The following is a 114869-nucleotide window of genomic DNA, read 5'->3' as shown; positions in this document are numbered from 1 at the left end:
TCTGCTACGAGGACGGCGGTCAGCTCCCGACGTCCAGTCCGCATGCACGGTTCAAGGCGGCGCTCAAGGGCGCCAAGGTGGTGTCGGGCTACCAACTCGTGTGCCGCCGGAAGGGCTGCGGGTACAGTGAGGCCTCGGCGCGCGGTATCTCTACCCCGTGCCCGCGGTGTGGCTTCGCGTTGTGGCCCAAGGCCATCCCCGCCCGCTTCTCCTTCAAGGATCTGCGGAGCACCGCCATCACCCGCATCATCGACATGACGGGCAACGTACGCGTGGCGCAGCTGCAGGCGGGCCACGAGGACATCCGCACCACGCTGCGGCACTACCACGCGAAGGACTTGGACGTACAGCGGGCCGCGATGGACCGGGCCTTCGCCGCACCGCTGCCGCCCAACCCCGAGGACTCGAAGGCTTCCACCTAGTTTCCACCTACGGAAGCCGAAACCAACCCAAACCACCCAAGCGCATCCGAACGCACCTCAAGGCAAACCCTAGAAAAGACGAGCGTTTCCCATGACAACCGAGCCGACCCGAAAGAAGCGGGCGCGAACAGGTGGCCTCCGGAGCCAAAGGCCACAGGTTCGAATCCTGTATCCCGCGCATCCCCACCGTCCGGTCTGTCCAGGACCTCCTGGGCAGACCGGACGGGTTCGAGGGACGCCCGGCTGGACGGCCCCCCTCACGGCAATGACCCTGCACGGGACGGCCCTTGTGGTGCCGCCCCGAGGTCCGGTATTCCCAGGCCCCCCTGTGCTGCGTATCCGCCGGGGCTGAGCCGGGATTTCCATGCATCCTCGCAGCAAGGTCTGTGTCCTGTCCGTCGCACTGCTGGTGGCGCTGACGGCCTGTGGCGGTTCCTCACCTTCCAAGCCTCCCCCCGACGACGTTCCCCGGGATGCCGGCACGGAGACGCCCCGCCGCCCCGGGACGCCGCGAGAGGTGACGGCCACGCCCGGGGACAAGCAGGTGGTGCTGGCCTGGACGGCGCCCTCGGACACGGGGACCGCGGCCCTGGGCGGCTACGTGGTGACAGTGTCGGCGACGGGGGTCGCGGCGCGGACGGTGCCGGCCGCGGCCAGCCCGCTGACGGTGACGGAGCTGACCAACGGCACCGAGTACACCTTCACCGTGGCGGCCACCAACGCGGTGGGCACGGGAACGGCCTCGGCGGCTGTGACGGCGACGCCCATCGCGGTTCCGGGCGCGCCCTCGGGCGTGGTGGCCGAGGCGGGCAACGGCGAGGCGGTGGTGACGTGGGCGGCGCCGGCGGAGGACGGTGGCAGGCCCATCACCGGCTACGTCGTCACGGCCCAGCCCGGTGACCACTCCGTCACCGTGGAGGCCGACGCGCGGCGGGCCACCCTCACGGGGCTGAGCAACGGCACCCCGTACACCCTCACGGTGGCGGCCACCAACGCGGCGGGCACCGGGCCCGGCGCGGCGGCGGCGCAGAGCGTGGTCCCCAAGTCAGTGCCGGGCGTGCCCACGGAGCTGTATGCGACGGGGGGCAGCATGAAGGCGGTGCTGACGTGGAAGGCGCCGAGCGACTCGGGCAGCCCCATCACCCGCTACGTGGTGAAGGTCTTCGAAATCGACACCGCGCCGAACGAGGTGAAGACGACGGTGACGGCCGAGTCCTCTCCCGCCACCATCACCGGGCTCGTCGACGGGCTGACCTACATGTTCACGGTGATTGCGGAGAACGCGGTGGGGCAGGGGCCGGAGTCGGAGCGCTCCAACGGGGCGACCGCGCTGTCTCCTCCGAGTGCCCCCCGCGACGTGGTGGCCACGCCGGGCAACCGGCAGGTGGTGCTGACCTGGACGAAGCCGGAGGTGGAAGGCGGCGTGCCCGTCACCGGCTACTGGGTGAGGGGCTACTCCGGGGGCAACCGCATCCTGAGCGTGCAGCTGGGGACGTCCCTGCGCTACACGGCGACCGGGCTCACCAACGGCACGTCCTATGAGTTCTCGGTCTCCGCCGTGGGCCCCGGGGGCGAGGGTCCCCCCGCGCCCATGGCGGGCCCCATCGTGCCCATCGCCGTGCCGGACATGCCGCGAAGCGTGGTGGCCACGCCGGGCCACGGCCAGGTCTCGCTGTCGTGGGCCGCGCCGCTGGACGACGGCGGCCATGCCGTCACCGGCTACGTCGTGCGGGTGCTGTCGGGCTCCACGGTGCTGGGCTCGCAGACGACCCCGGGGACCTCCCTCACCCTCGGCTCCCTGACCAATGGCACCGCCTACGGCTTCACGGTGGCCGCGCTGAACAGCGAGGGCCAGGGCCCGGCCTCCGTGGCCGTGCTGGCCACGCCGCGCACGGTGCCGGACGTTCCGCAGGACGTCCGCGTCACCCGGGGGGACGGCCAGGTCCAGGTGGCGTGGAGCGCGCCGCCAGACGACGGCGGCAGCCCCATCACCCTCTACACGGTGCGCGCCTATGCCGGGGCGAGCGTGGCGAGGACGCAGACGTCCACCACGATGAGCACCACCGTGACGGGCCTCACCAATGGCACCGCGTACACCTTCCGCGTCTCCGCCCGCAACGCCGCGGGAGAGGGCCCCACCACCGCGGCGACGGCCTCCGTGCGGCCCGGCCGGGCGCCGTCCGCCCCGCAGGACCTGACGGCCGGCCCGACGAACCAGGGTGTCACGCTGAGCTGGGCCGCTCCCGCGGACAACGGCGGGCTCGCCGTCAGCCGCTACGTGGTGAGGACGTCGTCCGGTGGCTCGCTGCTGCGGACGGACTTCACCAGCAGCCTCTCAACCACCATCGGCACGCTGACCAACGGTCAGGCCTATACGTTCACCGTGGCCGCGGAGAACGAGGTGGGTGAAGGGCTCGCGATTGGCCCGGCGACGGCCTCGCCGCGCACGGCTCCGGACGCGCCGACGGGCGTCGCCGGCACCCCGGGGGACCGGCAGGTCACCGTCACCTGGACGGCGCCGACCGTGGACGGTGGCAGCCCCATCACCGGCTACTCGGTGCAGGTCTACTCCTCCACCGGCACGCTGCTGAGCACGCAGGACTCCGCCACGACGAGCGCCACCGTGACGGGCCTCACCAATGGCACCCCCTATCGCTTCGGTGTCAGGGCGCAGAACGCCGCGGGCGAGGGGGCGGTCTCCTCGCAGTCCGCCGTCGTCACACCGCGCACGGTCCCCGGCGTGCCGAGGAACGTGACGGCGGAGCCGAGCAGCACCGACGTGCTGGTGTCCTGGCAGGCTCCCGCGGACAACGGCGGCGCGGCTGTCACCGGCTACACGGTGACGGTGTCCTCCGGCGGGACGCAGGTGCGGATGCAGACGGTGGGCACCAGCCCGGTGAACATCACCGGGCTCACCAACGGCACCGCGTATTCCTTCACGGTGGCGGCCACCAACGTCGCGGGGACGGGCGCCGCGACCGAGCCCGTCTCGGCCACGCCGCGCACGCTGCCCAGCGCGCCCCAGAACGTGACGGCCACGCCGGGCAACACCCAGGTGCAGGTGGCGTGGACGGCCCCCGTGAGCAATGGCGGCGCGGCCATCAGCGGCTACACGGTGAGGGTGTCCACCGGCGGAACCCTGGTCCAGACGCAGACGGCGGGCGCCAGCCCGGTGACGCTCACGGGGCTCACCAACGGCACGGCCTACAGCGTGACGGTGGCGGCGCAGAACGCGGCGGGGCAGGGCCCGGCGAGCCCGACGGTGAACTTCACCCCGTTCGGCCCTCCCGGCGTTCCCCAGCGCGTGAAGGTCGCGGCCATGGGGCGGCGGGTGGCGGTGAAGTGGGACGCTCCGGCCAGTGATGGCGGCAGCCCGCTGACCCGCTACACCGTGACGTCCAGCCCGGCGGGGGTGCAGGTCACCGTGGCGGGCACGCAGACCTCCACCCTCGTGGACGGGCTGCCGTTGGTCTCCGGCTACACGTTCACCGTGGTGGGTACGAACGCCGCCGGTGCGGGCCCGGCCTCCGCGCCCTCCGCCGCCGTCGACATCTCGTGCGAGTCGGTGGGCTTCCCGGTGGGGCCGCTGCTCGCGGTGCCGCGCGCGCTGTCCCTGGCCCTGCTCGACGTCGACGCGGACAACCGCGCGGAGCTCATCGTCGGCGCCTCGAGCGAGGCCGGTGAGGCGCAGGTCCAGGTCTGGAAGACGGACGCGCTGACGGGCGTGGCGCTGTCGGCCGCGTACCCGGTGGCCCGCGTGCCGGACCGCATCGTGGTGGCGAACGTGGATGGCGACGCCTTCAAGGACCTGGTCGCCCTGCGCACCGGCTTCTCCGAGCTGATGGTGCTGAGGGGCCAGAGTGGAGGCACGTTCGCCTCCGCGGTGACGGCGGACACCGGAGGCTCGGTCTACGGCGTCGCGGTGGGCGACCTGAACAGGGATGGACGGCCCGACGTCATCGCTTCGAATGCCAATGCCCAGGAGGTGCGGGTGATGCTCGGCAACGGCAATGGAACGTTCCAGGCCGCGAGCGCCTTCCCGCTGGGCGCCTCTCCCCGCTACGTGGTGGCGGGTGACTTCAACCGCGACGGCAACCTGGATGTCGTGGCGTCGGCCGTGGGCACCTCGGGCGCCCTGCGGCTCTTGCCGGGGAACGGGCAGGGCTCGCTCGGTGCCGCGGTCTCCGTGCCGGGCCTCGGCAACGGAGGCGAGCTGCTGGCGGTGGACCTCAATGGGGATGGGTGGACCGACCTCGTGCTGTCCGGCACCACCAGTGACATCGTGACGCTGCGCAACGCCGCGGATGGCACCTTCACCTTCCAGCGGACGACGCGCCTCACCGGCAACAGCCCGGCGCTGGTGGCGGCGGGGGACCTCAACCGCGATGGCCTCCCGGACCTGGTGGTGCCCTCGCGGACGGGCGGGCGTGTCTCCGTCATCCGCAGCAAGGCGGACGGTACCTACGAGAACAACGTCACCTACCTCAGCGGCGCCCCGGCCTTCGCCTCGATGGGAGACCTGGACGCGGATGGGCTCCTGGACGTGGTGACGCTCGATGCGCGACCGAGTGCGTCGGCGCTGGTGGACCTGATGCGCGGCCGGGGTGATGGCTCCCTGGACGGGCTGCCCCTGGCCGTCGTGGGCGGCATGCGGCGGCTGCGGCTCGGCGACCTCAACAACGATGGGCGGCTCGATGCCGTCTACAACGACCATCTCGACACCACGCAGGTGCGGCTCGGCAATGGGAATGGGACGTTCGGGGCGGCGGCGAGCTACCCGTCCGGCAACCCGTCCTACGCCACGGAGGTCGTCGACCTGAACGCGGACAGCCGTGCGGATGTCATCACGTTCGGCTGGTCGGCCTCGCGCGTGGCCGTCCTCCTGGCGAACGCGGGTGGCTCGCTGCAGGCGCCCGCCTACTACCCCATCGGCGGTGTCGGAAACAGCGGCTCCGAGCTGGCCGTGGGCGACATCAACGCGGACGGGCGGCAGGACCTCGCCGTGGCGCTCACGTCGCCGGACCGGGTGAGCGTGCTGATGGGCACCGCGGGCGGAGGTTTCGCGGCACCCGTCCTCCTCGACTCGACATTCGCGCCCGTCGACCTCGTCCTGGCCGACCTCAACAAGGATGGACGGGCGGACCTCATCGCCGCCAATCCCATGCGGACGGGCGTGACGGTCCGCCTGGCCCAGGCCAATGGCACGCTGGGCGCTCCCCAGGCGTACCTGGAAAACCCGGGAGACATCACCTCGTCCTTCGACTTCAGCGTGGGAGACGCCAACGAGGACGGCTGGCCGGACATCGTCGCGACGGGCTTCACGCTGCGCACCCTGGTGAACGACAAGGCCGGCGGCTTCCTGGCGGCGCCCGTGACGAACGCGATTGTCTCGAGCTGGGTGATGAACCGGATGCGGGACATCAACGCCGACGGACACCTGGACCTGGTGCTCCACGACGCTGGCAGCAATGGCTCGGCGGAGTTCCTGCTCGGCTTCGGGGATGGGACGTTCAGCCGGGCCCTCGCGACCTATGCCATCGGCGGTTCGACGCTGGGGCTGTCGGCCATCAACCTGGGCGACGTCAACGGTGACGGCCGGCTGGACCTGGTGGCGGGGCAGGCGCTGAACGACATGGTCGTCCTGCCGCAGGTCTGCCGCTGAGCCGCTTCACCCGGATTCACTGACGACGTGACAGAGAGGGCCGGAGTCCCACGCGGGGCTCCGGCCCTCTCTCATTTCCAGGCCCTGTGCGAGGCTCACGCCTCCGCTTGCGGCGGCTGCGGCAGGTGGAAGCGCACGGTGCGCACGCGCCGGGGCGAGGACTCCAGCACCTCCACCACCAGCCCGCCCTCGGCCCGCAGCCGCGTCCCCGGCTCCGGGATGGCGCCGCCCGCGAGTGAGATGCACAGCCCCGCCACCGTCGAGTAGTCCTGGTCCTCGTCCAGCTCCAGCCCCAGCTCGCGGTTGACGTCGCGCAGCGCCGACGAGGCCTGCACCAGCGCCGTCGTCGGGCTCTCGCGCTTCACCAGCTCCTCGGGCATCTCCGACTCGCTGAGGATGTCCCCGACGAGCTCCTCCACGAGGTCCTCCACCGTCACCAGGCCCGCCACGCCGCCGCGCTCGTCCACCACCACCGCCAGCTGCATGCGCCGCTTCTGCAGCTCCTTCAGCGCGTCCATGGCGCGCATGGACTCCACGAGGAAGAAGGGCGGCCGCATCACGTCCTCCAGGACGATGAGGTTGCCCTCCCACGCTACGCCGAGCAGGTCCTTGGCGATGACGTAGCCGACGATGTTGTCCATCGCGCCCTCGTACACCGGCATGCGCGAGTGGCCGTGCTCCAGCAGCACCTGGCGGATCTCCTCCGCGCTCGAGTGCCGCCGCAGCGCGACGATGTGCTCGCGCGGCACCATCAGCTCGCCCAGCGTCAGGTCGCCCATCTCGAAGGCCCGCGACGCAATCTCCCCCGCGTGCGGGTCCAGCGTGCCCTGCTTCGCGGCCTCCTCCACCAGCTGCTGCAGCTCCTCCGCCGACAGCCGGCCTTCCGTGAAGTTCGTCCTGTCTCCAAACAGCCGGAGCACCACGTTGGAGCTGGCCGTGAGGAACCACACCACCGGCCGCATCAGCCAGGACAGGCCATGCAGCGGCCGGCCGATGAGCAGCGCGTAGCGCTCGCCCGCGCGCAGGGCGAGCGACTTGGGAACGAGCTCGCCCAGCACCAGGGAGAGGTACGAGACGAAGGCCACCACCACCGCCAGGGCTACGTCGTCTGCCTGCTGCTCCGGCAGTCCCATCCGCGCCAGCACGCCGCCCAGCCGGGTGGCCATGCTCGCGCCGCCGAAGGCCGCCGCGGTGGCACCGATGACGGTGATGCCGATCTGCACCGTGGCGAGGAAGCGCTCGGGGTCTCCCCGGAGCTTCTCCACGGCCTTCGCCGAGCCGCTGCCCTCATCCATCAGCTCCCGCAGCCGCGTACGCCGCATGGAGAGCACCGCCAGCTCGGCTCCGGCGAAGATGCCGTTGCCCAGGACCAGCAGAAGGATGATGACGAGCTCGGTGACGATGACGGCCCTCCTCTTTAGGGGCCCTCTACCCTAACCGTCGCAGGCTGGCCGCTCACTCCCCAAGTGACTGCAAGAGGAGCGACAGTTGATCCCGGCTCGCGCCCTTGGGCAGGTAGTAGTGCGGACCGGACAGCAGCGCGCTGCCCACGTCCTGTGCCGCCGCCGAGGTGAGGAACACGATGCGTGGATGGGGGCCGCGCGGCAGCCGCTCCACGACTTCCAGCCCGCTCAGCCCGGGCATGTTCAGGTCCAGGAGCATGACGCCATAGCGGTCCCCCCGCTTCAGCGTGTCCAGCGCCTCCTGTCCATCCGCGGCCTCGAAGGTCTCATAGCCGAGGTCTTCCAGGCTGAGCCGGAGAAACTCCCTCCAGTCCGCGTCGTCATCGACGACCAGGACCTTTCGTGCGCCGTCATCCGTTGCGAGTCGCGCCAATCATCCTCCCCCGACAGGAGATGAACTCCGCTGAAGGCGTCCATCATTCACACCAGGCGCTGAAATGGCGCCTGCCAGGGGAGCGGGCGGGCGGGCCCTAGAACAGGGCGATGCCGAGCTGTCCGACGAGGTACTGCAGCGCGGGGCGCACGTTGTGGCTCGCGGTGCGGGGGCGCTCCGACAGCATGGCGCGGCACCACGCCGGCTCGCCGAGCAGCCGGCCAGCCTGGTGTTGGAACACCCGGAAGCGGCCCAGGTCCGTGGAGCTGCCCGCGTTGTAGATGCGCAGCGGCCGGGCCGCTTCCGGCTCCAGCACGCGCTCGCCGGGGACGTGCCGGTGGCCGTGCAGCACCAGGTCACACCGCCCCTGGAGCCGCGACACCCACTCCGCGCCCAGGGGCAATTCCGCCGCGTGGGGCCAGCCCAGCATCGTGGCCAGCCGCTCCGGGAAGCTCTCCTCGGGCAGCGGCAGCACGTGGTGGTGCACCAGCACCGCCGTCAGCCTGCCGCGCGGCGCCGCGGCCAGGGCGGTGTCCACCGCGTCCAGCTCGGCGCGGGACAGCACCCCGTGGCTCGCGAAGTAGTTGCGGTTGTGCGGGCCGGTGGAGTCCACGCAGACGAGGTACAGCCCCGGCTGCTCCACCACGCGCACCTTCTGTCCCTCCATCCACTGACTTCCCGCGTCGTCGCCGGGGCGGTCATGGTTGCCGGGGATGAAGGTGAGCCGCCCCTCATCCAGCAGCGGGGCGAAGAGCTCGCGGAAGCGCTGGTACTCCACGCTCATGCCCTGGTGCGTCAGGTCTCCCGTCACCACCACGTGGTCCACGGCGCTGGCCTGGAGCGCTCCCATCAGCGCGCGGCCCGCCGCGTCGCTCTCGGGGGTCAGGTCCAGGTGGAGATCCGACAGATGTGCCAGCGTTCGGACAGGCATGCCCTTGTAGATAGGCATTCCTCGCGGCGGCATCAGGGCCTTCTGGTGAATGGGTAGCAAGTGCTTTGCGACAGTCGTGCATCAGCTCGCGACTTCGCCCACCAGCAACTCCTCACGCGCGTGAAGCGTGTGCTCGGGAACAGACGTGGGCGCGCGCGCCGGCACCAGCCGGGTGCCCGGGGCCACGCGCAGCTTCGTGCCGCGCCAGTCCACCGTGCGAAAGAAGACGCCGTGCCACCAGGTCGCGAAGAGCAGCGCGTCCTTGACGAGCACCCCCGGCACCGCGTCCCAGGGAAGCGCTTCGGCGCGCAGCGCGCGGCACGTGGCCAGGTCCACCGCCACCTTGCCCAGCACCACCGTCATGGCCACCATCCCCGTCGTGGGGGAGGGGGAGAGCAGGGTGCCCAACACGGCCAGCGGCGCCGGGTTGAGCAGCGCCTGGGCCAGGTACGTGGACGGAGACACCGCGGTGCGGTGGATGACGCTCCAGCGCAGGTAGCGCTGGAAGAAGGCCTTCACGCTCTTGCGCAGCGACACGTTGAACACCGGCGTGCGCGCCACCACCACGCGCCTGCCCAGCTTGCGCGTCACCCACTGGCCGATGACGTAGTCCTCCGCCAGCACGTCCTTCACGGAGAAGAAGCCGCCCAGCGCGTCCACGTCCTCGCGCCGCAGCGCCATGGACTTGCCCACGACGATGTCCTGGCCCGCCAGGCGCTTGGCGGCAATCATCCCCGCCGCCGCGCTGGAGGCCAGGTAGAGGTTGTCCAGCAGCGAGCCGAAGCTCTTCTCCCCCAGCCCCGCCACCGGGTGCGTCACGCAGCCCACCTCCGGGTCCGCGAAGGCCGCGGCCAGCTCCTCCAGGTAGCCCGGCGCCACGCGCGTGTTGCTGTCGCTGATGACCAGCACGTCGTGGCGCGCCCGGTCCGCCAGGGTGATGAGCTGGTTCACCTTCGGATTCAGTCCCGGCTCGCCCTCCTGCAGCTCCAGGCGCATGCGCCCCGGCCACCGCGCCACGGCGGCCCGCGCCACCGCGAAGGCCGCGTCCCGGGTGTCCTTCACGCCCAGCACCACCTCGTAGTCCCCCGCGTAGTCGAGCCGGGCGAACTGCTCCAGGTTCGCTTCCAGGTCGTCGTCCACGCCGCACAGCGGCTTGAGGATGGAGATGCCGGGCCGGGGCGCGCCCGCGGGGAGGACGCGGGGCGCGTCGCGCCGGTGCCGGAGCACGAGGAGGTACTGGATGAAGAGGGCGGTGAGGCCGAAGAGGGCGGCGAGCAGCAGGAGGCCGGAGGCGAGCAGCATTCGCGGGCAGTCCCCGAAGTCGGCGCGCAGGCATTGCGCGACCTGGGTGGCACGCTAGTGGCGCGTCCGCGAAGTAATCCAACATAGTCGAGGCAAGCCACTTTGCGAGCCCGAGTGCTGGGGCCGCGAACCCTCTTCGACTATGTCGAAGAATCTCGCGGACGCTCCACTAGAGGGGGCTCGCGTCAGGCCCGCGAAGCGCTCGCGGCGCCCGGGGCAATTCGGTGTGACGCCCTGATGAAGCCGTCCGGCTAGTCGGTGAGGTTGCGGCTGCGCGGGTGGCGGATGTCCTTGCCGCGCACCATGTAGACCACCATCTCCGCCACGTTCATCGCGTGGTCGCCGATGCGCTCCAGGTGCTTGGCGATGAACATCAGCGCGGTGGCCCGGCGGATGTTCTTCGAGTCCTCCATCATGTACGCGAGGAGCTCGTTGAAGATCTTGAGGAAGAGGGCGTCGAGCAGGTCATCCCCCTGGAGCACCTCCTCGGCCTTCGTCACGTCGCCGGAGACGAAGGCGTCCAGGGCCCGCTTCACCTGCTGCTGGGCCAGCTCCGCCAGCCGCGGCGTGTCCACGTAGGGCGCGAGCGGGGGGACCTGGTTCAGGTCGATGGAGCGCTCGGCGATGTTGACGGCCAGGTCGCCGATGCGCTCCAGGTCCGTCACGATCTTCAGCGCGGTGGTGATGAGGCGCAAGTCACTGGCGGCCGGCTGGCGCAGGGCGAGGATGCGACGGCACAGCTCGTCTATCTCCACCTCCAGGCGGTTGACGTCCTTGTCCGCCGCGACGACCTTCTCCGCGAGCACGCTGTCGCGCTCGGTGAGGGCCTTCATGCTCTGGGCGATGAGGTTCTCCACCTTGGCCCCCATCGCGAGGAGCTTCTCCCGCAAGTCCCGCAGGTCCTGCTCGAAGGCCTTGTCCGTGTGGGTCGCCGCCATCTCCCGTGTCCCTTCTTCCGCTCTACCGCTCACCCGAACTTGCCGGTGACGTAGTCCTCGGTGCGCTTCTCGCGAGGGTTGGTGAAGATCTGCTCCGTGGCCCCGCATTCCACCAGCTCGCCCATGTAGAAGAAAGCAGTCCGGTCCGACACGCGCGCGGCCTGCTGCATGTTGTGGGTGACGATGGCGATGGTGTACTGCGCCTTCAGCTCGTGGATGAGCTCCTCGATTTTCGCGGTGGCGATGGGGTCCAGGGCGCTGGCGGGCTCGTCCATCAGCAGCACCTCGGGCTCCACGGCCATGGCGCGGGCGATGCACAAGCGCTGCTGCTGGCCGCCGGACAGGCCGAGGGCGCTCTCGTTGAGGCGGTCCTTCACCTCGTCCCAGAGGGCCGCGCCGCGCAGGGACTTCTCCACCCGGGCCGCCAGCTCCGCCTTGTCCTTCGTCCCCCCCACGCGCAGGCCGTAGGCCACGTTCTCGAAGATGCTCTTGGGGAAGGGGTTGGACTTCTGGAACACCATGCCCACGCGGCGGCGCAGGTCCACCACGTCCACGCTGCGGTCGTGGATGTCCGTGTCGTCCAGGAGGATGTGGCCCGTGTGGTTGGTGCCCGGAATCAGGTCATTCATCCGGTTGAGCGAGCGCAGGAAGGTGGACTTGCCGCAGCCGGAGGGGCCGATGAGCGCCGTCACCCGGTGCTCGAGGATGGCCAGGGAGACCTTGTTGATGGCCGTCTTGGTGCCGTAGCGGAGCGTCAGCTCCCGCGACTCCATCTTCGGGCGGGGGGCATGGGGCTGGAGGGACATGGAAGGCGTACCGTCTCTCAGTGGGCGCCGGCGGCCTTGCGGCGCGTGCGCGTCCGGATGATGACCGCGACGAGGTTGAGGGCGAAGGTGAGCAGCAGCAGCACCAGCACCGTCGCATACAGCAGCGGGCGGGTGGCCTCCACGTCCGGTGACTGCGTGGCCAGCACGTACGTGTGGTAGCCCAGGTGCATGAACTGCGAGTTGAGGTGGCTGGGCAAATCCGGGAGGAAGTAGGCCGCGCCCGTGAAGAGGATGGGAGCCACCTCGCCCGCGCCGCGGGAGATGGCCAGCACCGCGCCGGTGAGGATGCCCGGCAGCGCGCCGGGCAGCACCACCCGCATCAGCGTCTGGGACTGGGTGGCCCCCAGCGCGAGGCTCGCGGTGCGGTGGTCCATGGGCACCGCGCGCAGGGCCTCCTCCGTGGAGACGATGACCACCGGCAGCGTCAGCACCGCCAGGGTGAGCGACGCCCAGAGGATGCCCGGCTGCGCCCAGTGCATCTCCTCGTAGCCCAGCGCGCGGTCCATGCCCCGGCCGACGAAGAGGATGAAGAAGCCCAGGCCGAAGAGGCCGAAGACGATGGAGGGCACGCCGGCCAGGTTGACGACGGCCACGCGCACCCAGGCCGCGAGGCGCGAGCCCGGCGCGGCGTACTCGTGGAGGTAGACGGCGGTGAGCACGCCCACCGGCATCACCGCCAGCGTCATCAGCAACGTGAGCGCGGCGGTGCCGATGATGGCGGGGAAGATGCCGCCGCCCATCATGCCGTCGCTCGGCGGCTGGGTGAGGAACGTCCAGGTGACGTTGCTGGCGCCGTTGGCGATGACGTCCAGGAGGATGAGCGCCAGCATGCCCACCATGAGGAAGGCGGCCAGTCCGGTGAGCGTCGTGAGGAACAGCCCCACCGCTCGGCGCGTGGTGTACGTCACGAGGCACTCCCCGTCAGGCGCTTGATGACCTTCTTCGTCCAGGCGGACGCAATCATGTTGAGGACGAAGGTGAAGAGGAACAGCTGCACGCCGATGAAGAAGAGGAGCGAGTAGTGGGGGCTGCCCACCACGACTTCACCCATCTCCGCGGCGATGGTGGCCGACAGCGAGCGCACCGAGTCGCCCAGGCTGGCGGAGACGATGGCCGCGTTACCCGAGGCCATGAGGATGATCATCGTCTCGCCGATGGCGCGCCCGAAGCCCAGCACGCACGCGGCGAGGATGCCGGGGGCCGCGGCGGGGAGCACCACCTTCCACGCCGTCTCCCACGGGGTGGCGCCCAGCGCCAGGGACGCCTCGCGGTAGCTGCGCGGCACCGCGGTGAGCGAGTCCTCGGCCACGGTGAAGATGACGGGGACGATGGCCAGCGCCAGGCCGAAGCCCGCCACCAGCGCGTTGAGGCGGGTGTGCAGGCCGAAGGCGTCCTGCAGCACGGTGGCCATCACCATCAGCGCGAAGAAGCCCAGCACCACCGAGGGGATGCCCGCCAGCAGTTCGATGACGGGCTTGAGCAGCTCGCGCAGGCGGCGCGGGGCGAACTCGGCGGCGTACAGCGCGCCGAAGACGCCCACGGGCACGGCCACCAGCATGGAGACGGCGGTGGTCTTCAGCGTCCCGATGAACAGCGGAATCATGCTGACCTTGGGGACATTGGAGACCGGCTGCCAGACGAAGGCGGGCGGCTTTCCCTGCCGCACCACCTGCGGCAGGAACATCTTGGAGAGGCTGGCCTCGTGGCGGGCCTCGGGCTCCAGGAAGAGCGCGAGCGCCTCCTTGGCCACGAAGACGATGATGAGCACGAGGGCGGCGATGCCGGTGAAGGCCACCAGCGTGACGAAGCCCGCGATGACCTTCTCCCGGAGCTGGCGTCGCCGCGCCGCCGGAGAAAGCCGCGGCACTGCCATGGTTTCCGTGAGGCCCTGCTGCATGACCACCTGTCTATCCATGTGCGTCAAGGCCTCGCGTGACAATCGTGTGACGGCGGCACTACTTCACGGGGAAGTAGCCGACCTTGGTGACGATGGCCTGCCCCTCGGGCGAGAGGGCGAAGTCGATGAAGGCCTTCACCTCACCGGCGGGCTTGTTGCGCAGGTAGAAGTACAGGTCGCGCGACAGCGGGTACTTGCCCGACTTGATGTTCTCCGCGGAGGGGTCAATCTCCTCGTTGCCCTTCTTGACCTTCAGCTCCTTGATGCCCTTGGCGTACGCGGCGCCGCCGTAGCCGATGCCGTTCTTCTCCTTGGCGACGGCGTTCACCACCGCGGCGGTGCCGGGCAGCGTCTGGGCGGCGGAGGTGAAGTCCTCGCCGCTGAGGACGTTGTCCTTCACGAACACGTAGGTGCCGGAGGAGTTCTCACGGGAGTAGACGACGATGGGCGCGTCCGGGCCGCCCACTTCCTTCCAGTTGGTGACGTCCCCCAGGTAGATGTCGCGCAGCTGCTCCATCGTGAGCGACGTCACCGGGTTGGCGGCGTTGACGTAGAAGGTGACGCCGTCCTTGGCCACGGAGATTTCCACGCCGGTGGTGTTGTAGCGGGCGCGCAGCTTCTTGCCCTCGGCGTCCTTCATCTCGCGGCTGGACATGGCGATGTCCGTGGTGCCGTTCTGCAGGGCCGCCAGGCCGGTGCCGGAGCCGCCGCCCGTCACCTGCACCTTGGCGTCGGGGGTCTTCTTCATGAACTCCTCGGCCCAGCGCTGGCCGAGGATGACCATGGTGTCCGAGCCCTTGACGGTGACGTTGCCCGCCTGGGCGGCCAGGGGCAGTGCCAGCAGGAGCACCGCGACGATTGACTTGAGGAAGGTCTTCATTGTGGGTCTCTTTCGAAGATGAGGTGGGTGGGCGGCGGGCCTAGTAGCGGGCCTGGAGCTGGAAGGTGAGCAGGTTGTCGTGGGGGTCCTCCGCGGCGTCGGGCGCGGCCGTCATCGGCAGCTCGTACGCAAGGGTGGCCTTGAGGTTCTCCGAGAAGTAGTGGAGCAGGGCGACGGCGAGCGTGCCCACCGAGTTGTTGCCGCCGGGCTTGCCCTCCGGGGTGGCGACGTCGGGACGGCCGTTCTCGGGGTCGAAGTAGTCGTAGCGGACGGCGACGGCGTCCGTCAGGCCCACGTTCTGCACCAGCAGCCCGTACCAGCCGCTGGCCGGCACGCCGAACTGCTCCACCTTCGTGTTGCCCGAGCTCTTCCAGTACGACGTGCCGGTGATGTACTCGCCCTTGATGGCGGTGCCGCCGAAGGGCAGCACGTCCAGGTACATCTGCGCGTCCAGCGCGACGCGGGTGCGGTCATACGCCACGCGGTAGGTGTCCGTGGGCTTGCGGCCCAGGGTGTGGCCGTACCAGCCGGAGATGCCACCGGAGAGCCACTTCAGGTCGAAGCCGGCGCGGCCGATGATGTCCTTCTCCTTGTCGTTGTCCGCGCCGACGAAGCCCTGGTTGAAGATGCCGTCGCCGTCGAACACGCCGACGTCGAGGTTGACCATGCCCTTGAGGAACGCGCTGGTGTACTTCGCTCCGCGGTCCCGCTCGTCGGGGAGGAAGGCGCGCACCACGCGGCTGCGCTCGGGAATCTCCCGGTCGCTGGAGGACTGCACCGCCTCGTAGCCGAAGGGCCACTTCATCTGGCCCAGGGTGAGGCTCATGGCCTGCTTCGTCCCGGGGATGAAGAAGGTGGCCTCGGCGTCACGGACCGTCACGCCGGTGTCGGGCACCGCGTCGATCTGCAGCATCATCTGCGCCCAGTCCGTGGTGTAGGTCGTCTTGAGCCGGCCGCGGCGCACGGCGAAGCGGCTGAAGCCGCCCGTGCCGGAGTCGTCCAGGCTCTGCTGGTACTGGTAGCGGCCCTGGACGTAGCCGGAGAGCTTCAGCTTCTTGAGCGCGGACAGGTCGGTCTTCGTCTCGGCGTTCTGCTCCTCCAGGGAGGTGACCTTGCCCTCCGTGGTGGTCATCCGCTCGTCGATGCTCGGGGCCTCGGGCGTCTCGGAGGCCTCGGGAGCCTCGGCCGTCTCGGCGGCCGGGGACGTCTCGGTGGAGGGGGTCGTCGCGTCACCCGCGCCGGGCCGAGGCTCTGTCGTCTGGGCCAGGGCCACGCTGGAGGTCAGGGTGAACAGTGCAACGAAGAGGTTACGCATAGGATGTGGGGGCTCCGGTGTGTTACGCCGCGTGGCGATCTATGGAAGCCGTGTGTCCTTTTCGCGTCCCGCCTGTCACAAATGGGTGAACGTGCATCACGAACGTGTGACAGCCGTCAGGCGGCGGACGGGTCGATGATGCGGTAGCCGACACCTCGCACCGTCTCCAGCAGCGCGCGCGCCGGGCCGAGCTTGTCGCGCAGGCGCATGACGTGCGTGTCGATGGTGCGCGTTTCGAGGGAGGAGGACAGGCCCCAGACCTCCTCGAGGAGCTGATCTCGCGTCTGGACGCGGCCCGGTCGCGTCATCAGGTACTCCAGGAGGCGGAACTCGAGCGCGGTGAGCTGCACCTCCTTGCCCTCCACGTAGAAGCGGTGGGCGCCCACGTCCAGCTTGAGGGCGCCGATGAGCCGGGGCGCGACGCCGTCCGTGGGCGGGCCACCCCGGCGGAGGATGGCCTTGAGGCGCAGCACCAGCTCGCGCACGCTGAACGGCTTGACGACGTAGTCATCCGCGCCGGCCTCGAAGCCGCGGATGCGGTCCGCCTCCTCGCCCTTGGCGGTGAGCATGACGATGAGGACGTCGCGCGTCAGGGTGGAGGCGCGGAGCTGCCGGCAGACGTCCATGCCGGACATGTCCGGCAGCATCAGGTCCAGGAGCACCAGGTCCGGCTTCTGCTCGCGGGCGGCGGCCTGGGCCACCTCTCCGGTGTGGGCCACGCGCGTGGTGAAGCCGGCTCCGCGAAGGTTGAAGTCGATCAGCTCCGCGAGGTCTTGCTCGTCGTCGACGATGAGGACATGGGACATGGCGCACGCAATGTGCGCGTCCCGGCTTTCTCCCGCGTGACGCGTCTGCAACAACTGCGTGAGGTTCCGGGGAAGACAGTTGGGATGGAGTGCCCCGCTCCGGTGTAGATCTCCCAACGCACCCATGGAACCCCAGCTCCCACCCTCGTCCCCCGTCCCCTCGCTGACCCCCACGCCGGGGGAGCTGGCGCACGCGCAGCGCCGGGGCGGCCGCTCCGCGCTGCTCGGCCTGGGCCTCGTCGGACTGCTCGCGCTGGCGAGCCCCGTCATCGGCTACGTCGAGGACGTGCGCCGCGCGCGCGAGGAGCTGCTCACCCGGCTGTCGAACATGGCCCGCGTGCAGGCGGACGCGCTGAGCGTCCACCTGGGCGTGCTGGAGGCGGAGCTGGCCCGTGTCTCGGGGCACCCCGCGCTCTTCCCGGAGGACGGCACCTCGCCGGCGGAGGAGGCGCTGCTCGACAGTGCCTTCTACCACTCGTCCCTCTTCTCGGAGGGGGTGGCGCTGCTCGGCCCCGACGGCAAGCGGCTGTGGAGCGACCCGCCCGGCATGTCGCTGGGGGACTCGCCGGTGACGCAGCGCCCCTGGTTCCGGCGGATGGTGGAGCGGCACGCGTCGGAGATAGACCTGCTCGAGCGCGAGGGCGGTCCGCTCGTCGTCGCCGTCCCCATGATGGGCAACGGCGTGCTGCGCGGGGTGCTCATGGGGGAGGTGCGGGCGGGGGCCCTGCCCACGCGGACCACCGCCGGAACGACGCAGTTGCTGATGGACGAGCGCGGCCGGTTCCTGCTGCCGTCCCCCCGGGGCGCGAGCCCGCCGGAGGCGTCGGAGCGGCTGCGGGCGCTCGCGGATGTCCCCGGGCCGCTGACCCTCTCCGGCAACCCGCTGGTGGGCGCGGCGGCGTGGGTGGGGCGCAGCGGGCTGCTATTGGTGGTCCTGGAGGAGGAGACCGCCACGGCGGACCTGCGCTCCCGGCTGCTCAGGCAGCTGGCCTTCCACATCGCGCTGCTCGTCACCACGCTGGTGCTGCTCATCCTCCTCTTCCGTCGCTCCTACCGCTCCCTGCTCGCGGCCGAGGACCGGCTGCGGCGGCAGGAGACGATGGCGGCGCTGGGCACGGCGGCGGCGCTCATCGCGCACGAGGTGAAGAACGCCCTCAACGGCATCCAGGCCGCGCTGTCCGTGCTGCGGCACACCGCCGCGGGCAGCGAGCTGCCCGTCCGGGCGCTGCGCTCGCAGGTGGAGCGCCTGGGGCACCTGGCGCGCTCGCTGCTGTCCTTCGGCTCGCCCCGCGCGGCGCTGCGGCGCAGCTGCGAGCTGCGGCTGCTGGCGCAGGACGCGCTGCAGGCGGTGAGCATGCTGCCCGAGTCCGAGGTCGTGGAGCTGCGGACGGAGCTGGCGGAGGGACTGATGGTGCAGGGGGACGCGGCCCTGCTGGTGTCCGCCATCGACAACCTGGTGCGCAACGCGGTGGAGGCGGGCGCGGTGGCCCGGGACACGGGGCTGCGGCCCGAGCCGTGGGTGTCGGTGAGCCTGACGCGGGAAGGCGAGGAGGCCGTGCTGGTGGTGGAGGACAACGCGGGGGGCGTGGACCCCGGGCTCGAGCCGCGGCTGTGGGATCCGTTCGCCACAAACCGGGCGAAGGGAATCGGCCTGGGGTTGCCCATGGCACGCTCCTCCGTCGAAGCTCACGGGGGAAGCCTGAACTATCGCCGCAGTCCGCAGGGCAGTCGCTTCACGCTTCGGCTGCCCCTGGAGCGCACGCCATGAGCACCCATCTGCTGCTGGTGGACGACGACCGGACCTTCGCCGCGCTGGCCGCGTCGGTGCTGCGCCAGGAGGGCTTCCGGGTGACGACGACGCACTCGCTCCACGACGCGCGCGCGGCCCTGTCGCGCGAGGCGCCGGAGGTGGTGGTGCTCGACAGGCGCCTGCCCGACGGGGACGGCATCGACTTCCTCCCCGAGCTGCGCACCCAGTTCCCGGACACCTCCGTGCTGCTGGTGACGGCGCACGGGGACATTGCCAACGCGGTGGAGGCCATCAAGGCGGGCGCGCGCGACTACCTGTCCAAGCCGGTGGAGCTGGACGACCTGGTGTTGCGCGCGCGCCGGGCCGCCGCGGACGTGCAGCTGCACGAGCGGCTGCGCCAGGCGGAGAGCGAGCTGGGCGGCCGGCACCGGCTCTTGCGTCCCCGCTCCCCGGCGATGTCGGCCGCGCTGCAGATGCTGGAGCGCATCGCGACGGCGCCGCGCAGCGCGGTGCTGCTGCTGGGCGAGACGGGCGTGGGCAAGGAGGTGATTGCCCGTCACCTGCACGCCCTGCGCGGAGGGCAGGGGCCCTTCGTCCACGTCAACTGCGCGGCGCTGCCCGCGACGATGGTGGAGAGCGAGCTGTTCGGCCACGAGCGCGGCGCCTTCACCGACGCGCGCGCGGCCCGGCGCGGCCTGGTGGAGGTGGCCAACGGCGGCGTGCTCTTCCTCGACGAGGTCGGCGAGCTGCCGCTCGGCCTCCAGGCGAAGCTGCTCACCTTCCTGGACCAGGGGGCCTTCCGCCGGCTGGGCGGCACGGTGGAGCTGCAGAGCACCGCGCGCGTGGTGGCCGCCACCAACCGGGACCTCACGCGCGAGGTGGCCGAGGGCCGCTTCCGCGAGGACCTCTACTTCCGCCTGAGCGTCTTCCGGGTGGAGCTGCCGCCCCTGCGCGAGCGGCGCGAGGACGTGATGCCGCTGGCGGAGTCGCTGGTGGCGGAGCTGTGCGCCGAGCTGGGGCGCAGGCCCGTGGGCTTCTCTCCCGCGGCCGTCAAGCGGCTGGAGCGCTACCCCTTCCCGGGCAACGTGCGCGAGCTGCGCAACGTGCTGGAGCGCGCGCTGGTGCTGGAGTCGGGGCCCGCCCTGGAGCTGCAGGCGCTGGAGCCGCGCGGCGACGCCACGCCTTCCCCCTTGGACCCGGACGCCTTCGTGGTGGCGGGCCCGCCCCGCCCGCTGGAAGAGGTGGAGCGCCTCTACGTCCGCCACGTCCTCGACCGGCTCGACGGCCGGAGGATGGAGGCCGCCCGGGCCGTCGGGCTGTCGTATCCCACCTTCCTCCGCCGGCTCGGCGAGGAGTGACGCCAGGCGGGCATTCAAGATTCTTTCAGCCCCCGGGCACCCACTTCAAAAGGCTTTCATCCCCTCCCCCCCCCCCGCCGGAAGCGTTCCCTCTGACGCGAGGGGCCAACGCGTCGGCACGCATGTTGCGAAGGCCCCCGGGCACTGTGTGCGCCAGGTCATGGCGCCTGCTCGTGGAGGTGTGATGGTGGAGTTGAAAAGTCCTGGGACCGGGGCATCCGCGTGGAAGTCGCTCGGCGCGGACCTGCCTGCCTCCCTGGTGGTCTTCCTAGTAGCCCTGCCCCTGTGCATGGGCATCGCGCTCGCGTCGGGCGCGCCCATCATCTCCGGCCTGATTGCCGGCGTGGTGGGAGGGCTGGTGGTCGGGTTGTTCGGTGGCGCGCCGCTCCAGGTGAGCGGGCCCGCGGCCGGGCTGGCGGTGATGGTCTTCGGTTTCATCCAGACGCTGGGGCTGACGACGACGTTTGCCGTCGTCGCGGCGGCCGGGGTGCTGCAGATGATCCTGGGCGGGCTGAAGGTGGCGCGCACGGCGCTGGCCATCTCCCCGGCCGTCATCCACGGCATGCTGGCGGGTATCGGCATCCTCATCGTCCTGGGACAGGTGCACATCGTCCTGGGCGGCGCGCCGCAGTCCAACGCGTGGCAGAACCTGAAGGAGCTGCCGGGGCAGCTGGCGGACGTGCACGGCCCCGCGGCGATGCTGGGCCTGCTCACCATCGGTCTGCTGGTGGCGTGGCAGGTGATGCCGGTGAAGCGGCTGAAGGCGGTGCCCGGCCCGCTGGTGGCCGTGGTGGGCGCCACGGTGGTGGCGGCGCTGTGGGGCGCGGACGTGACGCGCGTGCAGCTGCCGGAGAACCTGCTGAGCAACTTCCAGCTCCCGTCGCTGCCCGAGGGCAACTGGGGTGCGTTCGTGGCGGCCGTCCTGTCGCTGGCGCTGGTGGCCAGCGCCGAGTCGCTGCTGTGCGCGGTGGCCACGGACAAGATGCACTCGGGGCCGCGCGCCAACCTGGACAAGGAGCTGTTCGCGCAGGGGATGGCGAACACGGTGTCCGGCCTCGTCGGCGGGCTGCCCATCTCCGGCGTCATCGTGCGCAGCGCGGCGAACATCGGCGCCGGCGCGAAGACGCGGATGTCGGGCTTCATGCACGGCGTGTGGCTGCTGCTCTTCGTCACGATGCTGGGCGCCGTCGCGGGCCTGGTGCCCCTGACGGTGCTGGCCGGCCTGCTCGTGGTGGTCGGCGTGAAGCTGGTGAACGTGGACCACATCCGCGAGCTGCACCACCGCGGAGAGCTGCCCGTCTACCTCGTCACCGTGGCGGGCGTCGTCGGCATCAACCTGCTGGCGGGCATCGGCCTGGGGCTGCTCGTGGCGATTCTGCGGCTGTTGTGGCACCTGGGCAGCGTCCGCGTGAATGTGCGCAAGCACGGCGAGACGTACCAGGTCAGCGTGTCGGGCGCGCTCACCTTCGTGGGCGTGCCGAAGCTGTCCACGGCGCTGGCGCAGGTGCCCACCGGCGCGCGGGTGGAGTTGGACCTGGCGCTGGAGACGCTGGACCATTCGGGGCACGAGGCCCTGGCGAGCTGGTGTGCCACGCACCGCAAGACGGGCGGCAGCGTGAGTGGTGAGTCGTTGGAAGACATCTGGACCCACAAGGGCACCCGCAAGTCAGCCACCGCGGCCCTGGCCGAGCGGGTCTCTTCGAACAATCTCGTTTCTGGAGGTGCACAGTGAAGAAGCTCATCCGTGGTCTGCTGGACTTCCAGCACAACGCCCGTCCGGGTTACCGCGACGTCTTCGCGAAGCTGGCCCTGGGCCAGTACCCTGACTGTCTCTTCATCTCCTGCGCGGACAGCCGCGTGGTGCCGAACCTGTTCGTGTCCACGGACCCGGGAGACCTGTTCGTGGTCCGCAACGTGGGCAACCTGGTGCCGCCCTCGGACGCCGAAGGCCACTCCACGGGAGACCAGTCCGAGCCCGCGGCGCTGGAGTTCTCGCTGAAGCACCTGCCGGTGGAGGACGTGGTCGTCTGCGGCCACTCGAGCTGCGGCGCGATGAAGGCCATCCTGGCGGGGGGCGTGGGGCCGGAGACGCCCAACCTGGCCCACTGGCTCAAGCACGGCGAGGCCTCGCTGCGCGCGCTGCGCGCCGGGAGCCCGGTGGGCGAGGGGCTGCCGGAGCATGACCGGCTCTCGCAGCTCAACGTCCTGCAGCAGCTGGAGCACATCAGGACGTACCCGGTGGTGAAGGAGCGGCTCGCGGCGGGCACGCTCCGGCTGCATGCCTGGTGGTTCGACATCGCCCATGCCCAGGTCCACGCCTGGCGCCCCACGCAGGGCCGCTTCGTCGCCATGGACGAGCTGGTGGGTGAGGCGCTGCTGCGGGAGCTGGGCGGCAGCCTGTCCACGACGGACGACGAGGCCTCCGCGAATGACGCCACGGGGCTGAGTGTCGGGGCGTCCCAGTTGCTCGCCGTCGCCAACGGGCGCTGACGCAAGCGAGCAGGCAGGCTCGAGGGGGCGGCGCGAAAGGCGCCGTCCTCTTGTTGGAAAAAGGGCGCGAGCGAGGAAGGATGCGCTCGCGCTCCGATGACTCCCTTCCTCTTCACGCTCGTCGTCCTCTGCTTCTCCGTGGGCGCGGGACTGCTGGGCTCGCTGCTGGGCATTGGCGGCGGGCTCATCCTGATTCCCGTCCTCACGCTGTGGCTGAAGGTGGACATCCGCTACGCGGTGGGAGCGTCCATCGTCTCCGTCATCGCCACCTCCAGCGGCGCGGCGGCGGCGTACGTGCGCGACCGGATGGCCAACATGCGGGTGGCCATGTTCCTGGAGCTGGCCACCACGGCGGGCGCGCTCACCGGCGCGTACATGGCCGGCCTCGTCGCGGGGCGCGTGGTGTACCTCATCTTCGGCGCCGTCATGGCGTACTCGGCGCTGGCCATGCTCCGGCGGATGCGGGCGCATGAGGAGACGCCGGTGCCCGCGGATGCGCTGGCGGACCGGCTGGCGCTGCACGGCAGCTACTGGGACGAGGCCTCCGGGCGCGAGGTGCCCTACCGCGTCACCCGGCCGCTGCTGGGGCTGGGGCTGATGTACGTGGCGGGCACGGTGAGCGGGCTTTTGGGCATCGGCTCGGGGGCGCTGAAGGTGCCGGCCATGGACCTGGCCATGCGGCTGCCGCTGAAGGTGTCCACCGCCACCAGCAACTTCATGATTGGCGTGACGGCGGCGGCCAGCGCGGGCGTCTACTTCGCGCGAGGCTACATCGACCCGTTCATCGCCGGGCCGGTGTGCGTGGGCGTCACGCTGGGCGCGTGGCTGGGCTCGCGCCACCTGATGTCGCGGGTGAACAGCACCTGGCTGCGCGGGCTCTTCGTCGTGCTGCTGCTGTGGGTGGCGTACGAGATGCTGCACAAGGGGTGGGTGTCATGAGCGAGGGGCCGGAAGCTCCGAGGCGGGGGGAGCCGCAGGTCGTCACCACCGCGCTGGAGGTGGAGACCGAGCAGGTGCCGCTCGTCCCGGAGCTGCTCATCAGTGACTTGCTGCGCTACGGCGTGCTGGCCAGCCTGACGCTGGTGACGCTGGGCACGCTGGTGACCTTCCTGCGCCACCCGGACTACCTCGTCTCGTCGGAGGCCCTGCAGCGGCTCACCGCGCCGCACCCGGTACCGCACGGCCTGTCGGACGTGGTGGCCGGGGCCATGGCGGCGCGCGGGCAGTCCTTCGTCATGTCCGGGCTGCTGGTGATGATGGCGGTGCCGGTGATGCGCGTGGCGCTGTCGCTGCTCATCTTCCGGCAGCAGCGGGACACGCGCTACGTGGCCATCACCACCGCGGTGCTGGCCCTGCTCGTGCTGTCCTTCATCCTGGGCGCGGCGGAGGGCTGAGGGCGCTTCAGCGCCTGTCGCCGGGGCGCCGCACCGGCCGGCCCGGCGTGGCCCACCACGCGAGGGTGAAGCCCTTGTCTGAGAGGGGCCGCAGGGCCAGGGCGGCGCCCTTGCGCAGCTTGTCCGGCAAGGGCTCTCCGTCGAGCGCGAGGGTGGCCGCGCGCTCCAGCGAGGGGTTGTGGCCCACCAGCGCCCAGCCCGGCCCCAGGTGGCGCGCCAGCTTGAGGATGCGCTTGTGCGCGCCATGCCCGGGCACCAGCGCGGGGTGCACCTCCACGCTGGACAGGCCGAAGGCCTCGCAGAGCAGCTCCGCCGTCTGCACCGCGCGCACCAGCGGGCTGGTGACGATGCCCGTCAGCGGCGTGAGGCGCGCCAGCTTGCGCGCATGGTGGCGGAAGGCCGCGCGGCCCTCGGAGGTGAGGGCGCGGGCCTCGTCGCCCAGCTCGTGCGAGTCCTCCGCCACGGCGTGACGGACCAGCAGCAGCGGCAGCTCTCGGGGTGACATGGCGGCGGTGAATCACACCGCCCGGGCCCGCGCGCAAGCAACGGCACTGCGACATTCGCGCCCGCGCGTCCCCGAGCGTGGCTGTCTGAACACCCGGGCTGCCTCCGCGGGAGGGGCGGGGGCTCAGCCCTCCATGTCGTTGAGGATGTCCAGCGGCAGCGGGGTGGCGTCCGTCACGGTGCCGTCCATGTCCGCGGGCAGGGTGCCGGGGTCCACGTCCGGCGGGGCCCGGCCGTCGAGCGGCGTGGCCAGGTTGCGCGCGACGGCGCCGGGCGGCGGGCGGAGCACGGGGCCCGGCGGGGGCAGGCCGGAGTGGCGGCGCGCGGCCTCCAGCAGGGCGTTGTGGTGGCGGTAGCGCGCTTCCACGAGCTTGTGGATGAGCAGCGGGCCGCCGGGCACGCGGCGCGCGGTGAGGGCCTGGGTGGCCTTGCGCACCGGGTAGCGCACGCGGCGGATCTGCACCCGCCAGCCCTTGGGCGTGAAGGTGAAGACGCCGTAGGCGGGACGGAGGTCTCCGTCACGCGGAATGCCCGCGCTGGCCACGTCGGCGATGAGCATCCGCCCCACGCGGCGGCGGTAGGGGAAGTGCAGGTGCCCGAAGGCGCACGCGGCCGCGTCCAGGTGGTTGAAGAAGCGGCGCACCGCCACGTCGTCCAGCGTGGGGTCCAGCGACTCCTCGAGGTTGCGCGGGTTGGCGTGACAGACGAAGAGGTCCTGTCCCTTGCGCGGCGTGTAGCGCACGGAGAAGGGGAGGGCGCCCAGCTTCTGCAGCAGCTCTCCGCCGAGCTGGTCTCTCGTCCAGCGCAACAGCTCCGTCTTCCAGTGGTCCCGCTCGCGGTAGGCCCCACCCAGGTAGTTGCCCGCCAGGTAGCAGTCGGTGTTGCCCATCAGCACCGAGTCGCAGCGGTCGAAGAGCAGGTCCACCGTCTCGCGCGGGTGCGCGCCGCGCAGCGCGAGGTCTCCGGCCGCGACGATGTAGTCGGGCGCTACCGAGCGCGTGATGTCCTCGAGGACAGCCTCGCAGGCAGGAAGATTGCCGTGGATGTCCGCGAGGATGGCGACCCGCATGGTCGCCCCATCCTAGCCGGTCGCAGCCTTGGAGGGAGCGGCCCGGGGAAGAAAAATGGTGAAGGTGCTGCCCTCGTTGGGCTGGCTCTCCACCCGGACCTCCCCACCCATGGCCTGCAGCAGGTGCTTGACGATGGAGAGGCCCAGGCCGGTGCCGCCCATGTCGCGGCTGCGCCCCTTGTCCACCCGGTAGAAGCGCTCGAAGATGCGGGACAGGTGCCGGGGCTCGATTCCCAGCCCGGTGTCCTTCACTCGCACCACGCAGCGGTCTTCCTCACACGCACCGTATACGTCCACCCGTCCCCCGGACGGCGTGTACTTCACCGCGTTGTCCAGGAGGTTGAGGAGCACCTGCTCCACCGCGCGCGGGTCTCCCAGGGCTCGCAGCTCCGCCGGGACGTGGAGTGAAACCCGCTGCGACTTGCCCTCGGCCTTGGGACGCACCGTGTCGGCGGCGCGGGCGGCGGCCTCGGCCAGCGTCACCTCGGTGAGCGTCAGGCGCACCTCGCGCGACTCCAGGCGGGACAGCTCCAGCAAGTCTTCCACCAGCTCGGAGAGGCGCTCGGACTGGCGGTGGATGATTTCCACCATCTTCGGCGCCATGACGGCGTCGTGCAGCGCGCCGCCCTGGAGCGTCTCCGCGTAGCCGCGGATGGCGGTAATCGGCGTGCGCAGCTCGTGGGAGACGTTGGCCACGAAGTCCTTGCGCACCTTCTCCAGGTGCCGCAGCTCGGTGATGTCGTGGAAGACGGCGGCGCTGCCCGGCAAGTCACGGCCCAGCGGCGTCACCCGGACGGACAGCGTGCGGGGGAACAGGGCCTCGAGCTCCAGCTCGAGCCGCGTGGAGGCGCCCTCGCGGCAGGCGCGCATCACCGCGTCATGGAGCACGTCGTTGCGCAGCAGCGCCAGCGGGCGCTGGCCGATGAGCTCTCCGGAGGTGCTGGGCTGGAGGATGTCGCGGAGCGCGTCGTTGTGGCGCACCACGGTGCCATCCGCGTCCGTCACCCAGATGCCCTCGGCCATGCCGTCCAGCACGGCGGTGAGGGTGCGGGCCTCCTGGGTGAGCCGCGTGTTCTGCGCGGACAGCCGGGTGTGGAGCGAGTCGATGGCGCCCTCCAGGTTGGCCACCTCCTCCAGCTGGTCCGGGTCCGACACGGGGGCGGGGAGCGCGCCCTCGGCGCGGCCTCGGGTGTGGAGGGCCAGCGTGTCCAGCTGTCGCTGCAGGGCCCCCCGGCTGACGCCCAGGGCCATGAGGGAGCCGGCCAGCGTGACGAGCGCCGCGGCCAGCGCGCCGCCGGGCGTGTCCAGCACGGCGACGAGCACCGCCACCACGAGGGCCGGCAAGAGCAGCGGGAGGAGGATGGCGCGCACGGGCATGGGCGTCCTGGCCCTACGGCGGGCTGAGCTTGTAGCCCACGCCGCGCACCGTCTCGATGATGTCGCCCGCGGGGCCCAGCTTCTCGCGCAGCCGCTTGATGTGCGTGTCCACGGTGCGGGTGTGGATTTCGGCCTGGATGCCCCAGACGTCGGACAGGAGCACCTCGCGCGTCTGCACGCGGTCGCTGCGCTCCAGCAGGGTGCGCAGCAGGCGGAACTCCAGGGCGGTGAGCACCACCTCCGCGTCCTTCACGCGCACCTGGTGGCGCGAGGTGTCCAGGGCGATGTCGCCGGAGGTCAGCACCGCCGCCGGGCCTTCCTCCGCGTCCCCGCGGCGCAGCACCGCCTTGACGCGCAGGAGCAGCTCGCGGACGGAGAAGGGCTTCACCACGTAGTCGTCCGCGCCCAGCTCCAGGCCCTGCACGCGGTCCGACTCCTGGCCCTTCGCGCTGACGATGATGACGGACGTCTTGCGCAGCTCCGAGTCCCCCTTGAGCATGCGCAGCACCTCGCTGCCCGCGATGTCCGGCAGCATCAGGTCCAGCAGCACCAGGTCCGGAGGCTGCGCGCGCGCCCTGGACAGGCCACCCGCGCCGGTGTTCGCTGTCTCCGTCTCGAAGCCGGCGGCGCGGAGGTTGTATTCGACGAGTCCGGCGAGGTCCTGCTCGTCCTCGATGATCAGGATGCGCGACATGAGGTCCTCTCGAAGCTTCTGGCGGGCCGCGAGCAGGCGGCCTGGCGGCCGAGGGGACGGCTGTCCCCCGGAAGGGTTTCTCCGGCCCGCCTCGCGAAAGGGACAACCCCCGCGCGACACCCGCCCTGCCCGTGCATCAAACCGGCTCCATCAAAGCGTTATCTGAAGAATCCACGAAGGGCTCGCCACAGGGGGTGACGGTGGCGTGACATTCTCGTGGCGGAGTTGGACAAGGTCGTGTTGACCGGGGAGGGGCCGCCCTCTATGTTGCCCGCCCTCTTTTGCCTGAAAGTCGTAAATGCTCGTAAAGATTGAACAAATCAAGGAGACGGGGCTTCAGCTCAACGAGCCCATCGGTCTCGGCCTGCTCGGCGAGGCGCTGGGCGGCGGCGAGTCCGGCGAGGACACCGGCTTCCGTGCCGCGGGCCCGTCCACCCTCAAGGCGTCGCTGCGCAAGGTGAGCGGCGGCGTGCTGCTGGAGGGACAATTCACGGCGAACGTCACCAGCCAGTGCAAGCGCTGCCTGGGCGACGTGGAGCTGAAGGTGCCGGTGGCCTTCACCCTCAACCTGGTGCCCAAGGCGCTCGTCCACGGGGACGACTACCTGAAGGACGACGAGTCCCTCATGGAGAAGAAGGAGCGCAGCCAGGGGGAGACGGGGGGCTCTTTCGAGCTGGACGACGCGGACCAGGAGGTCTTCGACGGGAAGGTCATCGACCTGGACCCCATCGTCCGGGAGCAGCTGCTGCTGGCCCTGCCGCTGACCATCGTCTGCCGCGAGGACTGCAAGGGCCTGTGTCCCCAGTGCGGCATCAACCGCAACGACGCGACGTGCTCGTGCGAGACGAAGCCGGTGGACCCGCGCCTGGCACCGCTGAAGAACATCAAGCTGGGCAACTGACGCGACGCCGGCCGCGCGAAGGCGCGCGGCCGGGCGGCGAAACGACGAGGGCCGCGACCTCCAGAAGGAGGCGCGGCCCTTGTTGCTACCGGCGCTCGTAGGAAGGGCGCCGTCCGGGCGGGAGTCTCAGCTCCCAGCGGAGGGCTGCACTTCACGGCCCTTGTACTGGCCGCAGGCGCTGCAGGCGCGGTGAGGCATCACCGGCTCCTTGCAGTTGGGGCACTTGGACACCTGCACGGCGACGCGCAGGTTGCTGTTGGCCGCGCGGCGGCGGTCGCGACGCATCTTGGAAGTACGCTTCTTGGGGACACCCACGGCTCACCTCTATATCGACGCCGACCCGGGGTTGATGCCGGCCGGACCGGTTCAGTCAAAATGTCTCAAGCGCTGTGCCGGGGTCCCCGGCGTCCTGCGCAACACTCATCTGGACAACACCGGGCTGAAGCGGTTGCTCGAAGGCTCCCGTACTCCATGTCCGGCTTCGGAAGGCGGCGGACCCTAGCGGCTCACAGGCCCCGAGTCAATGCGACTGCGCGACCCGGAAAGACTTCTCCCACCCTCCACCTCCCACCCGCTCTACCTCCAACCCGCGCCGGGAGACAACGCCCGGTCGGCCGGGCCCATTTCTCCGGCTTCTGACAGGGATGGCCGGCCCTGCGGGGAGCCTGGCGGGCAGGGCAGCCAGTCGTTGCCCGCCTGGGGGCTTCCTGGTGTGCTGCGCCGTCGCCCTGGCCCCCCACTCCCAGGGCTCGTCATGAAAGCCTCGGAACCCCTCTTATGGAGCACAGGCACACACGCGGATGGCGGGCATGAGGCTGGTGCTGGATGCCATGGGCGGCGATCACGCCCCCGCCGCCCCGGTGGAGGGGGCGCTCCTCTTCGCCAGGGCCCACCCCGACCACCAGGTGCTGCTGGTGGGAGACCAGGCGCGGGTGGCCCCGCTGCTCGCGCGCGGCCGGCCGCCGTCCAACCTCCAGGTGCACCATGCCTCGGAGGTGGTGGAGATGGACGACCACGCCTCCGCGGCCTTCCGCAAGAAGCGGGACTCGTCCCTGCGCGTGGGCTTCGACCTGGTGCGTGAGGGCAGGGCGGACGCGCTGGTGTCCGCGGGCAACTCCGGCGCCGTCATGGCGGGCGGGCTCCTGACGCTGGGGCGGCTGCCCGGGGTGGAGCGGCCGGCCATCGCCGCGCTCTTCCCGGCCCTCAAGGGGGGCGGCCGCTGCCTGCTCCTGGACGCCGGCGCCAACGTGGACTGCCGCCCGTCCCACCTGGCCCAGTTCGCCGTCATGGGCGAGGCGTACGTGCGCGCCCGCCTGGGCGTCTTGCGGCCCCGGGTGGGCGTGCTCTCCAATGGAGAGGAGGCCTCCAAGGGCACGCCGCTCACCCGCGAGGCCAGTGACTTGCTGCGCCGCTCGGACCTGGACTTCGTGGGCTACGTGGAGGGCAAGGACCTGTTCTCCGGCGACGTGCAGGTGGTGGTGACGGACGGCTTCACCGGCAACATCGTCCTCAAGACGTCCGAGGGCGTGGGCATGGGCGTCATCGGCCTCTTGCGCCAGGCGATTGAGAAGCGGGGCGGGCTGCCGGAGAAGCTGGGGGCGCTGCTGCTCCAGCCCGCGCTGGCCGGGCTGCGCCGGGTGGTGGACTACGCCGAGTATGGCGGCGCCCCCCTGCTGGGCATCCAGGGGGTCGGCATCGTCGCGCACGGCCGCTCCACGCCTCGTGCGCTCTACAACGCACTGGGCGCGGCGCTGGCCATGGCCGAGGGCGGACTCCAGGAGGAGCTGACGCGTTGCATTGAGCGGGCCAGTGTCTGGCTTCCTACCCACCAGAAGGGAAAAAAAGCGACAGACGAGGTCGTTTCCGATTAGAGAGCGTGCCCCGGGCGTTGGGTTCCGACGGACGAAATCTCCCTCTGGAGAACCCTCGTGGCATGTACGCAGATCATCGGAACCGGCTCCTACGCCCCCTCCCGGGTCATCACCAACCAGGAGCTGGAGCAGCGCGTCGACACCTCGGACACCTGGATTCGCGAGCGCACCGGCATCCAGGAGCGGCGGCAGGCGGCGCCCGAGGAGGCCACCAGTGACATGGCCGTCCAGGCGGCGCGGCGCGCGCTGGACATGGCGGGGGTGGCCCCGGAGGAGCTGGACCTCATCATCGTGGGAACGATTACGGCGGACATGCCCATGCCTTCGTGCGCGGCCTTCGTGCAGGCGAAGCTGGGCGCGCGGCGGGCCTTCGCCTTCGACGTGGGCGCGGCGTGCGCCGGCTCGCTGTACGCCATGAGCGTGGCGGACCAGTTCGTGCGCTCCGGGCAGGTGCGGCGGGCGCTCGTCATCGGCGCGGAGATGCTCAGCCGGGTGGTGGACTGGGAGGACCGCGACACGTGCGTCCTCTTCGGAGACGGGGCCGGCGCCATGGTGCTGTCGCCGTCCCCCACGCCGGAGGACGGGCGCGGCATCCTCTCCACGCACCTGCACACGGACGGGGCGCTGGCGGAAATCCTCACCATCCCCGGAGGCGGCTCGCGCACGCCCATGACGGAGGAGGCTGTGCGCGCGAAGCTGAACACGCTGCACATGAACGGGCGCGAGGTCTTCAAGTTCGCGGTGCGCGCCCTGGTGGACTCCACGCAGGAGGCGCTGGCCTCGCACGGGCTGGCGCCGGGGCAGGTGGACCACGTCATCGCGCACCAGGCCAATGCTCGCATCCTGGACGCCGCGCTGGAGCGGCTGGAAATTCCGCGAGACAAGTGCTGGCTGAACCTGCACAAGTACGGCAACACGTCGTCGGCCTCGCTGCCCATGACGCTGGACGAGGCGCACCGCGCCGGCAGGCTCCAGCGGGGAGATGTCATCGCGATGATGGCCATCGGCGCGGGCATGACGTGGGGCAGCGCCGTCGTTCGCTGGTAGCGGCGCGGGTAGGGCAACGCAGGAGACAGGAAGCAGGAGGCGGAGACCGCACATGGCGAAGGTCGCGTTCGTGTTCCCCGGGCAGGGCAGCCAGGCCGTGGGGATGGGCAGGGACCTCTACGAGAAGTTCCCCGAGGCCCGGGCCGTCTTCGAGGCCGTGGACGAGGCGCTGGGGGAGAAGCTGTCCACCCTGTGCTTCGAGGGGCCCGATGACGCCTTGAAGCTGACGGCCAACACCCAGCCGGCCATCCTCACCGTGTCGGTGGCGGCGCACGCCGTCTTCTCCAGGCGCGGGCCGGCGGCGGCCTTCATGGCGGGGCACTCGCTGGGCGAGTACTCCGCGCTGGTGGCCGCGGGCGCCATGGCCCTGGGGGACGCGGCGAAGGCGGTGCGCGCGCGCGGCACGTTCATGCAGGAGGCGGTCCCCACCGGCGTGGGCGCCATGGCCGCGGTGCTGGGCCTGGAGCCGCAGAAGGTGAAGGCGGCCTGCGACGCGGCGGCCGAGGGCCAGGTGGTGGCCCCCGCCAACTACAACTCGCCCGAGCAGACGGTCATCGCCGGCAACGCCCAGGCGGTGGAGCGCGCCGGGGTGAAGTGCAAGGAGGCCGGGGCCAAGCGCGTCATGCCGCTGCCGGTGTCCGCCCCCTTCCACTGCGCGCTGATGGACCCGGTGAAGCCGCGGCTGGCCGAAGTGTTGGGCCGTGTGCAGGTCCATGCGCCCGCGGTGCCGGTGGTGACGAACGTGGAGGCCCGCCCCAACGCGGACGCCTCGCGCGTGGTGCCGCTGCTCCTGGAGCAGGTCAGCTCGCCGGTGCGGTGGATTGAGTGCGTGGAGGCGCTGAAGGCCGAGGGCGTCACCCGCGTGGTGGAGCTGGGGCCGGGCAAGGTGCTGTGCGGCCTCATCAAGCGCATCACCAAGGACATCGAGACGTTCAACGTGGAGGACGCCGCGGGCCTGGAGAAGGTCCTCGCGGCGCTGGGGTGAACACCATGAGCGGCTTCAAGGACAAGGTGGTGCTGGTGACGGGTGGCTCGCGCGGCATCGGGCGGGCCGTGGCCGTGGCGTTCGCGAAGGCGGGCGCCTCCACCGTGGTCATCAGCTATGCGGGCAACGAGGCGGCGGCCCAGGAGACGGTGGGCCTCCTCCAGGCGGCCGGCGCGAAGGCGGAGGCCGTGAAGTTCGACGTGGCCGACACCGCCGCGGGCGCGAGCGCCATCGACGGCGTCATCAAGACGCACGGCCGGCTGGACGTGCTCGTCAACAACGCGGGCGTGGCCGTGGACGGCCTCGTCATGCGCGTGAAGGACGAGGACTGGGACAGGCAGCTGGACACCAACCTCAAGGGCGCCTTCGCGCTGATCCGCGCCGCCAGCCGGCCCATGATGAAGCAGCGGGCCGGGGCCATCATCAACATCACCTCCGTGGTGGGGGAGATGGGGAACGGCGGCCAGGCGGCCTACTCGGCCTCCAAAGCAGGGCTCATCGGCCTGACCAAGGCGGTGGCCCGGGAGCTGTCGAGCCGGAACATCCGCGTCAACGCCGTGTCCCCCGGCTTCATCGGGACGGACATGACCTCCCACCTCGGTGACGAGCTGCGGCAGAAGATGCTGGAGGGCATCCCCCTCGGGCGGCTGGGCAACCCGGAGGAGGTCGCCGGGGCCGTGGTGTTCCTGGCTTCGGACGCCGCGTCCTACATCACGGGCGAGGTCCTGAAGGTCAACGGCGGCATGTACATGTAACCCAAGGTTGGATTGCAACCGGGCGTGGGATATACCGCGCCGGCTTTCGATAAGGGCCCGGGAAGCCACCGGGCCGACATCTGGTTCCTGGAGGGTTCTACACTTATGTCGACGTCAGCCATTGAGACCAAGGTCAAGAACATCATCGCCGACCAGCTCGGGGTGGGAGAGGACGAGATCAAGCCCGAGTCGTCCTTCATCGAGGACCTTGGCGCGGACAGCCTCGACATCGTGGAGCTCGTGATGGCGATGGAAGAGGAGTTCGAGGTCGAAATCCCCGACGAGGAAGCCGAGAACATCAAGACCGTCGGCGACGCCATCAACTACATCAACACCCACAAGAAGTAGGCCGCACACCAGGGCGTGCCGGGGTGCGGGGAGACGCCGCGTTGAACGTGGCGTCCCCGGTGTCCCTTGAGCGCCACCGGAGAGGATCGTGTCAGATCGTCGAGTCGTCGTCACCGGTACCGGGCTCATCTCGGCACTGGGCACTGGAACCGAGAAGAACTGGCAGGCGATGCTCGCCGGCAAGTCGGGTATTGCCCTGGTCTCGCGCTTCGACCCGTTGAAAATCGACGCGCGCATCGCCGGCGAGGTGAAGGACTTCGAGCCGGAGCAGTTCATCGACAGGCGCGAGGTGCGCCGGATGGACCTGTATGCCCAGTACGCCCTGGCCGCCGCGGAGATGGCCGTCAAGGAGTCGGGCATCCCCATCGGTCCGGATCAGCCGCACGGCTACGCGCCGGAGAAGGTGGGCGTCATCGTCGGCTCGGGCATCGGTGGCATCTCCTCGCTCGAGGAGCAGCACCGCAAGGGCCTGGAGAAGGGGTTCGACCGGCTGTCGCCCTTCTTCATCATCCAGATGATCGTCAACATGGCGCCCGGCCTCATCTCCATGCGCTACAACTGCAAGGGCCCCAACTGGGCCCCGGTGTCCGCGTGCGCCACCAGCGCCCACGCCATCGGCGAGGCCTGGAAGTCCATCAAGCTGGGCGAGACGGACGCGGCCATCGCCGGCGGCGCCGAGGCGGCCATCACCCCGCTGGGGCTGGGTGGCTTCTCGGTGATGAAGGCGCTGTCCACGCGCAACGATGACCCGTCGGGTGCCAGCCGTCCCTTCGACAAGGACCGTGACGGCTTCGTCATGGGCGAGGGCGCGGGCATGCTGGTGCTCGAGGAGCTGGAGCACGCGAAGAAGCGCGGCGCGAAGATTCTCGCGGAGCTGGTGGGCTACGGGGCCAACTCGGACGCCTACCACGTCACGCAGCCGGCTCCGGAGGGCGAGGGCGCGGCGCGCTGCATGCGGCTGGCGCTCAACTCCGCGAAGATGAACCCGGACGAGGTGGGCTACATCAACGCCCACGGCACCTCCACCCCGTTCAACGACGCGAACGAGACGAAGGCCATCAAGGCGGTGTTCGGCGACCACGCGCGCAAGCTCGCGGTGTCGTCCACCAAGTCCATGACGGGCCACATGCTCGGCGCGGCCGGTGGAGCGGAGGGCGTGGTCAGCGCGCTGGTGCTGTCGCGCAACGTGCTGCCGCCCACCATCAACCAGACGACGCCGGACCCGGACTGCGACCTGGACTACGTGCCGAACACGGCGCGCGAGGCCAAGGTGGACGCGGTGATGAGCAACTCGTTCGGCTTTGGCGGCACCAACGCGGTGCTGCTGTTCAAGCGGTTCCAGGCCTGACGGCCTGGGGCGGCTCCAGGGGAGACACCCGCGTGAGAATCATCCTCGCTTCCGACCACGCGGGACTGGAGCTGCGCCAGGAACTGGTGGCCTTGCTGAACGAGCGGGGCGTGGCCCATGACGACGTGGGCCCCGTCACGCGCGACTCGGTGGACTACCCGGACTTCGCCTCGCGGGTGTCGCGCGCGGTGGCGGGCGGGGAGTACGCGCTGGGCGTGCTGGTGTGTGGCACCGGCATCGGCATGAGCATTGTCGCCAACAAGCACCGGGGCGTGCGCGCGGCCCTGTGCACCACCGAGTTCGAGGCCCGCATGGCGCGGGCCCACAATGACGCCAACGTGCTGTGCCTGGGCCAGCGCGTGGTGGGGGCCGGCGTGGGCCGCGCCATCCTCGAGGCGTTCCTCAGCACCCCCTTCGAGGGCGGCCGCCACGAGCGGCGCGTCCAGAAGATCCGCGAGGCCGAGTCCCAGGGCTAGCGGCCCGCCGTACCCGTTGTCCGAAGGGAATCCGCCATGGAGAACACCCGCACGCTGGCCGACGTGGACCCGGAGATTGCCCGCGTCCTGCGCGAGGAGACGCAGCGTCAGGAGGAGGGGCTGGAGCTCATCGCCTCGGAGAACTTCGTCTCTCCGGCGGTGCTGGAGGCGGTGGGCTCGGTGCTCACCAACAAGTACGCGGAGGGCTACCCCGGCAAGCGCTACTACGGCGGCTGCGAGGTGGTGGACGTCGCGGAGAACCTGGCGCTGTCGCGCGTGAAGGAGCTGTTCGGCGCGGACGCGGCCAACGTGCAGGCGCACTCGGGCAGCCAGGCCAACATGGGCGCCTTCATGGCGCTGATGAAGCCGGGCGACACCATGCTGTCGCTGGACCTCAACTCCGGCGGCCACCTCACGCACGGCGCGGCCTTCAACTTCTCCGGCAAGCTCTACAAGGTCGTCCACTACGGCCTGACGCGCGACACGGAGACCATCGACTTCGCGCAGGTGGAGTCGCTGGCGAAGGAGCACAAGCCCAAGGTCATCGTCGTGGGCGCGAGCGCCTACCCGCGCACGCTCGACTTCGCGAAGTTCCGCGAGATTGCCGACGCGGTGGGCGCGGCGATGCTGGTGGACATGGCGCACATCGCCGGCCTCGTCGCCGCGGGCGTGCACCCGTCGCCGGTGCCCTTCGCGGAAATCGTCACCAGCACCACGCACAAGACGCTGCGCGGCCCGCGCGGCGGCCTGGTGCTCAGCCGCGAGCAGTACGCCAAGAGCATCAACAGCCAGATCTTCCCCGGCATCCAGGGCGGCCCGCTGATGCACGTCATCGCCGGCAAGGCGGTGGCCTTCAAGGAGGCGCTGTCGCCGGAGTTCAAGGCGTACCAGAAGCAGATTGTCGCCAACGCGAAGGCGCTGGCGGAGGCGCTGAAGGGCGCGGGCCTGCGGCTGTGCTCGGGCGGCACGGACAACCACCTGATGCTGGTGGACCTGCGGCCCAAGAAGCTCACCGGCAAGGTGGCCGAGGAGGTGCTCGGCAAGGCCGGCATCACCGTGAACAAGAACATGATTCCGTTCGACCCGGAGAAGCCGATGGTGACGTCCGGCGTCCGGGTGGGCACGCCGGCCATTACGACGCGCGGCATGCGCGAGGCGGAGATGGCGGTGGTGGGGCGGCTCATCGGCGAGGCGCTGGACGCGGCGCAGGACGACGCGGCGCTCTCGCGCATCCGCGGCAAGGTGAAGGAGCTGTCGCAGGGCTTCCCGCTGTACGCCTCGCGGCTGAAGTAGGGGGAGCGCAAGGTACCGCCACCCCATGCGCTGCCCCTTCTGCCAGGACGCCGAGAACAAGGTCATCGACTCTCGCGAGTCGCATGAGGGCTCGGTCATCCGCCGCCGCCGCGAGTGCCTGGCCTGCAAGCGCCGCTTCACCACGTACGAGCGGGTGGAGGAACTCCACCCGCTCATCGTGAAGAAGGACGGGCGGCGCGAGGTCTTCGACCGCGAGAAGATTGTCAGCGGCCTGAAGAAGGCGTGTGAGAAGCGGCCCGTCTCCGCCGACCAGCTGGAGGAGACGGTGGTGGCGATTGAGCGGCAGCTGCAGGGCATGGGCGAGAAGGAAGTCCCCTCGTCCGTCATCGGCGAGGAGGTCATGCGCCGGCTGCGGCAGCTGGATGAGGTGGCGTACGTCCGCTTCGCGTCCGTGTACCGGAGCTTCCGCGACATCGCGGAGTTCATGGACGAGCTGAAGCAACTGCGCGAATCCGAGGAGCACGAGCGCAAGGCGAAGGCGCCGCCGGGGACGGACGGTTAAAGAGGACACATGCGGCTGCTGACGCGGTCACGGATGGATGCAACGAGGGCGCCCCGGGCGAAGCGGGCGGCGGACTTCGACCGCGCGGTGGCCGAGTTCTTCATGCGCATCGCGCTGGAGGAGGCGGCCAAGGGCCTGGGCCGCACGAGCCCGAACCCCGTGGTGGGCGCGGTGCTGGTGAAGGGTGGGCGCATCATCGCCCGCGGCTACCACAAGAAGGCGGGCACGGCGCACGCGGAGGTGGTGGCGCTGGAGGCGGCGGGCGCGAAGGCGAAGGGCGCGGACCTCTACACCACGCTGGAGCCGTGCGACCACTACGGGCGCACGCCGCCGTGCAGCCTGGCGATTCTGGAGGCCGGGGTGCGCCGGGTCATCTGCGCGTCCGCGGACCCGAACCCGAAGGTGAGCGGCAAGGGCGTGGCCCGGCTGCGGCGCGGTGGGGTGAAGGTGCTCACCGGCGTGCTGCAGGAAGAGGCGGACACGCTGAACCGGCCCTTCTTCAAGGCGATTCGCTCCGGCCTGCCGTGGGTGACGCTGAAGGCGGCGGTGACGCTGGACGGGAAGCTGGCCACGGCGACGGGCGACTCGCGCTGGGTGACGGGCGAGCCGGCGCGTGCGTGGGTGCACCGGCTGCGGGACTCGGTGGACGTCATCCTCGTGGGCGCGAACACGGTCCGGAAGGACGACCCGAAGCTGACGACGCGGCTGCCGGGTGGCGGAGGAAAGGACCCGCTGCGCGTGGTGGTGGACAGCCACCTGCGCCTGTCGCCGGGCTACACCGTCTTCACGCAGCGCAGCCCCGCGCGCACGGTGATTGCGACGCTGGAGGACCCGGAGGGCCGCAAGGCACGGCGCTTCCTCGCCCAGGGCGTGGAGGTGTGGCAGGTGCGCCAGAAGGCGGGCCGGGTGGACCTGAAGGCGCTCTTGAAGCGCATTGCCAAGAGCGGCCTCAACCACGTGCTGGTGGAGGGTGGGGCGGAGATGTACGGCTCCTTCCTGCGTGAGCACCTGGCGGACTCGCTGGCGCTGTTCCTCGCGCCGAAGCTGATTGGCTCCCCCGGGCTGTCGTGGGCGGGCGATCTGGGCGTGAAGGAGATGGCCCAGGCCGTGTCCGTGAGCGACCTCACCTTCGAGCGCCACGGGGACGACGTGTTGCTCCAGGCGCTGCTGTAGGACGCGGGCAACCCGTCCCGGCGCCGGTTATAAGGCGCCCATGTTCACCGGACTCATCCAGGACCTGGGCAGGGTGGAGCGCGTCATCCCCGGCGGAATGACGGACCTCTGGATTCGCACCGCTCTTGGCGCCGAGAAGTTCGACCTGGGCGAGTCCATCGCCGTCGACGGCGCGTGCCTCACCGTGGTGGAGCGCAGCGGAGACACCTTCAAGGTGCAGGCCGCGCCGGAGACGCTCCGCCGCACCACCCTGGGCGCCGTGCGGCCGGGCGACCGGGTGAACCTGGAGCGGGCCCTCGCGCTGGGCGACCGACTGGGCGGCCACCTGGTCTCCGGCCACGTGGACGCCGTCAGCGAAGTCCTGGAGACCTTCCCCGAGGGTGGCTCCTGGGTGATGCGCTTCCGGCTGCCGGAGGAGCTGGCCCCGTACTTCATCGAGAAGGGCTCGGTGGCCATCGACGGCATCAGCCTCACCGTGAACACCGTGGACGCGGACCGCTTCAGCGTGCAGCTCATCCCCGAGACGCAGGAGCGCACCACCCTGCGGGCCAAGGCGGTGGGCGCCCGGGTGAACCTGGAGGCGGACCAGATTGGCAAGTACGTGGCCCGGCTCTTCGCCCTCCAGCGGGGGCAGGGGGCACCCGGGGGCGGCGGCGGGCTGACGGCGGCGGCCGTCCGGGCGGCGGGCTTCGGGACGCCGTAGCCCGCGACGCCGGGGCGCGGGTGGTGTAGGAAGCGCCGCATGCCTCGCTATTTCGACGGTGACTTCCTTCCCCCCAAGGGGCGCTTCGCCATCTGCGTGGCCCGCTTCAACGGCTTCATCACCGAGGAGCTGGCCAAGGGCGCCGTGGACACCCTGGTGCGCCATGGCGTCGCGGACGCGGACATCGACGTGTACCGCTGCCCCGGCACCTATGAGCTGCCCGGCCTCGTGCGCCGCGTGACGGAGACCCGCCAGTACGCGGGCGTGATTACGCTGGGCGCCGTCATCCGCGGCGGCACCCCCCACTTCGACTACGTGGCCGGCGAGTGCGCCAAGGGCATCGGTCAGGTGGCCTTCAGTGCGGCGGCGGGCACTCCGGCCACGGCCGTCACCTTCGGCGTGCTGACGTGCGATACCGTGGAGCAGGCCATCGACCGGGCGGGCGTGAAGGCGGGCAACAAGGGCGCCGAGGCCACGCTGGCCTGCATCGAGATGGTCAACCTGTACGCGAAGCTGGCGGCGACGGAAGGAAGGAAGGGCTAATCCATGGGCGCGCGGAGAACCGGACGCGAGCGGGCGCTGCAGGCGCTCTACCAGCTGGAGATGGCCCCCGCGACGGTGGCCGAGGCCCTGGAGTCCGCGTGGACGGCCTCCGAGGAGGCCAAGCGCGACCCCGACGCGGTGAAGTTCGCCCGCGAGCTGGTGGAGGGCGTGCAGGGCCACCGCGAGGAAATCGACCAGCTGATTGAGCGGCACAGCCACAACTGGCGGCTGGACCGCATGTCCCGCATCGACCGGAACGTGCTGCGCCTGGGCATCTTCGAGCTGAAGTACCGCCCGGACATCCCCCGCAAGGTGACCATCAACGAGGCGGTGGAGCTGGGGAAGAACTTCGGCACCGAGGAGTCCAGCGCCTTCGTCAACGGCCTGCTGGACCGCGTGGCCGTGGCGCTCAACAAGCCCTGACCCGCGAACCCCCGAGGCCCGCCCCGTGAGCCAGACGACGACGCACGACATCGGTTTGGACGGCCTGGACGCGCTCGGCGGGGTGGACGCCCTCTGCCTTTTCGTGGCCGAGGATGACCGGCCCCTGCCGACCTCCGCCGGCTACGTGGACTGGCGCCTGTGCGGCGCCCTGTCGCGGGTGCTGAAGAATGGCTTCTTCACCGGGGCCAAGGACGACTGGCTCCTCCTGCCGTCCGACGGGAAGCTGCCCGTGCCGCGCATCTTCGTGGTGGGGCTGGGCTCCCGGGAGAAGCTGGACGCGGGCGCGCTGACCGAGGCTTTGGCCGGCGCGGGCCGGGTGCTGAGCCGGGCGAAGGTGGAGGCGGTGGCCCTGGAGGTGCCCTTCGGGGGCAGGGCCGAGGACGCCGCGAGGGCGGAGGCCTACCAGAAGGGCTTCCTCCCGGCGTTCAAGGGTGGACGGGTGGCGCTCCTCGTGGACAAGGGGCTCGTCCGGCTCCTACCAGCCCGCAAGGGGTGACGCTCAGCGGCCGGGCAGGCGTTCTGTTAGCATGTACCGCCCGGGGCGAGCGCACATGCGTGTCAAGGTGTTGATTGTCGAGGACTCCAAGGCGTCGCGCGAGTACATCGCCGCGATGGTGGAGGCCGTGGAGGGCATCGAGGCCATCGTCACCTCGAGCGGCTTCGAAGCGCTGAAGCTGCTGCCCCGCCACCGGTTCGAGCTCATCATCACCGACATCAACATGCCCGACATCAACGGGCTGGAGCTCATCAACTTCGTCAAGAAGAACCCCAACTACCGGGACGTGCCCCTGTTCATCATCACCACCGAGGGGCGCGAGCAGGACCGAGACCGCGGCATGGCGCTGGGCGCGACGGAGTACCTCGTCAAACCCTTCCTGCCCGGGAGCCTGGAAGAGCTCCTGCGGCGCTACCTGAAGCTGCCGTGAATCCCGGCTCCAAGGCCCTGGCCGAGTTCGTGGCCGAGGCGACCGAAATCCTCGACGCGCTGGGCAAGGATTTGCTCGTGCTCGACGAGCGGCGCGGGCAGGAGGCGGATCCGGAGCTGGTCAACGGCATCTTCCGCGCGGCGCACTCGCTCAAGGGGCTGTCCGGGCTGTTCGGCCAGGAGCGCATCTCCCGCCTGGCGCACGGGACGGAGGACCTGCTCGACAGGCTCCGCCTGGGCCGGCTGCACTTGGACGACACGGCGCTGGATGCGTTGATTGAAGCGCTGGACGCCTTCCAGGCCCTGCTGGCCGAGGCGGCGCGGGGCGCGGAGTCCGAGCCGCTCACCCGGCGCGTGGAGGACATGACGGCGCGGCTGGCCGGGCTGGGCTCGCCGCCGGTGTCCGTGGACGAGGACCCGCTGGACCGGCTGGAGCTGGACCCGCAGGTGCGCTCCGTCTTCACCGAGTACGAGGAGCACCGCCTCCGCGAGAATGTGCGGCGCGGCGTGTCGCTGTGGCGCGTGCGCGCCGCGTTCGACCTGTCCGACTTCGACAAGGGGCTGGCGGACCTCAACGCGCGCCTCAAGCCGCTGGGCGAGGTCATCAGCACGCTGCCGTCCGCGCGGCCCGGTGGGACGCACGGCATCGCCTTCGACCTCATCTTCGGCGCGCAGGCGTCCGGTGAGGACCTGGAGGCCGGGCTGAAGGGCACGCCCGCGGAGCTGTCCCCGCTGGTGGTGCGCCCCGCGGCCACCCACGCCGCCGCCCAGGCCCTGGCCCGCGCCGTGGAGCCGCCCGCGTCCACGCGCGCCACGCTGTCCCGGGTGGATGCGCCCGCGAAGAAGGGTGGGAAGAAGAAGGGCGCCCGGGCGGGCACCCCGTCCAAGGGCGCCCGGCAACCCCAGCTGCCTTCGGCGCCGAACGCGGATGGCGCCGATTCCCCGGACCCGGATGACGCGCTGACGCCGCCCGGGCCCCAGCCGGGCCCGGGTGACGCGCTGGTGCCGGTGTCCCGCTCCGGGCTTCAGTCTCCGGCGGGCGCGCCCGGCGCGTCGGTGGCGTACCTGCAAGGGGCCGGCACGGCGCAGCGCGTCCGGGCCGTGGTGACGGAGTCGTCCGGCGCGGGCACGGCTTCACCCGCGCGTCCCGAGGGGGACACCTCGCTGCGCTCGCTGACGCAGACGGTGCGCGTGGACATCGGCCGGCTGGACGGGCTCATCAACATGGTGGGCGAGCTGCTGCTCATCAAGGCCAACCTCCAGCGGCTGGCGGAGTCCGCGCGGCAGGACGGGGCGGTGGCGCTGTCCAAGCTGTTCGGACAGGAGCTGGCGCGCGAGACGCGCGGCCTGGAGCGCAAGCTGGAGGCGCTCCAGGAGGGCCTGCTGGAAGCGCGCATGGTCCCCGTGGGCCAGGTCTTCGACAAGCTGGCCCGGCTGGTGCGCCGCATCACCCGCGAGGCGGGGAAGGAAATCGAGTTCGTCATCGGCGGCGGCGAGGTGGAGCTGGACAAGCTCATCGTCGAGGAGCTGAGCGACCCGCTGATGCACCTCATCCGCAACGCCATCGACCACGGGGTGGAGTCTCCCGAGGCGCGGCTGGCCGCTGGCAAGTCCCGGCGCGCGGTGGTGGCGCTGCGCGCCGAGCAGAAGGGCAACCACGTCGTCATCGAGGTGAGCGACGACGGGGCCGGCATCGACGAGCTGCGCGTGCGCGAGGTGGCGCTCACCCGGGGCCTCATCACCTTCTCCCAGGCGGCGGAGATGGGCCGGCGCGAGCTGCTCAACCTCATCTTCCTGCCCGGCTTCTCCACCGCGCGCAGCGTGTCCGAGCTGTCCGGCCGTGGCGTGGGCCTGGACGTGGTGAAGAACAACCTGGGCAACCTGTCCGGCATCATCGACGTGTGGAGCGAGCGCGGGAAGGGCACCGCCTTCCACCTCACGCTGCCCGTCACCCTGGCCATCATCCGCGCGCTGGTGGTGGGGGTGAGTGGCCGCACCTACGCGGTGCCGCTCAACAGCGTGCTGGAAATCCTCTCCGTGCAGCCCAGGGACATCCGCACCGTGGAGCGGCGCGAGGTGCTGGATTTGCGCGGGCAGACGCTGCCCTTCGTGCGGCTGGCGCGGATGTTCGCCCTGCCGGAGCGGCCGGTGAATCGCTACTTCGTGGTGGTGGTGGGGCTGGCGCAGGAGCGGCTGGGCATCGCCGTGGACGAGCTGCACGGCCAGCAGGACATCGTCACCAAGCCCCTGGGGGGCCGGCTGCAGTCCGTCCGGGGCATCTCCGGCGCCACGGACCTGGGCAACCGGCGCACGGTGCTGGTGCTGGACGTGGCGGCGCTGCTGGAGGAGGGCCTGGCCGTGGAGCGCCGTCGGGCCTGACTCGCGCTGCGGACGGGGCGGCCGGCTGCTATCCTTGGCGGCCGTGTCCCGGTTCGCTGAGCTACTCGACGACTTCTTCTACCGTCCGGACGAGGACGTCGCCGGACTGCACGACTTCGCCGCCGGCAGCGACGGCACGCAATCCTCCATCCCGGAGGAGGTGCCGGAGGAGTACCTCGCGTTCCGCCTGGAGGGCGAGTGCTACGCGGTGCCCATCCGCGTCGTGCGGGAAATCTCCAAGGTGCCTCCGCTGACGGAGATTCCCCGCGCGGAGCCGCAGTTGCTCGGTGTGATGAACCTGCGGGGTGAATTGCTCCCCGCCTACGACATCAAGGTGCGGCTGCGGCTGGCGGAGCGCGCGCCCGTCGTCGCGGGCCCCGAGGCGCCCCCGCCGCCCCGCGACGCGCGCATCCTGGTGCTGCGCACCGAGTCCGGCCCGGCCGGGGTGTGGGTGGACGGAGTCTCCGGCGTGGTGCGGCTCAAGCCCTCCATGCTGGAGGCGGCGCCGCCGGGGCTGCGCTCGGGGGACAGGGACTGCGTGGTGGGGATTGGCCGGCGGGGGGCCACGCTCTACATCCTCCTCGACCCGGAACAGGCGCTCGCCTCATGAAGGACCCGGTCAACCTCCTGGCGCGCCGGCCGCGCGCGGTGCTGGACGCTCCCGCCCAGGAGGCGGACGCGCTGGTGCAGCTGTGCGCCTTCTTCGTGGGCAACGAGGAGTACGTGCTGGACATCATGCGCGTGGAGGAAATCCTCCCGCCCCAGCGCGTCACGCCCATCCCCCATGCGCCGTCCTTCGTGGAGGGCGTGCTGCACCTGCGGGGCATCATCCTGCCGGTGGTGGACCTGCGGCGGCGCCTGCTGGGACAGCCGACGCCGGAGACGCCGAAGGCGCGGCTGCTGGTGTGCCGGCTGGGGACGCGGCGCGTGGCGGTGCGGGTGGACCGGGTGGCGGAGGTGCTGCGCGTGCGCAGGGGTGACATCAAGCCCGCGCCCGCGCTGGTGGTGGCGGGGCGCTCGCCCTTCGTGGTGGGCGTGTGCGGGCCGCCGGAGCGGCTCCGGCTGCTGCTCGACTTGAAGGCATTGCTGCGCGCCGAGCTGGAGCGCGAGTCCTCACGGAGGCCCGAATGAGCCTGCACGACGGAGCACGCATGGAGCTGCAGTCGCTCGAAGGGCACCGCCGCATCCTCGGCATCGCCTTCATCGCGATGAACGCGCTCACGCTCCTGGTGGCGCTGGGGTTTGGTGCCTTCGGCCTGGCCCTGGGCCAGCTGGGGATGCCGGACGCACGGGCGGAGGAGCGGGTCCTGGTGACGGCCATCCTCGTGGGCGTCACCGGCTGCTTCCTGCTGCTGGCGCTCCCGGGCCTCCTCACCGGCATCGGCCTGCTGAAGCGCCGGCCCTGGTCTCGGACGCTGGCGCTGGTGCTGGGCGCCCTCGCCCTCCCCAACGTCCCGCTGGGGACGGCCCTGGGCATCTACACCATCTGGTTCTACACGCAGCCGGGGTCCGACCGGGTCTTCGAATGAACCCCCTGCCCGAGTTCCCCGCGGAGGAGGCCCGCTACCGCGCGCTCCAGGAGCTGGACCCGCGGACGGCGGGGGCCCTGGAGGTGCTCGTCATCGGTCTGCACGACGAGAGCTGGCGCGTGCGCCACGTGGCGGCCGAGGCCCTCAAGCGGCTGCCCTCGTCGCGCGAGGTGGCCGAGCGCCTCATCCGCGTGCTGGGCGAGCGCGGGGAGACGGGCGCGCGCAACGCGGCGGCGGAGGCGCTGGCGGGCCTGGGCGGCGCGGCGCTGGGGCCGTTGGTGGTGCTGCTGGCGCACCCGGACCCCGACCAGCGCAAGTTCGCGGCGGACATCCTCGGGCAGCTCGGCCAGCGCACCGCGGAGCTGCCGCTGGTGCAGGCGATGGAGGACCCGGACCTCAACGTGCGGGTGGCCGTGTCGGAGGCGCTGGGGCGGGTGGGCGGTGAGCACTCGGCGCGCGCGCTGGAGGGGCTGCTGACGGACGCGGAGCCGCTGTTGCGGCTGTCCGCGCTGGAGGGGCTCGCGCTCCTGCGCCGCCCGCCGCCCTTGCCGGTGGTGCTGTCGCTGCTGGAGGACCCGAGGCTGCAGCGCAGCGCCTTCCGCGTGCTGGGGCTGGTGCCGCAGGTGGTGGCCACCGAGCGCATCTGCCAGGGGCTGGCGTCGGCGGTGCGCTCGGTGCGCGAGGCGGCGCTGGGCGCGCTGGGCACGCAGGTGGCGCTGGCGGAGCCGGTGCGGCGCGGCGAAATCGAGGCGGTGGTGCGCGTGGCGCTGCGGCGCCTGCCGGACGCGGCGGAGCGGCTGGCCCAGGCGCTGGAGGCCGAGGACGTGACGGTGCGCTCGGGCGCGCTGGTGTCCGCGGCGGCGCTGGGCGAGGCGTCCCTGGCGCTGCCGGTGGCGGAGGCCGCGCGGGAGGACCGGCTGCTGCGCGAGGTGCTCAACACGCTGGGCCGGCTGGGGCCGGAGGGCGGGCGCGCGCTCTTGGCCCACATGGCGGACCTGTCCTCGCCGGCCCGGGCGGCCGCCGCCGAGGCGCTGGTGGACCTGGTGGATGCCGGCTCGGTGACGGCGCTGTGCGCGCTGCTGGAGTGGGCGGAGGACGACCTGCGCGCGGTGGTGGTGCGGGCGCTGGGGCGCACGCGCTCGCCGGAAGCCGTGCCTCCGCTGGTGGACCTGCTGGTGGACCCGTCCCTCGCGGGCGCGGCGACGCGGGCGCTGGGCGTGCTGGCGGGCAGCAACCGGGCGGCGGTGCTGGCGGCGCTGGAAGAGGCGGTGACGCGGCGGGCGACGTCGGCGGCGGTGGCGGCGCTGGCCCGGGTGGGAGGCGCGCCCGCGCTGCCCGCGCTGCGGCAGCTGGCCCGGGACGCGGAGCCCACCTGGCGCGCGGCGGCGGTGGAGGCCGCGGGCGAGGTGGATGGCGCGGTGGGACGGGAGCTGGCGCGCGCCGCGCTGGCGGACGAGGCGGTGCAGGTGCGCGCCGCCGGCGTGCGGGCCATGGGCCGGCTGGGAGGCCCGGAGGCGGGAGCGCTGCTCAAGCCCGCGCTGCATGACGAGGACGCCGCCGTGCGCTTGACGGCGGTGGAGGCGGTGGGCGAGAGCGGGGCGGTGGAGCGGGCCGGAGACCTGGAAGCGCTGGTGCGACACGCGGATGGCGCGCTGGCGGTGGCGGCGGTGCGCGCGCTGGCGCGGCTGGGCGTGGCGGGGCCGGCGGTGCTGCGCGAGGCGGCGGGCCACCCGGACGCGGAGGTGGTGAAGGCGGCGCTGTCCGCGGGAGCGGTGAGCAAGGAAGGGGTGGCACTGGCGTTGTCGCTCCTGGGGCACCCGCGCTGGGACGTGCGCGCGGCGGCGGCCCGGGTGCTGGGAGATTCGGGCGGGCCGGAGTGTCTGGCCGCCGCCCGTGGAGCGCTGGAGGCGGAAGCGGACGCCCTGGCGCGGCAGACCCTCTCCGACGCGGTGGAGCGCCTGTCCCGGCGCTGAGGGGGAAACCGCGTGGCTCGCTTCGACGACGGACGCCCGGAGATGACGGCGGAGGAGTTCCGGCTCCTCAGGGACCACGTGTACTCGCACTGCGGCATCCTGGTGCACGAGGACATGAAGTTCGTGATGGAGCGCCGGCTGTGGCCCCGGCTGGAGGCGCTGGGGCTGCCCGACTTCGGCGCCTACCACCGCTACCTGCGCTACGACGCCCAGCGGCACGCGGAGCTGGAGGCGGCCGTCGAGTCGCTCACCACGCACGAGACGTACTTCTTCCGTGAGCCCTCGCAGCTCAAGGCCTTCTGCGAGGAATTGCTGCCGCTCCTGGAGAAGCGCAATGGCCGCACGCGGCGGCTGCGGCTGTGGTCGGCGGGGTGCTCGTCCGGAGAGGAGGCCTACACGCTGGCCATGCTCCTCAAGGACAGCCGCCGCTTCGACGACTGGGACGTGGAGGTGTATGGCACGGACATCTCCCGCCGCGTCCTGACGATGGCGCGGCGCGCGGAGTACGGGCCGTCCGCGCTGCGCGCCACGTCCGCGGACCTGCTGGAGCGCCACTTCCAGCCCGCGGGCAACAACCGCGTGCGCGTGCGCGACGAGGTGCGCTCCTGGGTGTCCTTCGGCCACCACAACCTGCTGGACGAGACGGGCAGCCAGCTGGTGCCGCGCATGGACGTCGTCTTCTGCCGCAACGTGATGATCTACTTCGACCAGGCCGCGCGCCGCCGGGTGCTGCGCATCGTCCGGGACAGGCTGGTGCCCGGGGGCTACCTGCTGCTGGGCCACTCGGAGAACCTCTTGAACCTGGGCGCCGACTTCGAGCTGGTGCACCTGCGCGGAGACCTGGTGTACCGCCGGCCGGAGCTGCCGGGCCTGACGGGAGGCGAGGGCCGATGAGCGCACAGGACTCCATCTCCGTGCTCGTCATCGACGACTCGGCGCACAACCGCCACACCCTCACCACGCTGCTGGAGTCCGCCTCCGACGTGCGCGTGCTGGACCGCGCGGCGGACGGCGAGGAGGGGCTGAAGAAGGTATTGGAGCTGAAGCCGGACGTGGTGACGTTGGATTTGGAGATGCCGAAGCTGGGGGGCTACACCTTCCTCCGGCTGCTGATGCGCACGGTGCCCACGCCCGTCATCGTCATCTCCAGCTACTCGCACAAGTCGGACGTGTTCAAGGCGCTGGAGCTGGGGGCCTTCGACTTCATCGCCAAGCCGCCGCGAAGCACGCGCGAGGCGCTGGACGGGCTGCGCAACGAGCTGCTCGACAAGGTGCGGGCGGCGCGGCACGTGCGGCCCGGACAGCGCCACGCGGCGCCGGGCGCGCGGGCCATGGCGGTGGCGGGCGAGCTGCCGCTGGTGGTGGCCGTGGGCGCGTCCACGGGCGGGCCTCCGGCGGTGCAGCGGCTGCTGGAGGGGCTGGCCTCGGAGCCGACGCCGTGCGTGCTGGTGAGCCAGCACATGCCCTCGCAATTCACCCGGGCCTTCGCCGAGCGGTTGGACCGCATCGGTCCCTTCACGGTGACGGAGGCGTGTGACGGCGACGTGGTGCAGCCGGGGCACGTGTACATCGCCCCGGGCGGGCGGCACATGGTGGTGGCCGAGCGTGGCACGAAGCTGGAGCTGCACACGCCGCCGCCCACGCCGCTGGACAAGTACGCGCCGAGCGTGGACCGCCTCTTCACCAGCGTGGCGCAGGTGCTGGGCTCGCGCGCGCTGGCGGTGGTGCTGACGGGCATGGGCGCGGACGGCGCGGAGGGCGCGCGCGAGGTGGCCCGCGTGGGCGGCGAGGTCTGGGCCGAGTCCGAGGAGACGGCGGTGGTGTTCGGCATGCCGGGCGAGGCCATCGCCACCGGGGCGGTGAAGCGGGTGCTGCGGCTGGGGGAGATGGGCCCCGCGCTGGCGGCCCTGGCCAAGCGCAAGCGGTAGCGGCCCGCCGCTTTTTCAACGGAGTGGCGAAAGTCCCGGGACTCGGAGTGTCTCCCGGAAGTCTGGAATCGGAGCGGGGAGTGTCGGCCGGAAGGCCGGACCTGGCCGCGGAGCCAGGACTGGTGGACAGGGCTCCCCGCGGGGCTGGTGCTTCCGCACCGTGGCCGAATGGCCCGGGTGCTAGTCTATCCAGGTCATGACGCAGCAGATCCGAGCGCTGGTGGTGGACGACTCGCAGGCGATGCGGCGCAGCATCATGTACGCCCTGCAGCGCATCAGCGGCATGGTCTGCACGGAGGCGCATGACGGCGCGGACGGGCTGAAGAAGCTGACGCAGGGCCAGTTCGACGTGGTGCTGACGGACATCAACATGCCGCTGATGGACGGGCTCAAGCTCATCAGCCACATCCGCCAGGCGACGGACCACCGGCACGTGCCCATCGTCGTCATCACCACGGAGAGCGCGGCGGCGGACCGCGACCGGGCGATGAAGCTGGGCGCCAGCGCGTACCTGGTGAAACCCGTGCAGGCGAAGGTGGTGATGGATACCGTTCGGGACGTGCTGAAGCTGGACTGAGGGCCGCCCCGCGCATGGATGCAGTTCTGGAAGTGGACGGGCTGGAGAAGGTCTACGGCGACGTGAAGGCCGTGAGAGGGCTCTCCTTCGCGGTGGCTCCCGGCGAGGTGCTCGGCCTGGTGGGCCCCAACGGCGCGGGGAAGACGTCCACGCTGCGGTGCCTGGCGGGAATCCTTCCTCCCAGCTCGGGCCGTGTCCTGGTGGCGGGGCACGAGCTGCGACAGCAGCCGGTGGAGGCGAAGCGCGCCCTGGCCTTCCTCCCGGACGAGCCGCGCTTCTTCGAGTACCTCACGGTGTGGGAACACCTGAACTTCACCGCGCGGCTCTACGGGGTGGAGGACTGGGAGGCGCGGGGCCGCGCGCTGCTGGAGGAGATGGAGCTGTCCGGCAAGGAGAAGTCGCTGCCGGGCGAGCTGTCGCGAGGCATGAAGCAGAAGCTGTCCATCGCCTGCGGCTTCCTGCACTCGCCGAAGCTCATCCTGCTGGACGAGCCGCTCACGGGCCTGGACCCCATCGGCATCCGGCGGATGAAGGCCTCGCTGCGGCGCCGCGCGGAGGAGGGCGCGGCGCTGGTGCTGTCCTCGCACCTGCTGCCGCTGGTGGAGGAGCTGTGCCACCGCCTGCTGGTGATTGCCGGCGGCCGGGTGGTGGCGCTGGGCACGCTGCCGGAGATTCGCGCGCGGCTCAGCGGCCCGGAGGCGGAGGGCGCGTCACTGGAGGAGCTCTTCATCCGCATCACCAGCGCGGCGGCGGAGCCCGGGACGCCCTCGCCGTGAGCTTCCCGCGCGCGGTGCTGTTCCTCTGGAGCGCGTCGCTGCGCAACCGCGTGTGGCGGCAGCTCGCGCGGCTGCGGCGGCCGCGCTACCTGCTCGGCGCGGTGGTGGGGCTGGTGTACCTGTACTCCGTGCTCACCCGGGGCCTGGGCGTCCGGGGGCTGGGGGGCATGCCCGGGAGCGCGCGGGTGTTCGCGGAGCTGTCGCTGGTGGGCTCGGCGCTGGGGACGGTGTTCGCCGCGTGGGTGCTGGGGAGGGATCAGCCGTCGCTGACCTTCTCGGAGACGGAGGTGGTGCAGCTGTTCCCCGCGCCCGTCTCGCGGCGCGCGCTGCTGCACTACAAGCTGGTGCGCGGCCTGCTGGGGGCGACGGTGGGCGCGCTGTTCGCCACGGTGTTCATCGGCCGCGTGGTGAGCGGCACGCCGGTGCTCTTCTTCCTGGGCGCCAGCCTGGCGCTGGGGACGCTGTACCTGCACACGACGGCGGCGTCCTTCACGCGCACGCGGCTGGCGGCCCGGGGCGGCTGGGGCCTGGCGGTGCGCTGGGGCGGGGTGACGCTGGCGCTGGTGGTCGTGGCGGTGGCGGTGCTCGGGGCCCTGCGCGAGCACCCCTTCCCGCAAGAGGTCTCCTCGTCGCGGGAGCTGCGCACGTGGCTGCAGGTGCTGGTGGCGTCGCCGGGCCTGGACGCGGTGCTGTGGCCGGGGCGACTGCTGGTGGGGCCCTCGCTGGCGGGGGACGTGGACGGCTTCCTCCGCGCGCTGCCTCCGGTGCTGGCGCTGGCCGTGGCGCACTATGGCTGGGTGATGCTGGTGGAGGTGCCCTTCGAGGAGACGGCGGTGGTGCGGGCGGAGTCCCGCGCCCGGGAGCGGGCGCTGCGCGCGTCGGGGCAGCGGGCGCGGACGGGCACCTTCACCCTGCGCAAGCCGCCCTTCCGGCTGGCGGCGCGTGGCCGGCCGGAGGTGGCGCTCGTCTGGAAGAACCTCGTGGCCCGCAAGCGCATGGCGGGTGGGGTGGTGAGCTTCGTGCTCTTCATCGTGCTCGGCGGCGCCATTGCCGCGATGATGGGGGATGCGCGCCTCTTCACGGACACGCGCGAGGTGGTGGGGCCCCTGGCGATGACGCTGGCGGTGATGCTGACGGTGGTGGGCCCGAGCGCCTTCCGCATGGACCTGCGGATGGACCTGCCGAAGCTGGACTTGCTGCGGACGCTGCCGCTGACGGGACGGCAGGTGGTGGGCGCGGAGCTGCTGGCGTCCGCGCTGTCGCTGGGCGGCCTCCAGCTCGCGCTGCTGGCGGTGGCGCTGCTGATGGGGCCGGGGAGGGAGGCCTCGCTGCTGAGCGACTGGTGGTGGCCGGTGTCGCTGTCGCTGGTGGTGATACTGCCTTCCCTGGCGCTGGCGGGCCTCTTCGTGCAGAACGCGGCGGTGGTGCTGTTCCCCGCGTGGGTGCCGGCGGATGCGGGCACGCGGGTGCGCGGCCTGGAGGCCATGGGCCAGCGGCTCTTGACGCTGCTGGGCACGCTGGTGGTGACGCTGGCGGGGCTGGTGCCGGCGACGCTGGCGGCGCTGCTGGTGGGGCTGCCGCTGTACTCCGCGCTGGGGCCGTGGGCCGTCCCCCCGGCGGCCCTGGCCGCGGCGGGCGTGCTGGTGGGAGAGGTGTGGCTGGGCGTGGTGGCCCTGGGCCGTGCCTTCGAGCGCCTGGACGTGTCCGAGGATAGACCGGAGTAGGGCGCCCGCCGTCGGCTCCTGGACGCTCGCGTGTTTTCCGTCGGCGTCCCCCGCGCGCGCGGATTATCCGAGCGCGACCGGGGAGGACGCACGCATGAAGGTTGGATTCATCGGACTGGGCAACATGGGCCTGCCCATGGCGAAGAACCTGCTCGCGGCCGGGCACGAGCTGTCGGTGTGGAACCGCACGCCGGACAAGGCCGCGCCACTGCGCGAGAAGGGCGCGCGCGTGGCCGGCACTCCCGCCGAGGCCGCGCGCGGCGCGGACGTGGTCTTCAGCATGCTCGCGGACGACCGCGCCGTGCAGGACGCCGTCCTGGGGAAGGACGGCGTGCACGCGGGGCTGGGGAAGGGCGCCGTCCACGTCTCCTCGAGCACCATCTCCGTGGCCCTCTCCGAGCGGCTGACGGAGGCCCACGCGAGCGCGGGGCAGGGCTACGTGGCCGCGCCGGTGTTCGGCCGCCCCGAGGCCGCGGACGCGAAGCAGCTCTGGGTCGTCACCGCCGGGCCGCGGGCGGACGTGGAGCGCTGCCGGCCGCTGCTGGAGGCCGTGGGGCGCGGCCTCACCGTGCTGGGCGAGAAGGCCGCCTCCGCCAACGTGGTGAAGCTGTCGGGCAACTTCCTCATCGCGTCCATGATGGAGGCGCTCGGCGAGGCCTTCGCCCTCACGCGCAAGTCCGGCCTCGAGCCGAAGGTGTTCCTGGAGGTCTTCCAGTCCGTCTTCGCGCGCTCGCCCATCTTCGAGCGCTACGCGCAGCTCATCGCCGAGGAGAAGTACTCCCCCGCGGGCTTCCCGATGAAGCTGGGCCTCAAGGACGTGGGGCTGGTGCTGGACGCCGGCCGCGCCGCCGAGGTGCCCATGCCCCTGGCGAGCCTCCTGCGAGACCAATACCTCGGCGGCGTCGCCCAGGGGCACGGCGACCTGGACTGGTCCGCGCTGGGCGCGCTCGTGGCGGAGCGCTCGGGCTTGAAGAAGCGCTGAGCCAGGCGACCTCTGTAGGCCCGAGGACGTCCCCGCGAGCGAGACAGGCGCGGATGTATTGCGCGCCCGAGCGCCCGTTGTGTTCTCCTGTGTCAGGGGAGGGGACCGATGCTGACGGAGAACCGGCTCAGGAAGTCCATCCACGGCGGGACGCTGGCGCTGGGTCTGGTGAGCGTGCTGCCACTGCCGTCGCTGGTGGAGATGGTGGGGTACGCGGGCTACGACTTCGTCATCCTCGACCAGGAGCGCGCCCCCGTGGGCCCGGAGCTGCTGGAGCACCTGCTCCGGGCCGCGGAGTGTGGCGGCGTCACCCCGCTGGTCCGCGTGCCCGCGCCCGCGCCGGACGTCATCCACCGTGCGCTGGACGCGGGGGCGCTGGGGGTGGTGGCGCGCGTGCGCAGCCGGGAGGAGGCGGAGGCCGTCGTGAGGGCCACGCGCTTCCACCCCAAGGGGGACCGGAGCCTCGGTGACGGGAGGCCCACGGGCTTCGGGCGGCTGCGGCTGCCGGAGTACGTGACGCGCGCCAACCGCCAGTTGCTGGTGGTGGCGAGCATCGACGACCGCGCGGCGGTGGAGGCGCTCGACTCCATCGTCACCGTCGAGGGCCTCGACCTGGTGATGGAGGGCGCCGTGGCCCTGTCGCAGTCGTACGGGGTGCCGGGGAAGGTGGAGCACCCGGACGTGCAGGCGGCCATCCAGCGCGTGGCCGAGGTCTGCCGTCGCAACGGGGTGTCCTACTGCGCCACGCCCCGCCTCCCGGGAGAGGCGGAGCGGTGGCAGCGCGACGGGGTCGCCGCGCTGCTTTTGGGCGACGACCGGAGCCTGGCGTTCCGCTCGCTCCAGGCGCACTTGGAGAACATGCGCCTGGAGCTCACCAAGCAGTAGCTCCGGGGACTGCTAGCGGGCGTCCGTCTCCGCGGCGGGGATGGGGAAGCGCTCGTGCGGCGCGAAGCTGGGGTCCAGCTCGCGGGGGAGCGTGTCCAGCTTGTTGTAGCGACGCAGGTCGATCCACCGGTGGCCACCCTCGAACAGGAGCGAGTACCGCTTCTGCTTCAGGAGCTCGTCCAGGGCGTTGGCCGTGGTGAGGTCCGTGCGGGGGGGGAGCCGGCCGGAGCGGGTGCGGATGTAGTTGATGTCATCCGCCGCCGGGCCGATGTTGCCCAGGCCGAGGTTGGCCTCCGCGCGCAGGAGGATGAGCTCCTCGTTGCGGATGATGGGCACCGGCGAGTCCGCGTTGGGGTACAGCGTGAAGGCCAGGTCCGTGGACAGCTTGCCGTCCGCCGCGGTGACGGCCTTGTCCAGCTTCTTCGTCTTGCGCGACACGCGGTCATCCACCGTGGTGCCGTTCGCCTGGTTCTCCGCGTCCGTCACGATGGACGGGTGCGCGAAGATGGTCGTGCTGAGCAGGTTGTTGTCCAGGTCACCCGAGTTCGTGCTGAACACGTGGTAGACGCCACGGTTCAGCGAGGTGAGGGCGGCGCCCTTCGCGCCGTCGTCCGCGGGGATGCTGGAGTCGATGAACGACTGGCTCAGCGCCGTCAGCGCCTCGTCGTAGCGGCCCCGGTACACGGAGACGCGTGCCTTCAGCGCGCGGTTGAACTTCAGGAACGCGTCCGCGGTGGTGAAGTCGTCCGTCGCGGTGGTCGGGTCACCCTCGAACCCGGTGCTCAGGCGGAACGGGAAGGCCACGTCGCCCGCGGCCGTCAGGTGCGTCGCGGCCTGGTCGAGCAGCCCGGAGATGTGCTCGAACACCTCCTCCTTGCTCTTGAGGTCGGCCAGCTCCGTCAGGGGCTTGTCCACGTCGATGGCGGCGCCATTCGTGTCACGCGTGTTGATGACGACCAGGAAGTCCATGGCCTGGAACGTCTTCGCGTAGCCGCGGATGGCCTCCTTCTCGGCGTCCGACACGCTCGTCGACGGCAGCTTCTCGATTGCCGCCAGCAGCGTGTTGGCGTTGCGGATGTTGGCGTACGGGTTCGTCCAGAAGTTGCCGCCGAACGCCGGGCCACCCGGGTCCAGCGCGGGGCCGAGCAGCTCCTCCACCGGGCGGGGCTCCGCCGGGTCGAAGATGAACGCCTCGCGGCCGATGACGCCCAGCTCGGCCACGTAGCCGTTCTGGGCCGCCAGGCCGACGCGGTTCCCGATGATGAGACCGGTCGCCGCAGTCAGGACGCGCGACTTCGTCGGGTTGTCCCGGAAGTCATCCAGGCTGACGTTGTCCAGGTCTTCGACGTCCAGGCTGCCGCAACCGCCCAGGCCCAGCGCGGCGCACAGCATCACCACTGCACTCTTCGTCCGATACATGTTCATGGCCTTAGAACCCGACGTCGAGCGACGTCCAGAAGCTGCGGCTGGGGGGGAACGGGGCGACGTCGATATTGCGAGCGATGGCCTGGTTGCCGAAGTTGCTCACCTCGGGGTCCAGACCCGAGTAGCTCGTGAAGGTCAGGAGGTTGCGGCCGCTCAGGCTGAGCCGCGCGTTCTGCACCTTCGGAATCGCGGACACCCACTTCTTGGGCAGGCTGTAGGTGAGCGTCACCTCGCGCAGCTTCACGAAGGTGGCGTCCTCCACGTACGTGCCCGCGTTGTTGCGGCGGTCCGTCAGGCGCTGGCGGCCGCCCGTCTCGAAGTCCTCGGACGTGCCCGCGGCGTCATAGAGGAACCGGGTCAGGTTGATGATGTCGCTGCCCTGCTGCCAGTGGAACAGGAAGGACAGGGTGAAGTCCTGGTACTTGAGGCTGTTGGAGAAGCCCATGATGAAGTCCGGCTCGGTGTCGCCGATCTTCTGCACCTTCAGGTTGCCGTCCGCGTCCCGGACGTTGCCGACAATCTGCGTCGCCGACGCGCCCTGCTCGATGCGGAAGGCACCCAGGCCCGTGCCGAAGCCGCCCGTGAGGAACGCGGGCACCGGCAGGTCCGTCACCATGCTGCGGTTGAGCGCGAACGTCGCCGAGCTCGTCCACTCGAGGGCGCCGCGCAGCGGCGTCACCTGCACCATGGCCTCCACGCCGCGGTTGCGCAGCGAGCCGCCGTTGAAGATCTGCGTGGTGAAGCCGGTGGAGGGAGGCAGGGTGCGCTGCAGGATGAGGTCGCTGATGGTCCGCTGGTAGAACGTCAGCTCCGTCACCAGGTCGCCGCCGAAGAAGAGCGCGTCGATACCCGCCTCGATTTCGCGCTGCCGCTCGGGCTTGATGGTCGGGTCGCCGGCGATGCCGGAGCCCAGGAGGCCCGGGTTGCCCTGGATGTTGTTGATGGTCGGCAGGCTGTTGAACTTCATGCCGTACCGGGGCTGGTTGCCCGTCTCGCCGTAGGCCAGGCGCACCTTGAACTCGTTCACGCTGGGGTGGAACGAGGGGATGCGGTAGGCGGTCGCCAGCTTCGGGTAGAAGTACAGCGCGTTCTCGTTGCCGTTGGCGCTGCTCTGCTCGCCGCGGATGGCGCCCACGAGGGTGAGCCGCTCATCCAACAGGAGCATCTCCTCCTGCACGTAGTAGCCGCGGTCGCGGATGAGCTGGCGGTCCTGCCGCACGCCCACCACGGTGCCGGAATCCACGTTCGGCTGGCCGGCGTTCAGGTTCTCGCTGATGACGTACACCGAGTTGACGCTGCGCTCCTCGAGCTGCACACCACCGGAGGTGGTGGAGACGAGGAACTTCGACGCGGGCCGGTACGTGTGCACCAGGTTGAGGCCGCCGTTCAGGTTGCGCACCTGGCTGGTGCCGAACAGCGACGTGCCCGGGAAGGTGTCATCCACCGGCTCGAAGTTGAGCTCGGGCGGGAAGACGACCTGGTTCTCCTGCTGGAAGCGGTCCACGCCGGCGTTGGCGAGGATGCGCAGGTGGTTCTCCTCCGACTTCAGCAGGTGGATGGTGGCATCACCCGCGCCGATGAAGCGCCACACGTCCTCGTCGTTCTTCACGAGCGCGGCCGTCTGCAGCGGGTTGGCCCCGTTCCCCAGGAAGGGGTTGGTCGGGAACACGCCGGCCGAGTCCGCCTGGAGGTTCAGGAACTCCGGCGCGTACGGCATCGTCATGTAGTACGTGATGGTCTGGTTGTCGTTGTTCGTCAGGCCGCGCTGCCCCAGCGTGTGGAGCAGGTTGGTGGAGACGTTCAACTCGACGGCCTCGCCGAGCGTCTGACCCAGGTTGAGCCGGAACGACTGCTTCTCGTAGCCGGTGTTGGCGATGATGCCCTCGTCGTTCTTCACCATCGCCGAGGCGAAGTACTTCAAGGTGCCCGCCGCGCCGCTGATGCTGGCCAGCGTCTCCGAGGACAGGTCCCGGCGGCCCGCGAGCGCCGACTCCTGGTCATACGTGCGGCCGGGCACGTAGTACTGGGCCGCGTCCTCACCGAAGGTCTCGATGACCTCGTCCACCGTCTCGAAGCGGCGGGTGCCCAGCTTGTTGGACAGCGAGTAGAAGCCGAGGCGCTGGGTGATGTCGACCTTCGGCGCACCCTCGCGGCCGCGCTTGGTGTTGATGATGACCACGCCGTTGGCGGCCTTGGAGCCGTAGATGGCGGCGGCGGACGCGCCCTTGAGGACCTCGATGCTCTCGATGTCGTTGGGGTTGATGTCCGCGATGCGGTTGACCTGGTTGTCCTGCGTGGGCGACGGGTTGGAGCCCGTCACCGAGTCCGTCACGGTGTAGATACCGGACGCAATCGCCACGTCGCTGACGAGCACGCCGTCGATGACGTACAGCGGCTGCGTGGAGCCGTTGATGGTGGACACGCCGCGCAGGCGCATCTGGATGCCGCCGCCGGGGGCGCCGGAGTTGCTCTGGATGTTGGCGCCGGCCACCTTGCCCTGGAGGGCCTGGTCCACCGTCTGCGCGGGAGCGCGGTTGAGGTCCTCGGCGTTCACCGAGGCCACGGAGTTGGCCAGGTTCTTACGCGCCACCTCGGAGGCGCGGCCGACGACGACCATCTCCTCGGAGAAGACGTTGTCGAGCTGCACCGTGAGCTCGCGCTGGTTGGCGCCGACCCTCACCTCGCGCTCGCCGTAGTCCTGGGAGGAGAAGAGCAGCGTCACCGGACCCTGCGGCACGTTGGGCAGGGTGAAGGTGCCGTCCAGCTCCGTCTCCACGCCCTGGGTGGTGCCCTTGATGATGACGCGCACCAGGGGCAGCCCTTCGTCCGTCAGGCGGTCCGCCACGCGGCCCTTGATGGTGCGGCCCGCCACCACCTCCACCGCTGCCGGCTGCGACACGGGAGCGGGTGACGCCGGACTGGCAGCCGCCGGCGCTGGAGTCGCGGGCGCCTGCGCCGCGGGCGCCTGGGGTTCGGGAGCCGGCGCCGCACTGTTCGCGTCCTGCGCCAGGGTTTCCAACGAAAAGAGTGCAATTACGCACCCCGGAATCAACGCCCTTCTCAGCGTCATTCGGTCCTCACGTCTCTGCGTTTGAACGGCCCCCCCTGAAGGATGCCGTGGACTTGAATCGTCCCCGGCTGAACGCTTCCGAGTCAACGACATATCGGGATTTCAGGCACTTGCTTGGAGATGCAGAGAGGCAGGAATTCTCCGTCCCGGTGATACACGCGCCGTTTTGAAACACAGGGCAGTGAGGAAACACCCATCCGGTAGGGCATTCGTTGGGGGCCCCATCAAGTCCAGGCGCGGTGTCCTCGGGCGGTCCTTCCCCAGCGCCTGGCTGGCAACACGCACGGGGAGTCCGGCGAGAATCCCGGCTTTCGGAGGAGGAGCGTTGCGCATGCAAGCCTGTCTCGCCCGTCCGTCGTGTCTCTGGGTCCTCGCGCTGGTGCTGGGCGCATGTGGTGCCGAAGTCGCGGAGCCGGCCGCGAAGCCGGCCTCGGAGACGGGGCGCGCTCCGCCTCCCGTGGCGTCCGTGGTGCAGCCCGCGCTCACCGGCCCGTGCGCGGGCAACACGTCCTTCCAGGTGGGCGCGGGCATCTACGACATCACCGGCCCCGCGGCGGAGCTGGGGATGATGGGCTACGCGATGCTGGAGCAGAAGACGGCCGGCATCCACCAGCGCCTGCGCTCGCGCGCGTTCGTCATCGCCTCGCCGTGCAACGGCAAGCGCGTGGCCTTCGTGAGCGCGGACGCGGGCTTCATCGGCCAGGGCGTCAAGCAGCAGGTGGTGGAGCGGCTCAAGGCCACGTACGGAAGCACGTACTCGGACGACAACGTGGTGCTGAGCGCCACGCACACGCACAGCGGGCCGGGCGGCTTCTCGCACTACGCGCTCTACAACCTGACCATCCTCGGCTACGACAAGCAGAACTTCGACGCCATCGTCGACGGCATCTACCAGTCCATCGTCCGCGCGCACGGCAACCTCACGGCGGGCTCGGTGCGCGTGGCTTCTGGCGATCTGCTCGACACCAGCATCAACCGCTCGCCGGAGGCGTACCTGCGCAACCCCGCCACGGAGCGCGGGCAGTTCGGCTACGACACCGACAAGCGGATGACGCTGCTGCGCCTGCAGTCCAGCACGGGGCAGGAGGTGGGGCTCATCAACTGGTTCGCCGTCCACGCCACGTCCATGGGCAACGACAACCTGCTCATCAGCGGCGACAACAAGGGCTACGCGTCCTACCTCTTCGAGAAGCTCAAGGGCACGAACTACACGGCCGCGAAGACGTTCGTGGCCGCCTTCGCGCAGAGCAACGAGGGCGACGTGACGCCCAACATCTACGGCGGGACGAACGGGGGCGGTGCCAACGACTTCGAGAGCACCGAGCTGTCCGGGCGCAAGCAGTACGACCTGGCCCGCGCGCTGTATGACGGCGCGGCGCAGTCACTGACGGGCGCGGTGGACTACCGCCATGCCTACGTGAAGATGGACGAGGTCCAGGTGGCCCCCGCGTACACGGATGGCGTGGCGCGCACCACGTGCGAGGCCGCCATCGGCATCTCCATGCTGGCCGGCGCCGAGGACGGCCCGGGCTACGGCAGCGAGGGCGCCACGTGCGAGGACCTCCATGACCTCTGGAACGCCATCACCTGCGCGGCCACCACCACGCCGTGCCAGGCAGAGAAGCCCGTCGTGCTGGAGATGGGCACGATGCAGCCCTACCCGTGGACGCCGGAGGTGCTGCCGCTCCAGGTGGTGACGGTGGGCAACCTGGCGCTGGTGGCGGTGCCCTTCGAGATGACCACCATGGCGGGCCGGCGGCTGCGCAAGACGGTGCAGGCGCAGCTCGCGCCGCTGGGCGTGGACACCGTGGTGATTGCCGGCCTGTCCAACGCGTATGCGGGCTACCTCGTCACGCGCGAGGAGTACGCGAAGCAGGACTACGAGGGGGCCTCCACGCACTTCGGCCCGTGGCAGCTCGCGGCGGTGCAGCAGGAAGCGGACAGGCTGGCGGCCGCGCTGCGCAACGGCGTGTCCGTCCCCGCGGGCCCCACGCCACGGGACTTGCGCAATGAGCAGACGACGCTGCAGACCGGCGTGGTGTTCGACGACAAGCTGCTGTCGGTGAGCTTCGGCGGCGTCGTCACCAACGCGCTCGCTTCCTACACGCGGGGCGCGACGGTGAGCGTGAAGTTCTGGGGCGGCCATCCCAAGAACAACCTGCGGCGGCAGGGCAGCTTCCTCCAGGTGCAGCGCAAGTCCGGCACGTCCTGGGTGACGGTGGCCAACGACTGGGACTGGGAGACGAAGTACCGGTGGGAGCGCAACAACTGCGTGCCCACCTTCGCGTGCTCGCACGTGACGGTGGAGTGGAGGATTCCCGCGGACGCCACGCCGGGCACCTACCGCATCCGCCATGACGGTGACTGGAAGTCCGGCTGGGACGGGCTCATCCGCGCCTACACGGGCTATTCGCGCGAGTTCACCGTCAACTGACGGCGCGAGGAGGGCGGGCCTCGCCACCCGTGGCCCGCCGTCCGCTGGGTGACGGAGCAGGCGCATCCAGGGCCGGAGCCGACACAAGGACCGGTCGTCAGGGGTTCCCCCCAGTCAGCCGGTGTTTTCCGGCCCCGTCCGCCCCTCGAAGGGGCCTGCGCACCGTCCGGCAAGCACCTCGGGCGGGCGTGACGCGGAAAGACGTGTTGCCCCCGGGCCCGGCCCTCCCATAAGAGACCCATCGGACATGGCGATGAACGAGCGTTACGAGCCGCAGGCGATTGAAGGCAAGTGGCAGACCCGCTGGGACGAGGCGGGCATCTTCCGGGCGGGCAAGCGCCCGGGCGCACCCAAGAAGTACATCCTCGAGATGCTGCCGTACCCCAGTGGCAAGATGCACATGGGGCACGTGCGCAACTACCTCATCGGGGACGTGTACTCGCGCTACTACCTGATGCGCGGGTTCGACGTGCTGCACCCCATGGGCTGGGACGCCTTCGGCCTGCCCGCGGAGAACGCCGCCATCAAGGACGGCGTGCACCCGGCGGTGCGCACCGAGGAGAACATCGCCTCCTTCAAGAAGGAGATCAAAAGCCTCGGGTACGCGTACGACTGGGACCGCGAGGTCAACACCAGCCGGCCCGAGTACTACCGCTGGAACCAGTGGTTCTTCATCCAGATGCTGGAGCGCGGGCTCGTCTATCGACGCTTCAGCAAGGTGAACTGGTGCACCGGCTGCCACACCGTCATCGCCAACGAGCAGGTGAAGGACGGCGTCTGCGAGCGCTGCGACTCGCCCGTGGTGGACAAGGAGATGCCCGAGTGGGCGTTCCGCATCACCCGCTACTCGCAGGACCTGCTGGAGTCGCTCGACACGCTGAAGGAGTGGCCGGACCGCATCACCTCCATGCAGCGCAACTGGATTGGCCGCTCCGACGGGGCCGAGGCCGACTTCCGCGTGCAGGGACATGACGCCACGCTGCGCGTCTTCACCACCCGCATCGACACCATCTTCGGCTGCACCTACGTGGTGCTCGCGCCGGACCACAAGCTCGTGGCCCAGGTGACCACCCCCGAGCGCCGCGCGGAGGTGGACGCCTTCGCGAAGCGCATGGCCGCCCAGTCCAAGACGGAGCGCCTGGGCGAGGACGCGGAGAAGGAGGGCGTCTTCACCGGCGCCCACGCCGTGAATCCCTTCACCGGCCAGCCGGTGCCCATCTGGATCGCCAACTTCGTGGTGAGCGACTACGGCACCGGCGCGGTGATGAGCGTGCCCGCCCACGACGCGCGCGACTTCGCCTTCGCTCGCAAGTACAGCCTGCCCATCCAGGTCGTCATCCAGCCGGCCACCGGCGACAAGCTCCCCGAGGGCAGCAAGCTCGAGGCGGCCTACACGGAGTACGGCGTGCTGGTGGACTCGGGCGAGTACACGGGCCAGACGTCCGAGGCCGCGCGCCAGGCCATGGCCGCGAAGCTGGAGAAGGACGGCACGGGCAAGACCACGGTGACGTACCGCCAGAAGGACTGGGGCTTCAGCCGCCAGCGCTACTGGGGCACGCCCATCCCCATCGTCTACTGCGAGAAGTGCGACCCCCAGCGCCACGGCATCCCCGTGCCGGTGGACCAGCTCCCCGTGCGCCTGCCGGACATCGACACCCAGGCGGTGCTGACGGGCAAGGGCGAGCCGCCGCTGGCCAAGGTGGCCTCGTGGGTGAACACCACCTGCCCGAAGTGCGGCGGGCCGGCGAGGCGCGAGGCGGAGACGATGGACACCTTCGTCGACTCCTGCTGGTACTTCGCGCGCTACCTGTCGCCGCACTACGACGCCGCGCCGTTCGACCCGAAGGAGGCCCAGCGCTTCCTCCCCGTGGACGTCTACGTGGGCGGCCCCGAGCACGCGGTGATGCACCTGCTCTACTTCCGGTTCTGGACCCGCGTGATGAAGCTGCTGGGCCTGAGCCCCGTGGACGAGCCCGTGAAGCGGCTGATTACGCAGGGCATCGTCAACGGCCCGGACGGCCGGAAGATGTCCAAGCGCTGGGGCAACGTGGTGGCGCCTGCCTCCATCGTCCAGAAGTACGGCGCGGACACCGCGCGCGCGTACGTGCTCTTCGCCGGCCCGCCGGAGCGCGACTTCGACTGGTCCGATGACCAGGTGGAGGGCGTCTTCCGCTTCCTCAAGCGCGTCTGGACGCTGGCGGCCACGCACCACGCCGCGGTGGCCGGCGCCACGCACGACGGCGCGTACGAGGGCAAGGCGCTGGAGACGCGCCGCGCCGCGCACAAGTGCCTCAAGCGGGTGGGCGAGGCGCTGGAGCGCCTGTCCTTCAACACCGCCATCGCCGGCATCATGGAGTGCGTCAATGCGCTCTACGCGCAGGGCACGCCGGAGACGCCCGCGGAGAAGGCCGCCATGGCCGAGGCCATCCGGCTGCTCGCGGTGGTGCTGACGCCCTTCGCCCCGCACATCGCGGACGAGCTGGCGGAGGCGTACGGGGCAAAGGAGCTCACCGTGTCCCGGCCGTGGCCGGACTTCGACCCGGCGCTGGTGGTGGACGACGTCATCCCCTACGCCGTGCAGGTGAACGGCAAGCTGCGCGCGGAGATTCGCGTCGCGGCGGACGCGGGCGAGGCGGACGTGCGCGCGGCGGCGGAGGCGGACGAGAAGGTGCAGGCGGCGATGGCCGGCAAGACGCTGCGCAAGTTCGTCTTCGTCCCCAAGCGGCTGGTGAACTTCGTCGTCGGCTAGGGCGGGGACCTCCGGTGCCCGTCGAAGTCCTCGTCATGTGCGGTGCGTGCGGGCGGCCCCAACCGGCGGGCAGCCCGCGCTGCATTGCCTGCGGGGCCCCGCTGCCGGATGCGCCCGTGCCTTCGGGACCGGGAGGCCGGGCGCCCTTCCTCGACGCGGACCTGGGCGGTGGGCGCTCCCTGTCCGGTGAGGGGGAGCGGCTCTCCTACCGGGCCGCGTCCACGCAGTCTCCGCAGGAAGTGGAGCTGGGCAGCCTGCGCGGCGTGGAACTGCAGACGCATTTCTTCCGCGAGGCGCTCGTCCTCGTGGCCTTCGCCGTGCTGGGCTTCGTGGCCCGCGCGCCCGCGCTGAAGGCGCTGTCCTTCGGCGTGGCGGCGCTGGGCGTGCTGCTGGCCGTGGTGTGCCGCTCCCACGTGCTCGTCCTGGAGACGTCCGCGTCCGGCAGGGTGCGCTGGCCGCTGGGGCTGGCGCGCCGCGGCTCCGAGCGGGACGCGCGCCTGCTGGCCGCCTGGAACACGCTGGCGGACGTGGTACGCGCGCGGGGCGTGCCTGTGCGGGTGGCGGGCTCTCCGCCGGCGGAGCCGCCTCCGCCCCGGCCTCCGGGGCCGAACGACGGCCCTCGCGCTTGACGGGCAGGTGCGGCCGGGTAGGGTGCCGCGCATGTCGCGTCCCTCCGCGCCCGTGTCGCAGCGCTTCCGTCTGGCCGTGGGCGTGTGGGGGGCCTGCGTGGCCGCCAGCGCTGGGTGTGGCTACCGCTTCGTCGGGAAGGGCGAGGGCCTGCCGGAAGGCGTGACGGCCCTCTGCGCGCCCGTCTTCACCAACGACACGCCGGAGCCCGCGCTGGAGACGACCTTCACGCGCTACCTGCGCCAGGAATTGACGCGGGTGGGGCGGCTGTCGAGCGGGACGGCATGCGACGCGCGCCTGGAGGGCACGGTGCTCTCGGTGTGGAACTCGCCCACCATCGCCGGCAACTACTTCCGCATCTCCGCCAATGCCCGCTTGAGGCTGGTGAAGGACGGACAGGTCCTCAAGGAGACGCAGGTGGGCGGCACCGAGGACTACCTGCTGGGGACGGGAGACATCCTGGAGGCCGAGGCCAACCGTCAGGCCGCGCTGGACCGCTTGGCGGAGGTGCTCATGCGCGATGGGTACGATCGGCTGGCCAGCGCCTGGTGAGGAGACCGAAGCCTCCTCCCGGCAGCCTGCTCAGGAAGCCAAGGGGCCGCGCGAGGCGGCCCCGGGGACAGCTCAGGCCTTGGCCTTCGCGGCGGCCTTGGCGAGGCGGGAGATGCGGCGAGAAGCGGTGCGCTTGTGCAGCACGCCCTTCGAGGCGGCCTTGTTCAGCGCCTTGGAGGCCGCCTTCAGCGCGTCCGTCGGGTTCCCACCCTTGGTGGCGAGCGCCTCACGGGCGGACTTCACGGCGGTCTTCACCTCGCCACGGACGGTGACGTTGCGCGCGCGACGCTTGAGGGACTGACGGTGACGCTTCTCTGCGGACTTGGTGTTGGCCAAGGAAATCTCCAGCGGAATGGCAGGCTAAAAGAGGCGCCGTCCTTACTGCGACGCTTCACGGGCGTCAAGGCAGGTGTGCGCGTCAGACCGGCTTTTCCGGACTGAGGGTGCGCACCCCGGGCTCCTGCCGGTGAGAATCAACCAGCGGAGGTCGCGTATTCCCACACCAGCCCGGCGGCGTCGCGGAAGGTGAGGCGTCCCTCCTGGAATTCGCCCCCGGTGCCGGGGCGGACCTCCTCCAGCGCGGCCCTCAGCCGCTCCACGGCGCCGAGCGACGGGGCCTCCAGCGTCAGGATCAGCGCCCCACCCCCGGCGGGGGCCGTCCCCGCCCGCGCGCCCGAGAAGACGACCCGCAGCGCGCCATCGCCGTAGGCGGCCTCGTCCGGGCCGGCGCGCACGCGGCTCCACCCCAGCCGGGGCGCCACCGCGTCCCAGAAGGCGCGCTGGGCGGGCAGGTCCGCCACCTGGAAGCGCAGGGTGGACAGGGCGGCGCGAGGCAACCAGGCGGGCGGAGGCAGGGCCTTCTCCTTCACCTTCGCGGCCTGCCAGTGTCGCTCCATGTGCTCCAGGGTGGCCCCGCCGAAGGGGACGCCCTCGGCGCGCAGCTCGGACTCGATGTGCTGGAAGCGCGTGGTGAAGCGGCGGATGGCCATCCGCAGCGCGTCCTCGGCGGGCGTCTTGATGAAGCGCGCCAGGTTGGCCAGGGAGAAGAGGACGTCGCCCAGCTCGTGCTCCATGGCGTCCCGGCTGCCGGAGGCAATGGCCTCGTCCAGCTCGTCCAGTTCCTCCGCCAGCTTGCCGCGCACGCCCGCGAGGTCCGGCCAGTCGAAGCCGATGCGGCTGGCCTTCTCGGTGAGGCGCTCGGCCCGCATCAGCGCGGGCGCGGCGACGGGCACCCCGTCCAGCACGGAGCCCTCGCTGCCCGTCTTCCGCTTCTTCTCCTCGGCCTTGAGCTTCGCCCAGTTGGCCAGCACCTGCTCGGAGCCCTCCACGCGCTCCTCGCCGAAGACGTGCGGGTGCCGCCGGGTGAGCTTGTCGCTGATGCCCTTCGCCACGTCGGCCATCGTGAACTCGCCCAGCTCCGCGCCCAGTTGCGCGTGGAAGACCACCTGGAAGAGCAAATCACCCAGCTCCTCGCACAGCGTGCGCCAGGAGCCGCCGTACCCGACGCGGTCCATCTCCTCCAGAACCTCGAAGGCCTCCTCGAGGAGGTAGGGGCGCAGCGAGCGCAGGTCCTGCTCCCTGTCCCACGGGCAGCCGTTCTCGGCCCGCAGCCGCCGCATGATGTCCACCAGTCGCTCCAGCTCGGCCCCGGGGTTTCGCGTCGTGTCCACCATGCTCGGTCCTGTAGCACGCGACGTAACCCCCAGAACGGACAAAGGCGGGCAGGAGGGCAGGGGAGTTGGCGTTCGTTTTCGTGGTTTGACCTGGGTCGCCTATCATCCGCCCCCTGGATGATCCGCCACCCGCTCCTCGCCTTCGCCCTCTGCGGCCTCGCGCTTCTGGCTCCAGGGGTGGCGACCGCGCAGATTGAAGCGCCGTCCCGCCTCCAGGAGGTGGATCCGGGCGCCGTCGAACCCGACCTGCGCGACGACTCCTCCTATGACCCGGGGGATCAGCCCGTGGAGGACATCCCCGACGAGCCCGAGCCCCCGCCCGCGCAGGACGATGATGTCCCGCCCGCGAAGGCCACCCGGGGGGCGAAGGGCGGCAAGGGCGCGAAGGACGTGGACGCCGTCCCCGCCAGCGCGAAGACGCTGTCCCCGGCCGTCCCCGTCGCGGAGCCCGCGGTGCCCGCCCCGCCGCCCCGCTCGGCGGTGTCGCCGGTGCTGGCGCCGAGGATGACGGACGCGGAGGTGCTCGCGGTGTGGGACCGCTGGCGCCAGGCCCGCGCGACGAATGACACGGCCTCCGCGGACAAGGCGCTGAAGGCGCTGGTGACGCTGCGCGCGGAGCTGGTGGCGTCGGACCTGGAGCCGCTCAGCGTGGGCTTGCTGCGCGAGTCCGCCGTGCGGCGCCGGGCGGGCGACATGGCCGGCGCGGTGCGGCTGGCGGAGCTGGCGGTGGAGCTGTCCCCGGGGCTGCCCTACGCCCGCTTCGGGCTCGCGGAGGCGTACGCGCTGGCGGAGCCGGGCAACGTGTCGCGCTACCTGGGCGAGGCGCGCGCCGCCTTCACGGAGCTGCTGCGGGACGCGCGCTACCGCCGGCCGGTGCTGGCGGACCTGGGCGCGCTGGCGCTGATGGCCTGGGCGGCCACGGCCGCGGCCCTGGTGGGGCTCTTGTTCCTGCGCCGCGTGCGCTACGCGCTGCACGACTTCCACCACCTGCTGCCGCGCGCGATGGCGCGGTGGCAGTCCGCGCTGCTGGGCGTGGCGCTGCTGGCGCTGCCGGTGGCGCTCGGGCTGGGCGGGGTGACGGTGCTGCTGGTGATGCTGGGCGCGGTGGCCCTGTACCTCTCCCGCGCGGAGCGGACGGTGGCGGCGGTGCTGGTGGCGGGCGTCGGGCTGCTGCCGCTGGCGGCCGGGCAGCTCGCGCGGGTGACGGCCTTCGCCGGCACGCCCGCCGAGGACGTCTACCTCCTGGAGCGCGGCGGCCTGTCCGCGGAGGCGGCCATGGCGCGGGTGCTCGCGCGGCAGGAGTCCCGCGTGGCCACCTTCGCCGAGCTGGACGCGCTGGCGCACTACGAGTCGCGCCGGGGGCTGCTGGAGGATGCGAAGGCGCACTACAAGGCGGCCTCCGCGCTGCGCAGCGGCGACGCGCGGCTCTTGACCCGCTTCGGCAACACGCTGGTGGGGCTGGGGGACGCGGAAGGCGGGGCACAGCTCTACGTCCAGGCCGCCCAGGCGGACCCGCTGCTGGCCGCGCCGCACTACAACCTGGCCCAGGTGCACCGCCGCCGGGCGAAGACGCTGCCGGACTCGGAGGTGGGCCAGGAGCTGGACCGCGCCGCCACCGCCATCGCCGCCGCGCAGGCGCTGGACGGCTCGCTGCTGGGACGGGATCCGCCCCCCGAGGACCGGCTGCTGCTCAACCTGCTGATGCTGGCCCCGCCGCGGCCGGAGGCGGAGTGGCTGTCGCTCGCGGACGGCACGGAGGCGGGGCGCCGCGTCCAGGCGCAGCTGGGGCGCTGGCTGCTGCCGGGCGTGGCGCCGGGGCCGGTGGCCTGGGCGGTGCCCGCGGCGCTGGCGGTGCTGCTGGCCCTGTGGGGGCTGGCGGGTGAGAAGCTCAAGGCCGCGAAGGTGTGCGAGCGCTGCGGCCGCGCCGTCTGCGTGAGGTGCGACCCGGAGCTGGGCGTGGGCAGCAAGCAGTGTGGCCAGTGCGTGAATGTCTTCTCGCGCAAGGGCCTGGTGCCGCAGCAGCTGCGCAACCGCAAGCAGGGGCAGGTGGAGCGCCACCAGGCCTGGGCGGGCCGGCTGTCGTACGCGCTGGGCGCCGTGCTGTCCGGCGCGGGCCACGTCGCCTCCGGAGTGCCGGTGCGCGGCGCGCTCTACGCCTTCTTCTTCCTCTTCGCGCTGGCCGCGACGCTGCTCCACCACGGGGTGGTGCGCGCGCCGTACGGTGACGCGCCGCTGTACCTCAAGCTGGTGCCGGCGGTGCTGCTGCTCGTCGGTGTCCACCTGCTGTCGCTGCGCGGCCTGCGCCGGCTGCGGCGGGGGGAGTGAGAGAACATGTCCCTCCAGGGAACACTGAAGGACTTCGGCATCGGCGACATCCTGCAGCTCATCGGGCAGCAGCAGAAGACGGGCACGCTGCACTTCCGGAACAAGGACCAGGAGGTCCGCGTCGGCTTCAAGGACGGCCACATCATCAAGGCCGAGAGCCTCACCCGCAAGCGCAAGGACCTCATCGGCAACATGCTGGTGCGCTCCGAACTCATCACCGAGATGCAGCTGGAGGCCGCGCTGGAGACGCAGAAGCGCACCCTCAAGCGGCTGGGGGACGTGCTCGTCTCCAGCCAGGCCCTCACCGCCGAGCGCTTCCAGTCGATGATGCAGCTGCAGGCGACCGAGACGCTCTACCGCCTCTTCACGTGGAAGGCGGGCACCTATGAGTTCATCCAGGAGCCCGTGGAGCCCGACGCCGAGGCCATCCACCCCCTGCGCGCCGAGACGGTGCTCATGGAGGGCTTCCGGATGGTGGACGAGTGGCCCGTCATCCGGAAGAAGATCCACCGCGACGACCTGACCTTCGAACGCCTCAAGGCGCTCCCCCAGCCCCGGCCGGGTGAGGAGGGCGGGGAGCTGGGCTCCATCGGCCCCACCGAGCGGCGCGTCTACGAGGAGATCTCCCCCGGACGCGACTTGCGCAAGCTCGTGGACGTCTGCTGCCTGGGCGAGTTCGAGACCTGCAAGGCCCTCTTCAACCTGGTGAAGGGGGAGTACGTGCGCGCCGTCCACCCGGAAGGTGTGCGTGCGCCCGCGCCAGGGGACGAGCGCCTGCTCGCCCGGGTGGGCGGCACGGTGGGCCGCGTGGTGGCCACCATGGTGGTCCTGGCCGCGCTGGCGCTCGTCGTCTCCCGGAGCGCGTACGCGAGCCCCGAGGGCCTCGCCGCCACGTCCTTCACGGATCCGGCGGCCCAGCGTCATGTTTCCGAGGCCCAGCGCGTCCGCATCGCCGCGGCGCTCGAAGTGTTCCGTCTGGAACGTGGAGAGCTCCCGGAACGCCTGGATTCTTTGGTACAGGCAGGATTGTTGGAGTCGGAAGAGCTCAGCTACCCCTGGCGGGAGCAGTACTATTACCGACGGATTGCCGCCCGGCAGTTCGTCCTCCTGCCACCCTTGCGCTAGTCCTGGACGAAAGTCGTCTTTCGCACCCCGGGGCCCGGCGTTACGTTGTGGTCAGCCGTTGTGACGTCCTGACCGAGGAACGACCCGCATTGCGAAATCCCGCCACGTTGGAATCGCCCGAAGTCCTCACCACCTCCGCCTCAGCCAAGGTGGACGTTCGTGACAACGCGACCGCCCTGGCCCTCTGCGGCAACCAGAACGAAAACCTCAAGTTGATGGAGCGGCGGCTCGGTGTTCGCGTCGGACAGCGGGGGACCGAGTTCCACCTGTCCGGGCCTTCGGACGCCGTGGCCTTCGCCGTGCGCCTCCTGGAGAACCTGGAGGAGATGATCCGCGCGGGCCGTCCCGTCTACCGCGAGGACGTGGAGCAGGGCATCAAGGTGCTCGGGCGCGGCGGGGCGGAGTCCCTCCAGGAGGTCATGCTCGGGCCCGTGCTGAAGAGCTCCGGCAACCGCCAGATTTCGCCCAAGAGCATCAACCAGAAGCGGTACGTGGACGCCATCCGCGCCCACGACATCGTCTTCGGCATCGGCCCCGCCGGTACGGGCAAGACGTACCTGGCCATGGCCATGGCGGTGGCCTTCCTGCAGGAGCGCAAGGTCAAGCGCATCATCCTCGCGCGCCCCGCGGTGGAGGCCGGAGAGAAGCTGGGCTTCCTCCCGGGAGACCTGCAGGAGAAGGTGAACCCCTACCTGCGCCCGCTGTACGACGCGCTCCACGACATGATGGCGGCCGAGCGCGCCGCCCAGCTGCTGGAGCAGGGCGTGGTCGAAGTGGCCCCGCTGGCCTTCATGCGCGGCCGCACGCTGAACGACGCCTTCGTCATCCTCGACGAGGCGCAGAACACCACCGTGGAACAGATGAAGATGTTCCTGACGCGGCTTGGCTACAACAGCAAGGCGGTCATCACCGGTGACGTGACGCAGGTGGACCTGCCCACCGGGAAGATGTCCGGCCTCAACCACGCGCGCTCGGTGCTGAAGAACGTCGAGGGCATCCACTTCGCGGAGTTCTCCGAGGTGGACGTGGTCCGCCACCCGCTCGTCCAGGAAGTCATCCGCGCGTATGACCGCGCGGAGCTGGCCAAGCTCGAGGCCCAGGTCGCCCGCGAGGCGGCCGCAGGTACCTCGCAGCACGCCGCAGCCGCGCCCGTCGGTAGCGAGTGACGGCGCGCTCGCCCACGTACGCCCACCCGCGCATACCCTGCCGGGCGGGCGTACGGAATCCCACCCTCGTGAATTTTCCCTGGCGTTGCGTCCTTGATGGAGCCGCAACGCCTTATCTAGGGTGAGGACCCCCATGGCCGAACCGGAAACGCAGCCCCCCGGGCCCAGTCCGCTGGACGCGCTCGCCGACCGCCTCGGACTGGGCAACGGCGTCTGGGGCCGGCGTGCCATCCAGGTCATCCTGCTGGTCGCGGTGGCGGTGGGGGCCGGCTTCGTCATCTCCCCGGGGCTCTACAGCCAGCAGATTCCGGCACTGACCGAGGAGCACCTCGGCAAGCCGTTCCGTGCCAGCTCCCCGGCGGGCTTCAAGGCCGCGCGCGACTACGAAATCGTCCACCGCGCCATGACGCAGCAGCGGCGCCAGGATGCCCGCGGCGCCGTCCGCCCCGTGTACGACCTGAACCCCGCCGTGGTGGGCAGCCTGCGCACCACGGTGAGCGCCGCCTTCCGCACCATGCGCGAGCGCCTGGACGAGCTCGCCGAGGCGCAGGCCGAGCAGGAGCCCGAGGAGGGGCGCCGCCGCAAGCCGCAGGCGCCCTCCGCGGAGGAGGTGGAGCGCGAGCGCCGCGCCCGCGAGGCGATGCTGGCGGAGTTCCAGGAGCTGCTCTTCGGCCAGCGGGACTCGGGGCTGGAGGCGGAGGACTTCCAGGCGCTGTACGCCACGCGCTTCTCGCCGGAGGCGGAGACGGCCACGCTGCTGGTACTGGAGCGGGCCTACCGCTCCGAGCGGGGCCCGGTGTACGTGGCGGGCTCGCGCGACGAGCTGGCGCGCGAGGCGCCGCAGGGGCTCACCGTCCGCGACGTGGTGAACAAGGGCGAGGACACGCTGCCCGGCGCCGCGCCGCAGGTGATGGACGTGCGCGAGGCGCAGCAGGAGATGGACCGCTTCGCCTCCATCCCCGGCAACCTGCTGCCGGACGCGCCCGGCGTGCAGCGCCGCTCCGTGCTGCGGCTGGCCAAGCGGCTGGTGCGGCCCAACCTCACCATCAACATCGCGGAGACGGACGCGCGGCGCACCCAGGCGGCGCAGGCGGTGAAGGACGCCGTCATCTCCATCAAGAAGGGCCAGCGCGTCATCGGCGACGGCGAGCTCGTCAACGAGACGCACCTGGTGGTGCTGCGCGGCATGCGCGCGGAGACGGACCAGCTGGACCTCTTCTGGCTCCAGCTGGGTGGCACGGGGCTGGTGGGGCTGCTGGTGGTGTCCGCGTACGCCTTCTGCCGCGCGGCCTTCCGGCGCTTCCGCCCCACGCGCAAGGACGGGCTCCTGCTGGGCCTGTTGCTGGTGGGCCTCCTGGGCCTGCTCCAGGTCTGGGTGTCCATCGCGGACGCGGTGCAGGACCGGTACACCGCGCTGCCGATTGAGGCCTTCTATTACGCCTTCCCGGTGGCGGCCGGCGCCATGCTGGTGCGCTTCATCCTCACGCAGGAGCTGGCGCTCTTCTTCGCGCTGGTCATCTCCTGCCTCGCCGGCGTCATGCTGAGCAACTCGCTGGCCTTCGGCATCTACACGCTGGTGGGCTCGCTCGTGGCGGCCGACCGCATCGTCAAGGCCAAGGACCGCGTGGGCATCTTCCGCGCGGGCCTCCTGACGGGCGCGACGAACATGGTCGCCGTGGTGTTCCTGTTCCTCGTGGAGGGCAAGGGGCTGGCGGGCGACACGCTCATCACCGCGCTGTGCGCCTTCGTGGGCTCCACGCTGGCCGTGCCGGTGATGGTGATGGCGCTGACGCCGCTCATCGAGTCCACCTTCGGCTACGCCTCGGACATCAAGCTGCTGGAGCTGGCCAACCTGAACCACCCGGCGCTCAAGGAGCTCATCGTCCAGGCGCCCGGCACCTACCACCACTCCATCATCATCGGCTCGCTGGTGGAGAACGCGGCGGAGACCATCGGCGCCAACCCGCTCCTGGCGCGCTCGTGCGCGTACTACCACGACATCGGGAAGGGGAAGAATCCGCTCTACTTCGGGGAGAACCAGAAGGGCGAGAACCGCCACGACACGCTCGCCCCCGCGATGAGCGCCGTCATCATCAAGCGCCACGTGACGGAGGGGCTGGAGATGGCCCGGCAGTACCGGCTGCCCAAGCTGGTGGCGGACGCCATTCCGCAGCACCACGGTACGCGCACGGTGGGCTACTTCTACCACAAGGCGTTGAAGGAGCAGGAGGGCAAGGAAGGCGCGCCCCCCATCGACGAGAGCATCTACCGCTACCCAGGCCCCAAGCCGCAGTTCCGCGAGGCGGCGCTGGTGATGATTGCGGACGCGGTGGAGGCCTCCACGCGCTCCATGCCGGACCCCACCACGCCCAAGCTGCAGGCGCAGGTGCAGAAGATCATCAACCTCATCTTCTCCGAGGGGCAGCTGGACGAGTGTGATTTGACGCTGAAGGACCTGAACCTCATCGCGCAGTCCTTCCTGCACACGCTGGAGGGCATCTACCACACGCGTCCGGCGTACCCGGCGGGCGCGGTGGGCGGTGGCAAGGCGCCGCCGCTGGTGGTGGCGGGCGGGGTGAAGGTGTCGGACGGCAAGGACAAGGCACGCACCGCGGGGATGTCATGAGCACGGCGCGAGGAGCAACGGTGTGAGACTCCGCAAGGGGAAGCTGATTCCCCGCGACGACGGCAAGCGCATCGAGGAGTTCGTGGGAGCGGCCACCACCGGCACGGAGGCGGCCTCCGTTGCGCGGATGCTCGCCCCACCGGGCTGGTCCGAGCCGGCGCAGCGCCCCGAGTTCGACGAGGTGGTCATCGTCCTCACCGGCGAGCTGACGGTGGTGGTGGAAGGCCGCCGCGAGCGCGTGGCCGCGGGCGAGGTGGGCCTGGTGCCGCGCGGCAAGCGCGTGGTGTACCGCAACGACGGGCAGGGCGCGTGCGACTACTGGTCCGTTTGCGCACCGGCCTTCCGCCCGGAGCTGGCGCACATGGAGGCGCCCGCGCCGCGCGAGGCCGAGTACCACGTCACGGTGCAGGTGGCGCACGGCCAGGGGCGCGAGTACTCACGGCTGTTGTCGGGCTGGGCGCGCGACTACCTCAAGCAGCTGGGCCTGTCCGGCTGCGAGCTGTCGCTGTCGCTGGTGGACGACAGGGCCATCCGCCGCCTCAACCGCACCTGGCGCAACAAGGACAAGGCGACGGACGTGCTCAGCTTCCCCGCGGGGGAACTGCCCAAGGGCACGCCGGGGCCGCGCCCGCTGGGCGACGTGGTCATCTCGCTGGACACCGCGAAGAAGCAGGCCAAGGAGTACGGCCGCACCCTGGAAGCGGAGATGGCGCGCTACCTGGCGCACGGCCTCCTGCACCTCCTGGGGCACGACCACGAGAAGCCGCGCGACGCGAAGCGGATGGCGGCGCTGGAGGAGCAGCTGCTGGGCGAGCACGGCATGGTCGCGGACTCGCTCCAGGTGGATGCGAAGGCGCGCCGGGCCCGCAGCCTGATGTAGGCCCTTCCTCGGCCCCCCGCCGGACAATCCGGCATCCTCCGGTTGAGTCGGGCGGCACGCATGATAGGTAGGCCGCCTCCCGTGTGTTGGACGGACTCCATGCCCCGCCTGTCACTCATCGCCACCTGCCTGCTCGGCCTGCTTCTGTGGACGGCCCCGGCCCACGCGCGCGAGATTTCCATTCCGCCCTGGGGCTCCGGGCAGAGCCAGGGTGAGGACCTGTCCATCTGGCTGGTGACGTTCAGCCCCGGGGACGACGTGCCCTCGTGGTGGGGGCACGGCTCGCTGGTGGTGGAGGACAAGCGGCTTGGGCAGCAGCGCCTCTACAACTACGGGATGTTCACCTTCAACGACACCATGCTGGCCCGCTTCGCCATGGGCCGGCTGGAGTTCTGGGTGGGCCACTCGTCCGTCGGCTCCACCTTCCGCTACTACCAGGCGGAGGACCGCGACGTCCGCATCCAGGAGCTGAACCTCACCCCCGAGCAGCGCGTCGTCGTCGCGAAGCGGCTGGCGGACAACGTGCTGCCGGAGAACCGCGAGTACCTGTACCACCATTACAACGACAACTGCGTCACCCGGCTGCGCGACATGATTGACGTCGCCACGGGCGGGCAGCTGAAGGAGATGGACCGGGCCCCGGGGCGCATGACGCTGCGCGAGCACACGCGGCGCTACACCGCCGTGAATGCGCCCATGAGCGTGCTGCTCGACTTCATGATGAATGATGAAATCGATCATCCCATCACGAAGTGGGAGGAGGCCTTCCTCCCGGACGAGCTGGAGACGCAGGTGGCGGCGCTGCAGGTGAAGGGCGCGGACGGGACGCCGCAGTCGCTGGCGGCGAAGACCTGGAACTACTACGAGTCCCCCACGCGCAAGCGCCCGCCCGCGGAGCCTCCGGCGTGGGGCCCCTGGATTCTGGCGCTCGGCGTGGCGCTCGGCGGCGCGGCGCTGGGCCTGGCGGCGTGGGAGCGGAAGGGCAGCCGGGTGGCGCGGCTGCTGCTCGCGCTGGAGAACGCGGTGCTGGGGCTCGCGCTCGGCATCCCCGGCACGGCGCTGTTCATCATGTGGCTGGTGACGGACCACACGGTGACGTACCGGAACGAGAACCTCTTCCTCGCCAACCCGCTGACGCTGCTGGCGCTGCCCTTCGGCGTGGCGCTGATGTGGAACAGCACGAAGGCGCGCGCCCGCCTGTTCAAGGTGTGGCTGGTGCTGGCGGCCTCGGGCCTGCTGGGCGTGGTGCTCAAGATTCTGCCGCCGTTCGACCAGGACAACTGGCGCCTCATCGCGCTCATCCTGCCCATCTCCGTGGGCATGGCCGGCGCCTTCGGGCTGGACCGGGTGCTGGCGCGCCTTCGCGGCGCGGACCGCGCGTCAGCCGGGCGGGGGGATGCCGTCCCTTCGCTCAAGACTCCCTGACCCTTTTTTCCTCTCAACCCCTTCCCGAGCGCGGCGGGCGAATGCCACCGCGGACACGAGGACGACACCATGGCGAACGATTCGATGGAGAAGATCAACGGCCTGAGGGAGCGCGTGTTGGCGCTCCGGGGGCATCTTTGACCTCGACCGCAAGCGCTCGCGCATCGCGCTGATCGAGAGGGAGTCCACGCTCCCCACCTTCTGGGACGACCACGCCAAGGCCCAGGGGATGTTGAAGGAGAAGTCCACGATGGAGGCCAGCGTGGGCGCCTACGACAAGGTGATGCGCGGCCTGGACGACGCGCAGGCCCTGCTGGAGCTGGCGGCCGAGGCCAACGACGCGGACACCGCGAAGGAGGCGGAGGGCTCGCTGGAAGGCCTGGAGGGCGACGTCGCGAAGCTCGAGCTGGCGCGCATGTTGTCCGGCGAGCAGGACCGCAGCAGCTGCTTCATGGACATCAACGCCGGCGCCGGTGGCACGGACTCCATGGACTGGGCCGCCATGCTGTTGCGGATGTACTCGCGCTACTGCGAGACCAAGGGCTGGAAGGTGGAAATCAACGACGAGGTGCCGGGCGAGGAGGCGGGCTTCAAGAACGTCTCCCTGCGCATCGAAGGCGACTTCGCCTACGGCTACCTCAAGGCGGAGGTCGGCGTGCACCGGCTGGTGCGCATCAGCCCGTTCGACGCCAACGCGCGGCGCCAGACGGCCTTCGCGTCCGTGGACGTCTATCCGGAGGTGGACGACACCATCCAGATCGACATCCCGGAGAAGGACATCGACCTGAAGTTCATCCGCGGCGGCGGCGCGGGCGGTCAGAAGGTGAACAAGACGTCGTCCACCGCGCAGCTGCGCCACCTGCCCACCGGCATCATCATCACCTGCCAGACGGAGCGCTCGCAGTCGGCCAACAAGGACATGGCCTTCAAGATTCTGCGCGGCCGCCTGTTCGAACTGGAGATGAAGAAGCGCGAGGCCGCGCGCGACGCGGCGGAGGCGCAGAAGAAGGACATCTCCTTCGGCTCGCAGATTCGCAGCTACGTGCTCGCCCCGTACCGCATGGTGAAGGACCTGCGCACCGGCGTGGAGACGGGCAACGTGGACGCGGTGCTGGACGGCGACCTGGATGAGTTCGTCACCGCACAGCTGCTCGGGGTGAAGAACCCCAACCGCAGCGCGGGCGCGGACTAGGTCCTCAGCGCGTCCTCCCCGGCCCCCGTCACACCCCGGGCCGGGTCCTGACGCCCCGGGCCCGCCGCTTCGCCACGCACTCCGGGAACCTTTTTCCCGGCCCCGCTGTCCGAGGGCGCACGGGGCAGGGGACGGGGTAGGCTGAAGGGACGGTGGCACCTCCATGGACGGAGGGGCTGTCGCGGGAGGACACCGGTGACGTCGGGCGGCGTGCTCGAAATCGGACAGGAAGGGCCGGCCGTCGCCGAGGCGTCCGAGGCCCGGCGACAGGACGTGGCGCTGCTCAACCGGCTGCGCCGTGGGGACCCGGACGCCTTCGAGCTGCTGGTGCGCACGCACCAGGACCGGCTCTACGACTTCTGCGTGCGCATGGTGGGAGACCGCGAGGAGGCGCACGACCTGGTGCAGGAAATCTTCGTCAGCGTCCACCAGAACGTCCGCCGCTTCCGCGAGGACTCGAAGCTGTCCACCTGGCTGTTCCGGATTACGAAGAACCACTGCATCAACCGGCTGAAGTACCTCAAGCGCCGGGGCCGGGGCCGCTCGGAGGAGTACGACGAGGCCAGTGCCCTCTGGGTGGACGGGCCCGGGGCCCCGCCCGCGCCGGACGCGGCGCTCGAGTCCGCCCGCGAGCGCGCCCGTGTCCAGTGGGCCATCTCCCAGCTGGAGCCGGACGCACGCATGCTGGTGGCCCTGCGCGACATCGAGGGCCTGAGCTACGACGAAATCATCGAGATTACCGAGCTGCCCGAGGGCACGGTGAAGAGCAGGCTGCACCGGGCGCGGGAAAAGCTGGCGGACCTCCTGGGGCGGCTTGAGCCATGACCCTCATCCATCGCAAACTCCCGGACGTGGACCCGCGGATGAACCACCGCGAGGCGAGGGCCCTGTTCCTCGCACTCGCCGACGACGAACTGCCCGCCCCCAAGGCGCAGGCGGTGCGTACCCACCTGGACGGCTGCGAGGACTGCCGCAAGGGCTGGGAGGGCTACGCGTTCACCCTGCAGCGGCTCAAGGGCGTGGAGCGGGAGAAGGCCCCGCCCGCGCTCGCCACGCAGGTGATGAACCGGGTGCGCCGCCAGCGCCGCTTCGGCCTGCGCGGCCTGCACACGAAGCACGTGCACTACCGCGTCCCGGTGGAAATCATCATCCCCCTGCTCCTGGGGGCCGCGGTGGCCGCGTTCCTCTTCATGGCTGCTCCCTGACCGTCCGTCGCTGTGTTGCGTTGCTTCCGGGGGGAGCCTTGGCTACGGTGCCGCGCCTTTGCAGGGGCGCGCCATGGCTGAAGAACAGAACAACGACACCGGGTCCAAGGAGCAGGAGATCTACGACCAGCGGCTGGAGAAGGCCGCCAGGTGGAGCAAGGCCGGCTTCAACCCGTATGGCAACGGCTACCGGCCCCAGCACCTGGCCGCGGACATCCACGCCCGGCACGCCACCCAGTCCACTGAAGAACTGGACGCCTCGCCCACCGTCTACGACGTCGCCGGTCGCGTCGTCGCCATGCGCTCGTTCGGCAAGGCCGCCTTCATCAAGCTGAGGGACAGGTCCGGCGAAATCCAGGTCCACATGAAGAAGGACGCCCTGGGTGACGACTACGAGGTCTTCAAGCTCGCCGACCTGGGTGACTTCCTCGCCGCCACCGGCCCCGTCTTCCGCTCCAAGACGGGCGAGCTGACGCTGTCCGCGACGAAGTTCGTTCCGCTCACCAAGTCCCTCCGGCCCCTGCCGGAGAAGTGGCACGGCCTCACGGACGTCGAAATCCGCTACCGCCAGCGCTACCTGGACATGGTCTCCAACCCGGACGTGAAGGCCACGTTCCTCAAGCGCACGAAGCTCGTCCGCTTCATCCGGGACTTCCTCGACACCCGGGACTTCGTCGAGGTGGAGACGCCGATGATGCACTCGCTCGTCTCGGGCGCGGCGGCGCGGCCCTTCTCCACGCACCACAACGCGCTCGACATCGACCTGTTCATGCGCATCGCCCCGGAGCTGCATCTCAAGCGCCTGGTGGTGGGCGGCATGGAGCGCGTCTACGAAATCAACCGCAACTTCCGCAACGAAGGCATCAGCACCCGGCACAACCCCGAGTTCACGATGCTGGAGTTCTATCAGGCGTACGCCACGTACGAGGACCTGATGGACCTCACCGAGGAGATGCTCTCCGCCGCGGCGAAGGCCGTCACCGGCGACACGAAGGTGAAGTACGGCGAGCACGTGCTGGACTTCGGCAAGGGCTGGAAGCGCATCTCCATGACGGAGGCCATCCGCGAGGCGGTGGGCGGCGCGCTGTCCGACAAGGACATGATGGACGCGGACCGGCTCCGCGCCGAGCTGCTCAAGACGTCCCACGCGGAGTCCGAGCGGCGGGCCATCGACGCCATGAACCACGGCGAGCTGGTGGGCGCGCTCTTCGAGCACCACGTCGAGGGCAGCCTCGTCCATCCCACCTTCATCACCCATTTCCCCACCGCCATCTCCCCGCTCGCCCGCCGCAACGACGCGAATCCGGAAGTCACGGACCGGTTCGAGCTGTATGTGGCGGGGCGGGAAATCGCGAACGCCTTCTCCGAGCTGAACGACCCGCTGGACCAGAAGGGCCGCTTCATGGCCCAGCTGGAGGCGAAGCAGCGGGGCCAGCAGGAGACGATGGACTACGACGAAGACTACATCCGCGCCCTCGAGCACGGCATGCCGCCCACGGCCGGTGAGGGCATCGGGATTGATCGGCTCGCCATGCTGTTCACGGATTCCCAGAGCATTCGCGACGTCATTCTTTTCCCCCTCCTCAAGCCACTGGCGAAGTAGCCAGGAGGCCTCGTGCACTCGGCCGAACGGCGTACCGTCCATCGCTGGAGTTTCATCTGGACCGGGGCCCTCGTGGCCCTGGTGGGCTTCATCCTGCTCGGGGTGGCCATCTCCTCATCCCAGGCCTGGGCGGAGGTGAGCGCCGCCCTGGGGCTGTCCCTCCTCGGGTGGGGCGGGGTGCTCCAGGTGTTCGACGCCGCCGTGCTGCTCCCCGTCCAGTCCGCCACGGGCGGGGCCGGCGCGCAGGGCAGCACCGGCATGCTGCTGTCCGGCACGCTCGCCTGGCTGGCGGGCTGGGGGCTCATCGCCGCCGGCATCCGACGCACCACCGGTCCTGGCGAGGGCCCCAGCCCGGCCGCGGGGGCCCCGCTGTATCCGCGCCTGGCGCGCTACCGCGACTTCTACTGGAGCACGCTGGGCGCCTACGGCGGCGGCGTCCTCCTGGCGGAGGTGGCCCTCATCCTCCTGCAGACGGTGCTCTCCAGCGGCGTGCCGTCCACGGAAGTGGGCAGCGCGGCGCAGAATGCCGGCGGGGGCCTGGCCCTGCCGCCCACCGGGGCCTTCGCCATCTCCCTGGTGGTGGCGTGCGCGGTGGCCTTCGTCTGCGGCTTCATCGGCGCCTCGCGCGCGCAGCGGCTGTCGCTGCCCGAGGCCACCATCGGCGTGCTCTACCTCGGCCTGCCCATCCCCATCGTCCTCACGCTGATGGAGCGGGTGCCCGCGCTGCAGCTGGCGCTCGGCTACCGGCTGCGCGAGGTGACGTACGTGGCGGGCCTGCTCGGCCGCCCGGAGCTGGCGTACTGGCTGGTCTTCACCGCGCTGGTGCTGGCGCTGGTGCTGGGCATCAACACCGGCTTCATCGCCGCCGGCAGCGGCCGGGTGGACCTGAAGCTGGGCTTCGAGCTGTTCGTCGCGCGCCGCCACGTGGCGGTGTTCCGCCCGTCGCTGCTGCTGGGCACGCTGGCGGTGCTGCTGTTCGGCATCATCCCGCCGCTGCTCATCTACTTCATCATCCGCTCGGCGGAAGCCGCCGTGGAGCGCACCCGCATCCGCGCGCTCGGCATGGCGGACCCGCTGGCCGCGGCCTCGGACCTCAACCGGCTGAAGCTGCGTGAGCAGTCGCCCACCATGATGATGACCGCGCTGTCCGTGGGCGGCGTCGGCGTGGGCGTCATGGCGCTCATCATCGTCCTGTCGGTGATGAGCGGCTTCGAGGCCGACCTCCAGCAGAAGATTCTCGGCACCAACGCGCACGCGGTGGTGTCCAAGTACGCGGGCGAGCTGCCCGAGTACCCGAAGGTCATGGAGTCCATCGGCCGGGTGCCCGGCGTGGTGGGCCAGACGCCCTTCATCATCAACCAGGTGATGATTGCCTCCGAGGGCAACGTCGACGGCGTCATCATCAAGGGCATCGACCCGGAGACGGTGGGCTCGGTGACGGACCTGCCGAACTACCTCCTCGGCGGCGGCAAGCTCGAGATCCTCTACACGCCGGAGAAGATCCTCAACCGCGGCCTCCCCGAGGAGGACGACGGCGCCTCGCCCGCGGGCGGCAGCGGCACGGAGGCCGGCGCCGAGGACGACATCATCCGCCGCACCGGCAAGCCGGCGAAGCCCGCGGTGCTGCCGGGCATCATCGTCGGTCGCGAGCTGGCGGCCTCGCTGCGCGTGGTGGTGGGGGACCGGGTGAACGTGGTGTCCCCGCTCGGTACCGAGCTGGGCCCGTCCGGGCCCATTCCGAAGAGCCGCGCCTTCCGCGTCGCGGGCATCTTCTACTCGGGCATGTACGAGTACGACTCCAAGTTCGTCTACATCCTGCTCAAGGAGGCGCAGAACTTCTTCGAGGTCCAGGGCGCCTCCGGCATCGAGCTGAAGGTCGCGGACATCGACGACGCGCGCCGCATCGCCGGGCAGGTGGTGAAGGTGCTGGGCGGCTATCCCTACCGGGCACGGGACTGGGGGGAGATGAACAAGAACCTCTTCTCCGCGCTGCGCCTGGAGAAGCTGGTGATGGGCATCATCCTGTCCATCATCATCGTCGTGGCCGCCGGCCTCATCGTCGCCACCGTCATCATGCTGGTGCTGGAGAAGCGCAAGGAGATCTCCGTCCTCAAGGCGCTGGGCGTCTCCGACGGCGGCATCGTGAAGATCTTCCTCGCCGAAGGCCTCCAGATTGGCGTGGCGGGGGGCCTGCTGGGCCTGTTCTCCGGGCTCGCCTGGTGCGTCTTCATCGAGAAGGTGGGCATCAAGCTGGACCCGGAGGTCTATTACATTCCCGCGCTGCCGGTGCGCATCGAGCCCGTGCAGACCGCGCTGGCCGTCGTCATCGCGGTGCTCGTCACCTACCTCGCCTCCATCTACCCGGCCCTCAAGGCCAGCAGCGTGGAGCCGGTGGAAGGCCTCAAGGCGGAGTAGCCATGGCGCTGTTGTCCATCCGCAATGTCTTCAAGAGCTACTTCCTGCATGGCAAGCGCATCGACGTGCTGCGCGGCGTGTCGCTGGACATCGAGAAGGGCTCGCTCGTCTCGCTGATTGGCGCGTCCGGTGCCGGCAAGAGCACCTTCCTCCATGTCCTGGGCACCCTGGACGCACCGGCCGCCGGCGAGGTGATGTTCGACGGCCGCTCCGTCTTCTCCATGAACGACGCGGAGATCGCCGAGTTCCGCAACCGCACCATCGGCTTCGTCTTCCAGAGCCACTTCCTGCTGCCGGAGTTCACCGCCCTGGAGAACGTGGCCATGCCGGCCCTCATCCAGCGCCAGGAGCGCACCGGCGCCTATGCCTACGCCCGCGAGCTGCTGGAGCGGGTGGGGCTGGGCCAGCGCGTGGACCACCGCCCCGGCGAGCTGTCCGGCGGCGAGGCCCAGCGCGTGGCCCTGGCCCGGGCCCTGGTGCTCAAGCCCGCCGTCCTGCTCGCCGACGAGCCGACCGGCAACCTGGACCCGGCCACCGGCGAGGGCATCCACCAGCTCCTGCGCGAGGTAAACCGGGATTTGGGCATCACCGCCGTGGTGGTCACCCACAACGAGACGCTTGCCCGCTCCATGCCCCGCCGTCTGAGGCTGGCCGGGGGCGAGGTGTCGGAGGCGTGATGACCCGTTGCTTTTGGATTGAGGGACTCGCGCCCCTTCCCGTACATTGCCCCGCCTTTTCCTGGCCGGTCTCCCCTTGAGGCTCCCCGTTCTGTTGCGCAAGTCACTGCTCCCGCTGCTGGCGGTCGCCCTGTTCTCCCTCGTGCCCGGAAGTGTCCGGGCCCAGGTGGACGGAGGTGTGCCCGCTCCCGCGCCCGTTCCGGCGGTGACCTCTCCCTCTGCTCTCTCCCTGGAGCCCGGTGACGCGGGCACCCCGGAGCCGGCTCCGGCCCCCGAAGTCGCCCCCCCCGGGGACGCCCCCGCCTCCGCGGATGACGAGAACCGGGTGGTGGAGATTCGCGTCGAGGGCAACAAGCGCGTGGAGGCCGAGGCCATCCGCCGCGCCCTGCGCACCAAGGTGGGCCAGGCCCTGCTGCCCGCCAACACCGCGCAGGACCTGCGCGCCGTCTGGGCCCTGGGCTACTTCCAGAACGTGGAGCTGCTCGTCCAGCGGCTGCCCAGGGGCGTGGCCTACGTCGTCCGCGTCGAGGAGCGGCCCGTCATCCGGCTCGTGCAGCTGCAGGGCAACGAGGAGCTGAGCCAGGAGGACCTGAAGGAGGACATCGACGTCAAGCCCAACACCATCCTGGACATGGAGACGGTGCGCTCCAGCGTGGGGAAGATCCAGGCGAAGTACGTGGAGAAGGGCTACTTCCTCGCCGAGGTCACCCACCAGCTCAAGCCCGTGCCGGACAGCCCCGGCAGCGTGGACGTCGTCTTCGTGACGAACGAGCGCGCCAAGGTGATGGTCAAGCAGATCACCTTCCTCGGCGCGGAGAAGGTCCCCGCGGACGTGCTGAAGGAGACGATGATCACCCGCGAGGGTGGCTTCTTCTCCTTCTTCACCGGCGAGGGCACCTACCGCCAGGAGGCCTTCGAGCGCGACCTCCAGGTCATCCAGTTCGCCTACTTCGACCGCGGCTTCATCAACGTCCGGGTGGACAAGCCCTCCGTCCAGCTCTCCGCGGACAAGCGCTTCATCTACATCACCATCCGCGTCACCGAGGGCGAGGCCTACGACATCGGGAAGATCGACTTCTCCGGTGACGTGCTCCCCGACGTGTCCAAGGAGACGATGGCGTCGCTGATGCGCTCGCGCACCGGGGCGCGCTTCAACCGCACCCAGCTGTCGCAGGACATCGTCTCCGTCTCGGACGTCTACTACGACCGCGGCTACGCCTACGCGAACATCAACCCCGTCACCAGCGTCAACGCGGACAACAAGACGGTGGACCTGACCTTCGACGTGCAGAAGGGCCCCCAGGTCACCGTCGAGCGCATCGAAGTCGTGGGCAACAGCAAGACCCGCGACAAGGTCATCCGCCGCGAGCTGCGCATCTACGAGGGTGAGCTCTACAGCGGCACCGGCGTGCGCCGCAGCCGCGAGCGCGTCACCGCCCTGGGCTTCTTCGAGACGGTGGAAATCACCCAGCGCCCCGGCAGCCAGGACGACACCATCGTCCTGCAGGTGGAGGTGAAGGAGAAGGCCACCGGCACCTTCCAGGTGGGCCTCGGCTTCTCCAACGTGGAGAACTTCATCTTCACGGCGCAGATCTCCCAGAACAACTTCCTGGGCTGGGGCCAGAGCGTCTCCGCGTCCGCCCAGATTTCAGGCCTGCGCTCGCTGGTGCAGCTGTCCTTCTATGACCCGTACTTCCTGGACACGAACTACCTGCTGTCGACGGAGTTCTTCCGCGTCCAGGCGGACTACGAGGGCTTCATCCGCAACTCCACCGGTGGCAGCGTCTCCATCGGCTACCAGTTCGTGGACGACCTGCTGGGCACCGTCGGCTACTCGCGTGAGTGGGTGGACGTGGAGGCGGGGCAGAACCTGGGCGCGGTGCTCCTGGCCAACCAGTTCCTGTCCGGCGTCACCAGCGCGCTGCGCCTGTCGCTGTCGTTCGACCGGCGCGACAACCGCCTGTTCCCCTCGCGCGGCTTCATCCACTACGGCTCGGTGGAGACGGCCCCGTCCTTCCTGGGCGGCACGTTCCTCTTCAACCGGTACACCGCGTACTCGCGCCTGTACTTCCCCATGCCGCTGGGCTTCGTCTTCAAGACCAACGCCACCATCGGCTACATCCAGCAGCTGGACCAGGACAAGCCGCTGCCCATCTCCGAGCTCTACTACGTCGGTGGCATCAACAGCGTCCGCGGCTACTACCTGCGTAGCATCAGCCCCTCGGTGAAGGTGCCCCGCTCCGGCAACCCGGACGCCACCACCACGGACTTCCTGGTGGGCGGCAACAAGCAGCTCGTCTTCAACTTCGAGCTGGAATTCCCCATCTTCGAGAAGGCCGGCCTGCGCGGCGTGCTCTTCTATGACGCGGGCAACTCCTTCGGGACGACCGAGCGCTTCTTCCAGGACAAGCAGGACAAGCTGCCGCTCGGCCTCTTCCACTCGGCCGGCTTCGGCTTCCGGTGGTTCTCGCCCATTGGCCCCCTGCGCTTCGAGTGGGGTATCCCGCTCACCAGGCGGCCGGAAGACGACCGCATCCTGTTCGAGTTCACTATCGGCAACTTCTTCTGATAAGCCCTTGCTCCGCTTCTTCCCGGCTCCATGCCCCTCCAGGGGGGAATTGAACAAGCCCGGGGGCCTGCCGTCGGAGCCTGTAACCTTCCCTAGGAGCTGTTGAACATGTCGCTTCGCACCACCCTCGCGGCCGCGGCCGCTGTCGTTTCGCTCGCCCTGCCGGTGGCTGCCTCCGCCGAGCAGAAGATCGCCTTCGTGGATCTGCAGCGCGTCCTGCTCGAGGTGGATGACGGCAAGGCCGCCAAGGCCCGCCTCCAGAAGTGGCTGGATGAGCGCCAGAAGGAAATCGACCGGGAGCAGGACGCCCTCCGCAAGGAGAAGGAGATGCTGGACAAGCAGGCCAGCGCCATGAGCCCGGACGCCAAGGCGCAGAAGGAGGCGGAGCTCCAGCGCAAGGTGATGGTGCTCGCGCAGAAGTGGGAGAAGAGCCGCGCCGAGGCCGCCAACAAGGAGCGGCAGGAGATGGAGCCCATCGTCGGGAAGATCGACCAGGTCATCGCCGGCCTCGCCGAGCGTGACGACCTGGCCTTCGTCCTGGAGAAGCGCGACTCGGGCCTCGTCTTCGCCCGCTCGCAGCACGACATCTCCAACGAGGTCATCCGCGCGTACAACTCGGCGAAGAAGCCCGCCTCGGCGCCGAAGGACGCGCCGACCAAGGACGCTCCGAAGAAGTAGTCGGCTCCCCCGTGCAGACCCCCTCGACCCCCCGACGGCTCGGGGAGCTTGCCGCCCACGTGGGCGGTGAGCTCCTCGGAGACTCCCAGCAGCTCATCCACGGACTCAACGGGCTCGAGGAAGCGGGCCCGGGGGACGTGTCCTTCTACGGCAACGTCCGCTACCGGCGGCAGTTCGAGGCCACCCGCGCCTCCGCCGTCCTGGTGGGCACCGACACGCCGCCCCGTGACGGGGTGGCGCTCGTGCGCGTGCCCAACCCGCACCTGGCCTACGCGAAGCTGCTGGCCCTGTTCCACCCGCCCTCGCTCCCGTCCCCGGGCGTGCGTCCCGGCGCGTGGGTGCACCCGGACGCCACCGTCCACCCGGAGGCCGCGGTGCTGCCCGGCGCCTCCGTGGACAAGGGCGCCTCCGTGGGCGCGCGCACGGTGCTGTACCCCGGCGCCTACGTGGGCGAGCACGCCCGCGTGGGTGACGACTGCATCCTGTACCCCAATGTCACGGTGCGCGAGCGCTGCATCCTCGGCGCGCGCGTCATCCTCCACGCCTCCAGCGTGGTGGGCGCGGACGGCTTTGGCTTTGCCTTCGACCCGGAAGGGGCGCAGGGGCCGGAGCACTTCAAGATTCCCCAGGTGGGCATCGTCCGCATCGAGGACGACGTCGAAGTCGGGGCCTGCACCTGCATCGACCGCGCGACGGTGGGTGAGACGGTGGTGGGCCGCGGCACGAAGCTCGACAACCTGGTGCAGATTGCCCACAACGTGAAGGTGGGCCCGCTGTCGCTCATCTGCGCGCAGGCCGGCGTGTCCGGCTCCGCGGAGATTGGCACCGGCGTGGTGCTGGCCGGGCAGGTGGGCGTGGTGGGCCACATCCGCGTGGGCGACCTGGCCAAGGTCGGCGCCCAGTCTGGCGTGGCGCACGACGTGGAGGACGGACAGGTGGTGAGCGGCAGTCCGGCCGTGCCCCACCGCGACTGGCTGAGGGCCAGCGCCGCGGCGGGACAGGTGGCGGACCTGCTCAAGGAAGTGCGCGCCCTGCGCCGCAGGGTGGAGACGCTCGAGAAGGAGAAGGGGGAGTGATGGACATCCAAGAGATCCAGAACCTGCTGCCGCACCGGTACCCGTTCCTCCTCATCGACCGGGTGGTGGAGATCATCCCCGGTCAGAAGCTGACGGCGTACAAGAACGTCACCATCAACGAGCCCTTCTTCAACGGCCACTTTCCCGGCCAGCCGGTCATGCCGGGGGTGCTCATCCTGGAGGCGCTGGCCCAGGCCATGGCCATCCTCGCCTACAAGAGCGAGGGCATGGACCCGAACCGCAAGCTCACCTACCTGATGGGCGTGGACGGCGCGCGCTTCCGCAAGCCGGTGCTGCCCGGCGACAGGCTGCAGCTCGCGATTGAAGTGGTCCGTCACAAGGGCTCGGTGTGGAAGACGAAGGGCACGGCGACGGTGGACGGCGTGAGGGTCGCCGAGGGCGAGTTCCTGGCCACCGTCGTGGACAAGAACGCCAAGGCGGAAGAGAGCACGGCGTCCTGACCGCCGCGCGAGCAATAGGAGAGGTCATGGCTCAGGTTCATCCCACCGCGGTGGTCCATCCCGGCGCCCGGCTTCATGCGTCGGTCGAGGTCGGGCCCTACTCGGTCATCGGTCCGCAGGTGACGCTCGGCGAGGGCACGCGCGTGGCCTCGCATGTCGTCATCGAGGGCCGCACGACGCTGGGCGCGCGCAACCGCATCTTCCAGTTCACCTCCATTGGCGCGGACCCGCAGGACTTGAAGTACGCGGGCGAGGACACCGAGCTCGTGCTCGGGGACGACAACCAGGTCCGCGAGTTCGTCACCCTGCACAAGGGCACGGCGGGCGGCGGCGGCGCCACGCGCATCGGCAGCGGCAACCTCTTCATGGCCAACAGCCACGTGGCGCACGACTGCGTCGTGGGCAACGGCTGCCGCATCGGCAACGGCTCCGCGCTGGCGGGGCACGTGACGATGGAGGACCACGTCATCATCAGTGGCCTCGCGGCGGTGCACCAGTTCACCCGGCTGGGCAAGCACGCCTTCATCTCCGGCGGCGCCATGGTGACCATGGACATCCCGCCCTACGCCACGGCGCAGGGAGACAGGGCGGAGTTGGTGGGGCTGAACACGGTGGGCCTGGAGCGCAGCGGCCACTCCAAGGAGCAGATCGAGCGCATCAAGGAGGCCCACCGCATCCTGTTCCGCTCGAAGCTGGGCCTGCAGGACGCGCTGGCCCGGCTGCGCACGGAGCTGGGCGGCCACCCCGAGGTGGACCACCTCATCGACTTCGTCCTGCAGAGCAAGCGCGGCCTGACGCGCTAGGGCCCGTGGCCATGGAAGGAGCGTCGGCGGTGGAGCGCATCGGCCTCATCGCGGGCAACGGCCGGCTGCCCTTCCTCTTCGCGCGCGCGGCGCGTGCGCGGGGCCTGGAGGTGGTGGCCGTGGCGCACCGGGGGGAGACGGACCCGGCGCTGGCCTCGGAAGTGGCCCTCCTCACCTGGGTGCGGGTGGGGCAGGTGGACCGCATCCAGAAGGCCTTCCGCGAGGCCGGCGTGAAGCAGGCCGCCATGGCGGGCGGCATCGGCCGGGTGCGGGCGCTGGCGGAGGCCCGGCCGGACCTGGGCGCGGTGCGCATCATCTCCAAGCTGCGCAGCTTCCGGGACGACTCGCTCCTGCGCGCGGTGGCCGCGGACTTCGAGGCGCGCGGCGTCACCATCATCGCCCCCACGGACTTCCTCGGCGAGGTGCTGTGCCCCGAGGGGCACCTGGCCGGGCCGAAGCTCCACCCGGCGCAGGAGAAGGACGTGGCGCTGGGGCGCGAGGTGGCGGTGCTGCTGGGGCAGGCGGATGTGGGCCAGACGGTGGTGGTGCACAACGGCCACGTGCTCGCGCTGGAGGCGGTGGAGGGCACGGATGAGACCATCCGCCGGGGCGGCAAGCTGGGCGGTGGCGGCGGCGCGGTGGTGGTGAAGCGCTGCAAGCCGCAGCAGGACTTGCGCTTCGACTTGCCGGCGGTGGGCCCCCGCACGCTGGACGTGATGAAGGAAGTGAGCGCGAAGGTGCTGGCGCTGGAGGTGGGGCGCACGGTGCTGCTGGACGCACCCGCCCTCTTCGCCGGGGCCGAGTCGGCGGGCATCACCATCGTCGGCGTGCCCTGAGCGGTGCGCGGCCGGCCCGGGGGTTGACGGGCCAGGAGCGGCTCGCCTGCCTGGCTGTTTCACCGGTGGCCCTGGCGTGGGTGAATACCGTCGCACCTCCAACGTCCCGTGTCGGGAGCGTTTCCCCCAGAGGAGCCTCGTCCTAGCCTGCCCAAGGAGGAGGAATCCACCCCACCGGGCCGCTGTTGGCCCGCTGCTCGTGACGCCGGAGGTCGACGCCGCGTGATGAACCCCCGCCTGCTGCTGCTCTGTGTGGCCCTGTGCTCGCCGCTGCCCGCGCTGGCGGACGCCATCCGCGTCTCGCTGGAAGGCCGCGCCGCGCTGGGGGAGAAGCTGCCCACGCTGCTCGTCCACATCGAGGAGCCCATCGCCGGCTTCGAGGTGAAGCTCAAGCGCAGCGATGGCAAGGAGCTGAACCTCAAGGGCGGCGGCAAGCCGGGCATCACCCGGCGCATCGAGCTGGAGCAGCCGGAGGGCCGCTTCCACTACGAGGGCGAACTGGTGGTGCGCTTCCCGGATGCGGAGGCCGGCAGCCTGCCGCTGTCCTTCGACACGGAGCTGTACGGCGCGCTGAAGCTGGAGGTCCGCAAGGAGGACGTGGACGTCGCGGGGCGCAAGCTGCGCTTCACGCTGAGCCGGCCGGCCGCACGGGTGGAGCTGACGGTGCTGATGGACACGGGGAAGAAGGCCTACATGGGCGACGTGTCCTTCAAGGGCGAGCCCGCGGGCACGCCGCTGGAGCTGACCTGGCCCGCGGAGGAGGGCCGGGTGATGAAGATTTCGCTCCGGGCCTTCGACACGTCGGAGTTCTACACGGGGCTGGATTTGTTCCCGTGGCAGGTGGACATCCCGCACGAGGAGGTGAACTTCGCCTCGGGCCGCGCGGACGTGCCGGCGGGAGAACGAAGCAAGCTGGACAAGAGCCACGCGCTCATCACCGAGGCGCTGTCGAAGTACGGCCGCTTCGCGGCGCTGCGGCTGTACGTGCTGGGCCACACGGACACGGTGGGCGCGACGGCGGCCAACCGGGAGCTGTCGCTCGAGCGGGCGCGCAGCCTGGCCGCGTACTTCCGGAAACGGGGCCTGAAGGTCCCGGTGTTCTACGAGGGGTTTGGCGAGCAGTCGCTCGCGGTGCAGACGCCGGACGAGACGGCGGAGGTGGGCAACCGCCGCGCCGAGTACATCATCGCCGTGGAGGATCCGACGCTCCAGCAGGCGCCGTACCCCCCACGTTGGCGGAAGTTGTGACGGTGAGCGACTTGAGGAGACGACGGATGAGCCGATTCCACCGGATGGCCTGGGCCGCACTCGGGCTGGGGCTGCTGGGCAGCACGGGCTGCGCGCACCACCCGGCACGCGTCGCGGTGTCGCACGAGGCGGAGGCGCAGAAGTGCCAGCTCCTGCAGTCGGTGCTGAAGGAGCCGACGCCGGCGCAGCTGGTGCGCGAGCTGGCCTCGGAGGGACGCGAGGAGCCCACGCCGGTGGTGGTCTTCGTGCGCCGCCCCGAGGAGTCGATGCTGGAGCGCTTCTTCGCGGGTGACGAGCCCCTGTGCGGGGACGGCACCTTCAAGGTGGTGCAGGAGAACGTGCTCGACGCCGTCGTCGTGTACCTGCAGGAGGTGCAGGACGGCTACGCGTACGACGCGCGCCGCGCAGGCCCCGAGGAGCTCTCCCTGGAGGGCAAACCCCAGGGGCTGGTGAAGCGCGAGGGCTCCGCCTGGGTGACGGCGAGCGGGTTGTAGCCCCGCTCACGCCGCCAGCAGCGCGTCCAGGCGCTGCTGCACGCTGGCCCGGTCCTCGGCGGCCGGGGCCATGCCCAGGTAGGTGTGCAGGTCGCGAGCCGCCTCTTCGCGCCGCTTCAGCTCGGCGAGGACGAGCGCCCGGTTCGTGTAGAAGTCCGCCATGGTCGGGGCCAGGGCAATGGCCGCATCCAGGTCCGCCAGCGCCTCGGGCAGCCGCTGCCGCGCGTAATGGAGGCTCGCGCGGTTGGCGAGCACCAGGGGCTGCGCGGGCTGGAGCGCGAGCGCGGCCGAATAGTCGGCCAGGGCCTCCTCCGTGCGCCCCAGCTCCTCGTGGGCCTGGGCGCGCCCCAGCAAGGCGAGCAGCCGGGACGGCTCCAGGTCCAGCGCGGTGGAGAAGTCGGCGACCGCCTCCTCCATGCGACCCATGGCCCTCAGGCACTGTCCCCGGTTGATGTGGACCTCGGCATACGGAGGGCTCAGCTCGATGGCCTGGTGGAAGTCCGCGAGCGCCTCCTCGCCCCTCCCGTTGCGCATCAGCAGGCAGCCCCGCTCGTTGAAATACTCGGAGTAGCCCGGGTCCATCTGGATGGCGGCGCTGTAGTGCGCGATGGCCTGCTCATCCGAGCCGAGCCCCGCGAGCACCTGGGCGATGTTGTAGAGCAGCACGGAGCGGTGGAGGTGGTGCTGGTCTGGCTTGAGACGCGCCTCGAGCTGCTCCAGGCCCGTCCTGCACAGCTCGATGGCTTCCTCCGACCGGCCCTGCCGGTTGCGGATGAACGCCAGCCCGTTGCGGTTGAAGACCCGCGTGAAGGCGCGGTTCTCATCCGACAGGCTGGCCTTCTCGATTTCCTCCAGCCCCAGGTCCAGGTAGTGCTCCGCGCGCGCCAGGTCCGGCTTGGCCTGGAACCGCCCGTAGAGCATGGCCAGCGTGTAGTAGAGCTTGGCCCGCAGATGCGGAGCCGTCGCCTCCACTTCCACCCGGGAGGCCAGGTCCAGGATTCGGTCGGTGGCCCTCAGCGCCGAGTAGCTGTTGAACAGGTTCCCCAGGACGGTCCAATAGGTGTCGGGATCACTCCGCGCCAGCCGCTGCACCTGGTCACGCAGTGGCTCGCCATAGCGGAGCGCGTCCTCGTAGAGGCCGTAGTGGTTGGCCAGCCGGAACGCCGTCACGCGGGTCTTGAACAGCCGGTCCTCCTGGCCTGCGGCCTGCCAGGCGCGCAGCAGCTCCGGCAGACGCATCTCCTGCTCCACCGCATCATCCTTGACCTGGGCCTCGAGCGCCTCGGCGTGCCGCAGGGCCTCTTCCGGTGGAAGCGGGGAGGGGGGCGGCCCTGACGGGAGCTCCAGCCGCGACGTGTGCACCGCCACGGGGCTGCGCGAGAGCCGCTTGAGGAGCGGCTCGGCCTGCCCCGGAGCCACCGTCAGCACCAGCCGCAAATCCAGGGGCTGGGCCCGGCGCCGCAAAAGCTCCAGGTAGAAGTGCTGGACCAGCATCCCCCCGCGGTCGAACGCGTCACACAAGATGACCCACGGCCCGCGCGGCGCCCGCTGCCGCCAGGCCGCCATCAGGTTGATGAGCCCCTGGGAGATGCGAAACACCCGGTCCGCCGGATAGTTGCGGACCCTTTCGTGGCTGAGCGCGCCCTCGGTCAGCGTCGTGTAGCGCGCCTTCATCTCCCGGCGCAGGGTGGGAAGCACGGCGAGCAGCTCGTAGTCGTGCCGCGTGAGCAGCTCTGGCGCCTCCTCGCGGAGCGTCGGCACGCTGGTGGCGAACAGCTCCCGCAGCCCGGCCCAGGGGCCGTGCAAATCCATGTCGCAGCTCACATCCCAGGCGCGTGCGCCCTGCCGCTGGGCCTCTTCACGCCACTGCTTGAGCAGGGCCTGCCGCTGCGCCCCGGGCTCCGCTTCCAGGACCAGCACCGAGGGGGACGCAAGCAGCGTTGAGAGGATTTCGCTCGAGGGTGTCATCGTCACTCCAATGCCACGGATGGGGATAGACCCGACGCCGCGCTCTTCCGGGCAGAGCGGCCACGCATCAGGCTGCGCAACCAGAGGAACATTCCCGTCCCCAGCGTGAACATGGCCAGCGTGCTCAGCATCAACGCGTCCACGAGCATGTGGAAGTGGTCTCCTGGCGAGCTCAAGACGCCGACCACGGAGCGGACGTAGGCGAACACGACGGGGAGCTGAATGCCAAACAGCACGGTGAATGCCACGGCCCTGCCCACCACCCAGAAGCCCGCATACGCGCGGATGACCGGGCGCTCCCTGGCGGGCACGGCGTCCAGTGGGTTGCCTGCCGGACGGGGGCGTCGCAACCACCCGCGCACGCTGTGCTTCAGGAAGGCCTCCGTGTCCCCCATCAGGTTCTTGCACCCGAAGAGGGTGACGAAGACACAGTAGAAGTCCGTGCGCAGGAAGAAGTGGAACTGCCACAGCATGCGGAACGCCAGCATGATGAGTGAAGCGCGCAGCAACCACTGCCCGGTAGGGGGAAGCTGCACCCAGCCCCGCGCGCTCGCGAAGAGCGACAGCAGCAGCAGGGCCGCGAGTACGAGGTCCAGGATGGGGCCCGCCAGGAAGGGCAGATATCGCTGGCGCCGCGGAATGGCCCACACGCCCGTCATGTCCGTCTCCGCCACGAGGATCCACAGCCGGTGGCCAATCCCCAAGCGGCAGGACACGCCCACGGCGCGAGCGGCAATCAGGTGCGCCATCTCATGGAGGAAGAGCATCACATAGCTCAACACCATCAACACGAGCACCGTGGCCGTCATGTTCCGCGACACGACGAGTGATGACCACCGTGGAAGGATGGTGGGCTCGACACAGATTGCCGCTATCGCCAGCGCGACGAGCAATCCATAGCCAGCGAGCGCCCAGGTGCTGAAGATGCGCTGCGCCAGGCGTTGGGGGAAGCCGGCGAAGTGATAACGCACCGGGGCGGCCTTCCGCGGCTCGCCGGCCTCGGGCGCCTTCGCAACCGGGGCCCGTGCCGCGTCGCGTAGGAAACCCCGCTGCTCCAGGGCCTGGATCAGTCCTTCTGAATCCGGCACCTCGCCGTACTTCGCGATGTAGAAAGCCTCGGCCTCGCCGAGTGTCTTTCCATTGCGGAGCTGGTCGATGAGCTCGACCGCGTCGGGAGGGAGGGCCAGGAAGATGCCCTGCTCGGGCAGGCCGATGATGACCTCGTCGCCGTCCGGTTGCTGCGTGTAGGGAGCGGTGACAAACGTCGACGTGGCTTGGTAAAGGCTCACGTGTGGGTCTCGTTGGCCTGTTTGGATAGACAGCAGCGCCCGGGATGGGGGAGGCGCAACAGCTCCACCCCCATCCAGGGTCTGGAGCACGAGCTGGAGCCTGGGTTCACGAGATGGCGGTCCGGGTTTTCCATTGCCCCTGCTCCCAAATCGCAGCAGGAGCTAGTTGGTGGCGGCCGTGATGATGCACCACTCGTGGTACACAGCGGCGGTGGTCTTCACGGTCTCCATCTCGCGGATGGTGAACTTCTTCATCGCCGGCTGGGTCGCGTTGCTGTTCATACAACCTCCTGGAATCGGCTGACGGCGCCCTCATGGCGCCGCGCCATTTTCAAGACTACTGATTCTTTACTTCTAGTCAAATGAGTACAGGACTGTGCGTGTGTATGGATATTTTCCAGGTTTACTGCATTAATGGGGTATTCCTGACCCCGTGAGTGATTTGTGAATGGCGCTGGCCGGGCGTGGCCACCTGCCAGTCCTTGCACAAGCAGGCTGTTGCGGTTGCGCATGCATTGCCATTGGACCTGGTCTGGCTGGGAGGTGGCTCGCCCCGGTGCTGGCCGCTACCGCAGCGCGGAGGCGGGGGGCACGCGCGAGGCGCGGAGGGCGGGCAGGTAGCTGGCCAGCGCGGCCATGAGGACCAGCATGGCCGCGCTTCCGGCGAGCACCACCGGGTCGGCCGCGCTCACCCCGAACAGCACCCGCTGGAGGACGCGGCCGAGGGCAAGCGCGCCCACCAGTCCCAGGCCCACTCCCAGCAGCGCCAACGACGCGCCCTGCCGCACCACCATGGACAGCACGTCCTGGCTCCGGGCGCCCAATGCCATGCGGACGGCCAGCTCCCGCGAGCGCTGGCTGAGCGAATAGGCCATGACGCCGTAGACGCCCACCATGGCCAATAGCAACGCCACCGCGGCGAACACACCCACCACCAGTGTCGGGTAGCGGCGCAGGAACATCCACGGCGCGGTGGCCACCAGCTCCTCCATGGTGCGCGCCCCGGACAACACCAGGTCCGCGTCCTCGGCCCGCATCTCGGCGCGCAGCGCGGACGCCACGCTCGTGGCCCCGGGCCTCATGCGCAGCACCAGGACGGAGCGGGTGGACGCGTTCTGCGTGTCGGGTGTGTAGATGGTGGGGGGCGGCTCCGTGTCCAGCCCGGCCATGCGCTCGTCGCCCACCACGCCCACGATTTCGTGGGGTTTCTGCTCGCCATTCATGGAGAGGCGCAGGTGCTGGCCCACCGGGTCCTGCCCGGGGAAGAGCCTCTTGGCGAGCGTCTCGTTGATGCTGACCACCCGGGGCCCGTTCGTTTCGTCCGTGGCGGCAAAGGCGCGCCCGCGCACCAGGGGAACGCTCAGGATGCGAAAGTAATTGGGGGTGATGGAGCGGAGGTGGGCTTCACTCTCCTCGCCCGGCTGGGCGGAGGGCTGTCCCTCCACGACGTAGCGGATGGTGTTGCCCCGGCCGCTCAGCGGCATCCTGCTGGTGAAGGCCGCGCCCATCACCCCGGGCAGCGCCTCCGCGCGCGTGACGAGCTGCGCATGCAGCTGTGAGAGCGAATGGTCCTCCTGGTACTTGCCCGGAGGGGGCATCACATCCATCACCACGAGGTTCTCCCGGTCGAAGCCCGGGTCCTCGGCCATCATCCGCGTCAGGCTCTTGAGCAGCAGTCCGGCGCCCACCAGCAGCACCAATGCCAGTGCCACCTCGCCCACCACCAGCGCCTGGCGCAGGCGGCCCCGCACACCGCCAGCCACGCCCTGGGCCTGCCCCTTCAAGGTGCTCTGCAGGTCTGGCTGGGTGGACACCACCGCCGGGGCCAGGCCGAAGAGCACGCCTGTGAATACGGACATGGCGAGGGTGAATGCGAGGACCTGCCAGTTCAGCTGCAAATCCCTCAGGTACGGCATGGTGCTGAACTGCGCGGCGGGAATGGCCGCCAGCAGCAACTCCAGACCCCACTTCGCGCACAGCAGCCCGGCGGCGCCGCCCAGGAGCGCCAGCAGCAGGCTCTCCGTGAGCAGTTGTTGGACCAGTCGGCCCCGGCTCGCGCCGAGCGCCAGTCGCACGGCCAGCTCCCCATGGCGCGCGGTGGCCCGGGCCAGCAGGAGGTTGGCCACGTTGCCGCACGCGATGAGGAGCACCAGCCCCACCGCGCCCAGCATGACCAGCAGCAGCGGCCGCAGCGGGCCCACGACCTGGTCCTGCAGGGGGACGAGCCGGGTGCTCACGCCGCCGTTGCTGTCGGGGTGTTCGGTCGCGAGTGTCTCGGAGATGCCCGCCAGCTCCGCCTGGGCGGCTTCGCGCGCCACGCCCGGCGCCAGCCGCCCCACCGCGCGCACCCACCGCAGATTGCGGGGGACGAGCATGCCCGGGGGCATGTTGGGGCGGTGCGTGGTCCAGATGTCCGCCGCCTCCGCCAGGGCGAACTGGAAGCCTGACGGCAGCACGCCGATGATGGTGCGCGGCGCTCCCTCCAGGTCGATGGTGCGGCCGACCACGGAGGTGTCCCCGCCGAAGTAGCGCTGCCATCCGCCATGGCTGAGGACCACCACCTTCTCCGCGCCCGGGAGGTCGTCATCCGGTCCGTACAGCCGCCCCATCGCGGGCTTCACCTTGAGCATGTCGAAGAAGCTGCCCGAGGTGAGCGTCACCTGGACCATCTGCGAGCCTTCGCTGCGAACCAGCCGCAAGGGGATGGACGTGTAGCCGGCAATCGACTCGAAGGACTTCGCGCGCGCCTGGTAGTCGAGGAGGTTGGGGTAGGAGGTATTCATCTCCTGCGCCCCCTCGTCCTTCACCCGCGTTTCCCACACATGCATCAGCCGCTCGGGCGCGGGGTAGGGCAGCGGCCTGAGCAGGGTGGCGTCCACCACGGTGAAGATGGCGGCGTTGACGCCGATGCCGAGCGCCAGCGTCACCACTGCGACCGTGGTGAAGACGGGATTCTGAAGCAGGGTACGCAGCGCGTACCGAACATCCTGGGCGAGGTTGGAGAGCATGACGTCCTTGGAAGGCTTCCTGGGAGTCCGGCTCTCTATTTACTACAGCTATACTTGATGATGAGGGCTTGCACGAATTGCCCGGACAGTGCAGGGGCCGCCTCCCGGGTCGGGGCGGCTCCGGGCATGGCCTACCGCAGCAATTCCTTGCCCCCGTCCGCGATGAACTGCACTGCAATCGCGGCGAGGATGAGCCCCATGACGCGCTCGACAATCGCGACGCCGGACTGGCGCAGCACGCGCTGAATCATCCCGGACGCGCGGAGGATGTAGTAGCTGGCCACGAACGTCAGCACGATGGCGGCCAGCACCGGCACCGCCGAGGCCAGTGAGTCCCCCTTGGCCATCAACACCATGGCGGTGGCGATGGCGCCCGGGCCGGACAGGAGCGGAATGGCCAGCGGGACGATGGCCACGTCTTCCTTCACCACGCCCTCCTGCTCCTCGGTGGGGGTGGTGCGCGTCTCGGACGGGCGGGCGCGGAGCATGTCCAGCGCGGTGATGAGCAGCAGGATTCCGCCGGCCACGCGGAAGGCGCCCAGCGACACGCCGAACACCTTGAAGATGACGCCGCCGAAGAGGGCGAAGAACAGCATCATCCCGCACGCCACCAGGCAGGCCCGCATCGCCGTGCGGCGCACCTTCTCCTGCGAGTCCCCGGCCGTCATCGCCAGGAACAGCGGCACCACGCCCACGGGGTCCACCACGAAGAAGACCGCCGACAGCGACACCAGGAACAGCGACAGGTAGCCCGTCATGGAACGCCTTTCGGGGCTACACCTTGAGCCGCAGCTTCCACACCATGGTGAGGGCCTCGGCGAAGATCTTCTTGCTCATCTTCGAGTGCCCCACGCGGCGGTCCTCGAAGACGATGGGAATCTCTCGCACGGTGAAGCCCTTCTTCAGGGTGCGGTAGGTCAATTCAATCTGGAACGCGTACCCGGTGCTCTTCACCGCATCCAGGTCGATGGCCTCCAGCACCCGGCGGTGGAAGCACTTGAAGCCGCCGGTGAGGTCTCGGATGCCCACGCCCAGAATCGTGCGGGCGTAGAGGCTGCCGCCGCGGCTGATGACCTGCCGGCCCACGCCCCAGTTCACCGTGCCGCCGCCCGTCACGTAGCGGGAGCCCAGCACCAGGTCCGCGCCGGCCTGGGCCGCGTCGAGGAAGCCGGGGAGGTAGCGCGGGTCATGGCTGAAGTCCGCGTCCATCTCCAGGATGTACGTGTAGCCCTCGGCCAGGGCCCAGCGGAAGGCGGCGAGGTACGCGCGGCCCAGGCCCTCTTTCTTCTCGCGGTGCAGCACCCGCACGCGCGAATCCTTCGCGGCGAGCGCGTCGGCGAGCTGCCCGGTGCCGTCAGGGGAGTTGTCGTCGACAACGAGGATGTCCACGCGGGCGTCGGCCTTCAGCACCGCCTGGACGATGGCCTCGATGTTTTCCCGCTCGTTGTACGTGGGGATGCAGACCAGGGCAGGGTTCATGACCCGGCCGACATACCCTAAACGGGGCGCGGGGGCAGCAGCTCCAGTACGGCTTCCGCGGCCCGGGTGGCGGCCCCGGCCTCGCCCAGGCGGCCGCGCATCTCCGCCAGCCCCTTGAGCATCTCCTCCCGGGGGGCGCCCGGCGTCCACACCCGGCGGACCTCGTCGGCGATGCGCTCGGGCGTCATGTCCCCCTGGAGCAGCTCCGGCACCACCTTCCGGCCAGCCAATAGATTGACCAGCGAGACGAAGGCCACCTTCAGCATCAGCCGTCCCACCCAGTAGGTGATGAGCGACACGCGGTAGACGACCACGAGGGGACGTTGCATCAGCCCGGCCTCCAGCACCGCCGTCCCCGACGCCACCACCGCCGCGTCGCTGGCACCCACCACCTCCGGGGCCCGTCCCTCGACGAGGATGGGGGACAGGCCGCTGCCTTCGAAGCGGGACACCACCTCCTCGCGGGGGATGGTGGGGGCCACCGGGACGACGACCTGGAGCCCGGGGCGCTCGGCGGCCAGCTGCTTCGCCGCGTCCACCATGGTGGGCAGCAGGCGTCGGATTTCACTCATCCGGCTGCCGGGCAGCAGCGCGAGCGTGGGGGCGTCCGTCGCCAGGCCCAGCCGCTCGCGAAAGGCCGCGGGGCTGTCCGGGGCGGGGACCTGCTCCACCACGGGGCTGCCCACATACCGGGCGCTCACACCGGCCTCCTGGTAGAAGGCCTCCTCGAAGGGAAGGATGCAGAGCATCCGGTCCACCAGGCGTTTGATGGTGCGCACGCGCCCGCGACGCCAGGCCCAGATCATCGGCGACACGTAGTAGGCGACTGGCACTCCCAGCGCCTTGAGCTTCTCCGCCAGTCGCAGGTTGAAGTCGGGGATGTCCACCAGGATGGCGACGTCCGGGCGGCGCTCGGCGGCGGCGTGGGCCAGCCCCTTCAGGATTTGAAGGATGCGGGGGATGCGGGGGAGCACCTCGGTGATGCCCATGACAGACACCTCGCGGGCGTCGAAGAGCAGCTCCACCCCCCGAGCGGCCAGGCGGGAGCCGCCCATGCCAAAAAAGGTGAGGTCCGGACGGCGGGCCTGGAGGGCGGCGACGAGCTCGGCGGCGTGGGTATCACCGGAGGCCTCGCCGGCCACGACGAGGATGCGGGGCGGGGGCGTCATGAGGGGGCGCGCATCGTACCTGATGCGGGAGCGGATGAAGGTGTAGAGTGAGGCACCCTTGAAGACGCTTCTGCTCGCCGAGAGCCATCCCCCCACGCTCGAGCACCTGAAGGGCCTGCTCTCGCAGGCCGGGTACACCGTGCGCGCGGTGAATGACGCGGTGACGGCGATGGAGCACTTCGCGGCGGACAACCCGTCGGTGGTGGTGCTGGCGGTGGACCTGCCGCGCGTGGACGGTGCGCACGTGGTGCACCTCATCCGGGCGCACAGCCAGGGGACGCGCGTGCCCATCGTCGCCATCGACAAGGGCCACCTGGGCCGGGCTCGGGGCGTGGCGTCGGTGCTGGACCTGAAGGTGAACGCGTACATCGCGGACCCCCTCAAGCCGGGCGAGCTTGTGCCCAAGCTGGAGGCCCTGGTGCGCGCGGCGCAGGCCGTGCCGCTCGGCGGCCTGGCGGCCACGCTGTCCAAGCCCGCGGTGAACTCCGGGGACTTGAAGGGCTACCCGCTGCCGGGGCTCCTTCACTCGCTCTACCGGCTGCGCCGCGACGGCGTGCTGGTGGTGGCCCACCGCGACTTGAGCCGGCGCGTGTTCTTCCTGCGCGGCGCGGCGGTGAGCTACGACTCTTCTTCGAAGGCGGACTCGCTGCCGCGCTTCCTGGTGGACCGCAAGGTGCTCACCTCGCAGCAGGCGGAGCGGGTGGTGGAGTCGCTGGCGTCGGGCCTGCGCATCGGCGCGGCGCTGGCGGACGCGGGGGTGGAGGCGGCGGGAGACGAGCTGTTGCAGCTGCTGCGCGACTACACGCGCGACAGGCTGGAGCGGGTGCTGGGCATGCGCGAGGGGCGCTTTGCCTTCTACTCGGGCGACGAGTTCACCACCGAGGTGGCCTCGGTGGAGGTGCCGCCCCTGGCCCCGGTGCTGGCGGGCGCGCGGCGGTGCTTCCCGCTGAAGGTGATGGCGGCCTCCCTGCGGGCGAACCTGGGGGAGTACCCGGTGCGCTCGTCCGAGTTCGGCCGGGACCTGCAGGCGATGGCGCTGGACACCGACGACCTGAAGATTGCGATGCAGGTCAACGGCCGCATCGTGCTGCGCGACCTGCTCGCGCACGGGCGCGGCGAGCTGGGCACGGCGGTGTCGCTCTTGTGGTTCCTCAAGCTGACGGGCGGGGTGACTTTCTCCCCGACACCGGTGGCCTCGGGGACGGACGTGTTGTCCAACGCGGTGCTGCCGGACCGCATCGCCCCGCGCAAGCGCAAGGCGCTCCCGCCGGAGACGGCGGCGTCCCTGCGCGAGGAGGCGGTGCGCATCATCACCCGCAGCTACTTCGGCAGCCTGGGGCTGGACATCGCCGCGGACTCGGAGGCGGTGGAGCGCGCGTACCACGAGACGGCCATGCGCTTTCACCCGGACACGTATGCCGAGTACGACATCCTGGACCTGAGAGACCTGCTGGAGTCGGTGCAGGAGAAGCTGTCGGCCTCGTACCGGGTGCTGAGCGTGGAGGAGAAGCGCAAGGCCTATCTCCAATACCTCTTCAGCCGGCTGGACGTGGGGCGCAACACGGCGGTGGTGGTGGAGGCGGAGATTGCGCTGCGGCGGGGCGAGGCCGCGCTCAAGCGCCGCGACTTCACCACCGCGATGCACGCCTTCGAGGAGGCGGTGGTCGCCAACCCCCACGAGCCGGAGTACTACGCCTGGCTGGCCTGGGCGACGTACCTGGCGGCGCCGGGGGCGCTGCTGGTGCGGGCGCAGAAGGCGCAGAAGGTGCTGAAGAAGGCGCTGTCCCTGGGGCCGTACGTGGAGCGGCTGCACATCATCGCGGCCATCATCGACACGGACCTGGGTGACGCGCCGCTGGCGCGCAAGAAGCTGCTCAAGGTGCTGGAGTACAACCCCTATTCACAGCTCGCCAAGGCGGCGCTGCGCAAGGTGGGCCGCTAGCGATGTTTCCCGTGTTGTGGCGGTTGCTGCGCTATGCGCGCCCGCATGTCGGTGTGCTCGTGTTGGCCTTCGTGGGCTCGGCGGCGGTGGCGCTGGCGATGGGGGCCTACGCGTATCTGACGGGGCCGGCGCTGCGCTTCCTGCTCTCCGGAGGGCAGGAGGGCTTCGCGAGCGCGCAGCGGGTGCCCTGGCTGGCGGACCTGCCGCGCGACGCGGCGCTGTGGGGCTTCCCGGTGTTGATGGTGGTGGTGGGCGTGGCGAAGGGCGTGGGGTACCTGGGGCAGTTCTATTTCATGGGGCTGTTCGCGCAGCGGGTGGTGCGGGACTTGCGGCGGGAGCTGTTCCTGCGCCTCACCTCGCTGTCGCCGTCGCAGCTCGCGAAGCAGCGCACGGGAGATCTGCTCAGCCGCTTCTCGTCGGATGTGAATGCCGTGGAAGCGGCGGCCATGTACACGGTGGGCGCCTACATCCGGGACAGCCTGCAGGCCATCATCCTGACGGGGGTGGCGCTGTCCATGAGCCCGCTGCTGGGCGGGGTGATGTTGCTGGTGGTGCCGCTGGCGGCGCTGCCGGCCTCGCGGCTGATGCGCAAGGTGCTGAAGCGCACGCGCGAGGGGCAGACGCAGCTCGGCAACCTGGCGGGGCAGCTGCACGAGGGCCTGGGCGGGCTGCGGACCATCCAGGCCTTCAACGGCCAGGAGGCGGAGCTGGCCCGCTTCGCGGCGCACGCGCAGGCACACGAGAAGGCGCTGGTGAGCGCGGCGTGGGCGCGGGGCGCGGTGCCGGGGCTGATGGAGGTGCTGGCGGCGGCGGCGCTGGCGGGCGCGCTGGCGTACGCGGCGAGCGCGCGGCTGATGCCGCCCGAGGCGCTGCTGTCGCTGCTGACGGCGGTCATCCTGGTGTACCAGCCGGTGAAGGAACTGGGGCGGGTGACGCAGTTCGCGGTGCAGGCCGGCGCGGCGGGAGAGCGCCTCTTCGCGCTGCTGGACATGAAGCACCCGGTGGAGGACGCGCCGGACGCGGTGCCGGCGCCGACGCTGTCGCGGAGCATCGTGCTGGAGGGCGTGCGCTTCTCCTACGGGGAGCGCCGCGCGCTGGACGGCCTGACGCTGGAGCTGAAGGCGGGGCAGGTGACGGCGCTGGTGGGAGGCAGCGGCGGCGGCAAGAGCACGGTGACGTCCATGTTGCTGCGCTTCGAGCGGCCGCAGAAGGGCCAGCTGCTGCTGGATGGGGTGGACGCGGACCGCTACACCGCGGCGAGCGTGCGGGAGCAGTTCGCCCTGGTGACGCAGGAGCCGCTGCTCTTCCACGGCACGGTGCTGGACAACCTGCGCTACGCGAGGCCGGACGCCACGAGGGAAGAGGTGGAGGCGGCGGCGAAGGTGGCGCACGCGGACGGGTTCATCCGCGCGCTGCCGGAGGGCTACGACACGCGCATCGGCGAGCGCGGGGTGACGCTGAGCGGTGGACAGCGGCAGCGGCTGTGCATTGCCCGGGCGGTGCTGGCGCGAGCGCCGGTGCTGGTGCTGGACGAGGCGACGAGCAGCCTGGACCCGGAGAGTGAGCGCGAGGTGCAGGCCGCGCTGGCGGCGGTGCTGCCGGGGCGCACGGCGCTGGTGATTGCGCACCGGCTGTCCACGGTGGTGAACGCGGATGTGCTGCATGTGATGGAGGCGGGCCGGGTGGTGGAGCGAGGCTCGCACGCGGAGCTGCTCCAGAAGGGTGGGCGTTATGCATCACTGTGGCAGATGCAGACGCATGGCCCCGTGGAGCAGGGCGCGGCGTGAAGTCCTGGTGGGGCTGAAGCCGGCCTTCATGGAACGCGGGTGGAGAGACGGCCCGAGCGCGGTACGGTGCGGGCCGGGGCGTGTGCGCGGCCCCGTTGAGCGAGGTGCGGCATGAGCCGGGTCCGGACAGCGGTGGCGAAGGGGCTCCGGGCGGTGCTGGGCCTCATGATTCTGGTGTTCGGAATCGCGGGGTTCTTCGCGCTGCCAGCCTCGTTCGCGAGCTACCCGGTGGTGTCGTCGAAGCAAGGCGCCCCCAGGTGGGTGCGTGGCGCGTACCACGTGCACACCACCCGCTCTGACGGAAGGGGCACGCCAGGCGAAGTGGCCAGCGCGGCGAGGGAGGCCGGCCTGGACTTCGTGGTGCTCACCGACCACAACGACTTCAAGCCCCCCGCGCCGGCCTGGGTGGACGGCGTGCTGCTAGTGCCGGGAGTGGAGATCTCCACCTCCGAGGGGCACCTGGCCGCGTTCGGCATGGAGCGTCCATTGGAAGGCATGCGCCAGTGGATGCCGCCCGGGGACGCGGTGAAGGCGGTGGCGGCGGCGGGAGGCACGGCCGTGCTCGCGCACCCGGTGCAGCAGCGCAATCCCTGGAAGGATGAGGCGAGCGCGCGGGAGGCCCCGGGCTTCGAGCTCTACTCGGCGGACACCTTCTTCCGTCAGGCGGTGAGCAATCCGGTGAGCCGGCTGCTCCCCGCGGTGGGCGCCTACATGGGCAACCCGGGGCACGGGGTGATGCTGCTCGTCGCGCCAACCCCCGAGCCGGGAGCGCGCTTCCTGGAGCTGTCGCGTGAGCGGCCGCGAATCGCCTTCTGCGCCCACGACGCCCACGGGCTGCCCTCGTACCAGGCGGTCTTCGAGTCCATGGCCATGTACCTGACGCCGGAGCAGGTGCCGTCACCCCTGCCGAAGGATGCGTCCCAGGCCGCGGGGCTGGTGACACGGGCGCTCGGAAGCGGGCGCGCCCTGTGCGCCTTCCGCGCGCTGGGAGAGCCCGCGGGCTTCGTGCTGGAGGGAATGGACCCTGTGCGCCGTGAGGCGAAGGTGGGCGACGTGCTGCAGGTGCGTCTGCCCGGCACCCCGGCGGAGGACACGGTGCGGGTGGAAGTGTGGGGTGACGGACGGCTCCGTCCGGACGGCAGGTCCGTGGAGCTGACGGGGGAGGGCGTGGTGCAGGTGGAGGTGTGGGCCCGGGCGCCGGGACGCTTCTTCGGGACGGAGTGGCGGCCCTGGATTGTCCCCAGCCCCGTACGCGTGCTGCCCCGGGGGCCGGGCATCTGATAGAGGGCGCGGGAGCCGCCCATGCGCCTCCTGTACATCCTCGCCAGCTACGCGCTCTTCGCGCTCCTGTTCCCGGTGCTCTCACTGCACCGGAAGACGCGCCATGGGCTGAAGGAGCGGCTGGGTTTCTATGGCCCGGAAAGCCTGCCCGCGCGCGGCGAGGGCCCGGTGTTGTGGCTGCACGGAGCCAGCGCGGGAGACCTGCTCGCCCTGTCGCCGATGTTCGGCCCCCTGCGGGCGCGCTTCCCGGGCTGCCAGCTCATCCTGTCGACGATGACGGACAGCGGCTACGCGATGGCGAAGGGCCGGCTGGCGAAGGACATCGACGGGGTGGTGTACGTGCCCTACGACCTCTGGGGCGCGACGCGCCGGGCGGTGCGGGCCATCCGTCCGGACGTGCTCGTGCTGGAGTACACGGAGATATGGCCCAACCTCATCCGCGCGGCGAAGCGAGGCGGGGCGCGGGTGGTGATGACGAACGGCCGGTTCTCCCCGAAGAACCTGGCGAAGTACCGCCGCCTGTTCGGGCTCATCGGCAACCCGCTGCACGACCTGGACCTGTTGTTGATGCGGCAGGAGGAAGAGGCCGAGCGTGCGAGGAGCCTCGGAGCGCGGCCGGAGTGGGTGCGGGTGACGGGCAACACGAAGTTCGACTCGCTGGCGGGAGGCCCCGCGCGAGAGGACGAGACGCTGCGGGGAGCGCTGGGCCTGGAGCCGGGCGCCCGCGTCTGGATTGCCGGGAGCACGCACGAGGGCGAGGAGGAGGTGCTGCTCGGCGTCTACCGTCGGCTGCTGGAGCGGTGGCCGGACCTGCGGCTGGTGATTGCGCCGAGGTACGTGGACCGGGCGTCGCGCATCGTGGCGCTGGCGCGCGAGAAGGGGCTGGGCGTGGGGCTGCGCTCGCAAGGCAATCCCGAGCGCGGGCAGGTGGTGGTGCTGGACACGATTGGCGAGCTGTCGAGGGCGTACCGGCTGGCGACGGTGGTGTTCGTGGGAGGCTCGTTCACGAAGCGGGGCGGGCAGAACATCCTGGAGCCGGCGGGGCAGGGGAAGCCGGTGCTGTACGGGCCTCACATGGACAACTTCCGGGACAGCGTGGAGCTGCTGACGGGGCACGGCGGCGTGCAGGTGCGGGACGGTGAGGCCCTGCACACGACGCTGGCGGAGTGGCTCGCCTCGCCCGAACAGCTCGCGAGCCTGGGCGAGCAGGCGCAGGCCACGGTGCGGCGAATCTCCGGCGCCAGCGAGAGGAACGCGGAGGCGATGACGACGCTCTTCCCGCACGGGAGGCCGGACCCTCGATGACGCTCATCGTCCATCCGCACTTCCACAAGCGGTACACGGGGGTGACGCGCCACGTGGAGTCGGTGGTGCCCGCGCTCACGCGAGACACGGGCTCGGAGACCCGGGTCATCGGCTCCGGCCTGAGTGACGGCCTGCCGAGAATCACCTGGCCCGAGTTGCTCCGTCGCGCGCGCACGGAGCCGGTGGTGTGGCACGCGCACCGGAACAACGAGCTGTTGGCGGGCATGGTGCTGAAGCTGCTGGGCCGTCAGGTGCGGCTCGTCTTCACGCGGCACACCTCCATGGCGCCGAGCGGTTTCACGCGCTTCATCGCGAGGGGCGCGGATGCGCTCGTCTCGCTGACGCGGCAGGTGGCGGAGGTCATCGCGCTGCCCTCGACGGTCATCTCGCACGGCATCGACCTGACGCGCTTCCACCCGCCCGTGGACCGGGACGAGGCGTGGCGCCGGCTCGGCCAGGGTGGGCGCTACGGCGTGGGCGTCATCGGCCGCATCCGGAAGGAGAAGGGACAGGGCGACTTCCTCGACGCGGTGAGACCGTTGCTGCCGGAGCACCCGGAGTGGCAGGCGGTGCTCGTGGGCCTGGCGAAGGGCGCGGACCTGGACTGGGTGAACGGACTGAGGGCCGGCCTCGAGGACCGGGTGTCGCTGGCGGGAGAGCAGTCGGTCATCGAACCCTGGTACCAGGGGCTGAGCGTGCTGGTGCACCCGTCCTACGCGGAGGGCTATTCGCTGGTGCACGTGGAGGCGATGGCCTCCGGGTGCTGCGTGGTGGCGTCGAAGCTGCCGTACCTGGACACGCTCATCGAGCACGGGCGCACGGGCTTCTTCTTCGAGCCCGGGGACGTGAAGGCCTTGCGAGAGCTGCTGGCCATGCTGATGCGGGAGCCGGAGCGGGCGAGAGAGGTGGGGCGCAACGCGGCCGAGGAGGCCCGCCGCAGGTGTGGCGTGGAGCACGAGGCCCGGGCGCTGGGAGACCTGTACCGCGCGCTGGTGGGGCGCTGAGCGGATGCGAATCCTCCACCTGCTCGCGAGTCCCTTCTTCAGCGGCCCCGCGGAGAACGTGGCCCTGCTGGCGCTTGCGCAGCGCGAGGCCGGGCACGAGGTGACGGTGGCGGTGGACCGCAGGCGCAAGGACGTGCCGGCGGAGGAGCCCGCGGTGCCGCGCTTCCAGGCGCTCGGGTTGCTGGACGAGGGAGGCCTGGAGCTGTCGGTGAAGTCGCCGCCCTGGAACATGTGGAGTGACCTGCGCAGCCTGCGCAAGCGCGAGGTGGACGTGGTGCACTCGCACTTCAGTCATGACCACCTGCTCGCGAGGTGGGGCCGCCCCCGAGGCGCAGTGCTGGTCCGCTCGCTGCACGCGCCACGCTCGCTGCGAGCCTCGCTGCCCGTGGCGGACGCCTACACGGTTCCAGCAAGCGCGCTGCTGCCCCCGTTGCGGGAGAAGGGCAGGACCGCGGAGGTTCTCCCTGCCCTGGTGGACTCCCGATTCCACCCGGCGGAAGACACGCAGGCCCTGCGTCGCGAGCTGGGCCTGACGGGGCAGCCGGTGCTCGGCATGGTCTCCACCTTCCAGCCCTCGCGGCGTCACGCCGTGGGAGTGGAGGCTTTTGCCCTGTACCGGAGGCAGCGTGCCGAGGCCCGCCTCGTGCTCGTGGGAGATGGGGCGTTGTTGGAGGCGACGCGGCGGCAGGTGACGGAGCTCGGCCTGGAGGACGCCGTCACCTTCACGGGCTACCAGCAGGGGGACGCGTTCGCGCGCTGGCTCCAGGCGCTGGACGAGGTGTGGTTGCTCGGGCTTGGCAATGACTGGAGCGCGAGAGCCGCGGCCCAGGCCCGCGCATGCGGCGTTCGCGTGGTGGCGGTGGAGGAGGGCGCATTGCCGGACCTCGCGGATGCGCGGGTGGCAGCGCCGACGGCGGAGGCCGTGGCCTCCGCCGCGCTCTCCGGTCAACGCGCTCCGATTGCGCACCCGACGAACGCGCGAATCGCGAGTGACGTGCTGTCGCTCTACGAGCGGGCGAGGCGCCCCCGGTGAGCACCGCGCCGAGCGAAGCGCCCACGGCCATCGAGCGCGTCTTCTACCCGCCGGCCCCCGAGCCGTGGGGCCGCCGCGCGCTGCTATCGCCCCTCACCGCGCTGTCCTGGCCGTACGCGGCGGCCGTGCACCTGCGGCGAGCCCTCTACGATGCGGGCCTGCTGCGCGCCGAGCGCGTAGACGGCCTTCGAATCATCTCGGTGGGCAACGTCAACGTGGGAGGAACAGGCAAGACGCCCGCGGTGCTCCACCTGGCGGAGCTGTTGGTCCGTGACGGGCGAAAGGTCGGCATCCTCACGCGCGGCTACGGGCGAGGCTCGCGCGAACCGCTGACCTTCACCGGTACGGACCCGCTGCCGTCCGTCGAGGACGCCGGTGACGAGCCGCTCCTGCTCGCACGACGCTGCCCCCAGGCGCGCGTCTTCGTCGGAGCGGACCGCGTAGCCAGTGCGTACCGCGCACGTGACGAATTCGGCCTGGACACGGTGCTGCTCGACGACGGCTTCCAGCACCGCAGGCTCGCGCGTGACGAGGACCTCGTCGTGGTGGACGAGGCCGTGGGGCTGGGCAACGGCCACATGCTTCCCCGAGGCCCCCTGCGCGAGCCGCGCTCGTCCCTGCGCCGCGCCACCCTGCTCTGGGTCCGCGCCGCCTCCTCCTCGGCCGCGGACACCTCCATGGTGGCGACAGACCCTGAGCAGCCCGCGGGTCGGCTTCCGGCAGGGAGTCCCGCGCGTGCGCCACAATCGCCGGAGGTCACGCGCCCCGGGCTGCTGGCGGACCCGTTTCCCCAAGGGGGGCCGGCGCAGGTGCCGCAATCGATGGAGGCCACGGGCACTGGACTGCCTACGGCCAGCCCCCCGCCAGGCAGTCCCCTGCGTGTGTCGCAATCAACGGCGGCCGTGGACCCTGACCTGCCCGAGGTCAGAGGCATCCCCCGCGTCCGTACACGCTACCGGCCCACGGCGTGGCTGGAGCCCTCGGGCCGCGTCCTTCGGACGGACGCGCTGGCCGGGCAGCCGGTGCTGGCGCTCGCGGGGCTTGCCCGGCCGGGAGGCTTCCTGAGGACCCTGCATTCCCTCGGAGCGGAGGTGCGTGACGCGGCCCTCTTCCCGGACCATCACCGCTTCACGGCGGACGAGCTCCGGGACGTGGAGGCGCGAGCCGCCCGTCAGGGAGCACGGGTGGTGACGACGGAGAAGGACGCAGTGCGCCTGCCGCTCGGCTTCCCGGCGTGGGTGGTGCGGCTGGGGGTGGAGGTGCTGGAGGGCGAGTCCCACCTGCGCCGGGCGCTTGGGCTGGCGGACGTGCCGCGCGACTTGTGAGGCGCGGGGGCCTGTGGGACAAACCGCCGCCATGGCCGCAGTCTCGCCCGCTCGCCCGTCGCCTTTGCCCTCGCGCCTGCCGCTCGCCTTCGCACGCCGCCGGGTGCTGCTGGTCGGGGACCTGGTTGCCGACCACTACATCTACGGTCAGACGGACCGGGTGAGCCGCGAGGCCCCGGTGCTCATCGTCCGCTACGAGTCCGCCGAGGTGAAGCTGGGCGGCGGCGCCAACGTGGCGGCCAATGTCCGGGCGCTCTCGGGCCAGGTGACGGCGGTGGGCGCGCTCGGTGCGGACGAGATGGGAAGCGCACTCCGCCGCCTCTTCGACGAGGCCGGCATCCGCCTCCACGCGGTGAGCGGGCGCGGTATCGAAACGGAGACGAAGACGCGCATCCTCGCCGGAGGGGTGAGCACCACGCGCCAGCAGATGTTGCGGCTGGACCGCGGGCAGCGAGGCTCGCTGCCGCCGCGCATGCGCAAGGCGCTGGCGAAGCAGGTGGAAGAGGCGGCGAGGGACGCGGACGCGGTGGTGGTGTCCGACTACGGCGCGGGCGTGCTGGGAGACGAGGTGCGCGAGGTGCTGCGGCGCCTGGCGGCGGATGGCCTGCCGGTGTGCGTGGACAGCCGCTATGCCCTGTCCTCCTTCTCGGGGCTGACGGTGTGCAAGCCCAATGAGCCGGAGCTCGAGGCGCTCGCCGGGCGCCCGGTGCGGACGGAAGCGGACCTGCTGGAGGCAGGGCACGCGGCACTGCGGCGACTGGACTGCCGTGCGCTGCTGGTGACGCGAGGACGGCACGGCATGACGCTCTTCGACGCGGAGGGTGGGGTGGATCACATCCCCGTGTATGGCGCGAAGGCGGCGGTGGACGTGACGGGAGCGGGAGATACGGTGATTGCCACCTTCGCGCTGTCGCTGGCGGCGGGCGCCACGTTCGGCGAGGCGGCGCGGCTGGCGAATGTGGCCGGCGCGCTGGTGGTGCAGAAGCCGGGCACGGCGACGGTGTCGAAGGAAGAGCTGCTCGAAGAGCTGCGGAGCGCGCGATGAGCACCCTGGACAAGCTCCAGCCCCTCGCGAAGGTGGCCGAGGAGCGCGAGCGCTGGAGGGCCGAGGGCCGCACCGTGGCGCTGGCCAACGGCGTTTTCGACCTGCTGCACGTGGGCCACGTCCGCTACCTGGAGGGCGCGCGGGCGCTCGCGGACGTGCTCGTGGTGGCGGTGAACTCGGACGCGTCCACGCGGGCCTACAAGGGCCCGGGCCGTCCCTACATCCCCGAGGCCGAGCGCGCCGAACTGGTGGCCGCGCTCGCCTGCACGGACCGGGTCATCGTCTTCGACGAGCCCAACGTGCGGAGCATCATCCGCGCCCTGAAGCCGGACGTGCACGTGAAGGGCACGGACTACACCCCGGACAGCATTCCCGAGGGGGACGAGGTCCGGGCCTACGGTGGCCGCACGGCGGTGTCCGGCGACCCGAAGGACCACAGCACCACGGACCTCGCCCGGCGCCTCGGCCGCGAGGGGACGAAGTAGCCCGTGCCGCCCCTGGACGCGGCGCTGCGGTCCGTCCTGGGCTGCCCCCTGTGCAAGGGCCTGCTGACGGTGCACGAAGAGGCCTCGCGCACCGAGGTCCGCTGCCCGCGCTGTCACTGTGCCTGGCCGGTGGAGGACGGAATCCCCCGGATGGTGCCGGAGCGGAAGTCGCGGACCTCGCCCGAGCCGGGCTAGGGCCTACCGGGCAACCGGGTCCTGCAGGGCCGCGGCGAAGGTCCGCACCTCTTCCGAGGCTCGCGCCTCCAGTCCCTCCCCCCCCGCACCATCCACGAGCGCGGTGAGGTCCACCATGCGGTGGGGCGCGTAGGCATGACCCCAGCGCTCCATGTCCATGCGGAGGAAGAAGGCCAGGGTGGGGGCGCCCACGGCCACCGACAGGTGCATGGGCCCGGTGTTGTTGCACACGGTGAACCCGGCGGCGCGCATGAGGGCAGCAAGCTCGTCCAGGTTGGTGGCGGGCGCGAGCCGGGCCCCGGGAGCGGCCTCCACCACGGAGCGAGCGAGCTCCTCCTCACCCGGGCCCCAGGTGATGATGGGCACACGGCCCAACGTCAGCAGCGTCCGGGCGGCGGCGGCGAAGGCCTGGGGCGGAATGCGCCTGGGGCCCATGCGCCCGCCCGGGTTGATGACCGCGGACGCGGTGCGGGAGCTCTCCTCGAGGTAGGCGCGGATGGAGGGGCCCACGGCCGGCTCGCGGAAGGACAGGCCCCTGGCCACGGCGTCGCCGGTGAGCGGGGTGAGCAGGTGCGTGCGCTGCACGGCCTCGTTGCGGGTATCCGGGCGCGCGGGCACGGACAGGGAATGGAGGCGGGACACCGGCCACACATCCGGGCCGACCACCACCGCCTGGGGCCCGGCCATGCGCGACACGAGCGCGCTCGTCACCGAGGGGGACTCCCAGTTGGCGCAGTCCACCACCACGTCGTAGCGCTCACGGCGCAGCGCCCTGAGCCCGGGGGCCAGGGGCCCCAGCCAGAGCCGCCGCCGGTCGAACGCGATGACCGCGTCCGCGTCCGGATGGCCGGCCAGCACGCGCGCCACCTTCGCGTGGGCGAGCACATGCACTTCCGGTGCGGGGTGCACGTGCGCCTTGAGGGTGCGCATCAGGGGGGTGGTCAGCAGGGCCTCACCCACGCGGTTGTCGGGCCGCACGAGCAGCACCTTCCGGGGGACGGGCAGGGAACTTCCAGGACGGCGACGGCGCCCGGGGCGCCAGAACAGGGCGGACGCCACGAGCGCCAGCGCCAGCTTCGCCCACAGCTCGAGCCGCTTGTGCCAGGACATCTCGGCGGCGGACCCTACACAGAAACGGAAGCGGTGCAAGCGCGCGGCTTGACCTGGGGGCCGAAAGCCCCTAGCAACCGCCCAATGCTGAAGAGCATGACCGGTTTCGGAGCGGGCCGCGCGCGCGTGGGAGACGAAGAGGTCTCCGTCGAGCTGCGCTCGCTCAACCACAAGTTCTGCGAGGTGAAGGCGCGGCTGCCCCGCGAGCTGTCGTCGCTGGAGCCGACGGTGACGAAGCAGGTGAAGGACCGGCTGGCCCGTGGCTCGGTGGAGCTGCTGGTGAAGCGGCAGGCCCCCACCGCCTCCGGCACGGTGCCCACGGTGGACCTGGGCCTGGCGCGCGAGTACGTGCGCGCCTTCCGCGAGCTGGCCAAGGAGCTGGGCCTGGCGGGAGAGGTCGCCTGGTCCCAGGTGGTGAATCAGCCCGGTGTCGTCCGCCTGGAGGAGAAGGGGGTGGACGTGGAGTCCGCCACGCCGGCGCTGCAGGCCGCCCTCGAACAGGCCCTGACTGCGCTGGAGAAGATGCGGCTCGTCGAGGGCGAGGCCATCCACGCGGACCTCGACGCCCGGCTGAAGCTGCTGGAAGGCTGGAGCCGCGAGGTCGCGCAGCTCGCCCCGCGCGCCGTGCAGGAGTACCAGCAGCGGCTCTCGGACCGCATCGCGGAGCTGGCGCGCGGCGTGGCGGTGGACCCGCAGCGGCTCGCGCAGGAAGTGGCCCTCTTCGCCGAGCGCACGGACATCGCCGAGGAAGTCACGCGCCTGGCGAGCCACCTCGAGCAGTTCCGGGCCCTCATGGCCAGCAGCGAGCCTGCCGGCCGCCGAATGGATTTCCTCGTGCAGGAGATGCACCGCGAGGTGAACACGACCGGCTCCAAGAGCCAGCACGCGGAGATCTCCGCGCGCGTGGTCTCGATGAAGGCCGAGGTCGAGCGCATCCGCGAACAGGTACAGAACGTCGAATGAACGCGCCTACCGTGCTCCAGCCTGGTCTGCTGCTCGTCCTCTCCGCGCCGTCTGGGGCGGGGAAGACCACCCTCGCCCACCGGCTCCTCAAGGAGACGTCGGACGCGGTCTTCTCCATCAGCGTCACCACCCGGCGGCCCCGCGGGAAGGAGCGCGAGGGGGTGGACTACCACTTCGTGGATGTCGCCACCTTCCAGCAGAAGATTGAACGCGGCGAGTTCGTGGAGTGGGCCGAGGTCCACGGCCACTTCTACGGCAGCCCCCAGTCCGCGGTGGACGAGGCCCGGGCCCGCAAGGGTGCGGCCATCTTCGACATCGACGTGCAGGGCGGGCAGGCCATCAAGCGCAAGCACCCCGACGCGGTGACCATCTTCGTGCTGCCGCCCTCCATGGAGGAGCTGGAGCGGCGCTTGAGGGATCGTCAGACGGACTCGGACGAGACCATCCGTCGTCGGATGCTGGCTGCTCGCTCGGAGATGGAGCGGGGCATCGCGTCGTACGACTACATCGTGGTGAACGACGACTTCGAGCGGGCGTACAGCGAGCTGCGCGCGGTGGTGGTGGCCGAGCACTGCCGCCGGGGCCGGGTGGATGTCTCGAAGCTGGGGCTCGGCGTCGGAGGCTGACGCACGAGTTGGGAATGGTCCGGCGGGGGAGGGCGGTTTCCCCCATCACCCGGCCGGCGATTGTGTCGAGCGGGTGGCGCAAGTGGCGAGAATCAAACTTCTTGCGCCCCCGGGAGAGTTGGTGGATAAGCCGCTCCACCCACGGCGCACCGCAGCGAGCGACCGTGCCTTCCGCGAAGTACCAGGCGGAGATCAGCGCCTCCGGCGCTGTGGTTCTCTGAGCAAGACCGAATAAGACCGTGGGTCCATGCCGGAAGTACTCCGAGAGGAGTACCTCTAGATGGTCCTGGAGCAGGCGGGGCGGCTCGTGACAACGAGTTGACAATCTCCGAACGGCTCCCTAGACGGTTGATGTAGAAGCGGTGGTGAACCAGCGGGCGGCGTGGTGGATGGAGCGGGCAGTCGTCTCATGGGAGACGGAGCTGGGGCAGGGAAGTCGAAGCGGTTGACTCAAGGCGCAGCGGTGGTAGAAGCCGCGCCCCTCGCACCGAAGCCCGCGCACTGGCGCGGAAGGCACTTCGGAGGCGGGACAGCACAGCACCGACAAACGGAATACGGCGGTCACCGAAGCAGGTTGACGGACGACGCGGCGACGAAGTAGAAGCCGCGCCCCCGACAGAGAAAAGCCCGGGAAGAAGTGAAGCGGGCGGCTCGGTTGGGAAGGTCACGAAGCAGCGGTTGACAGGGACGGCGGCGAAGCGGTAGAAGCCCCGCCCCCTCGAGAGAAAACAGCGGAAGCCACTGGGCGGCGCTGAGGACTTCGAGAGGCCACGAGGACGCAAAAGTCGAAGTTGACAACGGATGCGGACTCGAATAAAGAATGCGGCCCCGCCGGTTGGAAACGGCAGGCAGCAAGAGCAGCAACGGTAGCAAAAAGTCGCGGATGGTACAAGCGACTCGGTCTTTGAAAACCAAATAGCAAGCCCAAGTAGAAGACAGATTGCGGAAACCGCAGTCAATTCTTTGACGGTGCCAGCCAGG

The 114869-nt window shown here is 70.7% G+C and carries 99 protein-coding genes (1 of these 99 running past the window's edge); 72 read left to right on the top strand and 27 right to left on the bottom strand.

Annotated elements, in window-relative coordinates; genetic code table 11:
* Positions 1 to 422: the 3' portion of a tyrosine-type recombinase/integrase gene (locus ACX9TP_RS31065; protein ID WP_482974251.1), read on the top strand. It extends 769 nt beyond the left edge of the window; the window shows 422 of its 1191 coding nt (coding positions 770-1191); the start codon falls outside the window, past its left edge; it ends in the stop codon at positions 420 to 422.
* A gap of 364 nt (positions 423 to 786) precedes the next feature.
* Positions 787 to 6084, top strand: a complete 5298-nt coding sequence (locus ACX9TP_RS31060; RefSeq protein WP_482974250.1) for a fibronectin type III domain-containing protein — start codon at positions 787 to 789, stop codon at positions 6082 to 6084.
* Positions 6085 to 6179: 95 nt separating this feature from the next.
* Here the strand turns inward: ACX9TP_RS31060 and ACX9TP_RS31055 are convergent, their stop codons facing one another.
* From ACX9TP_RS31055 to ACX9TP_RS31005, 11 genes are all read right to left on the bottom strand, one after another.
* Complete coding sequence (locus tag ACX9TP_RS31055; RefSeq protein ID WP_482982249.1) at positions 6180 to 7460, bottom strand: hemolysin family protein; 1281 nt, start codon at positions 7458 to 7460, stop codon at positions 6180 to 6182.
* A gap of 79 nt (positions 7461 to 7539) precedes the next feature.
* Positions 7540 to 7920: a response regulator gene (locus tag ACX9TP_RS31050; RefSeq protein WP_482974249.1), complete on the bottom strand. Its 381-nt coding sequence runs from the start codon at positions 7918 to 7920 to the stop codon at positions 7540 to 7542.
* Between the two features lie 97 nt (positions 7921 to 8017).
* Complete coding sequence (locus ACX9TP_RS31045) at positions 8018 to 8851, bottom strand: metallophosphoesterase family protein (RefSeq protein ID WP_482974248.1); 834 nt, start codon at positions 8849 to 8851, stop codon at positions 8018 to 8020.
* A gap of 81 nt (positions 8852 to 8932) precedes the next feature.
* On the bottom strand, positions 8933 to 10153 hold the full coding sequence (locus tag ACX9TP_RS31040; RefSeq protein ID WP_482974247.1) for a ceramide glucosyltransferase: 1221 nt from the start codon (positions 10151 to 10153) through the stop codon (positions 8933 to 8935).
* 251 nt (positions 10154 to 10404) lie between these two features.
* A complete protein-coding gene (gene phoU / locus ACX9TP_RS31035) occupies positions 10405 to 11091 on the bottom strand; it encodes a phosphate signaling complex protein PhoU (RefSeq protein WP_482974246.1) in 687 nt (228 codons plus the stop codon).
* 29 nt (positions 11092 to 11120) lie between these two features.
* A complete protein-coding gene (gene pstB / locus ACX9TP_RS31030) occupies positions 11121 to 11864 on the bottom strand; it encodes a phosphate ABC transporter ATP-binding protein PstB (protein ID WP_482982248.1) in 744 nt (247 codons plus the stop codon).
* A gap of 50 nt (positions 11865 to 11914) precedes the next feature.
* The gene (gene pstA, locus ACX9TP_RS31025; RefSeq protein ID WP_482974245.1) at positions 11915 to 12826 is read right to left on the bottom strand and encodes a phosphate ABC transporter permease PstA; all 912 of its coding nucleotides are present in this window, start codon (positions 12824 to 12826) and stop codon (positions 11915 to 11917) included.
* Positions 12823 to 13833 carry a phosphate ABC transporter permease subunit PstC gene (pstC, locus tag ACX9TP_RS31020; RefSeq protein WP_482974244.1) on the bottom strand — a complete coding sequence of 337 codons (1011 nt, stop codon included), beginning with the start codon at positions 13831 to 13833 and terminating at the stop codon, positions 12823 to 12825. Before pstC ends, pstA begins: the two co-directional genes overlap by 4 nt.
* Positions 13834 to 13873: 40 nt before the next feature.
* Positions 13874 to 14695, bottom strand: coding sequence for a phosphate ABC transporter substrate-binding protein (locus tag ACX9TP_RS31015; protein ID WP_482974243.1), 822 nt, complete (start codon positions 14693 to 14695; stop codon positions 13874 to 13876).
* A gap of 40 nt (positions 14696 to 14735) precedes the next feature.
* The gene (locus ACX9TP_RS31010; protein WP_482974242.1) at positions 14736 to 16010 is read right to left on the bottom strand and encodes a porin; all 1275 of its coding nucleotides are present in this window, start codon (positions 16008 to 16010) and stop codon (positions 14736 to 14738) included.
* 116 nt (positions 16011 to 16126) lie between these two features.
* Complete coding sequence (locus ACX9TP_RS31005; protein WP_482974241.1) at positions 16127 to 16816, bottom strand: response regulator; 690 nt, start codon at positions 16814 to 16816, stop codon at positions 16127 to 16129.
* A gap of 124 nt (positions 16817 to 16940) precedes the next feature.
* Here ACX9TP_RS31005 and ACX9TP_RS31000 point away from each other — a divergent pair, with 124 nt between their 5' ends.
* From ACX9TP_RS31000 to ACX9TP_RS30975, 6 genes are all read left to right on the top strand, one after another.
* Entirely contained in the window at positions 16941 to 18584 is a 1644-nt protein-coding gene (locus tag ACX9TP_RS31000; protein ID WP_482974240.1) for a sensor histidine kinase, read from the top strand.
* The gene (locus tag ACX9TP_RS30995; RefSeq protein ID WP_482974239.1) at positions 18581 to 19924 is read left to right on the top strand and encodes a sigma-54-dependent transcriptional regulator; all 1344 of its coding nucleotides are present in this window, start codon (positions 18581 to 18583) and stop codon (positions 19922 to 19924) included. Before ACX9TP_RS31000 ends, ACX9TP_RS30995 begins: the two co-directional genes overlap by 4 nt.
* Before the next feature lie 184 nt (positions 19925 to 20108).
* Positions 20109 to 21656, top strand: a complete 1548-nt coding sequence (locus tag ACX9TP_RS30990; protein WP_482974238.1) for a SulP family inorganic anion transporter — start codon at positions 20109 to 20111, stop codon at positions 21654 to 21656.
* Positions 21653 to 22414 carry a carbonic anhydrase gene (locus ACX9TP_RS30985; protein WP_482974237.1) on the top strand — a complete coding sequence of 254 codons (762 nt, stop codon included), beginning with the start codon at positions 21653 to 21655 and terminating at the stop codon, positions 22412 to 22414. Before ACX9TP_RS30990 ends, ACX9TP_RS30985 begins: the two co-directional genes overlap by 4 nt.
* Before the next feature lie 96 nt (positions 22415 to 22510).
* The gene (locus ACX9TP_RS30980; protein ID WP_482974236.1) at positions 22511 to 23353 is read left to right on the top strand and encodes a sulfite exporter TauE/SafE family protein; all 843 of its coding nucleotides are present in this window, start codon (positions 22511 to 22513) and stop codon (positions 23351 to 23353) included.
* Positions 23350 to 23808, top strand: coding sequence for a DUF1634 domain-containing protein (locus ACX9TP_RS30975; RefSeq protein ID WP_482974235.1), 459 nt, complete (start codon positions 23350 to 23352; stop codon positions 23806 to 23808). Before ACX9TP_RS30980 ends, ACX9TP_RS30975 begins: the two co-directional genes overlap by 4 nt.
* Before the next feature lie 7 nt (positions 23809 to 23815).
* On the opposite strand, the gene ACX9TP_RS30970 is transcribed toward ACX9TP_RS30975, so the two are convergent.
* The 4 genes from ACX9TP_RS30970 to ACX9TP_RS30955 all read right to left on the bottom strand — a co-directional run bounded on the left by ACX9TP_RS30970 (position 23816) and on the right by ACX9TP_RS30955 (position 27452).
* Complete coding sequence (locus ACX9TP_RS30970; protein ID WP_482974234.1) at positions 23816 to 24313, bottom strand: SixA phosphatase family protein; 498 nt, start codon at positions 24311 to 24313, stop codon at positions 23816 to 23818.
* A gap of 123 nt (positions 24314 to 24436) precedes the next feature.
* Positions 24437 to 25381, bottom strand: coding sequence for a metallophosphoesterase family protein (locus ACX9TP_RS30965; protein WP_482974233.1), 945 nt, complete (start codon positions 25379 to 25381; stop codon positions 24437 to 24439).
* 12 nt (positions 25382 to 25393) lie between these two features.
* The gene (locus tag ACX9TP_RS30960) at positions 25394 to 26758 is read right to left on the bottom strand and encodes a sensor histidine kinase (RefSeq protein ID WP_482974232.1); all 1365 of its coding nucleotides are present in this window, start codon (positions 26756 to 26758) and stop codon (positions 25394 to 25396) included.
* A 13-nt stretch (positions 26759 to 26771) separates the two neighbouring features.
* Positions 26772 to 27452 carry a response regulator gene (locus tag ACX9TP_RS30955; RefSeq protein WP_482974231.1) on the bottom strand — a complete coding sequence of 227 codons (681 nt, stop codon included), beginning with the start codon at positions 27450 to 27452 and terminating at the stop codon, positions 26772 to 26774.
* Positions 27453 to 27750: 298 nt separating this feature from the next.
* Between ACX9TP_RS30955 and ACX9TP_RS30950 the strand changes: the two genes are divergently transcribed.
* A complete protein-coding gene (locus ACX9TP_RS30950) occupies positions 27751 to 28353 on the top strand; it encodes a YceD family protein (protein WP_482974230.1) in 603 nt (200 codons plus the stop codon).
* 126 nt (positions 28354 to 28479) lie between these two features.
* Here the strand turns inward: ACX9TP_RS30950 and rpmF are convergent, their stop codons facing one another.
* On the bottom strand, positions 28480 to 28668 hold the full coding sequence (rpmF, locus tag ACX9TP_RS30945) for a 50S ribosomal protein L32 (protein ID WP_164001331.1): 189 nt from the start codon (positions 28666 to 28668) through the stop codon (positions 28480 to 28482).
* Positions 28669 to 29162: 494 nt separating this feature from the next.
* On the opposite strand from rpmF, the gene plsX reads away from it, so the two are divergent.
* From plsX to ACX9TP_RS30810, 27 genes are all read left to right on the top strand, one after another.
* The gene (gene plsX, locus ACX9TP_RS30940) at positions 29163 to 30224 is read left to right on the top strand and encodes a phosphate acyltransferase PlsX (protein ID WP_482974229.1); all 1062 of its coding nucleotides are present in this window, start codon (positions 29163 to 29165) and stop codon (positions 30222 to 30224) included.
* Positions 30225 to 30281: 57 nt separating this feature from the next.
* Positions 30282 to 31271 carry a beta-ketoacyl-ACP synthase III gene (locus ACX9TP_RS30935; RefSeq protein WP_482974228.1) on the top strand — a complete coding sequence of 330 codons (990 nt, stop codon included), beginning with the start codon at positions 30282 to 30284 and terminating at the stop codon, positions 31269 to 31271.
* A 52-nt stretch (positions 31272 to 31323) separates the two neighbouring features.
* On the top strand, positions 31324 to 32256 hold the full coding sequence (fabD, locus tag ACX9TP_RS30930; RefSeq protein ID WP_482974227.1) for an ACP S-malonyltransferase: 933 nt from the start codon (positions 31324 to 31326) through the stop codon (positions 32254 to 32256).
* Positions 32257 to 32261: 5 nt separating this feature from the next.
* Entirely contained in the window at positions 32262 to 33011 is a 750-nt protein-coding gene (gene fabG / locus ACX9TP_RS30925) for a 3-oxoacyl-[acyl-carrier-protein] reductase (protein ID WP_482974226.1), read from the top strand.
* A 105-nt stretch (positions 33012 to 33116) separates the two neighbouring features.
* Positions 33117 to 33359 carry an acyl carrier protein gene (gene acpP, locus ACX9TP_RS30920; RefSeq protein ID WP_164001339.1) on the top strand — a complete coding sequence of 81 codons (243 nt, stop codon included), beginning with the start codon at positions 33117 to 33119 and terminating at the stop codon, positions 33357 to 33359.
* 88 nt (positions 33360 to 33447) lie between these two features.
* Entirely contained in the window at positions 33448 to 34707 is a 1260-nt protein-coding gene (gene fabF / locus ACX9TP_RS30915; protein ID WP_482974225.1) for a beta-ketoacyl-ACP synthase II, read from the top strand.
* A gap of 32 nt (positions 34708 to 34739) precedes the next feature.
* Positions 34740 to 35183, top strand: a complete 444-nt coding sequence (rpiB, locus tag ACX9TP_RS30910) for a ribose 5-phosphate isomerase B (protein ID WP_482974224.1) — start codon at positions 34740 to 34742, stop codon at positions 35181 to 35183.
* 36 nt (positions 35184 to 35219) lie between these two features.
* Complete coding sequence (gene glyA / locus ACX9TP_RS30905; RefSeq protein WP_482974223.1) at positions 35220 to 36476, top strand: serine hydroxymethyltransferase; 1257 nt, start codon at positions 35220 to 35222, stop codon at positions 36474 to 36476.
* 25 nt (positions 36477 to 36501) lie between these two features.
* The gene (gene nrdR, locus ACX9TP_RS30900; RefSeq protein ID WP_482974222.1) at positions 36502 to 36999 is read left to right on the top strand and encodes a transcriptional regulator NrdR; all 498 of its coding nucleotides are present in this window, start codon (positions 36502 to 36504) and stop codon (positions 36997 to 36999) included.
* Positions 37000 to 37008: 9 nt separating this feature from the next.
* Entirely contained in the window at positions 37009 to 38172 is a 1164-nt protein-coding gene (ribD, locus tag ACX9TP_RS30895) for a bifunctional diaminohydroxyphosphoribosylaminopyrimidine deaminase/5-amino-6-(5-phosphoribosylamino)uracil reductase RibD (protein WP_482974221.1), read from the top strand.
* Positions 38173 to 38212: 40 nt separating this feature from the next.
* Positions 38213 to 38875 carry a riboflavin synthase gene (locus ACX9TP_RS30890; protein WP_482974220.1) on the top strand — a complete coding sequence of 221 codons (663 nt, stop codon included), beginning with the start codon at positions 38213 to 38215 and terminating at the stop codon, positions 38873 to 38875.
* A 39-nt stretch (positions 38876 to 38914) separates the two neighbouring features.
* Positions 38915 to 39418: a 6,7-dimethyl-8-ribityllumazine synthase gene (gene ribH / locus ACX9TP_RS30885; RefSeq protein ID WP_482974219.1), complete on the top strand. Its 504-nt coding sequence runs from the start codon at positions 38915 to 38917 to the stop codon at positions 39416 to 39418.
* 3 nt (positions 39419 to 39421) lie between these two features.
* Entirely contained in the window at positions 39422 to 39841 is a 420-nt protein-coding gene (nusB, locus tag ACX9TP_RS30880; protein WP_164001355.1) for a transcription antitermination factor NusB, read from the top strand.
* Between the two features lie 25 nt (positions 39842 to 39866).
* Positions 39867 to 40358, top strand: coding sequence for a M17 family peptidase N-terminal domain-containing protein (locus ACX9TP_RS30875; RefSeq protein WP_482974218.1), 492 nt, complete (start codon positions 39867 to 39869; stop codon positions 40356 to 40358).
* Positions 40359 to 40413: 55 nt separating this feature from the next.
* On the top strand, positions 40414 to 40788 hold the full coding sequence (locus ACX9TP_RS30870) for a response regulator (RefSeq protein ID WP_164001359.1): 375 nt from the start codon (positions 40414 to 40416) through the stop codon (positions 40786 to 40788).
* Positions 40785 to 43166 (top strand): chemotaxis protein CheA, encoded by a 2382-nt coding sequence (locus ACX9TP_RS30865; RefSeq protein WP_482974217.1) that lies wholly within the window; start codon positions 40785 to 40787, stop codon positions 43164 to 43166. Before ACX9TP_RS30870 ends, ACX9TP_RS30865 begins: the two co-directional genes overlap by 4 nt.
* 43 nt (positions 43167 to 43209) lie before the next feature.
* On the top strand, positions 43210 to 43776 hold the full coding sequence (locus tag ACX9TP_RS30860; protein WP_482974216.1) for a chemotaxis protein CheW: 567 nt from the start codon (positions 43210 to 43212) through the stop codon (positions 43774 to 43776).
* On the top strand, positions 43773 to 44297 hold the full coding sequence (locus tag ACX9TP_RS30855; protein WP_482974215.1) for a chemotaxis protein CheW: 525 nt from the start codon (positions 43773 to 43775) through the stop codon (positions 44295 to 44297). The genes ACX9TP_RS30860 and ACX9TP_RS30855 overlap by 4 nt, the downstream gene beginning before the upstream one ends.
* Positions 44294 to 44695 carry a hypothetical protein gene (locus tag ACX9TP_RS30850; RefSeq protein ID WP_482974214.1) on the top strand — a complete coding sequence of 134 codons (402 nt, stop codon included), beginning with the start codon at positions 44294 to 44296 and terminating at the stop codon, positions 44693 to 44695. Before ACX9TP_RS30855 ends, ACX9TP_RS30850 begins: the two co-directional genes overlap by 4 nt.
* Positions 44692 to 46668 carry a HEAT repeat domain-containing protein gene (locus ACX9TP_RS30845; protein WP_482974213.1) on the top strand — a complete coding sequence of 659 codons (1977 nt, stop codon included), beginning with the start codon at positions 44692 to 44694 and terminating at the stop codon, positions 46666 to 46668. Before ACX9TP_RS30850 ends, ACX9TP_RS30845 begins: the two co-directional genes overlap by 4 nt.
* Before the next feature lie 12 nt (positions 46669 to 46680).
* Entirely contained in the window at positions 46681 to 47562 is an 882-nt protein-coding gene (locus ACX9TP_RS30840; RefSeq protein ID WP_482974212.1) for a CheR family methyltransferase, read from the top strand.
* Positions 47559 to 48596 (top strand): chemotaxis-specific protein-glutamate methyltransferase CheB, encoded by a 1038-nt coding sequence (cheB, locus tag ACX9TP_RS30835; RefSeq protein WP_482974211.1) that lies wholly within the window; start codon positions 47559 to 47561, stop codon positions 48594 to 48596. The genes ACX9TP_RS30840 and cheB overlap by 4 nt, the downstream gene beginning before the upstream one ends.
* A 196-nt stretch (positions 48597 to 48792) precedes the next feature.
* On the top strand, positions 48793 to 49173 hold the full coding sequence (locus ACX9TP_RS30830; RefSeq protein ID WP_482974210.1) for a response regulator: 381 nt from the start codon (positions 48793 to 48795) through the stop codon (positions 49171 to 49173).
* A gap of 14 nt (positions 49174 to 49187) precedes the next feature.
* Positions 49188 to 49949, top strand: coding sequence for an ABC transporter ATP-binding protein (locus tag ACX9TP_RS30825; protein WP_482974209.1), 762 nt, complete (start codon positions 49188 to 49190; stop codon positions 49947 to 49949).
* Positions 49946 to 51673: a putative ABC exporter domain-containing protein gene (locus ACX9TP_RS30820; RefSeq protein WP_482974208.1), complete on the top strand. Its 1728-nt coding sequence runs from the start codon at positions 49946 to 49948 to the stop codon at positions 51671 to 51673. The genes ACX9TP_RS30825 and ACX9TP_RS30820 overlap by 4 nt, the downstream gene beginning before the upstream one ends.
* A gap of 94 nt (positions 51674 to 51767) precedes the next feature.
* The gene (locus ACX9TP_RS30815) at positions 51768 to 52655 is read left to right on the top strand and encodes an NAD(P)-dependent oxidoreductase (protein ID WP_482974207.1); all 888 of its coding nucleotides are present in this window, start codon (positions 51768 to 51770) and stop codon (positions 52653 to 52655) included.
* Between the two features lie 108 nt (positions 52656 to 52763).
* Positions 52764 to 53540, top strand: a complete 777-nt coding sequence (locus ACX9TP_RS30810; RefSeq protein ID WP_482974206.1) for an HpcH/HpaI aldolase family protein — start codon at positions 52764 to 52766, stop codon at positions 53538 to 53540.
* A gap of 12 nt (positions 53541 to 53552) precedes the next feature.
* Here ACX9TP_RS30810 and ACX9TP_RS30805 read toward each other — a convergent pair whose 3' ends face one another.
* A complete protein-coding gene (locus ACX9TP_RS30805; RefSeq protein ID WP_482974205.1) occupies positions 53553 to 54959 on the bottom strand; it encodes a RagB/SusD family nutrient uptake outer membrane protein in 1407 nt (468 codons plus the stop codon).
* A 10-nt stretch (positions 54960 to 54969) separates the two neighbouring features.
* On the bottom strand, positions 54970 to 57837 hold the full coding sequence (locus ACX9TP_RS30800; RefSeq protein ID WP_482982247.1) for a SusC/RagA family TonB-linked outer membrane protein: 2868 nt from the start codon (positions 57835 to 57837) through the stop codon (positions 54970 to 54972).
* Between the two features lie 529 nt (positions 57838 to 58366).
* Here ACX9TP_RS30800 and ACX9TP_RS30795 point away from each other — a divergent pair.
* The 4 genes from ACX9TP_RS30795 (at position 58367) to lptE (ending at position 64397) form a co-directional block, all read left to right on the top strand.
* Positions 58367 to 60469, top strand: coding sequence for a neutral/alkaline ceramidase (locus ACX9TP_RS30795; protein WP_482974204.1), 2103 nt, complete (start codon positions 58367 to 58369; stop codon positions 60467 to 60469).
* A gap of 247 nt (positions 60470 to 60716) precedes the next feature.
* Positions 60717 to 63218, top strand: coding sequence for a leucine--tRNA ligase (gene leuS / locus ACX9TP_RS30790; protein WP_482974203.1), 2502 nt, complete (start codon positions 60717 to 60719; stop codon positions 63216 to 63218).
* A 116-nt stretch (positions 63219 to 63334) separates the two neighbouring features.
* On the top strand, positions 63335 to 63847 hold the full coding sequence (locus ACX9TP_RS30785; protein ID WP_482974202.1) for a hypothetical protein: 513 nt from the start codon (positions 63335 to 63337) through the stop codon (positions 63845 to 63847).
* Between the two features lie 31 nt (positions 63848 to 63878).
* Positions 63879 to 64397 carry an LPS assembly lipoprotein LptE gene (lptE, locus tag ACX9TP_RS30780; protein WP_482974201.1) on the top strand — a complete coding sequence of 173 codons (519 nt, stop codon included), beginning with the start codon at positions 63879 to 63881 and terminating at the stop codon, positions 64395 to 64397.
* A gap of 72 nt (positions 64398 to 64469) precedes the next feature.
* On the opposite strand, the gene rpsT is transcribed toward lptE, so the two are convergent.
* The gene (rpsT, locus tag ACX9TP_RS30775) at positions 64470 to 64733 is read right to left on the bottom strand and encodes a 30S ribosomal protein S20 (RefSeq protein ID WP_267861360.1); all 264 of its coding nucleotides are present in this window, start codon (positions 64731 to 64733) and stop codon (positions 64470 to 64472) included.
* 137 nt (positions 64734 to 64870) lie between these two features.
* On the bottom strand, positions 64871 to 66070 hold the full coding sequence (mazG, locus tag ACX9TP_RS30770) for a nucleoside triphosphate pyrophosphohydrolase (protein ID WP_482974200.1): 1200 nt from the start codon (positions 66068 to 66070) through the stop codon (positions 64871 to 64873).
* 117 nt (positions 66071 to 66187) lie between these two features.
* Between mazG and ACX9TP_RS30765 the strand changes: the two genes are divergently transcribed.
* From ACX9TP_RS30765 to ACX9TP_RS30670, 20 genes are all read left to right on the top strand, one after another.
* Entirely contained in the window at positions 66188 to 68395 is a 2208-nt protein-coding gene (locus ACX9TP_RS30765) for a hypothetical protein (RefSeq protein ID WP_482974199.1), read from the top strand.
* 6 nt (positions 68396 to 68401) lie between these two features.
* Positions 68402 to 69520, top strand: a complete 1119-nt coding sequence (locus ACX9TP_RS30760) for a DUF4388 domain-containing protein (protein WP_482974198.1) — start codon at positions 68402 to 68404, stop codon at positions 69518 to 69520.
* An 89-nt stretch (positions 69521 to 69609) separates the two neighbouring features.
* Complete coding sequence (locus tag ACX9TP_RS30755; protein WP_482974197.1) at positions 69610 to 70686, top strand: PhoH family protein; 1077 nt, start codon at positions 69610 to 69612, stop codon at positions 70684 to 70686.
* A 133-nt stretch (positions 70687 to 70819) separates the two neighbouring features.
* Positions 70820 to 73312, top strand: coding sequence for an HD family phosphohydrolase (locus ACX9TP_RS30750; RefSeq protein WP_482974196.1), 2493 nt, complete (start codon positions 70820 to 70822; stop codon positions 73310 to 73312).
* A gap of 22 nt (positions 73313 to 73334) precedes the next feature.
* Positions 73335 to 74192, top strand: a complete 858-nt coding sequence (ybeY, locus tag ACX9TP_RS30745; RefSeq protein ID WP_482974195.1) for an rRNA maturation RNase YbeY — start codon at positions 73335 to 73337, stop codon at positions 74190 to 74192.
* 99 nt (positions 74193 to 74291) lie between these two features.
* On the top strand, positions 74292 to 75617 hold the full coding sequence (locus ACX9TP_RS30740) for an Lnb N-terminal periplasmic domain-containing protein (protein ID WP_482974194.1): 1326 nt from the start codon (positions 74292 to 74294) through the stop codon (positions 75615 to 75617).
* A 69-nt stretch (positions 75618 to 75686) separates the two neighbouring features.
* Positions 75687 to 76809 (top strand): peptide chain release factor 2 gene (prfB, locus tag ACX9TP_RS30735; RefSeq protein WP_482974193.1). Its coding sequence is split into 2 segments (ribosomal slippage): positions 75687 to 75755 and positions 75757 to 76809, totalling 1122 coding nucleotides; the frame shifts between segments, so codons are not numbered across the junction.
* A gap of 195 nt (positions 76810 to 77004) precedes the next feature.
* On the top strand, positions 77005 to 77634 hold the full coding sequence (locus tag ACX9TP_RS30730) for an RNA polymerase sigma factor (protein ID WP_482974192.1): 630 nt from the start codon (positions 77005 to 77007) through the stop codon (positions 77632 to 77634).
* Positions 77631 to 78014, top strand: coding sequence for an anti-sigma factor family protein (locus ACX9TP_RS30725; RefSeq protein WP_482974191.1), 384 nt, complete (start codon positions 77631 to 77633; stop codon positions 78012 to 78014). Before ACX9TP_RS30730 ends, ACX9TP_RS30725 begins: the two co-directional genes overlap by 4 nt.
* 73 nt (positions 78015 to 78087) lie before the next feature.
* Positions 78088 to 79617, top strand: a complete 1530-nt coding sequence (gene lysS, locus ACX9TP_RS30720; protein WP_482974190.1) for a lysine--tRNA ligase — start codon at positions 78088 to 78090, stop codon at positions 79615 to 79617.
* Positions 79618 to 79629: 12 nt separating this feature from the next.
* On the top strand, positions 79630 to 82032 hold the full coding sequence (locus ACX9TP_RS30715; protein WP_482974189.1) for an FtsX-like permease family protein: 2403 nt from the start codon (positions 79630 to 79632) through the stop codon (positions 82030 to 82032).
* Positions 82033 to 82034: 2 nt separating this feature from the next.
* Complete coding sequence (locus ACX9TP_RS30710; protein ID WP_482974188.1) at positions 82035 to 82709, top strand: ABC transporter ATP-binding protein; 675 nt, start codon at positions 82035 to 82037, stop codon at positions 82707 to 82709.
* A gap of 94 nt (positions 82710 to 82803) precedes the next feature.
* The gene (gene bamA / locus ACX9TP_RS30705) at positions 82804 to 85278 is read left to right on the top strand and encodes an outer membrane protein assembly factor BamA (RefSeq protein ID WP_482974187.1); all 2475 of its coding nucleotides are present in this window, start codon (positions 82804 to 82806) and stop codon (positions 85276 to 85278) included.
* Positions 85279 to 85386: 108 nt separating this feature from the next.
* Positions 85387 to 85956, top strand: a complete 570-nt coding sequence (locus tag ACX9TP_RS30700; RefSeq protein ID WP_482974186.1) for an OmpH/Skp family outer membrane protein — start codon at positions 85387 to 85389, stop codon at positions 85954 to 85956.
* A gap of 11 nt (positions 85957 to 85967) precedes the next feature.
* A complete protein-coding gene (gene lpxD / locus ACX9TP_RS30695; protein WP_482974185.1) occupies positions 85968 to 87032 on the top strand; it encodes a UDP-3-O-(3-hydroxymyristoyl)glucosamine N-acyltransferase in 1065 nt (354 codons plus the stop codon).
* Entirely contained in the window at positions 87032 to 87493 is a 462-nt protein-coding gene (gene fabZ / locus ACX9TP_RS30690; RefSeq protein ID WP_482974184.1) for a 3-hydroxyacyl-ACP dehydratase FabZ, read from the top strand. Before lpxD ends, fabZ begins: the two co-directional genes overlap by 1 nt.
* Before the next feature lie 26 nt (positions 87494 to 87519).
* Positions 87520 to 88296 carry an acyl-ACP--UDP-N-acetylglucosamine O-acyltransferase gene (lpxA, locus tag ACX9TP_RS30685; RefSeq protein WP_482974183.1) on the top strand — a complete coding sequence of 259 codons (777 nt, stop codon included), beginning with the start codon at positions 87520 to 87522 and terminating at the stop codon, positions 88294 to 88296.
* Between the two features lie 29 nt (positions 88297 to 88325).
* On the top strand, positions 88326 to 89132 hold the full coding sequence (locus ACX9TP_RS30680) for an LpxI family protein (RefSeq protein ID WP_482982246.1): 807 nt from the start codon (positions 88326 to 88328) through the stop codon (positions 89130 to 89132).
* A gap of 225 nt (positions 89133 to 89357) precedes the next feature.
* A complete protein-coding gene (locus tag ACX9TP_RS30675; protein ID WP_482982245.1) occupies positions 89358 to 90380 on the top strand; it encodes an OmpA family protein in 1023 nt (340 codons plus the stop codon).
* 26 nt (positions 90381 to 90406) lie between these two features.
* The gene (locus tag ACX9TP_RS30670) at positions 90407 to 90874 is read left to right on the top strand and encodes a hypothetical protein (protein ID WP_482974182.1); all 468 of its coding nucleotides are present in this window, start codon (positions 90407 to 90409) and stop codon (positions 90872 to 90874) included.
* Between the two features lie 6 nt (positions 90875 to 90880).
* Here ACX9TP_RS30670 and ACX9TP_RS30665 read toward each other — a convergent pair whose 3' ends face one another.
* The 6 genes from ACX9TP_RS30665 to lpxB form a co-directional block, all read right to left on the bottom strand.
* Entirely contained in the window at positions 90881 to 92842 is a 1962-nt protein-coding gene (locus ACX9TP_RS30665; RefSeq protein WP_482974181.1) for a tetratricopeptide repeat protein, read from the bottom strand.
* A gap of 2 nt (positions 92843 to 92844) precedes the next feature.
* Entirely contained in the window at positions 92845 to 94131 is a 1287-nt protein-coding gene (locus tag ACX9TP_RS30660; protein WP_482974180.1) for a site-2 protease family protein, read from the bottom strand.
* Positions 94132 to 94697: 566 nt separating this feature from the next.
* Positions 94698 to 97139: an ABC transporter permease gene (locus ACX9TP_RS30655; RefSeq protein WP_482974179.1), complete on the bottom strand. Its 2442-nt coding sequence runs from the start codon at positions 97137 to 97139 to the stop codon at positions 94698 to 94700.
* A 131-nt stretch (positions 97140 to 97270) separates the two neighbouring features.
* On the bottom strand, positions 97271 to 97897 hold the full coding sequence (locus ACX9TP_RS30650) for a MarC family protein (protein ID WP_482974178.1): 627 nt from the start codon (positions 97895 to 97897) through the stop codon (positions 97271 to 97273).
* Between the two features lie 16 nt (positions 97898 to 97913).
* On the bottom strand, positions 97914 to 98618 hold the full coding sequence (locus ACX9TP_RS30645; protein ID WP_482974177.1) for a polyprenol monophosphomannose synthase: 705 nt from the start codon (positions 98616 to 98618) through the stop codon (positions 97914 to 97916).
* A gap of 17 nt (positions 98619 to 98635) precedes the next feature.
* Positions 98636 to 99787 carry a lipid-A-disaccharide synthase gene (gene lpxB, locus ACX9TP_RS30640; protein WP_482974176.1) on the bottom strand — a complete coding sequence of 384 codons (1152 nt, stop codon included), beginning with the start codon at positions 99785 to 99787 and terminating at the stop codon, positions 98636 to 98638.
* A gap of 58 nt (positions 99788 to 99845) precedes the next feature.
* Between lpxB and ACX9TP_RS30635 the strand changes: the two genes are divergently transcribed.
* From ACX9TP_RS30635 to ACX9TP_RS30590, 10 genes are all read left to right on the top strand, one after another.
* Positions 99846 to 101729 (top strand): DUF4388 domain-containing protein, encoded by a 1884-nt coding sequence (locus tag ACX9TP_RS30635; RefSeq protein ID WP_482974175.1) that lies wholly within the window; start codon positions 99846 to 99848, stop codon positions 101727 to 101729.
* 2 nt (positions 101730 to 101731) lie between these two features.
* The gene (locus ACX9TP_RS30630) at positions 101732 to 103516 is read left to right on the top strand and encodes an ABC transporter ATP-binding protein (protein ID WP_482974174.1); all 1785 of its coding nucleotides are present in this window, start codon (positions 101732 to 101734) and stop codon (positions 103514 to 103516) included.
* A 111-nt stretch (positions 103517 to 103627) separates the two neighbouring features.
* A complete protein-coding gene (locus ACX9TP_RS30625) occupies positions 103628 to 104797 on the top strand; it encodes a PHP domain-containing protein (RefSeq protein ID WP_482974173.1) in 1170 nt (389 codons plus the stop codon).
* A gap of 21 nt (positions 104798 to 104818) precedes the next feature.
* Positions 104819 to 106102, top strand: coding sequence for a 3-deoxy-D-manno-octulosonic acid transferase (locus ACX9TP_RS30620; RefSeq protein WP_482974172.1), 1284 nt, complete (start codon positions 104819 to 104821; stop codon positions 106100 to 106102).
* Complete coding sequence (locus ACX9TP_RS30615) at positions 106099 to 107106, top strand: glycosyltransferase family 4 protein (RefSeq protein ID WP_482974171.1); 1008 nt, start codon at positions 106099 to 106101, stop codon at positions 107104 to 107106. Before ACX9TP_RS30620 ends, ACX9TP_RS30615 begins: the two co-directional genes overlap by 4 nt.
* Before the next feature lie 4 nt (positions 107107 to 107110).
* Positions 107111 to 108139 (top strand): glycosyltransferase, encoded by a 1029-nt coding sequence (locus tag ACX9TP_RS30610; RefSeq protein ID WP_482974170.1) that lies wholly within the window; start codon positions 107111 to 107113, stop codon positions 108137 to 108139.
* Entirely contained in the window at positions 108136 to 109464 is a 1329-nt protein-coding gene (lpxK, locus tag ACX9TP_RS30605; protein ID WP_482974169.1) for a tetraacyldisaccharide 4'-kinase, read from the top strand. The genes ACX9TP_RS30610 and lpxK overlap by 4 nt, the downstream gene beginning before the upstream one ends.
* A 31-nt stretch (positions 109465 to 109495) precedes the next feature.
* On the top strand, positions 109496 to 110509 hold the full coding sequence (locus ACX9TP_RS30600; RefSeq protein ID WP_482974168.1) for a bifunctional heptose 7-phosphate kinase/heptose 1-phosphate adenyltransferase: 1014 nt from the start codon (positions 109496 to 109498) through the stop codon (positions 110507 to 110509).
* Complete coding sequence (locus ACX9TP_RS30595) at positions 110506 to 110994, top strand: adenylyltransferase/cytidyltransferase family protein (RefSeq protein WP_482974167.1); 489 nt, start codon at positions 110506 to 110508, stop codon at positions 110992 to 110994. The genes ACX9TP_RS30600 and ACX9TP_RS30595 overlap by 4 nt, the downstream gene beginning before the upstream one ends.
* Positions 110995 to 110997: 3 nt before the next feature.
* Entirely contained in the window at positions 110998 to 111189 is a 192-nt protein-coding gene (locus tag ACX9TP_RS30590; protein ID WP_482974166.1) for a Trm112 family protein, read from the top strand.
* A gap of 3 nt (positions 111190 to 111192) precedes the next feature.
* Here ACX9TP_RS30590 and ACX9TP_RS30585 read toward each other — a convergent pair whose 3' ends face one another.
* The gene (locus ACX9TP_RS30585) at positions 111193 to 112299 is read right to left on the bottom strand and encodes a glycosyltransferase family 9 protein (RefSeq protein ID WP_482974165.1); all 1107 of its coding nucleotides are present in this window, start codon (positions 112297 to 112299) and stop codon (positions 111193 to 111195) included.
* 84 nt (positions 112300 to 112383) lie between these two features.
* Here ACX9TP_RS30585 and ACX9TP_RS30580 point away from each other — a divergent pair, with 84 nt between their 5' ends.
* Both ACX9TP_RS30580 and gmk read left to right on the top strand, forming a co-directional pair.
* A complete protein-coding gene (locus tag ACX9TP_RS30580; RefSeq protein WP_482974164.1) occupies positions 112384 to 113262 on the top strand; it encodes a YicC/YloC family endoribonuclease in 879 nt (292 codons plus the stop codon).
* On the top strand, positions 113259 to 113888 hold the full coding sequence (gene gmk, locus ACX9TP_RS30575; RefSeq protein ID WP_482974163.1) for a guanylate kinase: 630 nt from the start codon (positions 113259 to 113261) through the stop codon (positions 113886 to 113888). Before ACX9TP_RS30580 ends, gmk begins: the two co-directional genes overlap by 4 nt.
* Positions 113889 to 114869: the final 981 nt, after the last annotated feature.

The sequence above is a fragment of the Pyxidicoccus sp. M15 genome, from assembly GCF_056858435.1.
This window is presented reverse-complemented; position numbering and strand designations above follow the sequence as displayed.

Excerpts from the sequence above, each read along its gene's own strand:
- ACX9TP_RS31040 (WP_482974247.1), bottom strand. The coding sequence starts at position 10,153 with ATGCTGCTCGCCTCCGGCCTCCTGCTGCTCGCCGCCCTCTTCGGCCTC.
- ACX9TP_RS30975 (WP_482974235.1), top strand. The coding sequence starts at position 23,350 with ATGAGCGAGGGGCCGGAAGCTCCGAGGCGGGGGGAGCCGCAGGTCGTC.
- ACX9TP_RS30830 (WP_482974210.1), top strand. The coding sequence starts at position 48,793 with ATGACGCAGCAGATCCGAGCGCTGGTGGTGGACGACTCGCAGGCGATG.
- ACX9TP_RS30850 (WP_482974214.1), top strand. The coding sequence starts at position 44,294 with ATGAGCCTGCACGACGGAGCACGCATGGAGCTGCAGTCGCTCGAAGGG.
- nrdR (WP_482974222.1), top strand. The coding sequence starts at position 36,502 with ATGCGCTGCCCCTTCTGCCAGGACGCCGAGAACAAGGTCATCGACTCT.
- nusB (WP_164001355.1), top strand. The coding sequence starts at position 39,422 with ATGGGCGCGCGGAGAACCGGACGCGAGCGGGCGCTGCAGGCGCTCTAC.
- ACX9TP_RS30760 (WP_482974198.1), top strand. The coding sequence starts at position 68,402 with ATGTCCCTCCAGGGAACACTGAAGGACTTCGGCATCGGCGACATCCTG.
- ACX9TP_RS30600 (WP_482974168.1), top strand. The coding sequence starts at position 109,496 with ATGGCCGCAGTCTCGCCCGCTCGCCCGTCGCCTTTGCCCTCGCGCCTG.
- ACX9TP_RS30665 (WP_482974181.1), bottom strand. The coding sequence starts at position 92,842 with ATGACACCCTCGAGCGAAATCCTCTCAACGCTGCTTGCGTCCCCCTCG.
- ACX9TP_RS30815 (WP_482974207.1), top strand. The coding sequence starts at position 51,768 with ATGAAGGTTGGATTCATCGGACTGGGCAACATGGGCCTGCCCATGGCG.
- plsX (WP_482974229.1), top strand. The coding sequence starts at position 29,163 with ATGAGGCTGGTGCTGGATGCCATGGGCGGCGATCACGCCCCCGCCGCC.
- ACX9TP_RS30870 (WP_164001359.1), top strand. The coding sequence starts at position 40,414 with ATGCGTGTCAAGGTGTTGATTGTCGAGGACTCCAAGGCGTCGCGCGAG.
- ribH (WP_482974219.1), top strand. The coding sequence starts at position 38,915 with ATGCCTCGCTATTTCGACGGTGACTTCCTTCCCCCCAAGGGGCGCTTC.
- ACX9TP_RS31045 (WP_482974248.1), bottom strand. The coding sequence starts at position 8,851 with ATGCCTGTCCGAACGCTGGCACATCTGTCGGATCTCCACCTGGACCTG.
- pstC (WP_482974244.1), bottom strand. The coding sequence starts at position 13,833 with ATGGATAGACAGGTGGTCATGCAGCAGGGCCTCACGGAAACCATGGCA.
- lpxB (WP_482974176.1), bottom strand. The coding sequence starts at position 99,787 with ATGACGCCCCCGCCCCGCATCCTCGTCGTGGCCGGCGAGGCCTCCGGT.
- ACX9TP_RS30825 (WP_482974209.1), top strand. The coding sequence starts at position 49,188 with ATGGATGCAGTTCTGGAAGTGGACGGGCTGGAGAAGGTCTACGGCGAC.
- ACX9TP_RS30890 (WP_482974220.1), top strand. The coding sequence starts at position 38,213 with ATGTTCACCGGACTCATCCAGGACCTGGGCAGGGTGGAGCGCGTCATC.
- ribD (WP_482974221.1), top strand. The coding sequence starts at position 37,009 with ATGCGGCTGCTGACGCGGTCACGGATGGATGCAACGAGGGCGCCCCGG.
- ACX9TP_RS30990 (WP_482974238.1), top strand. The coding sequence starts at position 20,109 with ATGGTGGAGTTGAAAAGTCCTGGGACCGGGGCATCCGCGTGGAAGTCG.
- ACX9TP_RS30655 (WP_482974179.1), bottom strand. The coding sequence starts at position 97,139 with ATGCTCTCCAACCTCGCCCAGGATGTTCGGTACGCGCTGCGTACCCTG.
- fabD (WP_482974227.1), top strand. The coding sequence starts at position 31,324 with ATGGCGAAGGTCGCGTTCGTGTTCCCCGGGCAGGGCAGCCAGGCCGTG.
- ACX9TP_RS30620 (WP_482974172.1), top strand. The coding sequence starts at position 104,819 with ATGCGCCTCCTGTACATCCTCGCCAGCTACGCGCTCTTCGCGCTCCTG.
- ACX9TP_RS30955 (WP_482974231.1), bottom strand. The coding sequence starts at position 27,452 with ATGTCGCGCATCCTGATCATCGAGGACGAGCAGGACCTCGCCGGACTC.
- ACX9TP_RS30765 (WP_482974199.1), top strand. The coding sequence starts at position 66,188 with ATGATCCGCCACCCGCTCCTCGCCTTCGCCCTCTGCGGCCTCGCGCTT.
- ACX9TP_RS30650 (WP_482974178.1), bottom strand. The coding sequence starts at position 97,897 with ATGACGGGCTACCTGTCGCTGTTCCTGGTGTCGCTGTCGGCGGTCTTC.
- ACX9TP_RS30675 (WP_482982245.1), top strand. The coding sequence starts at position 89,358 with ATGAACCCCCGCCTGCTGCTGCTCTGTGTGGCCCTGTGCTCGCCGCTG.
- pstB (WP_482982248.1), bottom strand. The coding sequence starts at position 11,864 with ATGGAGTCGCGGGAGCTGACGCTCCGCTACGGCACCAAGACGGCCATC.
- ACX9TP_RS31060 (WP_482974250.1), top strand. The coding sequence starts at position 787 with ATGCATCCTCGCAGCAAGGTCTGTGTCCTGTCCGTCGCACTGCTGGTG.
- fabZ (WP_482974184.1), top strand. The coding sequence starts at position 87,032 with ATGGACATCCAAGAGATCCAGAACCTGCTGCCGCACCGGTACCCGTTC.
- gmk (WP_482974163.1), top strand. The coding sequence starts at position 113,259 with ATGAACGCGCCTACCGTGCTCCAGCCTGGTCTGCTGCTCGTCCTCTCC.
- ACX9TP_RS30855 (WP_482974215.1), top strand. The coding sequence starts at position 43,773 with ATGAAGGACCCGGTCAACCTCCTGGCGCGCCGGCCGCGCGCGGTGCTG.
- ACX9TP_RS30810 (WP_482974206.1), top strand. The coding sequence starts at position 52,764 with ATGCTGACGGAGAACCGGCTCAGGAAGTCCATCCACGGCGGGACGCTG.
- leuS (WP_482974203.1), top strand. The coding sequence starts at position 60,717 with ATGGCGATGAACGAGCGTTACGAGCCGCAGGCGATTGAAGGCAAGTGG.
- ACX9TP_RS31015 (WP_482974243.1), bottom strand. The coding sequence starts at position 14,695 with ATGAAGACCTTCCTCAAGTCAATCGTCGCGGTGCTCCTGCTGGCACTG.
- lptE (WP_482974201.1), top strand. The coding sequence starts at position 63,879 with ATGTCGCGTCCCTCCGCGCCCGTGTCGCAGCGCTTCCGTCTGGCCGTG.
- ACX9TP_RS30625 (WP_482974173.1), top strand. The coding sequence starts at position 103,628 with ATGAGCCGGGTCCGGACAGCGGTGGCGAAGGGGCTCCGGGCGGTGCTG.
- mazG (WP_482974200.1), bottom strand. The coding sequence starts at position 66,070 with ATGGTGGACACGACGCGAAACCCCGGGGCCGAGCTGGAGCGACTGGTG.
- ACX9TP_RS30710 (WP_482974188.1), top strand. The coding sequence starts at position 82,035 with ATGGCGCTGTTGTCCATCCGCAATGTCTTCAAGAGCTACTTCCTGCAT.
- ACX9TP_RS30980 (WP_482974236.1), top strand. The coding sequence starts at position 22,511 with ATGACTCCCTTCCTCTTCACGCTCGTCGTCCTCTGCTTCTCCGTGGGC.
- acpP (WP_164001339.1), top strand. The coding sequence starts at position 33,117 with ATGTCGACGTCAGCCATTGAGACCAAGGTCAAGAACATCATCGCCGAC.
- ACX9TP_RS31000 (WP_482974240.1), top strand. The coding sequence starts at position 16,941 with ATGGAACCCCAGCTCCCACCCTCGTCCCCCGTCCCCTCGCTGACCCCC.
- ACX9TP_RS30740 (WP_482974194.1), top strand. The coding sequence starts at position 74,292 with ATGCCCCGCCTGTCACTCATCGCCACCTGCCTGCTCGGCCTGCTTCTG.
- ACX9TP_RS30995 (WP_482974239.1), top strand. The coding sequence starts at position 18,581 with ATGAGCACCCATCTGCTGCTGGTGGACGACGACCGGACCTTCGCCGCG.
- lysS (WP_482974190.1), top strand. The coding sequence starts at position 78,088 with ATGGCTGAAGAACAGAACAACGACACCGGGTCCAAGGAGCAGGAGATC.
- ACX9TP_RS30965 (WP_482974233.1), bottom strand. The coding sequence starts at position 25,381 with ATGCGGGTCGCCATCCTCGCGGACATCCACGGCAATCTTCCTGCCTGC.
- glyA (WP_482974223.1), top strand. The coding sequence starts at position 35,220 with ATGGAGAACACCCGCACGCTGGCCGACGTGGACCCGGAGATTGCCCGC.
- phoU (WP_482974246.1), bottom strand. The coding sequence starts at position 11,091 with ATGGCGGCGACCCACACGGACAAGGCCTTCGAGCAGGACCTGCGGGAC.
- ACX9TP_RS30950 (WP_482974230.1), top strand. The coding sequence starts at position 27,751 with ATGCTCGTAAAGATTGAACAAATCAAGGAGACGGGGCTTCAGCTCAAC.
- ACX9TP_RS30645 (WP_482974177.1), bottom strand. The coding sequence starts at position 98,618 with ATGAACCCTGCCCTGGTCTGCATCCCCACGTACAACGAGCGGGAAAAC.
- ACX9TP_RS30630 (WP_482974174.1), top strand. The coding sequence starts at position 101,732 with ATGTTTCCCGTGTTGTGGCGGTTGCTGCGCTATGCGCGCCCGCATGTC.
- ACX9TP_RS30725 (WP_482974191.1), top strand. The coding sequence starts at position 77,631 with ATGACCCTCATCCATCGCAAACTCCCGGACGTGGACCCGCGGATGAAC.
- ACX9TP_RS30610 (WP_482974170.1), top strand. The coding sequence starts at position 107,111 with ATGCGAATCCTCCACCTGCTCGCGAGTCCCTTCTTCAGCGGCCCCGCG.
- ACX9TP_RS30615 (WP_482974171.1), top strand. The coding sequence starts at position 106,099 with ATGACGCTCATCGTCCATCCGCACTTCCACAAGCGGTACACGGGGGTG.
- ACX9TP_RS30580 (WP_482974164.1), top strand. The coding sequence starts at position 112,384 with ATGCTGAAGAGCATGACCGGTTTCGGAGCGGGCCGCGCGCGCGTGGGA.
- ACX9TP_RS31005 (WP_482974241.1), bottom strand. The coding sequence starts at position 16,816 with ATGTCCCATGTCCTCATCGTCGACGACGAGCAAGACCTCGCGGAGCTG.
- ACX9TP_RS30845 (WP_482974213.1), top strand. The coding sequence starts at position 44,692 with ATGAACCCCCTGCCCGAGTTCCCCGCGGAGGAGGCCCGCTACCGCGCG.
- ACX9TP_RS30795 (WP_482974204.1), top strand. The coding sequence starts at position 58,367 with ATGCAAGCCTGTCTCGCCCGTCCGTCGTGTCTCTGGGTCCTCGCGCTG.
- ACX9TP_RS30970 (WP_482974234.1), bottom strand. The coding sequence starts at position 24,313 with ATGTCACCCCGAGAGCTGCCGCTGCTGCTGGTCCGTCACGCCGTGGCG.
- ACX9TP_RS30595 (WP_482974167.1), top strand. The coding sequence starts at position 110,506 with ATGAGCACCCTGGACAAGCTCCAGCCCCTCGCGAAGGTGGCCGAGGAG.
- ACX9TP_RS30670 (WP_482974182.1), top strand. The coding sequence starts at position 90,407 with ATGAGCCGATTCCACCGGATGGCCTGGGCCGCACTCGGGCTGGGGCTG.
- cheB (WP_482974211.1), top strand. The coding sequence starts at position 47,559 with ATGAGCGCACAGGACTCCATCTCCGTGCTCGTCATCGACGACTCGGCG.
- ACX9TP_RS30585 (WP_482974165.1), bottom strand. The coding sequence starts at position 112,299 with ATGTCCTGGCACAAGCGGCTCGAGCTGTGGGCGAAGCTGGCGCTGGCG.
- fabG (WP_482974226.1), top strand. The coding sequence starts at position 32,262 with ATGAGCGGCTTCAAGGACAAGGTGGTGCTGGTGACGGGTGGCTCGCGC.
- ACX9TP_RS30805 (WP_482974205.1), bottom strand. The coding sequence starts at position 54,959 with ATGTATCGGACGAAGAGTGCAGTGGTGATGCTGTGCGCCGCGCTGGGC.
- ACX9TP_RS30960 (WP_482974232.1), bottom strand. The coding sequence starts at position 26,758 with ATGCCCGTGCGCGCCATCCTCCTCCCGCTGCTCTTGCCGGCCCTCGTG.
- ACX9TP_RS30700 (WP_482974186.1), top strand. The coding sequence starts at position 85,387 with ATGTCGCTTCGCACCACCCTCGCGGCCGCGGCCGCTGTCGTTTCGCTC.
- ACX9TP_RS30750 (WP_482974196.1), top strand. The coding sequence starts at position 70,820 with ATGGCCGAACCGGAAACGCAGCCCCCCGGGCCCAGTCCGCTGGACGCG.
- lpxA (WP_482974183.1), top strand. The coding sequence starts at position 87,520 with ATGGCTCAGGTTCATCCCACCGCGGTGGTCCATCCCGGCGCCCGGCTT.
- ACX9TP_RS31010 (WP_482974242.1), bottom strand. The coding sequence starts at position 16,010 with ATGCGTAACCTCTTCGTTGCACTGTTCACCCTGACCTCCAGCGTGGCC.